Source organism: Sphingomonas chlorellae (genome assembly GCF_056485145.1).
Map to the genome: position 1 here is coordinate 345,121 of NZ_JBQXXM010000002.1, position 92,953 is coordinate 438,073.

Consider the following 92,953-nt stretch of genomic DNA (forward strand, 5'->3'; position numbering starts at 1 on the left):
GCGCGCGGCGCTGTCGGCATGCGGGGGCGTGTCGATCACCACGAGTTGCGCGCCCTGTGCCTGTGCCTGCGCAACCTTTGCGGCCAGTCGCGGCGGCGGGCTGTCGATCACCTCGGGCGGCAGTTCGCCGCGCCACGCCGCCCATTGGCTCGCGGTCGCCTGCGGATCGGTGTCGACGATCAACGAAACCGCGCGCGCCTCCTGCGCGGCCGCGGCAAGGTGGATCGCCAGCGTCGTCTTGCCCGCGCCCCCCTTCTGGCTGATGATCGCGATGACCGGCATGTTGCCCCCTTTGTCGGCGTCTCGACGTGTCGACATTCCGACAGATCGACTTGTCGGATCGTCATCCTGTCGAACTGTCTGCCCTGCTCTCCCCCCATGGTCCGGCGAAGTCAAGCGCGGACGCCGTTCGGGGCCGAAGGTGCGGCGCGCCGCGCGCAATTCCGGCATCGGCACCCTGCGACCGGATGGAGACCGGGACGCCCGCTTCGCTGCCGATTCCGGCTTGAAGCGCCCGCCGCAGTCGGGGAGCGCCGCGCTGTGTGTCATCCCCTGCCCCCGCCGCCTCCACGGACATGAAGCGTATTTCCGGCTGTGTGCTGCGGCGGCAGGGGTTTCACGCCGCCCCGGAATGCCGATGGCGCGAAGGCGAGCCTCGGCTGCGGCCCGTCGCGTCGGCGTCCTGGCCTTGCACCGGCGCGGGATGGGGCGCGGTGGGGGATGGGCGGCAACTAATCCACCGAGACGGCGCCGGCCGCAGGCGGAACACCTGCCCCCGCTGACGGACCGGGCACGGTGACGGATGGGCCGGCACGCGCGTCGCGGAAGGCGCTGCGGCAGTCGACGCTTCGGCGTGTGGGCACGGCGACATGTCGACACGTCGGATTGTCGTGTAGGTCGATTTTCGCTCTCGTTCCGCTTGAGGGCGCGCCATCCGCCTGTTGAGGCTGTTTTGCGTTCATCTTGGGGCGTCGAGGCACAGTCGCCTGAAGCGCTGGCCTGCGCATGCTCCGCTTCGCGCCCGCTTCGGCCGACATGTCGACGCGTCGCCCTGACGACAATCCGAAGTGTCGGGTTTGTCGTGTTCCCCCGCCGTCGTCGCCGGTCGGCTGGGTCTCTTCGCCGCCGTTTCGACGTCGGTTCGTGGAAATCATCTGCCTCGCACGGCCTGCGACGGTAGAAGATGCTGTCCCGACGCCGGGGCGCGCCCGTCTTCGCAGATGGCAACGGTGGGAACGGGCGGCCGCAGCATTGCTTCGGCACACCAGCACACGGCTCAAGCCTCGTAACCGCGCTGGGCGGTATGCAGCGGTCATGCGTTGGTGGGGTAACGGTTGGGGCTTCGCGAGCCCTGACAGCGCGCAGCGAAGCGTACAGGCCTGTCCGGCGCGGCGCGGGTGCTTCCCTCCCCTGCCCCGCCGGAGCGTTGTTGGCGACCGGCTTAGCGTCGCGCCGCCCGAAGCGGACGGCTTGCTGTGCGGCGCGAGGGGGCGGTGACGGATCGTCTTGCTCTCCAAAGCATTCAAAAAATGGAAATCTCTTCGCCCGGTTAGATTGGTTTCGATTCAATTTAAGAGGTTAGCCGCGCTGCCACGGCCGATTCGCACCCGAGAAACCCATGAGTCGACGATGCGCGTGCGTTCCCGAAGGATCGAACGAACGTTCTTGAAGTGTCGACCGTGCCGTTCCCGAAGTGTCGGGGATGCGTTCCCGAAGGACCGAAAGCCGTTCCCGGAGTGTCGATGCCCCCGATCCGGCGGCGTTTTGCACGCTGTGATTGAATCATTTCCAACACCCCGCTTCGCTTCGACGTTCAATCGTGCGGCGGCCGACCATGGCCGGCGCGGATGTCGTTCGGCGACCCGACACTTCGGGAACGGTTCGAGCGGTCCGCGACGGCGGTGACGCGGTTTCCGGCTTGGCGTCGGCGGCCCGGACGCCGGGTCGGCGGCGCTGGACCTCCCCTCCCCTGCCGCCCCGGGCGATGCCGACCGGCGCGCGGTGAAGGCGGAGAGTGTGCGGCGCGGGCGCTGTCCGGTCGCGGCGAAGTTTAGGAAGTTTAGGCTCCCGCCAGGTTTCGAGCAGGCCGGGTTGCGACACCGGCGCGGGCCGGTGTCGAACGGCGGGCGCTGGGGCGCTGGGGCGCTGGGCGCGATCGTCGAAGGCAGGTCGGTGCGATGGTTCGGCGGGGCGTGGGTTAGGTCTGGCGGGGCCCCGGCCGGTTCGGGATGGCGAGCGGCCATCCGGGAGGACGGGGACCGGCGCCCGGCGCGCGTGTATCGAGGGGCGCGCGCCTTCGGCAATCGCGGACTGTTCGGCGCTCGCGAGTGACTGGCGCCCGGCACACATGTGGTGATCGGCGCGCGTGCTCGGCAACCGTGGCCGGTTCGGCCGCCACGGATGCCCGGTGCCCGGCGCGCATGTGGCGGGCGGAGACGTGTTTTCGGCAATCGCGGCGGGTTTGGCCTGCGCCGGCGACTGGAGACCAGCGACCGTGCGCGGCGCGGGGATGCGTTCCGGGATGGCGATGGTCGGCGCGGGGGCTGGCGGTGCGTGGTTCTTGTGGCGCGGGCGATCGCCGCACGGGAGGGCGACGCGTGGGACGGGCCTGTGGGCGGTAGGACGCGGGCGGCGGTGGCGCTTCGCCGGAGAGGTGCGGACGGGCGCGGGCCGGAGGATCGGTATGCGCATGAGGTCCGGGACTGGGCGGTTGCGGGACAATGGCGCGTCTGTGCCGGGCCAGGGCCAGGGCGAGGCCGAGGGCGAAGGCGGGCGCAGAAAGGATGCCGATGTGTGGACCATGACCGCTTGAACGCGGCCATGGTTGTCGGAGGCATGACGCTTTGGGCGGATGGAGCGCGCCCGGCGGGCAGAAGGTCGGGCGGGTTTCATGCAAGTCGCGATCGAGGCGGCTTGTCGGGAAGGGGGCGGCGGCGGGGCGATGCCGACGGGCGTGAGGGGCAAGCGGGGACGGTATGCGATGTTCGTCTCCCCCGCCGGCGTGCGGGGCCGGGGGCGAAGATATGCGAGGTTCGCATCCCCCGGAAAGGGAGGCGGGGTCGGGGGGAATGAGGGGCAGGGGTGAAGGCATGCGATGCCCGTCGTCCCCCGCAGGCGGAGCGAGGCCGGGGGGCGTGAGGGGCAGGGGCGAAGGCATGCGAGGTTCGCATCCTCTCGCAGGCGGGGCGAGGTCGGCGGGCGCGAGCGGCGGGGTGAAGGCATGCGATGCTCGTCATCCCCCGCAGGCGGGGCGAGGTCAGAGGGCATGAGAGGCAGGGTGAAGATATGCGAGGTTCGCATCCCCCCGTAGGCGGGGCGAGGCCGGGGCGTGAGGGACAGGGGGGAAGCTATGCGAGGTTCGTCGCTCCCCGCAGGCCGGGCGAGGTTCGCGGGCGCGTGGGGCAGGGGGAGGGTATGCGATGCTTGTCGCTCCTCGCAGGCGAGGCGAGACCGGCGGAGGTGAGGGGCGGGCGGCGTTGCGGTTTGGTCCGGTGAGGCATCGAGCGGGGAGGTCGGAGTGGGGCGCCGCCGCTGGGGCGTGTCCGCATTCCGGGAGGGAGGCGGCGCTGGCGCTGGCGCGGGGGTGGGGGTGGGGGTGGGGTTGGAGGCGCCTGGTTTCGGGTTTGTGGTTCACCCTCTCCGTTCGCCGGCTCCCTTCGGCGGCTCCGTCTGCGGCCCCCGTTCTTCCGCGCCGATCTCCGGCTCCCGTCCTGGGTCGCCGGTTGTCGGCCCCGCCCCGCTCCGCTCCCGCTCCCGGGCCGCTGCGGCCTTGGACGCTAGCGCAGCTTGTGGCGGTTGCGTGCGTCCCAGCGGCGGACAAAGCCGATAAAGGCGTTCTGATAGCTCACCGGCGTGCGTTCGGGATCGGCGTCGATCCAGTCGCGGAACTGGCGATGCAGCTCCTGATAATCCCAGCCCGGACATTCGCTGCGCAGCAGGTCGAGCGTGGCGTCGGTGACCATCCCGGCGGTGCCGCGCGACGACAGGCCGCGCACCGACCGGCGGATCAGCGCGCGCGCGTCGATCGTCGGATTGGCATCGATGTCGCCCGCGACCATGGCTGCCGCCGGGGCCGGGGCAGGGGCAGGGGAATGTGACGGCGATGCCGCGGCTGCGCCCTCCCCTTGCGCGGTGGTGGCCGCCACGGCCGCCGCTTTCGCCGTGCGCGGGCGTGCCGAGGCGCGCTTGCCGGTCGAGGGCGGGGTCGGGTCGGTTGCATCGGCATCGGCATCGGCATCGACCATTCCCGTCCCCGTCAGCGCGACCGGGCGCGGCGCGGGGCGCCCCGCATCGGGCCGCCGCCGCATCCGCAGATTGGGTTCGCGCTTGCCCGCGGGCATTTCGAGCGCGAGCGTATAGCCGGGCAGCTCGTTGCGTTCGGCGATCTTGGCGATCTCGAACTTGAACCGCCGATACTGGCCCTCGGCGCCCGATTTCTCGAACAGCGTCGGCATCGAGATCGCGAACCCCGCCTCGCCCGCGCCGCCGGCATGCTTGCGCGCGACCTTGTAGAGCCAGCGCTCGCGCCCGCCGGTCAGATCGAAATAGGCGCGGTCGATCGACAGCACGCCGCCGGTCATCACCACGCCTTCGTAGAACCAGTTCGACAGCTCGATCGTCATCCCGCGCGAGCGTTCGGTGCGTTCGTCGACAAGCTGGGTCCAACCGTCGAGCCAGCTGAACGTCGCCTCGCGACGGTTTTCGGCGCGGATATTGGTCTTGATCGTCGTCGCGACGAGGCGGTCGAGCGCCTGGCCGAGCAGTTCATAGGCACGCCCCGTCGTCGGCCGCCCGATCGCGCGCAGCAGGTCATAGGGCATCAGGTGGAGCTTGCGCGGCAGGTCGTTGATCCCGCGCCGCGCCATGTCGGCGAGCACGCTGGCGCAATAGATCAGGATGTCGGCATCCCAGATCGTCGCCATGCCGTAATCGGGACTGGCCGAGACATGCACCCACAGCTTGCCGTCGGGCGAGCGATAGTCGATCGGCTTCACCCGCTTCGACTTGGCGAGGCTGAAGAACGGCCGTTCCATCATCTCGCGCTGGTCGCGCAGCGGCAGGTCCGAGAGATAGGGGAGGAACAGGTCGAACTGGTCGGAAACGGTCTCGCGGCGCGCCTCGGTCATGCCTGCCTCTCCGTCGTGCCCGGCGCTGCTGCGCCGGAAGATTGCCCGTGTTTCCCCGGGGAAACAGCCCCGGTCCGATCGTCGCACACCCGATCCTTCGGGAACGCCGCGCGCTGTTTCCCCGGGGAAACAGCGGCGCGGGGCCGGCGGGGCGGCGTGCCCGTGACGGCCGTGAGGGGGGTGTCACCCGCCGATTTGCGTCGGAACGGGCGGGGGGCGGTGGCTGGAGCCCGCGTTCCGGACGCGACTCGATCCTTCGGGAACGCGTGCGCAGCGCGTTTCCCCGGGGAAACGGCAGGGCCGGGGCGGACGCCGTTTCCCCGGGGAAACAGCCGCGGAAAGGCGTCCGTCGCGGTCAACGCTGCAGGCCCCGGCCCTCGCGCTCGAGATGCGCGAGCGCGGCCTTGAGCGCGTCGGCCAGCGCCTCGTCGGTCGCGCCCGAACCGGCATGGAGCCGGATCGTCACGCCCTGACGGTTGACCGACTGGATGCTCAGCGCCTTGCGACCCTGCGCCGTCGTCCACACGAACGGATCGCCCGCGGGTACCGACTGGGCGCGCGGCGCGTCCATCAGCCGCCGGATCACCTCGGCGGCGGGGTAGGGGGACAGTCCGTCGGCATGGCGCTGCGCCTGCTCGCGCGCGATCTGGCGCGCGGCGGCGTGGATCGCGCGTGCCGCCGTCTTGTCGTCGAGCGCCTGGGCGAGCGGATAGGCGGGCTTGAGCTGGACATCGGCGGGCGAGCCGAACGCGTCGATCACCGCGTCGGGAATCGACGCGACCTTGATCATCTTCGACAGCCAGCCCTTCGACAGCTTGAGCCGTTCGGCCATCCGCGTCAGGTGCGCGTCGTAATGCGTGTGAAGCGCCTGGGCATAGTTGCGCGCGCGTTCGAGGTCGGACACGTCCTTGCGCGCGCGGTTCTCGAGATCGGCGAGGCGGAATGCCGCCTCGTCGTCGAGCTGGGCGACCTGGGCCAGGAAGTGCATGTCGGGATAGGCGTGCGCGCGCAGCCACGAGATCGCGAAATGGCGCCGCGTGCCCGCGATCACTTCGAACTCATGGTCGGGATCGCCCTCGACCCGGCGCACCACCGCGGGCACCTTTTGCCCGTTCTCGGCGATGATCGAATCGATCAGTTCGCGGACATTGGCTTCGTTGAGATGCGCATAGACGCGGGCATTGCCGTGCCAGATGCGCACGCGCGCCGGATCGAGCAGCAATTGCGTGACCTGGCGCACCTCGCCGCTGGCGACGCGGGCGAGCGCCGATTCGCGTCCCAGCAACGTCGTCCCGCGCGCGCGCAGCGCCCGGGCGGGGCCGATCGCGCCGCCATGCGCCGCACCGGCGGCGGGTTCGGGCGCGCGCGCCGGGGCAGCAGGCGCCGCCGACGCCGCGGGTTCGGGGGCCGCATCGGCCGCCTCGTCGGACAGCAGATCGGCGAGATAATCCTTCTGCGTGCGGGCCATCAATGCCTCCCGAACCGGAACATATGCAGAACATCAACGTGTAGGACAGCGTTTTTTTCGCGCGCCGCGCCGTTGGGATCAGGCCGCCTCATTGACGACCTCCTCCTCGCTGGCGGGGGGCACGCGGCCCCAGTTGCGGCGGACGAGCTGCTCGACCTGCGCCAGCGCCTCGTCGAGATTGGCCTTGCAGCGCTTGTGCGTGCGCGCGGTGCCGATCGGGCGTTCGAGCTCGTAGATCGTCATCATCCGCATCGCGGCGTGGCTGATCTCGGCCGATTCGAGGATCGGGATGGGAAGCAGCGCCGGGCCGAAGGTCTGCTCCATGATCTGACGCACCATCGCGTGGCTGGGATCGTTGCCGTCGAACTTCGAACAGATCAGCCGGACAAAGTCGTAATCGACCTCGATCCCCGCCTCGGTGAGCTGGTTGAGCACCTGGTCCATCATCGACAGGAACTGCACCGTCGAGCAGAAGTCGGGCGTCGTCGCCGCGAGCGGGACGAGCAGCGCGTTCGCCGCCTGCATCACCGCCAGGCTGATCGTGCCGAGCGCGGGCGGCGGATCGAGGATCACGACGTCATATTGCCGCGCCAGGTCGTTGAGCCCGGCCTTGAGCTTGCGAAAGCGCGTGGCGAGGATTGACCCGCCGTCGGCGCCCGCCGCCGCCAGCTCATATTCGACGTCGAACAGCTCGAGGTTCGACGGGATCAGGTCGACATTGGGCCACGGCGTCTTCTTGACCGCATAGAGCAGGTCGGCCTGGGTCGGATCGATCGACAGATAGGGGTAGAGCGTCTCTTCGCGCGTGATGTTGAAATGCGGGTTGAAGCCGAACAGCGTCGTCGTCGTCGCCTGGCTGTCGCAATCGACGACGAGCACGCGATAGCCCTGCACCGCGAAATAATGGGCGAGGTGCGTCGTCACGGTCGACTTGCCGACGCCGCCCTTGAAATTCTGGACCGCGATGATCGCCGGATTGTCGAGCGGCGCGCGCGCGGGCGAGGCGCCGAGCACCGCGCGCATGTTGAGCAGCTCCTCGATCGTATAGCCGAGCCGGCGGCCGGTGTCCGACGCGGGCGGCGGCGGCAGGCGGCCGTCCTCTTCGGCCATGCGGATGCGATTGGTCGAACAGCCGAGCAGCTGGGCGGCCTCGGCAATGCCGAAGCGGACATTGAGGCCCTTGCGGCTTTCGGGCAGGAACGCCTTGCGCCGCAGCCGCTCGATCATGCGTTCGCCCGCATCGGCAAGCTCGCTGATCCGCTCGATGTCTGAATACATTGGATGCCCCGCGGCGAATGTTGAACGAATGCTGCGGCAATCGTTGCACAATTGCTTCAAAACGGCAAGGGCGACACCAAAGATATGCGAGCGGCCGGGGTGGGGCGTGGTTGAATCTGTTTTCGCCGGTGGACCGCGACCGGCGGCCCGTCGGCGAGCGCCGATTCGGGCGTGCGCGCGGAAGGCATGGCGGACGAGCGCGGCCTTTCAGGGGCGGGCGCGCAAAGGCGACCGGGCAAGAAAGAGCGGGCCGGATGCTTTCGTTTCGCGCAATCGTCCCGTTTTGGTCCTTTCGCAGCCGCAACGGACGCATGTCGCTGGTGACGAGTTCTTGATTTATTTCAAATAATCATCGTCTTGTCTTCCGTTGACGGAAAGGGGAGGGGTGATGCTGGAAAGTCCATCGCGCGAGCGGGTCGATCGGGTCGAATGGCCCGATGAGCCGGGCGTGCTCGCGGCGCCCTTTCCCGCGGGGCAGGGACGGATCGCGCCCGAGGCGCGGATCCGCGTCGCGCCGACGCAGCGGCTGCTGGTGTTCGAGGAGGGGGCGCTTGTCGACATCCTCGCGCCGGGGACGCACCGGCCGGGGCCGGCGGCGATGCCGGGGCTGGCGCGGCTGCGCGGCTGGGACGACCTGCCCCCCGCACCGTTCGAGGCCGATCTGTGCTTCGTGTCGATCGAGGAGCGGATCGGGATGCGCTGGGTGACGCCGCAGCCGCTGCTCGTCGACGACAAGGATCGCGGGCGGGTGCCCGTGGCGGTGGCGGGCAATTACGCGTTTCGCGTCGCGTCGCTGCCGCGCTTTGCCGAGACGTTCCTGCGCGGCCGTCGCGACCTTTCGATCGAGGCGATCGCGCCGGTGCTCGATGCCGCGCTGATGGCGGGGGTCGAGCGGACGCTGGGCGTGCCGGGGCTGGCGCTGGCGGCGCTGACGGTCGATCCGGGCGCGCTTGGCGGCCGGCTGCAGGCGGCGGCCGACGCGATGTTCGAGGCGATGGGGCTGTGCTGTACCGAGCTGGGGGTCGACACGGTCGCGCTTCCCGCAGCAGAGGCGGCGCCCGCGGACTGAACCTCCGCCCGCGGGGGCGCGCGTCGGCACGACAGGCGACGGGGCAGGGGCGGGGCGACGCACGCGCCCCGCGACCGCCGGTCAGTGCGTGCCGTCGGCGCCGCCCTTGTCGAGCTGTTTCACCATGTCGAGATGGTGCTGGACCTTGGGCGCGGTCGTCGCCGCGAACTTCTTGAGCGCGTCGTTGTCGCCGTCCTCGGCAAAGTCGCTGTGGAGCGTGTGCGCCTCGCTGTGCGCGGCGGTCTGCTGATCGAGATATGCCTTGTCGAAATCCTTGCCCGACAGCGGCTTGAGGTTGTCGATCAGCCCCTGGCGGCGATCGTCGAGCTGCTTGGGCGGGGTGAGCTGAAGATTGGCGGTCTTGAGCGTCGCCTTGAGCTGGTCGGTCGTCCTGGTGTGATCGGCGATCATCTGCTGGGCGAACTTCTTGATCGCGGGCGACTGCGACTTCTGGAGCGCGAGCTTGCTCGCCTCGATCTCGTACATGTCGCTGATCGCGGCATTGGTGACATAGCCGTCGGCCGTGTTGGCAGCGGGGGCGGCACCCATGCCGACGGCGGCGCCGGCGGTATCCTCGACCGTGCCCTGCGCGGCGCTGGCCGTGTTGCCCATGTCCGAGCCCATATTGTCGGCAGCGGTGGTGCCGTTGTCGGCCGTGGTGCCGCCGTTGCGATCGCAGGCAGTGAGCGCGAGCGCCGCGGCGCCCAAGAGAACGAAGGTCTTGGTCATGCGAACCTCTCCTTTTGGTGGCGGCTGAACCGATCGCGGCGCGATTGTGTTCCTTGGGGGGATATGGCGGCCGGAGGGTTTGTGGAGGTGCTAATGCAACGCGAGAGCGAAAAGGCCGGTGAATCGGGCGCCTCCGCCTGCGGTGCGTAACGCCGGGCGCGCGAGACCGAGGCGCGATTGCTAAGCAATTGCATGAGGCCCCGATTGGCGCGGACGGCGATTTGCGAGCGCGTTGCGGATCAGCGCCTCGCGCGGACGCTGGACGGGGACCCATAAGCCCGCGCCGCCGCGCTGGTTCCGGCGCGTTCCGGCGTGATCAAGGCCGGTGGGATCGCCGATCCGCAGCCGGAGCGTCGGAGGCGCCGACCGATCCGGTCGCGCCCGCGGCGCGGGGCCGCACGACGGCGCGCATCGGGCGATCCGCCGAGGCGGCGGCGGACGAAGATCGCGTGTTCGGTAACCGAGGCCATGGGAAGCGCGACCGGCGTGTATCCCGGGTCCGAACAGGCCTCGGCCGTCGCGTCATAGCGTGCCTCGGTTCCGGTCAGGCTTGGCTACGTTCGGCGTTCCGGGCGACGACGGTGGGCCAGGAAGGCGCGTTGAAAACCCGGGCATCGCGTCGGCGTTCGGCTGCGCGGAGCAGCGGAAGCAGAACCGGCGTGTATCGCAGGTCCGAACAGGCTCCGGCCATCGCGTCGGCGCGTGCCCCGGCATCGGCGGGGCCGGCTGCGTTCGGTGTTCCGGACGAAGACGGTGGGCCGGGGTGGCGCAATGAAGACCCGGCGGGCATCGCGTCGGCGTTCGGCCGCGCGGAGCAGCGGAAGCGGGACCGGCGTGTATCCCCGGTCCGCACAGGCCTCGGCCATCGCGTCAGCGCGCGCTCCGGCATCGGCGGGGGCAGGCTGCGTTCGGCGTTCCGGGCGAAGACGGCGGGACAGGAAGGCGCGATGAAAACCCGGGCATCGCGTCGGCGTTCGGCTGCGCGGAAAGGCGGAAGCAGGACCGGCGTGTATCCCCGGTCCGAACAGGCCCGGCCATCGCGTCGGCGCGCACCTCGGCCTCGGCGGGGGGGGGCAGGCTGCGTTCGGTGTCCCGGACGAACATGGTGGGCCGGGGTGGCGCGATGAAGACCCGCCGGGCATCGCATCGGCGTTCTCGCGCCAGCATCCGCGTCGCGCGCGCGGCCCGGTCGCCCGCGGCGCGGGGCCGCCGATGTCGACCGGGTCGCGGACGATCGCCCTGCCGCCTTCGGGCAGGTGCGGGATGCCGTCGGCCGTCAGCGCTTCGATCAGGCCCGTCTTGTTCGAACCGGGCCGCCGGCGACGATGTGGCGATGTGCGGCGATGGCGATTTCCCCCCCCCCTCGCGGGCGTCACTCCGGAAAATGGCCGAGCGCCGGGGTCAGGCGTCGTCGGGCCAGCCCGCCACCAGCCCGGCAAGATCGTCATGGCCGTCGGCGCGCAGGCCCTGTTCGACGCCGTGACGATTGGGCGCGGGCTGGTTCTGGCTGACCTTCCACTTGCCCTCGATCCGCTCGATCGCGACCTCCAGCCCGACGATGCCGTTCATCTGCGCCGCGATGAAGTCGGCGGGGGCGTCCGCCACGCGCCACGGCTCGGCCCGGCCGCGTTCGTGCGTCGCGGTGAGATCGGCGATCTGGTCGCGCAGCCAGTCGGCATCCTCGACAATGCGCGGCGCGCCCCGCACCTGAACGATCACATAGTTCCAGGTCGGCACCACCCTGCCGTGTTCGCGCTTGGCCGGATACCATGATGGCGAGACATAGGCCTGCGGGCCGTGGAACAGCACCAGCGTCGGCGCCCCCGCGCGGAGGTCGGCGACCTGCCCGTTCGCTTTGGCGAGATGGGCACGCAGGACACCGGTTTCACCGCGCGTCCGAAGGCCGAACGGGACGACATTCGCGATCAGGCCCGATGCTCCGCAGGTGATGAGCGTCGCGAGCGGATGCGCGCGGATCGCGTCGTGCAGGATTTCGACACGGTCTTCACGAAAGGCGGGCGGGCGATACATGCCGAAAGCATAGCATCCCGGCCGAAAGGATAGCAGCCCGGCAGAGTCGCCGCGAAGCCGGATCGGCGGCGGGCCTTGGCAACGCGGCACGGCGGGGGGATGATGCGCCGGATCGTTCCTCGCAGCGGACAAGGAGTCGCCATGGTTGTCGGTTCGTCCCGTCGTCGTCTGCGGGAAGCGTCGGGCGAAGCGGCGGGCGAAGCGGCATTGCCGGGCGATGCCGGGCCGCTCGACGGCGCGGCGCTGCGGAATGCGTTGCGGCGGTGGCGGTTGCTCCACCGCGTCAAGCAGGCGCACGCCGCCGAGCGGCTGGGCGTCGCGCAATCGACGATCTCGCGATGGGAGGACGGCACGCTGGCGATCGACCCGGCGGCGGCACGACGGATCGAGGCGCTGGTGGCGGCGCGGCTGAGCGATGCCGCCGATGCGGCGCTGAAACGGCTGATCGAGGAGAGCCCGCGCGCGATCCACCTCGTCTGCGACGCGAGCCACCGGCTGCTCGCCTTTTCGCCGCAGCGGGGCGCGTCGTTCGGCGTGGCGGGCGCGGCGCTGCTCGGCCGGTCGCTGTGGCGCTATTCGACCCCGGAGCTGATGGCGGCGGAGGCGGCGCTCGCGACGCGGGGATGGCACGACGCGCTGGCGCCCGCGCCGGTCGAGTTCGACACCGGCGACAACGGCGCCACGCTGGTTCCCATCCGGCCGAGCCGGTGTCGCTGGACGCGGATGACGCTGTCCGACGGCGCGAAGGCGAGGCTGGTCGAAACGCTGGCGGTGACCGGCTGAGCCTCAGCCGATCGCGTCGATGAGCGCGGGCAGCTCGGCGAGCGTTGCCAGGCGCCGGTAACGCGGCTCGCCGACCGGCTCGGCGGCATGTTCGTGCGCCCAGGCGAGCGGTTGCGGGACAAAGGCGGCCCAGGCGCCGGCGGCGAGCGCCGGCACGACGTCCGACCGCAGCGAATCGCCCGCCATGATCGCCTGTTCGGGCGCGACGCCGTGCCGCGCGAACAGCCCGGTAAAGGTCGCCACGGTCTTGTCGCTGACGATTTCGACCCCCGCAAAATAGCGGCCGAGCCCCGAGGCGGCGAGCTTTGCCTCCTGATGGAGCAGGTCGCCCTTGGTCACGAGGACGAGATCGCCGCGTTCGGCCAGTTGCGCGATCGTGTCCTCGACGCCGTCGAACAGCTCGACCGGATGGCCGAGCAGCGTCCGACCCGCGGCGAGGATGCGGCGGATATTGTCGATCGGCAGCGCGTCGCCCCCCAACGCGATCGCCGCCTCGATCATCGAGAGCGTGAAGCTTTTGGCGCCATAGCCATAATGGCCGAGGTTGCGCGCCTCGACCTCGGCCAGCGTCGCCTGCGCGATCCCCGCTTCGGCAAAGGGGGCGAGCATGTCGGCAAAGGCGGCCTCGGCAGCGTTGAAATGGCGCATATTGTGCCAGAGCGTGTCGTCGGCATCGAGCAGGATGAGCGAGATGGCCATGGGGCGGTTCCTGACGGGGCGCGGGCAGGACGCCCGTCGCCGATCGGCGCGGGTTGTGCCCGAACGCGCGGGCGGCGACCACGCATAACTTATGCGTTGGCGCTGCTGCGGCCGCCGGGCTAGGGGCGCGGCCCCATGTCCATATCCCGTCCCATGCTTGCCTTTGCGCTGATCGCCGGCGCGACCGTGACCGGCATCGCCGGCACCGACCTGATCCTTCCCGCCGTCCCGATGCTGCCCGGCGTGCTGGGCGGCAATGCGGCGCAGGCCCAGCTCGTTCTGGCGGCCTTTACCGCCGGTGCCGCGCTGGGGCTGCTCGCGTTCGGCGAGCTGGGGGCCCGCCACGATCCGCGGCGGCTGCTCGTCGCGTCGCTGCTGGCCTATGCGCTGGCGGGATTTGCATGTGCGGCGAGCCGCGAACTGCCCGTGCTGATCGCGCTGCGGTTCGCGCAGGGCGCGGCAGGCGCGGCGGCGGCGGTGTTCGCGCCGGGGATGATCCGCGCGCTGCACGGCGAGCAGGACGCGGTGCGGGCGCTGGGCGCGCTGGGAAGCATCGAGGCGATGGCGCCTGCGCTCGCGCCGCTGGCGGGCGCCTGGCTGCTCGCCCGGTTCGGCTGGCGCGCGGGGTTCCTGACGCTGGGCATGGTCGCGCTGATGCTGGCCGCAGCGATGCTGCGCTGGCCGCACCTGTTGCCGCGGCCGGCCGCGCGGCCGCGCACCGGAAGCTATGCCCGGCTGCTGCGCAACCGCGCGCTGATCGGCCATGCGCTGGGCTATGCCGGGACGCTGGGCGGCTTGCTGGTGTTCGTGTTCGGCGTGCCGGCGGTGTTCGAACGCACGCTGGGGCTGGGGATCGGCGCGTTCGTGACGCTCCAGATCTGCGGCATCCTGTGCTTTGCGGTGACGGCGAACCTGACCGGCCGCATCGTGCGCGCGATCGGCGCGGCGCGCGCGATCGTGACCGGATCGCTGATGAGTGCGGCGGGGGCGTTCGCGCTGTTCGCCTATGCGCTGGCGGGCGGTGCGCGGCTGGCGGTGATCGTCGCGCTGTTCGCGATCGTCAATGCCGGGCTGGGCGTGCGCGGGGCGCCCGGATTTCATGCCGCGATCGTCGCGGCGGGCGCCGATGACGCGCGTGCGGCGGCGCTGGTCGTGCTGGCGGTGCTGGCGACGGCGTCGGGCGGCACGGCGCTGACGGCACCATGGATCGACGGCGGCCTGCCGGTGATCGCGGGTGCGGCGCTGACGCTGATCCTGGGCGGGCTGGCCGCGCTGGCGCTGGTGCCGCGCGGGGAATGACGGCGGGGGTGATGAAGGCAGGGTGCTGAAGGCGGGGTGATGAAGGGGGGGCATTGCCGCCCCGGCGCGATGGCGGCCGGGGCGGCGAGTGCCTCACCAGATGCGCGCGCGCAGCGCGAGGCGCAGCGTGCGGCCCCAGGAGTCGTACTGGGGATAGGTGTTGAACCACGCGCCGGTGCCCGCATCGGCATAGCCGACGATCGGCGGATCCTTGTCGAACAGGTTCTGGACGTTGAAGCGCACGTCGACGCGCTTCGACAGCGGATAGCTGACCGACAGGTCGAACAGGCTGAGCGCGGGCATCCGCGGGATCAGCGGATAGCTGTCGGTATTGGTCGGCGACGGCCGCGACGCGAGCGGGGCGTTGGGCGCCAGTTTCGAGTTGGTCGTCGGCGAGGCATAGCGCCAGATCAGCGTGACGTTGCCCTTCCACGGCATGTCCCAGCCGAGCGTCGCGTAATGCCGGTATTTGGGCGAGGGCTCGGCGCAGAAGAAGCCGAAATAGCCGAGGCACGAATAGACCGGCGCATTGGGCGCGAACTGGCGGTTATAGGTGGTGTTGAGCGTGCCGTTGAAGCCGAAGTTGAGCCGGCCGATATCGGTGCCGACGAGCCGGCCCGGATTGGCCCAGGCATAGCTGAGCCCGAAATCGACGCCCTTGGTCTCGATGAAGCCCGAGTTCATGTAGCGCGCGTTGATTTCGGTGACGGCGCCGGTGGTCGGATCGCGCTTGATGAGCCCGCAATAGAAGGACACCTGCTGGTTGAAGCACTGGTCGGCGACCAGATCGGTGCGGATCCATTCGAACGCGCCGGTGATCTTGATCGCGAAATAGTCGACCGACGCGGTGAAGCCGGGGAGGAAGCGCGGCTGGGCGACGATGCCCGCGGTGACGCTGCGCGAGCGCTCGGGCTGAAGATCGGGGTTACCGCCGGGGCGGTAGAGCACCTGGCACAGCCCGTTGACGTCGCACCCGGCATAGCTGCCCAGCGCGTCATATTGCGCGCGCGTGATGCCGCTCGCCGCGCATTTTTCGAACGAATAGCGCGTGAGCGACGATCCCGTGGCCGGCGGCGCGCAGAAGTCGCGGAAGGTGCCGGTATAGGGATTGGCCGTCTGAAGCCGTTCGAGCACGCCCTGACGCAGCGCCTTGTTGAGGCTTCCGCGGAAACCCAGTCCGGCGAAGGGCCGATAGGTGAAATCGACCTTCCAGGTGTGGACGAGCTTTTCGAGCGAGCGATAGTCGGAGATGCGATAGGCGCCGCTGACGGTCAGTTCCTCGACGAAGCGCTTGTTCTGGACGAGCGGGAGTTCGAGTTCGCCGCCGAGCTCGTCGACCACGTCGGACGAGGCATAGCGCGACCACCAGTCATAGGCGCCGCTGCCCGATTCCGACACGCGGTTCCAGCGATGTTCGGCGACGACCGCGAAGCCGAGCGCGCTGTCGGCGAGCGGACTTTTGAGGCCGAGCGCGCCGAGCGTGCCCGAGACCGAGCCGTTGAGCACCATCTGGTCGATCTGGACCCGGCTGCCGCCGGTGCGGGTGATATAGTCCCAGACCTTGGCATCGGGCTGTTGCGTGCTGAAGGCGTCGAGCGGCACGCAGGCGGGATCGGTGCCGTCGATCACCGAGGTGCAGGTCGGCTTGCCGTTATAGTTGACGACCTTCATCGCGTTGGCGAAGCGGTCTTTCATCAGCCAGTAGTCGAAGATGTTGGTGCCCAGATATTTCTCGATCCGGCGCGATTTCTGGCCGCTGACGTCGAAGCGGATTTCGCGCGTGATGTCGCCGCTGAGATGCGCCGCGCCGCGCCAGTCGGTGATGTCGTTGCGATATTCGTTGGCATAGTCGGGCCGGAACACCGTCATCGAGAAGGGCGCCGTCGCGCCCGCCACCCCGGCATTGGCACCGCACACGATCGCCGCCTGCTGCGCGCTCATGAACGGGTTGTCGCACGGCATCTGGAACTCGGGCGAATAGAAGCCCACCGCCTGGGCGTTCTGTCCCTCCTGCTTGTAGCGGGTGTAGAGGAAGTTGGTGTCGAATTTCAGCGAGGAGCTGAAGTCGAAGCTGAAGAAGCCGCCGGCATTGTAGGTGCGGCCGCTGCGCTGGAGATAATCGCGCTGCGGCACGCGGACGATGTCGTTATAGTCATAGGGGCGCCAGTCGCGCGAACCGTCCTTGGCATTGGTCCATTCCGAACCGCCTGCATAGAACCAGTTATAGGGGTTGTATTCGGTGAAGCCGCACGACCAGGTGTCGTTCTTTTGCAGCGGCGGAACCGGGTTCTGGGGATTCTGATAGACCGGGCAGGCGGTGTGATCGAACTTGCTGAACGCCATCGGCACGGTGCGGCGGAAGCTGCCGAACAGGCTGATATTGCCGCGATTGTCGGCGAAGTTGGTGCCGGCGGTGAGGCTGACGAAATATTGCTGGCCGCCCCAGACGGTCTTGTCGGGGCGCGGATAGCCCGACTGGTCGAGCAGCTTGAGCATGAACTGGTTGTCGTTGGTGCTCTGTTGCGTGCTCGCCTCGGCATTGAGTTCGATGCCCTGGTAGCGGCGCTTGACGATGAAGTTGACGACGCCGGCGATGGCGTCCGAGCCATAGACGGCCGAGGCGCCGCCGGTGAGCACGTCGACGCGCTCGATCAGCGCCGAGGGGATGATGTTGACGTCGTTGGTCATCCGCTCGCCGTTGAGCAGATTGAGCGTGCGGCCGGTGCCGAGCTTGCGCAGGTTGATCCGCGCCGGCCCGAGCCGGGGATCGTTGCTGCCGCGCTCGCCGAGCATCGGTGCGATCTGGGGAATCGCGCTGAGCGTTTCGTCGAGCCGCCCGAGCCCGCGCTGCGAGATCATTTCCTTGTCGACGACGGTGATCGGCGTGGCGGTGGAGACATCGGTGCGGCGGATGCGGGTGCCGGTGACGAGAATCTCGCCATGGCCGGGCTTTTCCTCGGCGCGCGGCGCAGTATCGTCCTGTGCCTCGGCAGCGGTGGCGTCGGCGGTGGTGGCGGCGCTGTCCTGTGCGTGCGCAGGCTGGCACAAGGCGAGGCCGAGCGCGAGCGCGCTCGCACCCGTGGTGCGAAACTTCATGTTATCCTCCCCTTTGGGCTCCCTCACGTTGGAGGAAGCAGGGAAAGAATATCGTATACTCTGATTCGTTCAAGACACTTTGGTGACGTGGAGCGCTTATTTGTCGTACATATCATGCGCGGAGGAGCGCGGGCCGGCAGGGCGCACAGCGATCCGCGCGAAAGGCGCGCGACGTGAACCGCGCCCGCGCGAGAGGGTGGCCGCATGGCGGGATGGCGTGGCGGCGCAGTCGTGCCCCGTGGATGCCCCATCTTGATCGCCGGCCCCTTAAGAACATAAAGTGAACAAATGCGACTCGCCCTTCCTTCCTTGCGCCCCGGTCTTCCGGCGCGCCGCGCCATCGGCGTCGGTGCGGTCGACGCCGCGCTGGGCGGCGGGCTGGTCATGGGCGCCGTGCACGAATTCCACGCGGCGGCGCCCGAGGATGCCCCGGCGGTCGCAGGCCTTGCCCTGGGGATGGCGGCGGGAACGGCGGCGGGGCGGACGATGCTGTGGCTGCGATCGCGTCGCGCCGTGCGGGCAGGAGGCGTGCTCCAGGCTCCGGGCTGGGCCGAACTGGGCGTCCCGCCCGGCGCATGGCTGCTGGGCCAGGTCGACGACGACAAGGCGCTGCTGCGCGCCGCGGTCGATGCGCTGCGCTGCGCGGCACTGGGGGCGGTGGTCGTCGAAGGTCGGGGGGCGCTGCGCGACCTCGACCTGACGGCCAGTCGCCGTCTGGCGCTGGCAGCGGAGAAGTCGGGCGTCACGCTGTTCCTGCTGCGCCCCGATTCGCAACCGGCGCCGAGCGCGGCGCAGACCCGATGGCGCGTTGCCGCCGCCCCGTCGCGCGCGCTGCCGGGCCGCGCCCCGGGCGCCCCCGCCTATGACATCGAACTGCTGCGCCAGAAGGGCGGCCCCGGCGGCCTGCACTGGCGATTGGAGTGGGATCGTGACCAATGCCTGTTCCGGGAAGCGCCGCCATCTGGCGATGTGGTTCCCGTTCCTGTCCGCCGAGCGGTTGCGGCGACAGGAACCCGCAACGCCGCCTGACGCGCCGCTGGCGCTGATCGAAAGTGTGCGCGGCGCGCTGCGGCTGGCCGCGGTCGATGCCCGCGCGCAGGCGCTGGGGCTCGCCCCCGGCCTGACGCTCGCCGACGCGCGCGCGCGGCTGCCCGCGCTGTTCACGACGGGCATGGACGCGGCGGCGGACCGGCACTGGCTGGAAAAGCTCGCGCGCGATTGCGTCCGCTGGTCGCCGCTTGTCATGCCGGTGCCGCCCGACGCGATCGTGATCGACATTGCCGGATGCGCACACCTGTTCGGCGGCGAGCCCGGCCTGGTTGCCGAGGTGGAGGCGACGATGGCGGCGCGCGGCATGACGGTGCGCTGTGCCGTCGCCGATACGATTGCGGCGGCGCAGGCGCTCGCCCGTCATGCGCGCCTGCCCGTCACCGATACGGCGGCCGCGATCCGCGCGCTGCCCGTCGTCGCGCTGGGACTGGAGGCAGAGGCGACGCAGGCGCTGGTGCGGGCCGGGCTGAAATCGGTGGGCGAGGTGGCAGCTCGCCCGGCCGCGACCATCGCCGCGCGATGCGGCATGGCGGCGGTCACCGCGCTGAACCTGCTGATGGGGGAGGCGCAGGCGCCGCTCGACCCGCTGCCGCCCGCGGCGCCGTTGCGCTTCGAACGGCGCTTCGCCGAGCCGATCGGGCACCAGGATGCGGTCGCCGCCTGTTTTCGCGACCTGTTGCAGGCGGCGGCGGACGAACTCGAGCGGCGCGGGCTGGGCGGGCGACGCTTTCGCCTCACCCTGTGCCGCAGCGACGGTGCGCGTCACCGGCTGGATATCGAGACGGGCGCGCCGACGCGCGATCCGGCGCCGGTATTGCGGCTGTTCGACGAGCGGATCGCCGCGCTTGCCGACCCGCTCGACCCGGGCTTCGGCTATGACAGCATCCGCCTTGCCGTCGCCGCCGCCGAGCCGCTGGCACCCGCCCAGCCCGCGCTCGACGGCACCGAACGCGACGCGCAGACGATCGCCGATCTGGTCGACCGGCTGAGCACCCGGCTGGGGCCGCAATGCCTGGTGCGCCTGGCGCCGCAGGACACCCATCTGCCCGAACAGGCGCAGCATGCGCTGCCGGCGCTTCGCCACCCCGCCGCACCCTCATGGCCCCCGCCGCCGCCGGGCGAGCCGCCGATGCGTCCGCTTTTCCTGTTCGACCCGCCGCAGCCGGTCGAGGTGATCGCACAGGTGCCCGACGGTCCGCCGCATCGTTTTCGCTGGCAGCAGAAGTTGCACGAAGTCCGCCTGTATGAAGGGCCGGAACGCATTGCCGCGCCCTGGTGGCGGCGGCGGGGCGGGGAGCAACCCGGCAATCAGGGGCTGACGCGCGACTATTACCGGATCGAGGATGCGAACGGGCGGCGCTTCTGGATCTTCCGCCACGGCCTTTACGACGAAAAGCCCGACCCCTGCTGGTATCTGCACGGGCTGTTCGCATGAACGCGCCCCCGGACTTCGCCGAACTGGCGGCCGCGACCAATTACAGCTTTCTGCGCGGGGCATCGCACCCGGCAGCGATGGTGTCGCACGCGCAGGCGTTGGGAATGCGGGGCATCGGCATCGCCGACCGCAACACCGTGGCGGGCGTGGTGCGTGCGCATGTCGCCTGGCGCGAACTGGGCGGAGCGGCGAGCGGGATGCGGCTGGCGGTCGGCGCCCGGCTGGTCTTTGCCGACGATACACCGGACATCGTCGCCTATCCCGCCACGCGCCATGGCTGGGGGCGGCTGACGCGGTTGCTGACGCTGGGCAACCGGCGCGCCGACAAGGGCGATTGCATCCTCTATCTGCCCGACCTGCTCGATCATGCCGACGATCTGCTGCTGATCGCGACCGGCGGCGGCCCGACGGTGCTGGAACGGCTGTGCGCGGTGCGCCCGCACGCGGTCTGGCGCGCCGTCACGATGCATCGCACCGGCGCCGATGCGCGGCGACTGGCGCAGGCACAGGCGCTTTCCGCCGCAACGGGCGTGCCGCTGATCGCGACCAACGATGCGTGCTATGCCACGCCCGACTGTCGCCCGCTCCACGACGTGATGACGTGCATCCGCGAGGGCGTGAGCATCCACGCCGCGGGCCGCCGCCTGGCCGCCAATGCCGAACGCCATCTCAAGTCGCCGGGCGAAATGGCACGGCTGTTCGCGGCATGCCCCGAGGCGATCGCGGCGACGGCCGACCTGCTTTCACGCATCGCCTTCACGCTCGACGACCTGAAATACGAATATCCGCACGAGCCGGTGCCCGAGGGATGGGAGCCGCAGGACTGGCTGGAGCACCTGGTCCGCGAGGGCGCGCGTGCGCATTTCCCGCAAGCCCTGCCCGATGCCTATGAAACCGTGCTGGCAGAGGAATTCACGCTGATTCGCCGGTGCGGCTATGCCTGTTATTTCCTGACGGTCCACGACATCGTCCGCCATGCCCGCAGCCTTTCGCCGCCGATCCTGTGCCAGGGGCGGGGGAGCGCGGCCAATTCGCTCGTCTGCTATTTCCTGGGTATCACGCCGATCGATCCGGTTCGCGAAAAGCTGCTGTTCTCGCGGTTCCTCTCCGAAGAGCGCAACGAGCCGCCCGATATCGACGTCGATTTCGAGCATGAGCGCCGCGAGGAGATCATGCAGTATATCTATGCCCGTTACGGCCGCGAACGGGCGGGCATCGCCGCCACCGTCATCCATTACCGCCCGCGCAGCACATTGCGCGAGGTGGGCAAGGCGCTGGGGCTGACCGAGGATGTGACGGCGCGGCTCGCCTCGACCATCTGGGGCCATTGGGGGGACGATGTTCCCCAAAGCCGGATGATCGAAGCCGGGTTCGATCCCGCCAATCCGGTCATCGCGCGGCTGAAGGCGCTGGTCGACCAGCTGCTGACCTTTCCGCGCCACCTGTCGCAGCATGTCGGCGGCTTCGTGCTGACCGAGGGGCGGCTCGACGAGCTGGTGCCGATCCACAATGCCGCGATGCCCGACCGCACCTTCATCGAATGGGACAAGGACGATATCGACGCGCTCGGGCTGATGAAGGTCGATGTGCTCGCGCTCGGCATGCTGACCTGCATCCGCAAGAGTTTCGACCTGCTGCGCCGGCACGAACGGGGCGACTACACGCTCGCCAACGTGCCGCTCGAGGATCCCGGCGTCTACGCAATGCTCCGGCGCGGCGACAGCATCGGCACCTTTCAGGTCGAAAGCCGCGCCCAGATCGCGATGCTGCCGCGCATGAAGCCCGCGAAACTGTACGATCTCGTCATCCAGGTGGCGATCGTTCGCCCCGGGCCGATCCAGGGCGGCATGGTCCATCCCTATCTGCGCCGTCGCAACAGGGAGGAGGCGGTGGTCTATCCCTCGCCCGCGCCGCCGCACGACCCGGATGAGCTGCGCCATGTGCTCGAAAAGACGCTGGGCGTGCCGCTGTTCCAGGAGCAGGCGATGAAGCTGGCGATGACTGCCGCCGGCTTCACCGCAGCGGAGGCCGACGGGCTGCGCCGCGCGATGGCGACCTTTCGCAACCACGGCACCATCCATCGTTATCGGCAGCAGATGATCGAGGGCATGGTCGCGCGCGGCTATGACCGCGATTTCGCCGAACGCTGTTTCGAACAGATCAAGGGCTTCGGCGAATATGGCTTTCCCGAAAGCCATGCCCAGGCCTTTGGCTGGCTGGCCTATGTTTCGGCATGGCTCAAATGCCGTCACCCGGCGGTGTTCACCTGCGCGCTGCTCAACAGCCAGCCGATGGGTTTCTATGCGCCGGCCCAGCTGGTGCAGGACGCGCGCGACCATGGCGTCGAGGTCCGCGCGGCCGATGTGGGCGCGAGCCAATGGGACAGTTCGCTGGAGCCGGGGGAAGCCGGCGCGCTTGCGTTGCGGCTGGGCCTGTCGCGGATCGACGGGTTTCGCCGCGACTGGGCGGATGCGGTGGTGCAGGCGCGCGCGCAACGCCCGTTCGCCAGTATCGAGGAGGTGGCGCATCGCGCCGCGCTGCCCACCCGCGCGCTGAACCTGCTTGCCGATGCCGACGCCTTTGGCTCGCTGGGGCAGGACCGGCGCACCGCCGGGTGGAATGTCCGCCGCATGCCGCCGGGCCAGTTGCCGCTGTTCGCGGCGCTCGACGTCCCCGAAATGGCCCCCGAACCGGCAAGCGACCTGCCCGCCCTGTCGCCGTCGGAAGCGATCGTTGCCGACTATCAGGCCACCCGGCTGTCGCTGAAGGGGCACCCGATGCAGTTTCTGCGCGCGCGGCTGGAGCGGGAAGGCGTGCTGTGCTGCGCGGCGGCCAATGCCGTGCCCGACGGTCGCAAGGCCAGGGTCGCGGGCGTCGTCCTGACGCGCCAGCGCCCGGGCAAGGGCAATGCGGTGTTCATCACGATCGAGGACGAGACCGGCATCGTCAACGCGCTCTTGTGGGCGCGCGACATGGAACGGCAGCGCCGCGCCGTCATGGCCGCGCGCCTGATGCTGATCGAGGGCAGGATCCAGAAGAGCAAGGAAGGCGTGGTCCACCTGATGGCCGATCGCGTCCACGACCGGACCGACCTGCTCGATTGCCTGTCGCGCGACGGCGATGCGCTGCCGCCCGCCACTTCGGGCGACGAAGCCCGCCACCCCCAGCGGCCGCGCGCCCACGGCCATCCGCGCGACGTCCGCATCCTGCCGCCGTCGCGCGACTTTCACTGACGCGCTGCACGGGCGCGCGATCGCCCCGGCGGGTCAGCCGACGAAGCGCGCGACGAGATCGCGCAACGGAAGGCGCGCCTGCATGCGGACGGCGAGCAGCGCAGTGCCGCTGATCTTGCGCTGGAGGAACAGCGTCGCGGCGGGCGGCACATGCCAGCTCGCGCGATCGGCGAGCATGGGGGCGGCGAGGTCGCGCAGCGGGCCGACAAAGCTGCGATCGCCGAAGTCGAAATCTTCCGGGCGATTGGCGTGCGCGAGCACCGTGTCGATGATCGCGTCGATCGCCGCGCCGTGCCGCGCGACGAGCGTGGGCGAGACGAACCCCGCCGCGAGGATCGCCGTGCGCACCGCCGCGCGATCATTGGCAAGTCCCGCCGCGAGCAGCGCGCGATAGGCGTCGCGCGCCGCGGGATCGACCGCGCGTGCGGCGCCGAAATCGAGCAGTACCAGCCGCCCGGTGTCGGGCTGGAAACGATAATTGGCGAAATTGGGGTCGGTCTGCATGAAACCGAACTCGAACAGCTCGCGCAGCACCAGTTCGAGCAGCCGCGCCATCGTCGCATCGCGCACCGCCCGAGGCGCGGCGGCGAGCGTGTCGATCGGCGCGCCGGGGATGAAATCCATCGCGAGCACGCGCGAACGGGTCAGATCGACGACGGGGCGGGGGACGACGAAACCGGGCTCGCCCGCGAGCAGATCGGCATAACGCGTCATCTGCGCCGCCTCGCGCGCATAGTCGGCCTCTTCGTGAAGCTGGCGCTTGGCCTCGGCGAGCAGCGGCGCGATATCGAGCGCGGCGGGCAGCAGCCCCGAGACGCGCAGCAGCGTCGCGACATTGTCGACATCGGCGTCGATGCTCTCGCGCACGCCCGGATATTGCACCTTCACCGCAATCACGCGCCCGTCGGGAAGCGTCGCGCGATGGACCTGGCCGATCGAGGCGGCGGCGATCGGGCTCGCGTCGAACTGGACGAAGCGGCGGCGCCAGTCGGCGCCCCATTCGGCGGCGAGCACGCGCTGAAGCTGTGCGGGCGGCATGCGGTGCGCCTGATCGCGCAGCCGGGCGAGGATCGCGGTCAGCTCGGCCGGAAGCACGTCGCCGCCGTCCATCGACAGCATCTGGCCCAGCTTCATCGCTGCGCCGCGCAGCCGTGCGAGCTGTTCGGTGACGCGGATCGTATTGGCGGGGGTGAGCAGCAGTTGCGAGAGCTGGGGCCGCTCGCCGCGGGCGAGGCGGCGCGCGCCCTCCGCCACGGCGCCGCCGGCGACGCCGGTCGCCAGCCGTCCGAACGCCGCCAGCCGCGACAGCCGTGCCGCAGGGACCGCACGCCCGCCGGGGCGGGACGGGGGCGTATCGTCGGTCATCGCAGTCTCCGTTGCAGCCACGGGCGGACCCGCAGAAAGCGCGTATAGAGTGCATCGAGCAGCGCGAGCACCCCCGGCAGCCGCGCGGCAAGGCCGAACGGGCGCAGCAGCGGGATCGCGCGCCACATCGCGGCGAAGGCGGCGGCGCCCGATAGCAGCCGGCCGTCCTCTTCGGCGTGGAAACGCGCGAGCATCGCGGCGCGGTCGACCGGGCAGGTGCCGCTGGGTCCGGTCAGGTCGACAAAGGCGATCGCGCCGCGCCGATCGAGCCGGCGCATCAGCGCGATCTCGCGACGACATAGCGGGCAGCCGCCGTCGAACCACACGGTCACGCGTGGCCGGACGCCCGCAGACGGGGGAAGGGGACCGGACATCGCGCGCCCCTGCGCCCGATGCGCCGCCAAGGCGACCTGCCCAATGGGGAAGGACGCTGCCCGCTCCCACTGGCGCAGCCTGCGCGGATTAATTAGGTAAATGGCTCTGCACAGGGCATTTCCGTCCGTGCGCGGTCGAAAGGGGGCCGCAGGAATGACGGTGCAGAGGATCGACGACCCGCTATGTGGGGCGACAGGCCCGTTGGCGGACCGGATCCGGGCATTGCGTGCCGCGGATACGCCGTTGGGGGCGCCCGGCGGATGGAGTCCCGCGCTTCGCGGGACACTCGGCTGGATGCTGCGTTCGGGCGCGCAGATCGTGCTGTTCTGGGGCCCCGATTTCGTCGCGCTGTACAACGATGCCTATGCCCCCTCGATCGGCGACAAGCATCCGCGTGCGCTGGGCCGGCCGGCATGCGAGAACTGGGCCGAGTTGTGGGACGACCTGGAACCGCTGCTGCGTGGTGTACGCGACACGGGCGAGACCTTCGTCGCCAAGGACCGGCCCTTTTATATCGAACGCTTCGGCTATCCCGAGACGGTCTATTTCGACGTTTCCTATTCGGCCGTGCCCGATGCCGAGGGCAGCGTTGCGGGCGTGCTGTGCCTGGTGTCGGAGACGACGCGACGCGTGCTTTCCGAACGGCGGCAGGCGTTCCGGTTGCGGCTGGAAGAGGCGCTGCGCGGACTGAGCGAGCCCCGCGCCGTCATGGACCGGGCGGTGGCTGCGCTCGGCCGCCACCTGAGCGCCACGCGGGTCGGCTACAGCGAAGTCCGCGACGACGGTGAGACCATCGACCTGCGCTCCTGTTATGCGGACGGCGTAACCCCGTTGCTCGGGACGTTCCGGCTTCGTGACTTCGGCGAGGAGAGCGTTGAGCGCCAGCGCGGCGGCGCAACCGAGATCGTCAACGATGTAGAGCAGGATCCGGCACAGGTTCAGGCGACGTGGCGCGGCATCGACACGCGCGCATTCGTTTCGGTGCCGCTGGTGCGCGAAGGGCGGCTGCGCGCCTCCCTGTACGTCAATCATCGCACGGCACGTCACTGGACGAACGACGAAGTGGCGCTGATCGAGGAAGTCGCCGGACGCACCTGGGCGGCGGTCGAACAGGCGCGTGCCGAGGCGGCGCTGGCGCGCAGCGTCGGCTGGTTCAAGGGAATTTTCGATTCCAGGCTGATCGGTCTGGCGATCTTTGACCTTCACAGCGAGCAAACGCTGGCGATCAACGACTGCTTCCTCGAGATGACCGGGCACAGCCGTATCGATTTCGAAACCGGCCGCTGGGACTGGCGTGATTTCACCTTACCGGAGCATCTGGTGCTGGATACGGCCGCCATCGAGCAGGCCCGCATTCGCGGCTGGTGGGATCCGTATGAAAAGGAATATCGGCGCCGTGACGGCACGCGCTTTCCGGTGCGGATCGGCTCTGCGCCGATGCCGGGCCAGCCCGGATGCGTCGTCGTGTCGGTGCAGGACATCACCCAGACCCGCGCCGCCGAGGCCGAGCTGCGCGCGAGCGAACAGCGGTTGCAGCTTGCCAAGCGCGCGGCGCGGATCGGCGTCTGGGACTGGGATCTGCGGCGCAACGCGATCACCTGGTCGGCCGAGATGTTCGACGTGCTGGCAATCGATCCGGCCACGCCCGCCGAGCGACTGTTCGACGCCTGGGCCGAACGGCTCCACCCGGAGGACCGCGCGAGCGCGCTGAAAACCACCGAGGACGCCGCCGCCGCGGCGGCGCCGTTCAGCATGGACCTGCGCATCATCCTGCCCGACCAGTCGATCCGCTGGGTGCGGGCGCAGGCGGTCGGGCAGCAAGATGCCGAGGGCCGGCCGGTCCGGCTCACCGGCATCAATCTGGACGTCACTGCCGAACATCGCGCCGCCGATGCCCTGCGCGACGCTGCGGCGAACCTGGCGAGCCAGGTCGAGCAGCGCACGCGCGAGCGCAACCGGATGTTCGAGCTGTCGTCGGATCTTTTCGCGGTGGCGGGGTTCGACGGTTATCTGAAAGGGACCAACCCGGCGTGGTTCGATTTGCTGGGGCACGAAGAGACCGTGCTGCGCGCCCGCCCGTTCATGGAACTCGTCCATCCTGATGATCGGGCTGCCGTCGAGGGGAGCGTCGCCCAGTTGCGTGCGGGGCAAAAGCTCCACAGTTTCGAGTGCCGGTTGCTGCGCAGCGACGGTAGCCCTTTGTCGATCGTGTGGACGGCGGTTCCCGAAGGCGACCTTTTCTATGCGGTCGGCCGCGACGTGACTGCCGAGCGGCTGCACGAGGATGCGTTGCGCCAGGCGCAGAAGATGGAGGCGCTGGGGCAGCTCACCGGCGGGATCGCGCACGATTTCAACAACCTGCTGGGCGCGGTGATCGCCGGGTTCGACATGATCCGGCGGGCGCCCGACGACGCCGATCGCGTTCGACGGATCGCCGAGAGCGGCCTGTCCTCGGCCGAGCGCGGCGCGCGGCTGACGGCGCAGCTGCTCGCCTTTGCCCGCACGCAGAAGATTGCGCCGCGCCCGATCGTCGCGGCCGAGCTGGCCGGGGCGATGCGTGACCTGCTTGCGCGCACGCTGGGACCGGCGATCCGCCTGCGCTTCGTCTTTGACGAGGCGGGGGCTGCGGTGTTGACGGATCCGACCCAGCTGGAAATGGCGATCCTCAACCTCGCCATCAACGCGCGCGATGCAATGCCCGCGGGCGGCGCGCTGACCATCGCGACTGCGCTCCGGCGGATCGAGGCCGATCCCGAGCTGCCCGATGGCGACTATGTCGAACTGGCGGTGCGCGACACCGGCGAGGGGATGCCGCCGCACGTCGCCGCGCGCGCGTTCGACCCGTTTTTCACGACCAAGCCGGTGGGCCGTGGTACCGGACTGGGACTCAGCCAGGTCTATGGCATCGCGCGCCAGGCAGGGGGCACCGCGCGGATCGACAGCGAGCCCGGCCTAGGCACGACGGTGCGGCTGTTGCTGCCGCGCGTCACCGCGCCACCCGATTCCGCCGAGGCCGAACGCGACGATTCCGAAACGCGGATGGGCGCGGGACGGACGATCCTGTTCATCGACGACGACGATGATTTGCGGAGCATGGTGACGCAGGGCCTTGAAACCATGGGACATCGGGTGCCCCAGGCCGACGGCGGCGATGCCGGCATGGCAATGATCGCCGCGCAGACACCCGACCTGGTGATCGTCGACTTCGCGATGCCCGGGCAGAACGGCGCCGAAGTGGTGGCACGCATCCGGACGCAGCATCCCACCCTGCCGATCGTGCTCGCCACCGGCTTTGCCGACACCGACGCGGTCGAACGCGTGCTCGATGCCGGTACGCTGCTGCTGCGCAAGCCGTTTCGGCTGGCCGAGCTTCAGCAAATGCTCGCGCGGCTGCTGTCGGCCTGACGTAAGCGGCAGGCGAGGCTAACCACGCCTGCTGAGGCGGTGACATCCGTTTTGTTGCTGCTCGAAAGCCCAGCGATGCCCGGTAAACTGCTCGATGATGTCGCAGCAGGTCTGCGCATGTCGGCTCGGCTTCACCGTCGTGAAGCTCCCACCCCCGGCGATCGCAAAGGGCAGCAGCAGCTGGTCCGCGAGATACGGGCCGGCAAACGCTTCGGACGCCAGGAACCCCGCCATGCGATGCGCTGCCGTCTTGGCGAGTGATTCCGCCGAGACGCCCAGCCGGCCGAAGCCGCTGACGATTTCCGTGGCGTGTTCGAACGCAGCCTCCAGCAGCAGCACATTGCCCGGTCCCTGCTCGTCGGGAATCTGGCGGACGGCGAATGCCTCCTCCGGCCAATCGGGCAGCAGCCGGCGTGCGGTCGCGATCTCGCGTTCAGCGATGTCGACCGGCAAGCCCGCGAACAGTGCGGTCGCAGAAACGGCATGGAGCGCGCCGCGATCGAGGCAGTCGATCGGCGTCAGCGCACCCGGCACGATATTCACCTCGATCCGCCCGCCCCCGCGCGGGTAGAAGCCATGGCGCACCAGCCGCAGCTCGATCTGCGCACCCATTCGCCGCAGCACCGGCACGAACGCCTTGGCGATGAACTCGAACGGCGGCGCCAGCATGTTGTGCGTGCCGCCCTCCAGCACGAGCTGCGACGGCCCGTCCGCCAGCAGCAGCGGCATCAGCAGGGTCTGGAACACCAGGCCCGTGCTGCCGGCGGTGCCCACCGCAAAGCGATACTCGCCGGGCACGACCTTGCCGGGCGTGAAACTGAAATCGGCCGCGCCCACCGCCACGCCCTCGCAGGTCGCCCCGCCGATCGCGCACGCCGCCTCGATCGCGGTGACGTGCTGGCGCATCAGCCCCGGCTTCTCGCGCTTGCCGCGCGCATTGGTGATGCGGAAGGGCCGGCCGGTGACAAGCGACAGCGCGCACGCATTGCGCACCACCTGTCCGCCGCCCTCGCCTTCCGATCCGTCGATGATGATCATGGAAATTCTTCTTATCCTTGCCAGTGCGCGCGAAGGGTCACCCCTTCACGCACACCACCTGCTTCAACGTGTGGACGATCTCCACCAGATCGGCCTGGGCGGCCATCACGGCTTCGATCGGCTTATAGGCCTTGGGCGTCTCGTCGATCACGCCTTCGTCCTTGCGGCAGGCGACGCCCGCCGTGTCGGCGATATGCTCGTCGAGCGTCACCAGCTTCTTGGCCGCGGTGCGCGACATCACGCGCCCCGCCCCGTGGCTGCAGCTGTCGAACGACTCCGGGTTGCCCAGCCCGCGCACGATGAACGACTTGGCGCCCATCGAGCCCGGGATGATCCCCAGCACGCCCTTGGCAGCGCGCACCGCCCCCTTGCGAGTGACCAGCACATTCTCGCCGAAATGGTTCTCGCGCGTCACATAATTGTGGTGGCAGTTCACCGCTTCCATCTCGGCGTCGAACGGCTTGGCGATCTGCCCGCGCAGGGCGGCGATGACGTTGGTCATCATCATCCGCCGGTTGAGCGCGGCATAGTCCTGCGCCCAGCCGACCGCCTCGACATAATCGTCGAAATGATCGGTCCCTTCCGGGAAATAGGCGAGGTCCTGATCGGGCAGGTTGATGTGCCACTTGCGCATGTCCTGCTTCGCCAGTTCGATGAAGAAGGTGCCGATCGCGTTGCCGACGCCGCGCGAGCCCGAATGGAGCATCACCCACACCCGCTGCTCCTGGTCCAGGCACAGCTCGATGAAGTGGTTGCCCGTGCCGAGCGTCCCCAGATGGCTGACATTGTTGGTGTTCTTCAGCCGCGGATATTTGTCGGTGATCCGCTGGAAGCGGGCGGCGAGCGTTGCCCAGGCCTCGACGATCGCCGGGGGCGGCGCGCCCCACGAACCGTGGTCGCGCTGCCCCCGCCCGACCGATCGGCCGTGCGGCACCGCCTGCTCGATCGCCGAGCGGATAGCCTCCAGATTGTCGGGCAAATCGCTCGCCATCAGCGAGGTGCGCGCGGCCATCATGCCGCAGCCAATGTCGACGCCCACCGCCGCCGGGATTACCGCGCCCTTGGTCGGGATCACCGATCCGACGGTCGCGCCGATGCCGACATGCACGTCGGGCATGGCCGCCACATGTTTGAACACGAACGGCATCTGCGCCGCGCGGGTGAGCTGGGCGCGCGCGCCATCTTCCACCGGCACGCCGCGCGTCCACATCTTGATCGGCACGCCGCCTTCGACATGCTGGTGTTCATAGGTCGTGGTCATGAAGACCTCCTTCATTCTTTCGGTGCCGGCGACGAGGCGTGGCGAGACGTTTTCGCTGAGCTATCCGGTTTCCCGGAGACGGAGTCGGACCGCCGACCTCCCGCACAAGCTGCGGGCGCTCTACCTGTAGTCCCGCCGGCATTCGCCGACTGTGTTGCTTCCATTGCGGTTCCGGCGACGAATTCTGCGAAAGACGGCCCTCCGAAGAGGCATCGTGACAGGATGTAGTCCAACGCGGCATTCGCCGGAAATCGGGTGCTGGCGACCAGGGGTGGTGAGACGTGCCTTGTGCTCTATCCGCTTGAGCTACGGGCCGAGACGGCCCGGCCGGGTTCGAACCGGCATCGCAAGGTCCTGGATGTAGTCCCACCGGCATTCGCCAGCATGTTGTCGGTTTGGCGACGAGGATTGGAAAAGCCCCCCCGAAGGGACGATGCTCTACCGCTGAGCTACCGCGCCTTTCGGCACGGGCGGGATTCGAACCCGCGACATTCGCATTAACATGTAGTCCTTCCCGGCATTCGCCAGATTGTTCGGTTCCGGCCGTGGCGACGAGAGCGGCGAGACGCGGCCCTTAAGCTACGTGTCTGCGGCGGGATTCGAACCCGCATCTCCCGCTTGCGCGGGCGCTTTACGCGTCGGGCCTCTTTGGAGACATGTAGTCCCGCCAGCATTCGCCACGACCCTGTTCGTTACACCTCCACCGCCTCGACGATGCCCACCCAGTCGCGCGTTTCGCCGGCGGCGAAGCGTGCGATCACGTCGAACACCGCGTCGGAGAAGCCCCCGACGTTGAGGATGTCCGCCCGGCTCTGCGCCTGGGTCGTGCCGTACGGCGCGATGTCGACGCAGACGAGCTTGGCCGCCGGGCAGCGCCGCTTGAGCGCCTCCCATTCCGCCAAAGTCGCGGTGGCTCCCCGGCGCGCCGTATCGACCCAGGACTCGTTGTCCGAGACGATCACGACGAGATCGGCCTTGCTGCTCGTCCGGTTCAGCAGCGCAAGCGGTGCCGAAACGCTGGTGCCGCCCCCGCCCACTGCGGCGAGCTTCGCGGCATTCACCGCGACGCGCGCCTTGGGATCGAGCTTGAGGTCGACCACCCGCCCTTCGAACGGCAGCACCCGAGCATCGCGATTGGTGCGCAGCATCGCCGCCGCGATCAGCGCCGCGACATCGATGCAGCGCACCTTGGACGACGCGCCCGAACGATAACCCGTGGCCGGCGAGGACATCGACCCCGACACGTCGGGGCAGACGATCACCCGGCCCGCAATCGCCGGCACGCGGGCCAGCGACTGTTCGAGCGCATCCTCCAATGCGGCCTGGACGGTGAGCGGCACGGTCTCGTCCGCCGCCGCCAGCGCCATCTGGAGCTGATACGGCATCGGCTTGGCACGGGCCACCGCGGCGGGATCGCGCAGCCGTTCTGCCACCCGCCCCGTCAACCCTTCCACGTCGAACGCGCCCTTGCGCGCCAGCGTGTTGAGGTTCATCCGCAGCGCCTGCCAGCCCATCGAACCGGCCAGTTCGCCCCATTGTTCGGCCGACAGATCGAAGGCGGTCAGCCATTCGAACGGCACCGGCGGCAGCGGCCGCGAACGATCCGCCTTCCACGCCTCGAACGCGGCGATCTCAACCGGCAGCGCCGCCACGTCATAGGGCTTGCCGATCAGCCAGCCATAGAAGGCGCGCCGTTCGGCATCGGCCGGCTTGGGGTGGACCATCTTGACGATGTCCGCCAGGCTGGGATCGCGACCCGTCGCCGCGGCCATCAGGTCGCGGATCGAGGCGCGTTCCAGCCAGCCCTGCACCAGCCGCTTGGGCCGCGAGCCGAGCGACGTGCGCCCGACCTGGCCCGAGCGCAGGATCTGGACATAGGTGCGCAGCATCCGGCCGGTGTCGATCACCCGCCCGAAGACGCGCACCGCCAGGTCCGGATCGGCCACGGTGAGATACGCCGCGAGCAGCGCCGGCATGTCCTTCATCGTCCCCGAACGGCGGGCATAGACCGCCGCCTTGGCGACGAACGCCGGTTCGCACGCCTGGGCAGCGGCGATCACGTCCGAAAGCTGCGCCTCGGCGGTTGCGTAGAAGGTTTCGCTGAGCGTGCCGGTAACGGCCAGCTGAGCGAGCTTCGCCTGCGGGCCATAGGCATAGGCCGGGGCGCCCGCATGGTTGCGCGTATCGGCCGCCGGAAGCAGCTTCGCGATCGCCGAGGCGAAAAGTCCCTTGTTTGCCATTGCCTTGTATCCTTCCTGCGGATCCGGGGGCGGCCGGCCCATTCCGGCCGCCCCGTTCTTCCGCGCCACCGGATCCAGGAAGTGCCCGATCCGATGTCAGCTACTATGCAGAAGGCGTGCCAAGTTGTGATGCCGAGGCCGCGAAAATCTCACATCTCGTTCAGATAATTGATCTTTTTACGTGGCCAGTGCCATGTTCGGGATATTTCATGTCGAGGCAACTGCGATAAAATAAGATCGCGTGGGATCGTATTTTATCCTATAGGATAAGCATGAAACCGCTCACCGTTATCGGCTTCCTCGGCTCCACCCTCGATGCGAGCAAATTCGGCCCCTCCCGCTGGAGCAAGTGGCGCCCCACCGTTGCGCTCGCCATGCACGAGGATCTGCGGATCGACCGGCTGATCCTGATCCACGGATCGCAGCATCGCCGGCTCGCGGACTATGTCGCGGAAGACGTGGTGTCCGTCTCGCCCGAGACGCGGGTGGACCTGCGCGTGCTCGATTTCCGCGACGCCTGGGATTTCGAGGAGGTGTACGGCAAGCTGCTCGACTTCGCGCGCGCCGAGCCGTTCGATCCTGAGGCTGAGGACTATCTGGTCCACATCACCACCGGCACGCATGTCGCGCAGATCTGCCTCTTCCTGCTCACCGAGGCGCGGTATCTGCCGGCGCGCCTGCTCCAGACCCAGCCCGCCAAGCGCGCCGAGGATGGCGGCGCGCCTGGGCGCTGGACGACGATCGATCTCGACCTGTCGCGCTACGACAGCATCGCCACGCGCTTCGCAGTCGCCGCGCAGGAAAGCACCTCTTTCCTCAAGTCGGGGATCGAGACGCGCAACCCCGCCTTCAACCGAATGATCGACGAAATCGAGCAGGTAGCGTCGCGCTCGAAGGCGCCGATCCTGCTCACGGGCCCCACCGGCGCGGGCAAGAGCCAGCTGGCGCGGCGCATCTATGAGCTGAAGCGGCTGAAGCACCAGATCGCGGGTCCGTTCGTCGAGGTGAACTGCGCGACATTGAAGGGCGATGGCGCGATGTCGGCGCTGTTCGGGCACCGCAAGGGCGCGTTCACGGGCGCGGTGGCGGACCGACCGGGGCTGCTGCGCACCGCCGACAGGGGCATGCTGTTCCTCGACGAGATCGGGGAGCTTGGGGCCGACGAACAAGCGATGATCCTGCGCGCGATTGAGGACAAGCGCTTCCTTCCCGTCGGCTCCGACAAGGACGTCGCCTCCGACTTCCAGTTGATCGTCGGCACCAACCGCAACCTTGGTGAAGCGGTGGTAGCGGGCAGCTTTCGCGATGACCTCTATGCGCGGCTTAACCTGTGGACGTTCCAGTTGCCGGGGCTCGCCGAGCGGCGCGAGGATATCGAGCCCAATCTCGACTATGAACTCGATCGTCACGCCGAACGCGAAGGCAATCGGGTCAGTTTCAACAGGGAAGCTCGCCAGCGCTATCTTGCGTTCGCGACGGGTTCCGACGCGTTCTGGCAAGGCAACTTCCGCGACCTTGCCGCGAGCGTAACCCGAATGGCGACGCTAAGCCCCAAAGGGCGGATCGACGCTGCATGTGTCGACGCCGAAGTACGGCGACTCCGGCGACTGTGGTCGGGTCAGCGGCAGGGCGATAACGACCTGCTGTCGGCGTTGCTGGCGCCCGATGTGCTGGTGGAGATCGACCCGTTTGACCGGGTACAGCTTGCGGCGGTGATCCAGACCTGTCGTCGCAGTCGTTCTTTATCGGAAGCTGGGCGGACCTTGTTCGCCGCATCCCGCGCACGCAGATCGTCGGCCAATGATGCCGATCGGCTGCGCAAGTATCTGGCGCGGTTCGGACTGGATTGGGCGTCACTTTCCGTTTCTTGACGGTTGAGGGTCGGTGCGCGCGGCCGGTTCAACCGTCGAACGGCGTGGCGAGGCCGTTGAATCGACATGCGTATTTGCCGCTGCCCCTCGAGGTTGACGGGGGAGGGTGGTGGGCGGCCGTGTCACTTGTCGGCCGGTATCCGGCACTCGAAGCTGCTCGCCGCGGCGGTTGATCCGATGCCGCGATACGCCGCCTGTTGGGGATAGGGGCAGAGCGGGCGCTGCATCGTGATCCTGCCGCTGTCTTCGCCGGAGAAGCGGGTTGCAATGACCTGGCCGGGCGCCGTGCCGCGGTCGGTCCAGGCGATCAGCGCCGAGAACAGGTCGTGCTGTGCGTCATCCGATGGCGGGCGGGGCGGGATGCCCAGCGTGGCATTGAATGCGTCGGGGCCGGTGCCGCCGCCACAGTGCATCATGCCGGGTGCCAGAAAAAGGCGGGCACTCTCTGCAAGCGCCGTCGGGCCGCCCATTTGTGCGGCATTGCGGTCGAAGAAGGCGACCGACTGGCCCGGCGGAACGAGCGTGTCGGCAAGCCCGTGAAACACGATCAGCTTGCCGCCGCGCGCGGCAAAGGCGGCAAGGCTGCCGCGTGTCGCATCGTTGACGGCCTCGCCCAGACGCGCATCGACGATCGCCATGTCGCGATCGAAATCGAATCCTTTCCAGTTCCAGTCGGCGCCGAACACCCACTTGAAAAGGCTGCCGAAGGGCGGCTGGCCGTTGACGGGTCGTTGCAGAAAGGACCAACCGAATGCGTCGGGCATTTCGCTGCCCGGCAGCCAGCCGAAATAGCTTGGCTTGCCGTCGCGGCCGATCGGTCCGGAATAGAAGGCGCGTGCAGTCGTGATTTCGCCCTCGGTAAGGCAGTTGTCCGATGCCGTGCCACTGCATTGAAGAATTTGCGGATCGAACCTGCAGCGCATGGGGTCCGAGATAAACGGATCCCCCGCAAGACCATGGCCCTGTCGCCAACAGCTTGCGATGGCGGCGTTGTTGAGCAGCTTGAGCTTTGCGTCCGAAAGCAGGCGCCCGGGCGTGCCGTTCGCGGCCGCATAGTTCCAGAGCACCGCGGCGTGGCCCCAGGTCCGGTTGATGACCGGCGCACCGACCAGGATGCCGTCATAATCGTCGGGATAGTAAAGCGCCTCGATCAGGCCCATCTGGCCGCCCGTCGAGCACCCGGTGTAATAGGCGCGCCGCGCAGCCTTGCCGTAAAAGGCCCTGGTGAGCGCCTTGCCGGCCGTCGTCATGGCATGGGTCGAAAGCCTGCCCCAGTCGTGCCATTTGCGCGGCTGAGCGATCAGCGCGTCGCCGTCGAGCGGCGTTGCGGGTGCGGTTCCCGCATCGGTGGTCGCGGTGGCAAAGCCTCGGCGCAGGCCCTCGACCATTCCCGAATAGCCAAGCGCGAAGGTGCCGGCAAAGCCGCCGCTGCCATTACCATGAAAGACGCCGGTCCAGCCTTGCGCCGGAAGCCATAGTTCCACTCCGACGTCCGAGCCGGGCGCCGAGCGTATGCGTGCAACCACCCGGCAAAAGGCCGGATAGCCTGGAACGTCGCCAGCGGCGGTCGTTCCGACCGGCCGGGCAGGAACGAGCGTTGCGCTGACGACGGTCGTGTCGCGCAGCTTCACCTCGCGGAGCCCCGCGCAGCGAGCGGCGATGTCCGCGCCCGGCCCTGGTGTCTGCGCCAACGCCGTGCCGGGGAGTGCCCATCCGATTGCGGTGGCCGCGACGAGCGCCCAGTGCTTGTGCTTCATGATCATCTCCAGCGATGTCGGATTTGGTGGGGCAGCCATGCTCATGCGGAGGGGCTCGGGGGGACATTCCGGATCAGCCGGGCGAGCCACAGGAACAACAGGGCGGCAATCAGATACATCGGCGCCAGCGCATAATAGGCCGCCTGAAGGGCATGTTCGCCGTAGAGCGGGCGGAAGAAGTCGCTGGCCTTGCCGACATAGGTGGGGCCGAGGCCGAGCCCGATGAAATTCATGACGAGCAGCAGCAATGCTCCGGAGACGACGCGGCGTTCCGGCGCCACTTCGCTCTGAACGAAGGTAACCGTTGCCGAGAGGAAAAAGGAATTGAGGAACATCGGTACCGTCAGGAACAACAGCGCCAATTCCCAAGTCGGCGCCCATGCAAAGCCGAGGAAAAAGGGTAACGCCAGTACCAAGGACGCCGCGGGTACGGTGGCATAGGCGGTCTTGCTGTGGCGTGCGAACCGGTCGACGATGCGCCCCGATGCATAGATGCCTGCGCTCATGCCAATCCCGACGACGAGCGCGTACCAGACCGCAACGTCACCAAGGGCCATTCCCTTTTCACGCATCAGGAACAGGACGGTGAAGTTGAGCAGGCCATAGGTAATGAAATTGCCCGCGCCGCTCGCCAGCGCTGCCATCAGCAGCAACGGATTGCAAAAAAACCGGGCGACCGTCGTGGCGAAGCCCTCAGGCACCACTTTGGCAGAACGCGTTTCGGACAGAATGTCGGTTTCGCCACGATTGGGCTCGCGGACGATGCGATACACGGCCAGCGCCGTGACCACCCCGATCGCGCCGATCGCATAGAAGGGAATGCGCCAGTTGGATGCGGCTGCGAGCGACGCTCCGAACGCGACGCCCAGTGCCGACCCGATCGGCGGCCCGAGGTTGAAGATCGCCATCGCGGTCGTCCGCCGCTCGCGCGCGAACGTATCCGAGATGATCGCGTAGGAGGGCGGCACGCCGCCTGCCTCACCGACCCCGACCATCATGCGCGCGACGACCAGTTGGCCGTAGCTGCCGGCCATGCCACATGCCGCCGTTGCGGCACTCCAGACCGCGCACGCAGCAGAAAGGACCTTTACCCGGCTGGTGCGATCGGCGAGCCAGCCGATCGGGATCGCGATGAAGCAATAGAAGAGGGCGAAGTAAAACCCGGTGAGCAGACCGAGCTCTCCGTCCGAGATCTTCAGTGCGTCCTGCAACGGCTTGGCGAGTATCGAGATCAGCTGGCGGTCGAGGAAATTGAGAACATAGACGAAACACAGCATGGCGAGCGTGATGTGTGCTCCCGGCGTAACCTTGTGGCCGGCATCTGGCGTTGCGGTTCCGCTCATGGGCGATGCCCCGGCGCTTTGGCTTGAACCATGTTATTGTTCCTCTCCACGTCGTGCCCTTTCCGGCGATCGGAGCCCCAGCCGGGGCGGAGCCGCTCGCCATGTGCATGGTCAAAATCTACTGAACCCCGCAGGCGCAGTGATGTTGTCGCGACATGCGACGTCGCGAATGGGCTGATGGGGTGACGCGTGCGATTTCCGTCGCCCGTCTTCACGCGATGTCTCCGTCCCGCCGATCGGCGGATCGCCGCCAGCGTTGCGCTTGCTCGATGTACCAGGGCAGCAGTTCGGGCGTTGCCGTCGCATCGACGCTGACGACCTTGTCGACCGGCCATCCGGCGAACAGCCGCTTGACCGGCAGTTCCTGCTTCTTGCCGGAAAAGGTCCGCGGAATGCCTGGGGCGGCGATCAGTCGATCGGGTACGAAGCGTGGCGACAGGCCGGTGCGAATGGCCACGGCGATCGCCGCTTCCAGCGATCCGTCGACGCGCGTATCCGCCGCCGGGACGATGAACAGGATGAGTTCGCTGTCGCCATCCTTGCCTTCGACATCGATGATCATCGTATCGGCGACTTGGGGTAGCTGCTCGATCGCGGCGTAGATCTCGGCCGTGCCCATCCGCACACCGTGCCGGTTGATCGTCGCATCGCTGCGGCCAGAGATGGTGCAGCTGCCGTCTGCATCGATCGTCAGCCAGTCGCCGTGCCGCCAGACGCCCGGCCATTCGTTGAAGTAGGAGTCATGGTACCGCCTGTCACCCGCATCGCCCCAGAAGTAGAGCGGCATGCTGGGGAAGGGGCGGGTGCACACCAGCTCGCCCACCTGGCCGATGATCGGTCGCCCCTGTTCATCCCACGCCTCGATCGCAGCACCCAGATGACGACATTGCAGTCGGCCGGGTGTGGCGGGGAGTTCTGGGTTGCCCGCCATGAAGGCAGCCGCGATCTCCGTCCCGCCGCTGACGTTGCACCACCAGATGTCGGGGCGACCGACAGCGGCGAACTGTGCGCTCCCCCAGCGCTGGACGTCGGGCGCCAGCGGCGATCCGGTGCTGCCGAGCGCGCGAATCTGCTCGAGGCCGGGGATCCGATCGAGCTCGACGCCCGCTTTGCGGCAATTCGCGAAGAACGCTGCCCCCGCACCGAACCAGGTGACGCCATTGCGCGCGGCGAAATCCCACAGGGCGGTCCAGTCGGGCCTGGCCTTGGTGCCGCTGGGCGAACCGTCGAACAGACAAATGGTCGTACCGCTGAGCAGACCGCCCACCTGGATGTTCCACATGACCCAGCCACTGGCGCTGTACCAATGGAAGCGGTCGCCGAGAGTGTTGGGCGCATAGCTTGGCCCCAGCTCGAAGTGCATCCGCCCGGCGGCGGCCGCGAGTATGACGCCGCCGTGTCCGTGAACGATTGCCTTGGGCAGCCCGGTGGTGCCGCTGGAGTAGAGAATCCAGAGCGGATGATCGAAGGGCAGCCACATCGGTTCGAACGCCGCGACCGCCGCGTCGCGGCGGGCCGTAGCAACCGTGAAGTCAGCGGCACCGGGCACCACGCCCGTGCTGCACCCGCTCGGCACCACGAACAATGTCTGGATGCACGGCAACTGTTTCCGGATTTCGGTGAGCGCGGCGCTTCGGTCGATGGCCTTGCCGGCGTAGAAGACGCCATCGACGGCGATCAGCGCCTTGGGCGTGGTTTGTCGCCAGCGGTCGAGCACGGCGTTGATGCCCATGTCGGGCGAACATAGCGTCCAGATCGCACCCACGCTGGCACAGGCGAGCAGGCCCACGACCGCTGCCGGGATATTCGGCAAGTACGCGGCGACCCGGTCTCCCGGCGCGACGCCGTGGGCACGAAGTTCCAGCGCGAGCGAAGCCGTCTGCCGCCGCAACTCCATCCAGCTGAGCGTGATCCTGCTGCCGCGCTCGTCGCTTGCGATGACCGCCGGCTGACCCGCCGCATCGGCCGCCGCCATGTGCCGGAACAGGTGCCGCACATAATTGACGTGCGCCCCTTCGAACCAGCGGGCGCCGGGCATCTCCTCACCGCTGAGCACGGCGTCGAACGGCGTCGGCGATTCGATGCCGTCATAGGCCCAGATGCTGCGCCAGAATCCGTCCAGATCCTCGACAGACCACCGGCGTAGATCTTCGTAAGTGGCAAAATCGTGGCCGTGCGTCTCCTTCAGCCAATCCATGTAGAGACGGATCTGGGGAACAGGGGGCACAACGCCGGTGTTGGTCCTTGGCGGGGTCATCGGATCGTGAACCTCGTCTCGTGTTCTGGGGATGGACGGCGATCGAAGGGCAGCAGGGGCCCGGACCCGTCCCGAGGCAGTGCCCTTGCCGGTCGTTCAGAAGGACGTTCGCAGGCTCATCGCTGCGTAACGCCCGATCGGATTGAAGGCGCCGCCGATCCCGTCGGTGCCGGGAAAGAAGGGCGGGGTGGCGTCAAGAAGGTCGTTGACTTGCAGTCCGAGTTCCGCTCCCCTCGCAAGGCCAAGAGCCGGCAACTGCACCGACAGACGCAGATCGACCGTGGTGTAGCCCTTGCTCGAATAGAGGCTGGACCCGGTGGGAGTTGCAAAGGGTGCAGTGACGCCGGTGCGGTGATTGACGAAGTTCACGAACGTCACAGGGCCTGCGGTGAAACCGAGCGTCGTCCGCAAGGTGGCTCGCGGGATGCCGGCTTCCAGCGAGTTGCTGTCCGGCGAGGTCGGGGACAGCCGGTTGCTGTAGTTCAGGATGTAGTTGCCCGCGATTCCGCCGAACACGGCGCCGAACCCGGTGGTCCGGCGGTATTGCACGTCGAAGTCGATCCCGTTGGTCTGGCGCACGCCGAAATTGCCTTGGCGCAGGTCCAGTATGTTGCCGATCACGGGCACGGCGGAAAATGTGTAGTAGAACGGCACGGTATCGGTAATCGCTGCGCTGAGCTGGCCTGCCGTTGGATTGCGGATGACGCGCGCGGCAAAGGTCGGGTCGCTGAACAGGATCGCGCCCAGTCCAGACGGCGTGCCGATCACATTGTCGTATCTGATGTCATAGAAGGTGGCGCTTGCAATCAGGTTGGGCGCGAACCGTGGGCGCAGATCGACCCCGAATGACCAGGTCCGTGCGGTTTCCGGTTCGAGCGCCTGATTGCCGCCATAGAGCAGGATGGTGTTCACCTGCGCCGTACCTCGCGATGGATCACGGGCGCCGAAGGCGTCCACCAGCGCGGCGGCAGCGTAATAGGAGCCGACGGTCGAACCGAGGTCACGTAGACCAGGCGCCCGGAAGGACCGCCCGTAGCTGCCGCGGAAGTTCACGCCCTCGACCGGTTCCCATGTAATGCCGATCTTCGGATTACTGGTGGAGCCGAAGTCGCTGTAGTGGTCGTAGCGGCCCGACAGCGACAGCGTGAGGCTGCGCGCCATCGGCGCGGCATTGCCGTTGCCGAAGATCGGCACGAACAGCTCGCCGTAAACGGATTCTATCGTGCGTCCGAGGTCTTCAGGAAAACCGGCGCCGCCGCTCTGGCCCCGTTGGGAGTAGGTTTCGCGTCGATATTCGGCGCCGACCGCGATCTTGAGCGCGCCTCCCGGGAGCTTTGCCAGCGGGCCGTCGACCTTGAATGCGCCGATACGGGTACGCTGGTGATTGGTGAAGGTGGTCGGATTGTCGAGGATTGCCGCGACGACCGCAGGGCTGGTCGCATATCCGAAGGGGTCGAGCGCGGTCTGCGCCGTGGTGCCGGCCGCCGCGGCGGTAAGCGCCGTGGTGTTGATGCCGGGCTGGAAGGTATCGTTGCGCGACCAGTTGTAGCTGCCGAAAACGCTCGCCTGGAAATCGCCTGGAAGGTTGAAGTCCAGCCCCGCGGTCGCATTGCCGCTGCGCACCCGGAAAGTCTGGTCGAAATGATCGGAACCGACGAGCCTGTCCGGCCGGAAGTCGAAATATCCGAACGCCGATCCCGTGCCTGGCGGCGCCCGGAAAAACGGGTTTGCGGCGGTGATGAGGACGAATGTCTGTCCAGGCAATGCCGCCTGTACGACGTCCCGGCGATCCGAATAAAGCACATCGGCCCAAAAGGTGATGCTGTTCGACAATTTCTGCCGCCCCGAAACCAGCGCACTGTGCGTTCGGTTCTGCGGCAGGAGGTCGACCGGCCCGCGCGGGTCGCACGTATTGAGTCCCGGCGCCAGATTGGGCGCGGCATAGATCGTTCCCGCAAAAAGGTTGACGTTGGCGTCGGGACAGACCGTCGCGCGCGTATCGACGCCGCCGACCGCGCGGAAATCGAGCGTGCGATAGCGGCGATCTGCGCCGGTGATGTTGTTGTTTTCCTGATATTGATAGGCAACGACGACCGAACCGCCGCCCCAGTCCTTGCCGACGATGGTGCCGGTGTTGAACGCATGATAATCGTCCGCCATCCCATAGCGGATGTTCGCCTCGATGCCCGACATGCGCTTGCGGGTGATGAAGTTGACCACGCCGGCGACCGCGTCCGAACCGTAGATTGCAGACGCGCCGTCGGCGACGATCTCCACACGTTCGACGGCCAGTTCGGGGATCAGCGGATAATCCGGATTGGTCTGTTGGGTGCTGCCCGAAATCAGGCGATGGCCATTCATCAAGGGCAAGGTGGCGGCACTGGGAAGACCGCGCAAACCGGGCGCGAAGGAGCCCAGCCCCCCGTTGCTTACACGGGGTGCGGTATTGAAGCTGTTGAGTTGTGGCACGGTTGCAAGCAGTTCGGCGGTGCTTGCGGCGCCGATCAGCTTTGCATCCTCACGAGTCACACTGATCAGCCCCGATCCGGTCGGAGGGACGCCGCGGATGCTGGTGCCGGTCACCACGATTTCCGGTTCCGACGCGGTGCCGCTGTCTTCGCGTTGTCGGTTGGTATCCACGATTTGCGCGTGTGCGATCATGGGTACGCTCAGCATCGCTGTGGTGAGCGCGGACCTGCACATTAGGCGCACACGCGGCCGCATATGGATGGCCTTGATCGCCATGATTTTTCCTCTCCCCTATTTTTTGGCTGCGGACGTTGCCGCTGCCGGGCTTTGCCGGCTTGATACCTTGCTTATGGTCTGACAGACCTTCGCGTAAGCGCATGAACGGACATCACCGTGTCTTTGGCGGACAGACGGTGCGATGAGTCCGCGACGGGGACAGCGATGCCGATCGACGACGCGGGAGGACGCGCAACACCGAGCGGGAGGGCGGGCTTTCCATCGCTGAACCAGCGCATCTTCGCGCCGTTCAAGATCGCGACCGTAATCGATACGGTCGCCGACCGGGGCATGACTCCCGAAACGGTGCTGGATCGCACCGGACTGACGTTGGACGAGGTACGCGATCCCCATACGCTGACCTCGATCGGCCAGTATCTGATTGCCTGTGAGAACATCGTGGCGGCGGGGGCGGAGGTTGCCGATGCGTTCGCGATCGGCGCGCGCCTTCACCTCTCGGCTTACGGCATGTACGGCTATGCGCTCATGTGTTCGCCGACGATGCGCGATTTTTTTGACTTTGCTGTTCGGTATCAGCCGCTTGCGACCCCGACCGTCCGTCTGGAGTGGCGGGCAGACGGCGATGTCGCGATCTGGCGGTTCCACGAGATCTATCGCGACGTGATGAGCAGCGACGTTCGCAACTTTCTCGTCCGACAGCAGATGAAGATGACCTTCACGCATATCCGTGACACCGCGGGTGCCGACAACCTGCCCGTGCGCGTGCTGTTCGCACTGTCCGAAGACGGGCAGGCCGCCGAGGATGCGCGCGCGCTTTCCTGCCTCTGCGCCTACGAACAGGCCGCGAACGAACTCCATTACCCGATCGGCATCCTCGAACAGACGCCCGAATTGGGGAATCGGCTGACCCGGATGATGCTTGAAGAGACGTGCGAACGCTTGATCGGACAGTCGCGCATCTCTTCCGGGCTGTCGGGCGAAGTGTACCAAATCCTGCTGAACGCCCCGAGCCAGTTTCCGTCGATGACGGCGGTGGCGGGGCAGCTCGGCCTGCAGGAACGCACGCTGCGCCGCCGCCTTGCCGCCGAGGACTCCAGCTATGGGGCAATCGTCGATGATGTCCGGCGCAAGCTGGCCATCGAATATCTGCAGACGACGCGCATGAGCGTCGACGATGTAGCCTGGAAGGTTGGATTCAGCGACGGCGCCAACCTGCGCCGTGCGATCCGGCGGTGGACCGGCAAGACCATCACCGAGATTCGTACGAACCAATAACTGAGCGGAGCTGTTCGGGCGGCATTATGCGCGCTGGCGGTCCGGCCGCTTCGCGGGCGGTTGGGCGAGCCGCCTAAAGAATGCGGTTCGGCGGTCTGCCGAAAGGACGGGACCGCGTCGGGAAAGGCCGCGCGGTCCCGCAAAGGCAAGGAGAGGCTCCGCCTGCTGCGCGCTCGTCAGCGGGGCGGAAAGGCGCGGAAAGGGAACGAACCGGGTCGATCCAAATCCTATCGATGCAGTCGGGGATGAGCGAGCAAGTTGCACTTGCCTGCCGCAAAGCGCACTTTGCGGGGAAGGCTCGACATTCGGATGTCGGGATCAGTCGGTCGCGTGCGTCGCGGCGTCGTTCGCAAGCTGCGCCAGCGCCGCGGCAACGGCATGCCACCGGGCCTCGGCCTCGGTGTCGGCCAGCGCCTGGGCGCTGCGCAGTCGCTCGCCGACATAGCATTCGGATGCCGCGCCCCATGTGGCGCGGACCTGCACGGCGAGCCGCCATGCCTCCAGATCATCCATCACGACCCCCATTCCCCATTGGGCGCCCGCATTTATGTTCTGTGCGCGACCCGCCAGCATCGATTCATCGCGCGATCGCGGGTGCGATGCAATTGGACTTTGGTTCAGGTCCGTGCGGGCCGCGACGCGGGACGGGTCGAGGGGTCAGCGGGTGCGTGGCTCGGCGCTCAGCCGGCTGATGAGGATCGCCGCACGTTTGGCCTGGCGGCGGATGCTGGTGAGCTCGACCGTCTCGCCGGGCGCATGGTCGCCGGTGCTGAGCGTACCGAGCCCCGCCAGACTGTCGACGTCGGCCGCGACGAACGAAATGTCGCCGGCGCCGCGCTTGAGCGGATCGAGCGGCGCCATTTCGGCGAGCCCGAGCGCGCGATTGACGCCGTTGAGTGCGGCGAGCAGCGCCTGATTGCCGGGCGTCGGGGCCATTGCCGGATAGCCTTCGCCGAACACGATCCGTGCATCGGTGCCCGGGGCATGCGCGGCGACGATGCGTTCCATCGCGGCGCGGACGCGCGCGGTCTGCTCGTTGCTGAGCGTGCGGAAATCGCCCTTGGCGATCGCGACGGCGGCGATGATGTTGGTCTTGCCCGTCGCACGCGCCGAACCGCTGTCGTCGATCGTCGCGGTGCTGCCGCCCGCGATCACGCCTGCGTTGAACGTCAGATTGGGTTCGGGGAGTTCGGTGCGGAAGGCCGCGAGGATGCGCGCCAGCTCGTTCACCGCACCGTCGCCCTGTTCGGGCGTGAAGATCAGCGACGAGTGGCCGGTATGTCCGGTCGCCGTGAGCGTCCAGTCGGTGACCGACCGGCGCGCGATCGACCCCATGTCCTTGCCGTCTTCGGTCACAAGCCCTTCGAAATCGAGCGCGACGTCGGCGCGGCGGCCGGCCGCAATCAGATCGGCACGTGCGGTGGCGATCGGCGTGCCGGCATCCTCTTCGTCGCCGGTGAGCACGATTTCGATATTGGCCGCGCCGAGCGTCCCCGCCGCGCGCATCGCCTGGAGCGCCGACAGGATGACCACCAGTCCGCCCTTGTCGTCGCCGACCCCGGGCCCCTCGGCCTTGTCGCCGCGACGGACGAACTTCTGGAACGGCGAGCCGGGCTCGAACACGGTGTCGAGATGGCCGATCAGCAGGATCCGCTTGCTACCCGGACGACCGCGGTGGACGGCGATGAGGTGGCCCGCCCGCCCCGTCTGCGTCATCGGCTTCCATTCGACGGCAAAGCCCAGCGGTTCGAGCTCGGCGCGCATCATCCGGCCGACCGCTTCGACGCCCGCCAGGTTGAGCGTGCCGCTGTTCTGGTTGACCAGCCGTTCGAGCAGCGCCACCGAGCCTTCGAAGCCGTCGTCGACGCTGCGCACCATCCGCGCTTCGGCCGGCGACAGCCTTTCGCCGCGCGGTGCGGCATGGGCCGTCGCGGCGAAGGCGGCGAGCGCGCCCATCAGCAGCGGCGCCGCGACGCGCGCGACCCGGTTCCAACGCGTTGCCCGCATCACAACGGGTTCCCGCCCATCTTGTAGCTGAGCTGAAGATAGAAGCTGCGCCCGACGCCGTCGAACCACGAGATGTCGTAATAGGGATAGCTCGAATAGGTGCGATCGCGGATCGGCGCCTGGTCGAACAGGTTGTTGATCGTCCCCGAAAGCTGGAGCCGGTCGTTGATGCGATACTGGGCCGACAGATTGAACAGGTAGCTCGCCTTGATATAGGCGTCCTGATCATAGTTGGGCAGCTTGCCGAGCCGCTGGCCCGAAATCGTCGTGGTGAGGCGATCGAGCTTCCAGCTCAGCGAAAGCATGCCCTTGTCGCGCGGGATGTCGTATTTGCTGTCATAGGCGAGCTTGTTGATCTGGGGATCGCCCGGATACTGGCGCGTCGTGTGGTTGAACACATAGGTCCAGGCGCCGGTGAGCGTGAAATCGCCGATCGCGACGGTGCGGATGCGCAGATGCGCGGCGAGGTCGATGCCGTCGGTCGTTTCCTCGGCGACGTTGATCGGTTCGATCGCGACACCCTGGACCATTCCGTCGAGCGCCCCGCCGACATAGCGTTTCACGCGCGCGATCGCATCGACGCAAGTCGGCGAGTTCTTGTCGACCGCCGTGCCCGCGCTGGTGGTGCCCAGCCGGCAATTGGCCTCGTCGCGCAGCACGGTGTCGAGATCCATGTCGAGCACCTGATTCTTCATCGCCACCCGGAAATAGTCGGCGGAAATGTCGAACCACGCGCGCGGCTGCCACACGGCGCCCGCATTGAACGAGGTCGAGGTCTCGGGCCGCAGGCGCCGGTTGCCGTTGCGATAGGCGATGATCCCCTCATCGGCATATTCGCAGTCGCTGAGCGGATCGGTCTGGCCCGTCTGACGGCAGAGATAATAGTCCGTGGCGGACGGGTGGGTGTTGCCAGGGCCGCGGAACACATAGTTGAGGTCGGGCGCACGGAAGCCGGTGCCATAGGCGGCGCGGAGAAGCAGCGTGTCGTTCGGCCGCAGTTCGCCGCCCAGGTTCCAGGTCAGCTTGCCGAAGCGGCTGTCTGCAAAGGCGTAATGGTCGTAGCGCGCCGCGCCGCTCAGTTGCAGGAACTTGAACACCGGCACGCGCAATTCGCCGCCCGCCGCCCAGTGGTCGCGCGTACCGCGGCCGTCGGAATCGACAAGACCGACATAATAATGGGTGAGCGCCAGCGGATCGGGACGCAGGTTGAAGCCCTGGTTGCCGCCCTCGACGACCGCCGCGAAGCCGACCGGCCCGGCCGGCAGGCGGAACAGCTCGGTCGTGCTGATCGTCGCCGAGGCATTGTTGACCCAGGATTTGGGTCGATAGATCGAATCCGCCGTGATCGACGCAAATTCCGACGGCGTCAGCGGCTTGTACAGCCGCGCGGGATCGGCGTCGAAGATCGGATAGCCGCTGTCCTCGTCGACACCCTGCTGAGCGCCGAGGAAAAAGGCGTTGGCCTTGCTGATCACGACCTTCGGAAAGAAGATCTTCGAGCGATATTCGGAATGGTTGAACGAGACCTCGTAGGACCAGCGGCCATCGCCGAACTTGCCCTTGATGCCGGGCGTGATGCTGAAGCTGACGGCGTTGTTGCGCGTCATTCCCTTCTGGAGCCCGCCCATCTCCTCGGGCGTGAACTGGCGCGTCCAGTTGTCGAGCTGGCGGCCGCTGTCCGTCGCGTCGGGCGACAGGCGCGGGTTGAAGAAAGTGCCCTCTTCATTGCCGTCAGGCGCGACATAATACCAGCTCAGCACATCGCGGAACAGCTTGAGCTCGGAATAGCTGAACTGAAGATCGGTGAACAACTCGACATTGTCGCCGAGCGAATAGCCGAGCGCGCTATAGGCGCTCATCGACTTGCGGTCCGAAATCATCGTGCCATAGGCGACCGATTCGTTGCTGCCGCAGAAATAGCCCGGCCCGGATATGGTGTCGTAGCGCGGGCGGCTGGCATAGTAGACGGTGCCGCCGTTGAGGCCCGAAAGCGTCGCGCAGGTGTTTGCGCCCGGGTTGATATAGCCGGTGTATTCGTCGGTGCGCAGGAAGGTGCGGCGCGCGAGAGGCGTGGCCGTGGTGGGGTTGTCCGCAGTCGAATCCTGGCGGCTGCGCTGATACTGCCAGAGCGGACGCTGGCTGAGCAGCTCGATCCCGAGAACGCCGTGGAAGCCGCCGGTTTCCCAGCCGGTGGTCCCCGTCAGCCGATACGAGGCGCCGCCGCCATGCTCGGTGTTGCCATAACGCAGGTCGATCCGCGTCCCGTCGGGCTTGTTCTTGAGCTGGAAGTTGATGACGCCCGCGATCGCGTCCGAACCGTAGATGGCCGATGCGCTGCCGCTGAGCACCTGAAGGTTGTCGATCAGCCCGACGGGGATGTTCGAAATGTCGGTGAAGTTGCTGTTGCCCTGGAACGGAAGCGGGAAGTCCGCGATCCGCCGACCGTTGACCAGCACCAGCGTATGGTTGGGACCGAGCCCGCGCAGGTCGACCTGCTGCGCGCCAGGGGTGAAGGATGCGCCCGACGCGCTCTGCTGGCTCTGTGTCTCGCCGCCGTTCTGCGAGATGCCGCGCAGGACGTCGGGGATGCTCTGATAGCCGTTGCGCAGAATGTCGTTGGCCGTGATCGTCGTCACCGGCGCCGGTCCTTCGGCCTGGACGCGCGGGATGCGCGAGCCGAGCACCACGATTTCCGCCTGGGCCGGCGCCTCCGCGGCGGGAACGCCTGCGTTCTGATCCTGCGCCTGCGCCTGGCTCGCCCCCGCGAGCACCCACAGGCTGACGCCCGCCAGTGCCATCATCCCACGATTCGTCACGACCCGATTTCCCCTATTTGCCACCGCCGACATAATGATATTGATCCTTGGCGAAATGGAATAACAAAAATGCAATATTCGGGGTCGAATCGCACGTTTTGAAAGGAACTATGGCCATGAAGTCACGCTTGCGGGGAATGGGCGCGCGGTTTGGGCTGCTGGCAGCCGGCGGAACCGCGATGATGGCGGTGGCGGCGGTTCCGATCGCGGGCGGCGCGGCGCTCGCCGGGCCGCGCGACGCCGCATCGCCGGCGCCCGTCGCCGGGGCGGTGCCCGACAAGGAACCCGCCGCGACTTCCGGTTATGCCTATTACAGCATCGGCGACCTGTCGGCCCGGCGCCCCGCGCGCACCCGGCCGGGCCTGATGCTCGTCGGCGGCGGCGAGTGGGACTATTCGGCGTTCCGCTGGTTCGCGGCCCAGGCCGGTCATGGGCATATCGTCGTGCTGCGCGCGTCGGGCGCGAACGAGGCGGGCGAGGAAATCTATCACCAAGTGGGCGGCGTCGCCTCGGTCCAGACCTTCGTCTTTCACGATCGCGCCGCGGCGAGCGACCCGCGCGTGCTCGCCGCGCTCGCGCGCGCCGACGGCATTTTCATCGCGGGCGGCGACCAGGCCAATTATGTGCGTTACTGGCAGGGAACGCCGCTCGCCCGCGCGCTCGACGATCATGTGCGCCGCGGGCGTCCGCTGGGCGGAACGAGTGCCGGGCTCGCGATCCTGGGCGGCACCGCCTATGGTGCGCTGGACGGCGGCAGCATCGATGCGTCGCATGCGCTGGCCGATCCGGCCGGGTCGGCGGTGACGCTGGTATCGGGCTTTCTCGACCTGCCGCGCATGAAGCACATCGTCACCGACACGCATTTCAGCGCGCGCAACCGGCTGGGCCGACTGATCGCCTTCGTCGCCAAGGCGCGGGCGACCGATCCGCGTGCGGTCGGCCTGGGCGTCGACGAAGGCAGCGCGCTGTGCGTCGAGGCCGACGGAACCGCGCGGCTGCACACGCCTGACGGCGGCTTTGCCTGGCTGGTGCAGCCGGCTGCGTCGCCGCGGCTGGCGGCGGCGACGCCGCTCGACTGGCACGGCCTGCGCATCACCGGCATCGGGCCGGACAGCGTGCTCGACCTCAACACGCTGCGCGTCACGCGCCCGGCCTTTGCCGGCACCGCGCGTGTCGAGCGCGGCGTACTCAAGGACGCGCCGGGACCGACCGGCACCGCGCTTGCCCTAGCCGGATCGGGCGGGTGACGGGCGCCGCGCGCGCGCCCGAAGCGCTCGACCGGCAGTTGCTGGCGTTGCTGCGCGACGATGCGCGACGCCATGTTTCGGACCTTGCCGCCGCACTCGGCGTGTCGCGCGCGACGGTCTACAGCGCGATCGAGCGGCTGGAGCGGCAGGGGATCATCGCCGGCTATACCGTGCGGCTGGGCGACGATCATGACCGGCGCGTGATCCGCGCGCATGTGATGATCAAGCTGTTCCCCCGCGCGACGCAGGCGACGCAGGAGGCGCTGGCCGCCATGCCCGAAGTGACGGCGCTGCACGCGATTGCGGGCGCGCATGACCTGATCGCGATGGTCGAGGCGGCTGATCTGGGGCGGCTCAACGACCTGCTCGATCAGATCGGAGCAATCGACGGCGTCGAGCGCACGACTTCCTCGGTGATCCTGGCGACCAAGTTGCAGCGCTGAGAGCAGAGCCGGGGGCGGTCATTATTCATAAGATATTCACGATAATTGGGCGGCTATTCGCCTTGTTGGAATAAAACGATCATTAAAGAAATGAAGATATCAATTCCCTGCGAATCATTAGGGGGATTAATCTTCATGTTCTGGAAAATTTCGACTCTGATGCTGATCTGCGCGGGCTCGATCGGTAGTGCGCAGGCGCAAAATTATGTCTATTGGCCCGCGCCGCAGTCAGCGAATACCGCGGCGTCGCGCTATTATCTGCCGATGGGCACCCCGTTGCTGCTGACGACGCGCACGCAGATTTCGACGCTGGAGAATCGGCCGGGCGACCGCATTTACCTCAACGTCGCCGAGAGCGTCGCGTTTCGCGGGCAGGTCGTCATTCCGATCGGGGCGCCGGTGGTGGCGGAGGTGACGCGGGTTCAGCGTAACGGTCATTTCGGGCGCAAGGGAAAACTGGAAATACAGTTGCTCTATGCCGAAACGCCCGCCGGCCCGGTTCGCCTGACCGGCCGCTCCTATGACGAGGGCAAGAGCGGAACCTTGGCGTCGATCGCGACGATGGCATTTGTCTCGGGTTTGGGCTTCCTCATCCATGGAACCAGCGGACGGATCGAGCCGGGGACGCCCGTTCAGGCCTATCTGGCCGAACCGATGGCGTTCACCATGGCCGCTCAGCCGCAACAGACCGCGGCGGCGCCGGTGCAGGCGGAGCCCGACCCGGCACGCCCGCTGCCGGCACGTTTCGATCCGAGCGTTTTCGGTCGTCCGCCGATCGGCCGGTGAGGGGGAAAGCGGCGCGTGACGTCAGCGCACGCGCCGCCTCTATGGAAGCGGCGTGCCGCGCGATGCGGCAAGGACGGCATACCATTGGGCGCGGGTCCAGTGCACCTTCCATACCTCTGCGAGCGCGGTGATGCGCGCGAGGTTCTGCGTGCCGGCGATCGGGATCGGGCGCGCGGGGTGGACCATGATCCAGCTATAGGCCGCGGCGCTCCGGCTGACGCCATGCGCCTCGGCATGGCGATCGAGCAGCGCGGCGACCGCGCGTTCGCGCGTGTCCTTCGGTTCGGCCAGTCGTCCGCCCGCGAGCGGCGACCAGGCGAGCACCGCCATTTCCTCGGCCATGGCCTGATCGAGTACCCCATCGACGAGCGGGGCGAGGTGGAGCGGCGAGAATTCGGGTTGGTGGCTGGCGATCGGCACGGGCAGGAACCGTGCGAGCGCGCGTGCCTGATCGGGCGTGAAGTTCGAGACGCCGATCGCCCGGATCTTGCCGGCGCGATAGGCTGCTTCGAGCGCCGCGGCCGTCTCGTGCGGGTGGGTGAGCAGGTCGGGGCGGTGGATCTGGTAGAGATCGACCTGCTCCACCCCGAGCCGCGCGAGCGACGCGTCGATCGCACGGGCGAGATAATCGGCGCTTGCGTCATAGGGCACGGGCAGCCGCACCCCGCCCTTGGTCGCGAGCACCAGCCGTGCCCGGAGCGCCGGCGCCTCGGCCAGGACACGGCCCAGCAGCGCCTCGGCCTCGCCAAAGCCGCGCGTGCCGTCAAAGCCGTAGACATCGGCGGTGTCGAACAGCGTCACCCCGGCGGCCAGCGCGGCCTCGATCCGCCGCCGGCCCTCGGTGACGTCGTGCCTGGCAAAGCGCCACATTCCCCAGGCGATCGGGCTGACGACGAGCGTGCTGCGGCCGAGCGGACGCGGTTCGGGCGAGGGGGCGAGGATCGACATCGCACCGACGCTAACCGCGGCCGCCGGTCAGCGGCAAGGGGCGGGGCGCAGCCCGCGGGGGCAGGCGTGGCGACTTGCGCGGTTCGCTGGCCGATTCCCGAACTCTCGCCGATCAGGCAAAGCCGGGCCGGCCGGCCTCGACCTCGCGCGTCTGGAGCACCGCCACGTCCGCGCGCGGGTTCGCCCGGTCGCTGATCGCCATGCAGTGCGCCGCCATCCGGTCGCGCGTCAGATCGATCGCGACATAGCCGCGATGCGCCGCGTCAAAATAGCGGATGTGCGGATTACCCGACAGTGCGGCCTGGATGCCCTCCGCGGGCGGCCCGTTCGACGTGATCGAGGTCACGACGACCTCGGCGGCGACAGCCGGCGTGTTCGGCCGGTCGAAATCGGGTCGCAGATCGTTGAGCCAGAAGGAGTGATAGTCGCCCGCCAGCGTCACCGGATTGGCCAGCCGCGTTGCCACCATCGCGTCGAGCATCCGCCGTCGCGCCGCGCCGAAGCCGTTCCACGTATCGGTCCACAGCATCGCGCCATCGGGGGCGTCGACGCGCAGCGGCGCCACGAGCAGGTTCTGGACGACGAGGTTCCACCGCGCCCTGCTGGCCGCCCAGCCGTCGTACAGCCAGCGTTCCTGTGCAAAGCCCAGAAAGGTGCGCGAGGGATCGTCGAGATCGGGGCAACCGACCGGCGCCATATGGCCGCGATGGCTGGCGAGCCCGTCGACACAGGCTGGCGGCGAGCGGAACTGGCGGCCGTCGAGCACGTCGAACCGTGCCAGCCGACCCCAGTCGAAACGGCGGTTGAGGCGGAAGCTGCCATCGGCGCGCATCACCTGGGGCAGGCGCAAGGGCATGTTCTCGCAAAAGGCGCGATAGGCCGCCGCGCGCCGTTTCAGAAAGGCGGCAGGCTTCACCTCGGCATCCTGCGGCCAGATCCCCGAATAGTCGTTCTGAACCTCATGGTCGTCCCACGTGGCGACGCACGCATTGGCCGCATGCAGCGCGCGCAGATCGGGATCGGTGCGATGGAGCGCGTAGCGCCGCCGATAGTCGGCGAGCGTCATCGCCTCGCCCATGCCATAGGCGCGCACCGCCTGCTTGCGGCGTTCGGGTGAGGCGCTGTCTTCGTAGATATAGTCGCCGAGGAACAGCGTCAGCCGGCTCTCTTCGTCGGCTGCCATGTGGCGATAGGCCGAGAACCAGCCCATTTCCCAGTGCGAGCAGCTTGCCGCGGTCATGCGCAGCCGCGCAATGTCGGCGCCCGGCGCGGGTGCCGTCCAGGCCCGCCCGACCGGGCTTTGCACGCCCAGCGCGGTGAAGCGATACCAATAGGGCCGGTCGGGCGCGAGGCCGCCGACCTCCACATGCACCGCCGAGGCGCGCTCGGGGCTGGCCGCGGCGGTCCCGCGCGCGGCGATCCGGCGGAATGCGGGATCGAAGGCGACTTCCCAGGCCACGGGCACGATGTCGTGGTTGCCGCCGAGCCCGTCCTCGGCGAGCGGATCGGGCGCGATCCGCGTCCAGATGACGAAGCCGTCGGCGAGCGGTTCGCCCGCCGCGACGCCAAGCGCGAAGGGATCGGTCGCAGCCAGCGCGCGACCGGCGGTGAGGAGCGCGGGCGCGGCGAGCGCGGCGCCCGCCAGGAAACGGCGTCGGGGGAGCGGTGCAGTGCGAAGAGACTGGGTGGGATCGGACATCGGTGCCTCGGCGACGAATGCGGGGGAGGGGGAGGGGAGGGGTGCGTCCGGTTACCCGCAGCGCACCCCAGGTGGTGACGATCGCTTGCGTCAGTAGTGATAGGCGATCGACGCGCCGATCGTGCGCGGCGGATGCACCGATACGGTGCGTGCCGAAATGAACTGGTTGCGCGTTTCCTCGACGCGGGCGTCGAACAGGTTGTGCGCCCAGATCGTCAGCCGGATCGGCGCGGCCGCCGGCGTGATCGCGAGGTTGGCATTGGCGAGCCAGTAGGACGGGATCACCGAGGCTGCCGAGGTGCTGTAGCGATCGGCGCGATAGGCCCAGTTCATCTCGGGTTCGATCATCCAGCCGCCGACCGGCAGGTGGAACGCCACCGAACCCTTATAGTCCAGGTCGGGCAGCGGCAGGCGCATGCCCGAATTGTCCTTGTACTGGATGTTCACATATTTGCCGGTCGCCGGATCGAGCGTTGCCCCCGACTGGGCCATATACTCGTCATACTCGCCATATTTGTACGCGACCGACTGGCTGATCGTGAGCAGCTTCGACGGAGCCCAGGTGATTTCCGCCTCGGCGCCGTAGAGATGCGACTTGGGCACGTTGAGGATGCGGCCGACGCGCGCGGTCTCGGTATAGAGCACGCCCTGAAGCTGCTGGTCGCGATAATCGTAATAGAAGGCCGCGACATTGACCCGCAGTCGGTGGTCGAACAGCTCCGACTTGATACCGACCTCGTACGCGACGAGGCGTTCGGGATTATAGGGGTCGAGCTGTTGCGGCAGGCCGCTGTTATAGGTGGTGAAGCCGCCCGACTTCACGCCGCGCGCGACGCTGGCATAGGCGTGCGCGGTGCGGGCGAAATCCCAGTCGAGCGCCGCCTTGCCCGACCATTCGCGCATCTCGAGTTCGGGATTGGCGAGGGCGCGAAGCTGATAGGCCGGCGCGATCACCTCGCTGCGGAAGCTGCCGAGGCGGCGGCGCTCATATTCATAGCGGCCGCCGACCGTGAGCTTGAGGCTGTCGCTCAGCGCCTGTTCGACATTGCCGAAGATGCTGATCGAGGTGACGTGCTGGTCATAGCTCGTCTTCCAGAAATTCCTGAGCGACGGGTAGTCCGAGAAGTCGGAATAGAAGCCACCGCGCACATCCTCCTGCGACAGATAGAGCCCGCCGAGCCAGCGGAAGCGGCCCTCGCCCGTCGAGGAGAGGCGCAACTCGCCCGAATTGGTCTCGATGTCGTTGAAGAAATAGGTGCCGGCCTCGTTCGATGCGGTGCCGTCCCAGTCGTTGAACTCGCGGCGGGTGAACGCCTCATGGCCGTAGATGCCGGTGAGCTGGATGCCGCCCAGGTCGCTCGTGACGCGCAGGCTTCCGCCCTTGCCCTCGTTGTTGCGGAACGGCTTGGCGTCGGCACTCGCGCCGATCGTCTGGGCGAAATAGGGGCTGATTCCCCATCCGGTGGTGCGCGTGTCGGTATCGGCCTTGTAGGAAACGCCGCCCGCTGTCTTGAAGTCGTTGAGCAGCTGGAGACCGAGACCGTCCGACTTGTCGCGCGTATAGTGCGCGGTCAGGTCGACCGTGGTCGCGGCATCGGGCTCCCAGCGCAGGCGCAGCCGGGCCGAGGTCTGGTCGCGGTCACCCAGCGCCGCCCCTGTGTCGCGATGGCGCTGCCACGCCCCGCCGCGATCGGCAGAAACGGCAAGGCGCGCGCTCAGCGTGCTGCTGATCGGGCCGCTGACATAGGCCTCGCCGCTGAATGCATTGAAGCTGCCATAGGAAAGCTCGGCGCCGAAACCGAAATCGCGCGTAGGCGCATTGGTGATGACGTTGATCGCACCGCCGGTCGTGTTGCGGCCGTAAAGCGTTCCCTGCGGCCCGCGCAGCACCTCGATCCGCGCCACGTCGAACAGTGCGTTCTGTGTCGTCACGCCATAGGGAAAGGCGACCTCGTCGAGATACATGCCGACGGTGTTGGTGTTGTTGGCCGCATAATCGGTGCCCCCGACGCCGCGCAGCCGAAACTGGGGCTGGCCGCCGCCGAACTGGCTGTCGACCTCCAGGCTCGGCACGTTGTTTTCGAGGTCGTTGACGTTGTAGATGTTGCGCTTGGCGAGCTCGTCGCCGCCGATCACGGTGAGGGCGAGCGGCACTTCCTGGGCGGTTTCGCGGCGGCGCTGCGCGGTGACGACGATCTCCGCAAGACCGCCATCCTGTGGTGCCGCCGTGGTCCGCTGATCTGCGGCGAGCGCATCGGCTGCCTGTTGTGCCGCGGCGGGCACTGCGGCGAGCGTCAGTGCGCCGAGCGCGGTGCCGATGGACAGTCGCAGATGGCGGCTGCGGCGGATCGAGATGGTCATGTTTTCCCCCTTCGGGCGCGATGGGCAATGCGGACCCGTTCCCGGCGACGGCCCATCGCGTCGTCGGGGCACGGCTGCAGGTCTGGTCGAACCGCCTGCTGGATCTGTTTTTGGAGGACGCGGCCGGACGACGGCGCGTCGTGCATGGCGATGCTAGTCGCGCCGGCGATGCTTGCCCCATGACATGACGCTGCGACCCCTTTTCGTTGATTGTCGGCGCGCGCTATGCGGGTCGGGTGTCTCGTTTTCGTGACGAGACGACGAAGAAACGGCGACAGGCGGCGAGGTGCGCGCTTGTCAGTTTGTCACATTGGCGATATCGTATACGCCAAGAACGGAGTCGATCAGCGGGAAGGCCCGCGGCGGTTCCGGCATCGTGATCGGGACAGGTCGAACCCCTCGGGCGCAACGATCGGCTGATCCCCCAATCGGCGCCGAACGTGCGCAAAGTGCGGCGCATTGCGCTGTTTCTGAAGCCAATCTTCATTGTCGCGTCGGCGGATCGCCGCAGTGCGCCGTGATGCGTCACGCGATCGTGTGCCGTGCGCGTTCGCGTCGGAGCGCTTGCAAAGGCTTTCTTATCCTTGCGTTAACCTTCGTATGCGAGGGAAGCTGCGATGCAGCGTCTGCCAATTACAATAACTAAGAAATTCGCCGCACCGCTCTTTACCGCGATCGGCTATGCCGTTCTGGCGGCGACAGGCATTATGCTGACCAGCAGCGGTCGCGATCATGCCGCCGTCTGGCCGGCCGATGCGATCGTGCTGTCGATGATGCTCGTGCGCGATCGGCGCGAATGGCCCGCGATCCTCGCCGCCGGCTGGGCCGGCAATTTCGTCGCCAACATCGTCGCCCGCGGCTGGGCGCCCGGCCTTATCCTGTACGGCGCGATCAACATGGCGCAGGTGCTGCTTGCCGCGCACATGCTGCGCCGGGGATTGCGGGGAGCGAACCTGCTGGCCGATGCGCCGACCTTTGCCCGTTTCGTATTCTGGGCGGGGGTCGCGGCGCCTTTGCTGGGCGCGCTGGCCGGCGCGGTGACGGCCTGGTTCAACTATGGCGAGCCGGTCGATGTGTCGCTGCTGCGCTGGTATGCGAGCAACGCGCTGGGGCTGCTGATCCTGACGCCGTTTCTGTGCGCGCTGCTGGCGGGCGATTATTGCCGGTCGCTGCGGCGGCGCTCCGGCGCCGAGCGGCTGGAGATCGCCGCCATACTGGGTGCGATCGCGATGGTTGCCGCCTTCGTGTTCTGGCGTGCGAGCGGGCCGCTGTTGTTCCTCAATTTCGTGCCGTTGATCGTCGCGGCGTTCCGGCTTGGGCGCCTGGCCGCGCAGGCGGGCGTCATCATCGTCACCGCGATGGCAGCGTGGGCGACGTTGAGCGATCACGGCCCGTTGATGCTGCTGGTCGCCGATCGCGACACGCATGCCTTTGCGCTGCAATTCTATCTGGCGGTTCTGTCGCTGACCACCTTGCCGGTCGCGGCGGTGGTGGGCGCGCGCCACGACGCGCTCGTCGCGCTGCGCAAGCGCGAGGAGGGGCTGCGGTTGTTGATGGCCAACGCGACCGACGCGCTGCTCCATTTCGACGCGAGCGGCGTTTGCCGCGAGGCGCAGGGGGCGGTCCATCCGCTGCTCGGGCTGCCGCCCGCGGCGCTGATCGGCCGTTCGGTCGCGGCGCTCGATCCCGGCGGTGATCGCCGGGTGATTGCCGCCTATGCCGCCGCCACCGCCTCGATCGGCACGCATACGGCGGAATTCACCCCGCGCTACCGGCCGGAAAAAACGGTCGAGGTCGTGTTCAAGGGCGTGACCGATGCCGATGAATTCATGGGCACCGTCGCCACGGTGCGCGACGTCAGCCAACGCAAGGCGCAGGAACTCGCACTGCTGCGCGAGGCGGATACCGATGCGCTGACGGGCCTGCTCAACCGGGCGGGTTTCGAACGGCGACTGCGCCAGCGGATTGCCGCCGCCGATCACGGACCGATGGCGCTCGCACTGATCGACGTCGACCATTTCAAGCGGATCAACGACCGCGACGGTCATCAGGTCGGCGACGCCGTGCTGGTCGAGATTGCGCGGCGGCTGACTGCCGGTACGCGTGCGGACGACCTGGTCGGCCGGCTGGGGGGCGACGAACTGGTCATCCTGTTCGCCTCGGACCGCATGGCGGCGGCGCGCGCATGCGAGCGGATCTGCCGGAGCGTGGCGCGGGCGCCGATCCATCGCGAAGGGTCGGTCGCCGTGCTGACCTCGCTCAGCTGCGGTGTGGCGGCATGGCAGCCGGGCATGACGCCCGAAGAGCTGATCCACGCCGCCGACATGGCGCTTTACGAAGCCAAGCGCGAAGGTCGCAACTGCGTGCGCGCTGCGGCCTGATCCCGTCGAGCCGCGGCGATCTGCGAACTGCTGCGGCTCAGGGGGTCTTGAAGGTCATCCACTCCTGATGGGCGCTGCAGGCGACGCCCTTGCTCGGCCGGAAGCTGCCCATGTAGCGCATGGCCTTGAAATATTCTGCGCTGGCGCCGTCGAAAATGAAGGGCGGATATGAACTGATGACGCGCGGCGCGATCGGCTGGCCGGCTGCCCCGATATCGAACTCCATGCTCACCCAGCCATCGAAGCCTATCCAGCTATAATCGTTGTTCACGTCACCGAAGCTCCGCACGGCCGGGCGCACGCCCACCATCGAGCATTGCTGTTCGGTAAGACCCGTTCGGTCGAACAGCGCGCGCGCACCGGCCAGATCGCCCTTGCGAGCCGCAATATTTGCCCGTTCGATCAGCGCTGCGATCCGGAGAGGATGTCGTTCCGGCAGCCCTTGATCCTCACTCACTGCGTTCAGCAGCGCATCGGCGTCTCGCGGGCGATGAAGAAGCCTCGGCGACGTAGCGACGATCATGCGAATGCTTGCACGGCTGAGCGGGTCCGCTTGGACGTCAGGCCGGTCGAGGAGCGCACGCCGCAGCTTGTTCTCCTGCTCATAGTCCGAACCGTTGCTCCCGATCGCGAGCAGCCTCGCCCGAACCTGCACCCAAGTTGGTGCGGCAAGCGCTTCTGCAAGTGCGGCCGCGCGCTCCGCCCGCTGTTTGCGCTCGGCTTCGGGCGCGGCGGGGTTGGCCGCGACCGCAAGCGCAGCAGCCAATGCCGCGCGCCTGTCCGCAGTTGCCTCAGCGGCGCGGAATGCCGCGTCCTGCAGCAGCCACGCCCGAGCGTAAGGCTGAGCGGCCCATTGCGTCCGTATGCCCGCCTGATCGCTAAGCCATTCGTTTACAGCCGTTTCGAGGGGTGCATCGACCTCTGGCCGCTCGCCCGCCCGGCTGCACCGCAGTTCGATGCGAATCGACTGGCGGAAAAAGGGCGGGAGCGTCTTGGCCGCCTCGGGCGTCCAGGACCATTGTCGTACGGCGCGTGCAAAGCCCAGCGCGACTTCGCGCCCGGCGGGAACATAGATAGGCATCACCCCGAGTACCTCGCCCGTATCCGACAGCGAGAATTCGACGATCGCAAAGTCGTTCGGCGTGACCCCGGGCAGGCTGCTGCATTGCGGCGATTCGCGCGACGCTGCTTTCTTGAAGCCGTCGGCGGTCGCCGTTCCCGCGCCGGCAAAGGCGAGATATTTGCGCGCATTGTCCCGGTCGCCGTTGAGCATCGCCGCGATCGCCAGATCCGACCGCGTCGTGATGTCCGACGTCGTCACGCGCTTTGTCAGCCCCCCCTGTTTGGCGAGACTGTCGCGCAGCACCGAATAGGCTTCCTTGTGGCGTCCCTCGTTGAGCAGCACGCGTGCATATTGGGTCTGGACGAGTGCGACGAGCTTCTTGTCGGCTTTGGGATCGGCCGTCACCAGTGCCCGCGCCTCTTCGACATAACGTAGCGCCTGACCGTCATGGTCGAAGGCAAGCACCTGCGAAAGCGACAGCAACGGCGCCAGGCGGTCCGCGCCGGTGGCATCCTTGAGTGCCGCCTTGAACTCTGCGGCTGCCCCGGCATAGTCGAGATTGGTCAAGGCAATGCGGCCGAGCAGTCCATGCGCGCGGCGCACATCGGGGCCGAAGGCCTCGCCTTTGCTTTCCAGCAGCGGCAGCCCCGCGCGGATTGTTGCGACCACCGTTTCGGGCTGCTCGATTCCGGCCATGCAGATGCCCTTGCGCACCGCGATCGCCGCCTGGACGATCGGGCTGCGTTGTGCGGCGGGTTCTGCTTCAAGGGTCTTGAATTTGGGCAGCGCCTCGCGGCATTTGCCGTCCGCTGCCAGATCGGAGGCCTCGTCAAAGCGCGCCTGAAGCGTTTGTCCGCCGCCCGGCGGAGCGTTGCCCGACGCGGCGGTCTGCGCGGCCAGCAACAACGGAAGTAGCGTTGTAATCATCCCTTGCCCCCTTGTGGTTGCTATACTGACCACAAGAGGCTGGTGATGTCGATGCGCTTTGCCACTTCCAGGGAAACGCAGGTCTCTTCTTGGTACGCAAGTAACGGTCTGAAGCGCTGGCTCAACTCTGCAGCGGCAGAAGCGGAAACGCCGTGCCGACTTTGCGCGAGACTTGCGCGCCGCCGGCTTCAGGGCGTCACGAAGCTCACAAATTGTTGCTTTGCCGTGCAGGCAACGCCGTTGTTCGGGCGGAAGCTGCCAGTGAAGCGCGTGGTCTTGACCCGGTCGGCGCCCGGCTTGTCGAAAACGAACGGCGGATAGGCATTGACCACGCGTGGCGCCAGCGGCTTGCCATCGGCGGCGATGTCGAATTCGACATTGGCCCACCCGTCGAAGCCCAGCCAGTTCCTGTCGGTATTGTCGAAGCCCCGGCTCTGCATTGCGGGCGCCGTTTCGATCAACGAGCATTGTTCCTCGGTCAGCCCGGTCCGGTCGAACATCGCGCGGGCCGCCGCCAGATCGCCCCGGCGCGCAAGCAGATTGGCGCGCTCGACCAGTGCGGCGATGCGGAGCGGGTGTCGATCGGGCAGCCCCGGTCCGTCGCTCACCGCTTCCAGCAGTGCATCGGCGTCGGCCGCACGTCGCGCGCGTGATCGCGGTGCGGCGAGCAGCATCCGGACGGTCGCGCTGCTGAGCGGGTCGGCGGCGATGGCGGGCGTCGCGAGCAGTTCGCGTAGCCGTCGATCCCTGGCCTCGTCGCTTGGAACCTCTTGGAAGGATGCGGCAAGCGCCGCCTCGAGCTGAACAGACGCCGGCGCCTGAAGCCCCTGCACCAGTTCCGCCGCCTTTTGTCCGTGCGCTTTGCGAATCTCGAACGGAGCAGCCGGATTTTCCGCGATCGCGACGGCCGCGGCCAGTGCTCCGGCGCGATCGCCGGAAGTCTCGGCCGCGCCGAGCGCCGCCGTCTGCAACGCAAGTGCGCGCGCATGAGGTAACCCGGCCCATTGCTTGTGAACTTGCGTGTGCGAATCGACCCAGTCGCCGAACGCCGCATCGACCGCTGCGGTAAGGGAGGGGCGTTCGCCCGACCGGCTGCACCGCAGCTCGACGCGCACCGACTGACGGAAAAAGGGTGGCAGCGTCATCGCGCCCTCGGGCGTCCACGACCATTGCGAGACCGCGCGAGCGAAGGTGAGCGCCGCCTCGCGTCCGGCGGGTACATAGATCGGCGTAGCACCCAGCACCTCGCCCTTTTCGGACAGGGCAAATTCGACCACCGCGAAATCATCGGGCTTGAGGCCCGGAAGGCTGCTGCACGGCGGCGTTTCCAGTGACGCGGCGCGCATGAACCCCTGGCTCCGGGCGGTGCCGGCCCCCGCATAGGCGAGATAGCGGCGGGCGTTGACCGCATCGTCGTTGAGCATCGCGGCGATCGCCAGATCGGAGCGCGTCGTGACGTCGTCCAGCGTCACCCGCAGCGACAGCCCGCCTTGCTTGGCGACGCTGTCGCGCAGCGCGGCATAGGCTTCCTTGAGCCGCCCCTCGTTCATCAGCACCCGAGCATATTGGGCCTGGACGATCGCGATAAGCTTCTTGTTCGCGCCAGGATCGCCTTTCACCAGCGCCCTGGCCTCTTCGACATAGCGCAACGCCTGGCCGTCATGATCGAAGGCGAGCACCTGCGACAGCGACAGCAGCGGCTGCAGCCGGTCCAGCCCCTTCGCGCCCTGCAACGCGGCCCTGAACTCGACTTCCGCCCCGCCATAGTCGAATGCCGTGGCGGCGAGACGACCGAGCATCGTATGCGCCTGCTGGACGTCGACCGCGAACGCCTCGCCCTTGCTTTCCAGGAGGGGCAGGCCGGCCCGGATCGACTGGACGGCGGTATCAGCCGTATCGACGCTGGCCAGGCACATCCCCTTTCGTACCGCGATCGCCGCCCGGACGATCGGGTTACGCTGTACGGCAGGCTCGTTTTCCAGCGCCTTGAATTTGGGTACTGCCTCGCCGCATTTCCCGTCGACCGCAAGCGCGGAAGCCTCGTCGAAGCGCGCCTGGAGCGTGGGCTGGCCTTCACCCGGCGAGGGCTGCTTCGCGAGGGAGGTGGATTGCGCAGCCAGAAAAATCGGAAATAATATGGCAATCATTTGTGATTTCCCCCCGGATTTGCCGTCATCATGCGCATAACTGAAAGCGAATGTCGATGCGCCGCTCTTTATTGCTGAACGTCCGATTTATTCTTGGTGGCCTGGCCTTGTCCGCGGCAAGTCAGGTCGGCCCGACAGCGGCAGCCGCGGATACACCGCGCTATCCCGCCGATGCGATTCTGCTGTTTGTCGCGTCGTGGTGTGCGCCCTGTCATGCCGAATTGGCGCGACTTCCCGAAATCCGTGCTGCGGCGCGGCCGCGGCGCGTGCTGGTCGTGCCGTTTGATTCGGGCGCGGCGACGCAGGCGATGCTGCGTGCCGTTGCGCCGGCCGAGCGTTGGCAGCCCGAGGGGGCTGAACGGCGGGCGATGGAGACGGCGCTTTACACCGAGACTGCGGGGTTGCCCTTCGCGCTTGTCACCGATGCACGGGGCCGCCGTTGCGCGACGCTGCGTGAAGGGCTGGATGCCGCGCGGACCCGGACGCTGATCGCGCGCTGCCCCGCGACCGAATAGGGGAAATTACGGATCGGTTTCGATATCTCCCCCGGATTTTGCCCAAATGGCACGGCGGGACGGGTGGGGTAAGGCACCGCCATGCCTTCCTCCCCTGGGGGGCGGAGCCGGGGTGCCTGCACCCCGGCTCTATAACGTCGGCCTATTTGGGGCAGACGGCGCCCGCGGGGTCGGTCGCCAGCCGCAGGTCGGCGATCGCGACGCTGAAGCCGCCGCCCGCGCTGAGGGCGAAGGGCATCGTCACGGCCGACATGTCGGCGCCATGCTCGCGGAAGCATTTGAGCGGAATCCGTGCGGTTTTCCACCCGGACTGGCTCCCGCCAAAGACCCCCGAGGCATCCACCGTTCCCTTGCCAAGCGCGATCGTCACCGGCCCCTGACCGGCATTTTCGACGCGGTAGCTGATCTGGAGCATCAGATCGGCATTCGCTTCGCGCGTCAGGTCGAGCTTCGGCCCTTCGATCCGCGCGGAGAGGGGGCCGGCGCCGGCAAAGCGGAGCGACACGGCGCCTTCCTGTGTCTGCGGACCGTCGACCGCCTGGCGCGTTACGCCGGCGTCGAGCGCGAGCGTGAACGGCTTGGGCACCTGTCCACGGGTGAAGAACAGGCTGGTGTTCGCCAGGCTGGCGTCGATCCCCGCCACCTCGCTGAGCGCGGGCACGCGGCCCGGCTTCGAATAGCTGAGCCCATAGCCCAATGCGAACAACGGGTCGTAGCCCGGCGTCCCCTTGTTGAGCGTGAACTGCGCCGCGGTCTTGGGCCAACTGAACGAAAGGCGTCCGGTGAAGTCCTTGCGGGGCTTTCCTGCCGCGTCGCCGATCAGCACGTCGGCAATGCCGCCGCCTTCGGACCCCGGGAACCACGCCGCGACGAAGGCGTCCGACGCATTGAGTTCGGGGTTCACCCAGAGCGGTCGGCCCGACAGGAACACGGCGACGGTCGGAATGCCCGCCGACTTGAGCTTGTGCAGCAGCGCCAGCGCCTGCTTGTCGCCCGGCTGAAACTCGAGCGTGCGCAGATCGCCGCGCATTTCGGCATAGGGAAGCTCCCCGAACACCACGATCGCCGCGTCGGGCCGGGTGGTGAAGCTGCCGTCGGTGCTGAGCGTCGCGGACCCGCCGCCCGCCTTCATCGCTTCGGCGATGCCGGCATAGATCGACTGGGCGTTGGGGAAGTCGGCATTGGTGTTGCCGTCGCCCTGCCAGCTCAGCGTCCACCCGCCGGCCTGCCGACCGATATCATCGGCGGCGTCGCCCGCGACAAGGATGTTGGCGCTGGCCTTGAGCGGCAGCACGCCGTCATTCTTCAGAAGCACCAGCGTCTTGGCGACCGCCTCCCGCGCAAGCGCACGATGCTCGGGAGAGCCGATCACTCCGGTGCGACTCTCGTAGGGCCGAGCCGTGTCGAACAGGCCGAGCTTTGCCTTGACGCGCAGGATGCGGCGGACCGCATCGTCGATGCGGGCCATCGGGATCTTGCCCGCGCGTGCCGCCGCAAGCGTGGTTTCGTACAGGCCCTTCCAGCTGTCGGGCGCCATCGCCATGTCGAGCCCGGCGTTGAAGGTGGCGGGACAGTCGGTGTTGGTGCAGCCGGGTACCTGACCATGGCCGTTCCAGTCGCCGACGATAAAACCGTCGAAGCCCATCCGGCCCTTCAGCACGTCGGTCAGCAGCGTCGGATTACCGTGCATCTTCTGGCCGTTCCAGCTGCTGAACGACGACATGATCGTCATCGTGCCCGCGTCGATCGCCGGAACATAGCCGGCCGAATGGATGCGGATCAGCGTGTCCTCCGGAATCCGGGCATCGCCCTGGTCGATGCCGCCGGTGGTGCCGCCGTCAGCGAGGAAATGCTTGGCGCTGGCCGCGACGTGCCCCTTCTGGATACCGCCCGCGCCGGGCTTGCCCTGCAGCCCCTCGATCATCGCGCCGGCATAGCTGCGCACCAGTGCCGGATCTTCCGAATAGCCCTCATAGGTGCGGCCCCAGCGATCGTCCTGCGGCACCGCGAGCGTGGGACCGAACGCCCAGTCGATTCCTGCCGCCGCCGTCTCGGCCGCAGTGGCGGCACCGATCCGGCGGATCAGGTCGGGATCATGGGCGGCGCCGAGCGCGCTGTTGTGCGGGAAGAGTGTCGCGCCGACGATATTGTTGTTGCCGTGGACCGCGTCGACGCCGAACATCAACGGGATCGGCGTGTGGCCGGGACGCTTTTCGAGTGCGACGGCGTTGAAGGCGCGCGAGGTCGCGATCCACGGGGCTGCGGGAGAGCGGTCCGGCGCGCCGAGCGGCGGCGAACTGCCGCCGGCAAGAATGCTGCCCAGCGGATATTTGCGCAGGTCGTCCGGGGTGATCGAGCCGATGTCGCCCTGGATCATCTGGCCAATCTTTTCCTCGAGCGTCATTCCCGCAATCAATTGTGTGACGAACGCCTCGGTCTTGGGGTCGACCAGGCCCTGGCTTCTGGCGGCCGGCCAGCGATCAGGGTGCGCCTGCGCCGCGGCGGGTACCGCCGGGCGGCTGGCGGCGGGGGCAGGCGCCGCCTGCTGCGCGCTCGCGGGCATCGATAGAATGGCCGCCTGGCCGAGCAGCAGCGTGGCATAGCGATGGAGCCGCATCGGGTTACTCTCCTCTCCTGTTCATGGGCATGATCATAACGGGAATCGCAACGAATTGATTTCGGGGGGCGAAAGCGCTCAAAGATGGTGTCGGGGTGCAAACAGGGGGCAACGAGTGGAACGCAAGGGCGAAACCTCGCGAAAGCCGCGGCGCGGGTCGCGCCGACTGAGCGGCGCACCGACCATCGCGGATGTCGCGCGAATGGCGGGCGTATCGCCGATGACGGTATCGCGGGTGATCAATGCCGATGCCAATGTTCGAGAGACGACGCGCGCGGCAGTCCATGCCGCGATCAGCGCGCTCAACTATGCGCCCAGCCGCGCAGCCCGCAGCCTGGCCGGGGCGGTCCAACTGCGCATCGGGATGCTCTACAGCAATCCGAGCGCAGCCTATCTGAGCGAATTCCTCGTCGGCGGACTCGATCAGGCCGGCCGCAGCGACCTGCAACTGGTGGTTGAGAAGTGCGCGAGCGAGGATCCCGAACTCGGTGCGGTGATGCGGCTGGTGCAGAGCGGCGTGGACGGCATCATCCTGCCTCCGCCCTTGTGCGATTCGGCACCCGTCTATGACGCGCTGCTGGCCGCCGGCATTCCCGTGGTGGTGGTCGCCACCGGCCGCGCGCCTGACCAGATGGGTTCGGTGCGCATCGACGATTTCGGTGCCGCGCGCGCGATGACCGCGCATCTGATCGGCCTGGGCCATACCCGCATCGGCTTTATCGCCGGGCATCCCAATCTGAGCGCGAGTGCCGAGCGGGCTGAGGGTTATCGCGCCGCGCTCGCCGCGGCAGGAATCGCGTTCGACCCCCAACTGGTCGCGCCGGGACTGTTCACCTATCGCTCCGGCCTCGACGCGGCGGAGCAGTTGCTCGACCGCACCGAAGCGCCCAGCGCGATCTTCGCCAGCAATGACGACATGGCGGCAGCGGCAGTCGCGGTGGCGCATCGCCGGGGCCTCGACGTTCCGGGCGACCTTACCGTGTGCGGATTCGACGACAGTGCGATCGCGACGACGATCTGGCCCGAACTGACGACGATCCACCAGCCGATCGCCGACATGGCGCGCGCGGCGGTCGAATTGCTCGTCGAGGCGATGCGCGCGCGGCGCGGGGGACGCGAAGGCGAGGCGCGCCATCTGCTGCTGCCCTATACGCTCGTGCGGCGCCAGTCCGACGCCGCACCGCGCCGGCGGCCGCCGGTGACGGCAAATGGCTGAACCCGCACGCAAGCCCTAGCCCATCGACGGGGCGAGCGTGTCGGTGCCGAGCTCGCCCGAGCCGCCGTTCGCAAAAGCCACGGTCACGCATGCATGATGTGCGTGTAAGCGCACATTGCCCGTCATTCTCTCTCTCCTCATGCGCGCTTGTGGCGCCTTTTTCGCTGCCTTTTCCGGCATTACCGGGCCATTCTGCCCCGATAGCGTTGTCAGCGCCAGCCCCTTGCGAAAATAAACCGGCGGCCGGCCGGGCAGGGGAATAGGCGCAGCGCCCGCGCGCCGGCCGCCGCCCGTCAGGGCAGCGGGGGCAGCGGGGGCTGCGGCTGGCCGTAGAGGATCGTGCCCGAAATGCTGATTTTCGTGGGGTCGTTGAAGCCGTTCGCGTCGTCGAGTTCGGCGGCGTTGCTGCTTCCCGAGGCCAGGAGCTGGGTGACGAGCATCGACCCGTTGAGGCTGCGCAGGCGCAGATACTGGCCGTTGCCGACCTGTCCGGCGATGTTGGCGAAGCTGTTGCCCGACAGGTTGACGCGGATCGTGGGGAAGGTGGGGCCGTCGACCTGATTGTCCTGGATGGTGATCGCGCGGCTGCCGACGTCGCTTATCACATTGTTCTGTATGGTCAAATTGGTCGTGCCGCCGCCGGTGGCGCCGCCGCCCAGTCCGACATTGACGGCGATTGCCGGCGCCGCCGCGATCTGGCGGATGGTATTGCCGATCACCGAATAGGTCGCGTTCACAGCGCCTTCATTGGCGATGCTGATCCCGTTGCCGAGCAGCGACCCCGAGTTGGAAACGCTCCCGTTGCCGATCGAATTGTTGCTGATCCGCCCCCAAACCGTGCGGTTGAAAGGTGCATTTCCGTTGTTGAGCGTGTTGATTGCCGTCGATCGCTGGCCAGAAATGTTGTTCGAATCCACGACGAACGCGAGCGATGACGATGCCGCATCGGAGGTGATCGACACGCCGACATTGTTGGCGGTGAAGGTGCTGCCGCCGACATTCGCGGTCATCGCGGTCCCCGCCGCATTGACGTTGAGTCCGGTGCCCGTGATCACCGCGGGCGGGGTCGCGGCGTTCCAGTTGCCGATGAAGCTCGAACCGGTGACGTTGATCGTCATCGTCGCGGTGCCGTTGCCGAGGAAGTTGAACAGGTTGCCGTGCTGGCCGGCCGCATTGCCGTTGACCGCGGCACCGTCCGACTGGAACGTCGCATTGACGACCTGGAAATCGGCAAGGGTGCCGAGCGTGTTGCTGATCTGCACCTCGTACAGGTTATTGTTGGCGATCGTGCTGTTGTAGATGCCGGTCGGCCGGGCGCCGTTGGCGGCGGTGCCGGTGACGTTGGTGAGGTTGATCCCCGATTCCTGCGTCGCCGCCTCGTTGCCGTTGCCGGTGATCGACAGGCCGTCGAGCACGAGCCCGTTCACCCCGCTGCCGCCGATACCGTTGCCGAGATTGCCGGTGATCGTCATGCCGGTCAGCCGGACGTTTTCGGTGTTGGTGAGACTGATCCCGTCGCCGGTCGCGTTGCGGATCGTCCCGCCCGACCCGGCGGTGCCGGTGCCGGTGACCTTGAGCCCGCCGAGCGCGCCGGTGTTGGCGAGCACGATGCCGTTGGCGGCGCCGTTGGCGGCGATGCTGCGGAATTCGAGCCCCGCCGCACCGATCGTCGTCGCGCTGACGGTGAGCGCCGTGCCGGTGCCGCTGGCGATGACGTTGCCCGCCCCCGCCACCGAGACCGTGCCGCCGCCGGTGGCGCTGAACCCGGCGCCGCTGGTCGTCGCGATCGTGAGACCGCCATTCTGGAACAGCACCGTCGCCCCGGCATTGCCCGCGAGCGTCACCGCCGCTTGCGCACCCGTGTTGAACAGCTTGGTCGCGCCCGAGAAACTGAAGGTGCCGCCGCTGTTGCCGGTGATCGTCAGCGGCGCGGTCGCGCCCGAAACCCCGGCATTGATCGTGCCGGCAAAGCCGATCGTGCCGCCCAGATTGTTGGCGATGCGGATGCCGAGGCCGGTGTCGACGATCGCCCCCGCAAAGGTTGCGGTGCCCGCCGTGCGCGCCGCCGCATCGACCGCGCGCGCCGTCCCGCCGCTGGTGGCGATCGTGCCGCCATAGGTGAAGTCGAGCGCGTCGCCCGAGAGCCGCACGCCCGCGTTCGAGGCGGTGATGCTGCCCGCGTCGATCGCGATCGTGCCGCGGATCGCGCCGGTGCCCGTGCGCATCGCCTGAATGCCCGCGGCGCCGGCAGCCATGCTCGCATCGGCGAGGTGCAGGTCGAACACCGCATCGGTCGCGGCGGCGTTGGTAAGGTTCAGCAACATGCCGCTGCCGGTGGCGAGCCGGTTGTTATTGCCGAGAATGCCGAGCGACCCCGGCCCCGTGACCGTCACCGCGTTGCCCGTGGTGGTGTTGATCGACAACCCGCCCGCGCCGGTATCGAAGGTGACGTTCGTGTCGGCGCTGTTGTTTTGCAGCGTGAGCGCGTCTGCTGCCCCGGTGTTGAGCAATACCGGCCCGGAGAAGCGGACCGTGCCACCCTGGCCGTCCGCGACCAGGATCGCGGTCGCCGTCGTTCCGGTGCCGCGGAGCGGACCGCCAAAGGCGATGGTGCCGCCCTTGAGCTGGCGGATGCTTATCAACTGGCCCTGATCCGCGGTGATGTCGCCGCCATAGGTGATCGTGGCGGCGCCGTCGGTGAACGAAAAGGCCGTGCCGAGATTTGCGTGCACGCTGGTCGCCGAGCCGAAATTGTAGCTGGAATCGGTCGAGGCGATCGACAGCCCGGCATCGTCCCCCTGGAGCGTGACCGCGCCGGTGAAGCTGTAGGTACCGCGGACGCTGCGATCGGCAACGCCGCCGAAGAACTTCATGCCCCGGGTCGCGAGCGCGGTGATCGCGCCCGCATAGGTGAAGACGCTCGCCTGGCTGCCTTCGACGATCACCGCATAGCCGTTGGCGCCGTTGATGCTGCTCGTCGTGTCGAAGCTGATCGCGGCGTCGCTGTCGACGATGTACAGCGCGTTGTTGGTGATGTTCGCAAGCGTCACCGCCGTCGCATTCACCGTGCCGTGCGCGTTGCGAAGCGTCAGGCCGCCCGCCCCGCCGGTGACGGACACGTTGGCAAGCGTGGTCGTCCCGTCCATCGACGCCAGGTCGATGCCCTGCGACGCGCCGTTGAGCGCGATGTTGCGCAGCACGGTGTCGGTGCCCTGGTTGATCGTCAGCGCCGAATTGCCGGTGAAGGTCAGCCGTTCGAACGTCGCGTTGCTGATGTTGTCGAAACGGGCCGTACCCGCATTGCGGAAGGTCAGGTCGCGCAAGGCAATCCCGCTTGCGATGCCGCCGCCGGTATAGCCGATCGCGTACAGGTTGCTGCCGCCGCCGTCGATCGTGAAGCCGGCCAGTTCGCTGGCGCCCCCCTGAAGCGTGACGATCGTCGACCCTGCCGGGCCGGTGAGCGTCGCGGCGCCGGTCCCCGGATCGGCGATGGTCAGCGTGTTGCTGGACAGCAGCACCGTCGACGGAACCGTCAGCGCGATCGTCACCTTGCCGTCGGCCGTGCCGAAACCATAGGCGCGCGACCCCGGACGCAGGATGAAGCTGTTGTCGCCGTTGCTGCCGGCGACGCTGATCGCATTGCCGTTGTTGACCAGCAGGAATATGTCGTTCGGCATCTGCTGTGCCTCCGCGTCGGCCAGCGTCATCGGGTTGGCGCCGTCGATGCCCGAGCCGGTGCCACCCCCGGTCGCGCCGTCCGAATCGATGAAGCGGACGCGACCGATGCCGAAGCCCAGCCCCGGGCCGCCCGCAAAGCTGACGTCGCGGAAGTCGTAGCGCCCGGTGAGCGGCGTGCCGACCAGGTTGATCGGCGTGAGCGCCGACAGCGTCGAGCCGGTCACGCTCGCGTCGCCGTCGCCATAGGTGAAGTCGAGGCTGGTCCCCGCATCGAGGACGACGCCGGTGCCCACCCCGGTGATCGACGCGCCGCCGACGTCGCCGAGCCGCAGCTTGCCGCTGCCGGTGGCGGTGGAGAGATTGATGCCCGTCGAGTTACCCGCCGCTGCGGCGTTGGTGATCGCGAAGCGGGCGGCATGAACATCGGCTGCGAGCGTCGCGCCGAGGAAGCTCAGCCCCGTCATGCCGGCGTCGGCCAGGCCGATTTCCAGCCTGTCGATCTCGGTCGTGGCGCCCAGCCGGCCGGCGACCTGCATCGCGGCGCCCGTCCCGGCCACGTTGCGCAGTCGCACCTGGCCGAGCGACAGCGTCGCGCCCGGCGCGCCGTCGACCGCGTTGAGGAGGATCGCGTTCGACGTGCCGTTGGTGTCGATCGAGTCGAAACGCACGCCGCCCGAAGCGATCGTGACGCCGTCGAGCAACAGCGCCCGGCCGCCGGTGGTGCCGAGTGCGCCGCCGGCGATCAGCAACTGGCCCCCATTGGCGTCGAGCGCCGTGCCGAGGGCGGTGTTGACCGTCAGCCCGCCGGCAAATTCGAAGCGGGTGCCGTCGCTTCCCCGCAACGCGACGCCCGCGGCGCTGCTGAGTGCGGTGTCGACCGTCACCGCGCCGATGAAGCGCACGACGAACGGGTGGGCGGGGCCGCCGGTGCCGAACAGGCTCAGCGCCGGGCTGTTGCCGCCGGTGAGCGAGACGGCGTCGCGCACCGTCAGGCTTCCGGTCGCGTCGGCGATCGACAGGCCGACGGCGCCGCGCGTGTTGGTGGCGGTGATGCGGTCGAGCGTCAGCGCCAGCGTGAGCGGCGACGACAGCGCCATCGGCGCGGCGAGGTCGGTGACGATCGTGCCGCCGTCGCCGATCAGCGTGAAGCCGTCGCGCAGCGTCCCCGACACCCCGAGCGCGGTGCCGCCCGTGCTGTTGATCGCGATTCCGCCGATGTCGAGCGTGCCCGTGACCGTGTCGAGCGCGAGCGCGTTGCCCGCGACGGCGCCGCCCGCGCTTCCCAGCACGAGGTTGCGCGCATCGACCGCATGGCCGTCCGGACCGCCGGGATTGGCGTCGAACACCGCCCGGCGGATCGAAATCCCGCCGCTCTCGCCGTCATGGCCGACGGTCAGGTTGGCGAGCGTCGAGAGCGTGATCGCCGCGGTCGCACCGCCGTCGACGGCAAGCACGGTGCCGCCGCGCGTCGACAGGTCGAGGTTGCTGAGCGCGTAGCGCGCGGTGCCGGCACCGGCGGCGAGGCTGATCGCGCCGCCCAGACCGCCGGCGATCGTGCTGTTGCGGACCACGCTGAACCCGTTGATGCCGGTGCCGAGCAGTGCTGTACCGTTGCCGGTATTGGTGATCCGCAACCCGTCGAGCAGGTTGGAGCCGCCCAGCGTCACCGTCGCGGTGCCGTTGCCGGTGAGGATCGGCGCGCCCGATCCGGCGAAGGGATTGGTGATGACGCCCGTCTGGACGTTGAAGAGCGTCACATTGGCCGGTGCCCCGCCGCCGATCGACAAGCTGTCGCGATCGCGGAAGCTGTAGAGCGACTGGCCGCCGGCGAGCTGGAGCGTGCCGGTGCCCATGTCGAAAATGTCGGTGCCGCCGGCGGGATCGTTGACGAGCACGATGTTGACGGCATTGGCGGCAAGCGCGGCGGCGAGGCTGCCCGGATCGGTGCGCGTGCCGGTGCCCGTGCCGCCGACGGCGACATAATAGGCCGGCACCGCGAGCGTCGAAGTGTCGCCCACCAGATTGACGTCGGCGAAATTGTAGAGGCCCGTCGCGCCGTTGAGACCGGTGATGACGAGCGGCGTGGCGGCGGCGATCGTCGAGCTGGCGCCGTTGGCGTCGGTGTTCGAGCCGTCGCCGAAGCGGAAGCTGCCGGTCATCGCCGCGCCGGTGAGATCGACACCGATGGCGGTGCCGTCGATCCGGCTGCCGCCGCCGATGGTGATCGTGGCGGCGCTGTGGCTGTTGGTGAGATCGATGCCGCGCGTGCCGACAGACGAGGCGGCGCTGAGGTCGAGCGTGGCGATCGCGACATTGCCGGTCGCGCCGGTCAGGTCGATCCCCGTCTTGCCCGTTGCGAGATCGCGCAGCGTGAGCGCGCCGAACGCGAAATCGCCCGCCGAGCCGTTGGTCACCGCGATGCGGGCGCCGCCGCCGAGCGTGAGCGCGCCGAACCGATAGCTGCCGTCGGCATTGTCGAAGACGAGCCCGTCGCCGCCGGTGATCGCGAGCGTCGCGCCCGTGAAGTCGACCGTGCCGCCGCCATGACCGGTGACGCGCAGCGCTGTGCCCGATGCCTGGGCGAGCGTGCCCGCGAAGGCGAGACTGGCGCTGTTGGTGTCGATCTGGATCGCCGGGGCGAGGCCGTCACCGGTGATCCGCGTGCCGGCGCCGAAGGTGAAGTTGCCCGACGAACCGTAGCCGATCATCAATCGGGCGCCGCCGTCGAGCTGGGTGATGCCGTTGAATTCATAGTCGCCATTGGCGTTCCAGAAGCTCAGGCCGACGCCGTTGGGCGAGATCAGGCTGCTGGTGCTGCCGAAACGGATCGTGCCCTGATGGCCGTCGATCGAGACCATCGGTGCGACGCCGGTCTGATGGATGCTGCCGTCATAATCGAGGTCGATCCGGCCGGTCCCGCTGATGATCCGGATCGCCGAGCCGGTGACGTCGGTGATCGACGACGCGGCGCCGAAATGGAAGCTGCCGTCGGTCGAATCGGAGAGGACCACCCCGGCACTGCCGCCGCTGGAGACCAGGCGGGTGACGTCGAGCATGCGGCGGCCGGCGCCGGTGCCGTGTGCGCTGGTGACCACTACCGCGGCGCCGGCACCGGAATGGGTGATCGCATCGAACGACAGGTCGACGCCGCCGAGCGTGATCATCAGCGCGTTGCTGTCGATCGTGTCGATGCTGCCGCCGCGCGCGGTCAGGTCGAGATCGGTCGACTGGGCGAGCATGCCCGGCCCGTCGCGGTTGAAGATGCTGATGCCGTTGAGCGCGAGCGCTCCCGCCGTGTTGTCGAGGATCAGCGCCGCGCCGTTGAGCCGTGCGGCGGCGCTGCCGATGGTGAGGGTGGCGGCGACGGCCTGATCGCCTGCCGCCAGCGGATCGGCGTCGAAGCGGACGCGCGTGAATACCGCGCCCGCGCTTTCGCCCTGGCCGCCGAGGATCGTGATGTTCGAGAGCCCCGACAGCGTGAGGCTGCCGCTTCCGCTGCCGTCGGCGACGAGTGTGGTGCCGTGGCTGGACAGCGTGAGGTTCGACAGGCTGGCCGATGCGGTGCGGGCGCCGCTGACGAGCGCCAGGGCTGCGTTGCCGCCGCCGATGCGGCTGTTGCGCAGCACGACGTTGGTGACGTTGACCGAGCCGGGAAGCGCGATGCCCGCACCGCTCCCGGCATTGGCGACCGTCAGCCCGTCGAGCACGACGTTCGAGGCGAGCAGGACCGTGGCGCTGTTGCCGGCCGTCGTGGTGAGCACGGGGGCGCCCGACCCGGCAAAGGGATTGGCGATGCTGCCGCGGGTAATGCCGAACAGCGTCAGATTGGCGGGGGCGCCGCCCGGCACGGCGAGCGAATCCGCCGCGCCGAAGCCGACGAGCTGTTGCCCCTGACGCAACACGAGCGTGCCGCCGGTGCCGGTGGCCGCATCGTTCGCGTCGAGAATGTCGGTGCCGCCCGACGGGTCGTTGATGAGGACGATGATGTCGGCACCCGATGTCGCCGCGCCCGCGAGGCTGCCCGGGTCGCTGCGGCTGCCCGTGCCATGGGCGCCCGCCTGGACCCAGTAGAGGCTGGCCGACGAGACCAGCCCGCCGGTGTCGCCGGAGAGGCGCACATCGGCGAAATCATAGCGGCCGGTCGCGCCGCTGAGCCCGGTGATCGCGATCGGCGTGACCGCGTCGATCGACGCGGCGGCGCCGTCGGCATCGGTGTTCGATCCGTCGCCGAAGCGGAAGCTGCCCGTCATCGCGGTGTTCGACAGGTCGACGCCGGTGCCGACACCGCGGATGCTGCCCCGGTCGATCCACAGCGTCGCGGCGCTGCTGTTCCCCGACAGGTCGATGCCGCGCGTGCCGACGGTGCTTGCGGCGTCGAGGTCGAGGCTGGCGAGGGTAACCGCGCCCGCAGCCGCGCGCGCGTCGATGCCGCGGCCATTGGCGGCGAGCCCTGCGATGGCGACATCGCCGAACGCAATGGCGCCGCTGTTGCCGCCGCCGATCGTGATGCCGCTTGTCTGCTGGCCCGTCAGGCTGGTGGTGCCGGTGAAGCGGACGCTGCCCGCGACATCGGTGAACGCGATCGCGGTGTCGCCGCCCGTCACCGCGACGGGGCCGATCGCGACGTCGGCACCGGCCGCGACGCTGCCGATCGTGATGCCGGTCCCGCCGGAACTGCGGATCACGCCGCCGCCGATGGTGATGCTGCCGCCGCGAAGCGTGTCGATCACCAGACCGCGCGTGCCGGGATTGGTGAGGTCGAGGCTGCCGAGCGTCAGGTCGCCGCGCTGATCGGCGATGAGGATGCCGTTGCTGTTTGCTCCGGCGAGCGTCACGTCGCCGAGCGTCACCGCCGCGCGGTTGCTGTTGATCGTCACCCCGGTGCCGGTGACGGCGCCCAGCGTGACCTTGCCGAGCGTCACCGCGCCGCTGTTGCCGTCGATCGTGACGCCGTCGCCGCCGTCGTTGCGCAGCGTGATTGCCCCCAGCGTCACCGTGCCGCGATTGCCGGCGATGGTGATGCCGCTCCCGCTGGTCCGTTCGAGGCTGACGTCGCCGGTGCGGATATTGGCCGTATTGGCGCCGATCATCACGCTGCTGCCGGCGCCGGCACCGGTGATGTTGCCCAGCGTGACATCGGCGCCGCCGACCCCGCGGATGGACACGGCGTCACCGAGCCCGCCGCCGGCAGTGATGTTGCCCAGCGCGATCCCGGCGCTGGTGACGTTGGTGAGCGCGAGCGCCGCTGCGTCGCCGGTCGCACTGATGCCGATGCCCGCCGCATCGACGGTGAGCGTGCCGCCGCCGTTGCCGCCGAGGGCAAGCGTCGTCCCGCCGCTGGCCGAAAGGTCGAGATTGCGCAGCGTGACCGAAGCGTCCTTGCCGCCGTCGGCGACGACAACCGCGCCGGTGCCGCCCGAGATGTTCGAATTGGCGATGGTGGCGCCGCGAACACCGGTGCCCGCGACGCCGATGCCGGCGCCGCCGTCGATCAGCACGCCGTCGACGCCGCTGCCGTCGGCCAGCGTGACCACGGCGCCGCCGCCCTGTGTGCTGGTCAGCAGCGCCGACCCCGAGCCGGCAAAGGGATTGGTGATTCCGGTCGGACCGATGTCGGTCACGATGAGATTGGCCGGGGCGCTCGCCCCGGTGACGGCGAAGAAATCGGAATAGAGGAAGCTGACGAGCCGCTGGTTGAGGCCGAGCGTCAGCGTGCCGCCGATCCCGGCGACGTCGAGAATGTCGCGGCCGCCGGTCGGATCGTTGAGGAGAACGATATATTGTGCGCCCGAAGCGACGGCGCCGGCGAGGCTGCCCGCATCGGTGCCGTTGCGGCCGCTGCCCTGCGCGCCGGCGAGCACATAATAGGCCGTGAAGCTGCCGCCGGTGAGGTTGGTCGTGTCGCCCACCAGCCGCACGTCGCCGAGGTCGTAACGGCCGAGCGTCGAATTGAGTCCGGCGGCAAGGATCGGGACATCGGCGGTGATCGTCGCCTGAAGCCCGTTGCCGCCGCTGCCGTCGCCGAAGCGGAAACTGCCCGAAGCGGCGGCGTTGCTGAGGTCGATGCCCGTGACCACGCCGGCGATCGTGCTCGCGCCGCCGATGACGATCGACCCCGCATTGGTGCTGCCGGCCAGGCTGATGCCGCGCGAACCGGCCGCCCCCGTTCCCGAAAGATCGAGACTCGCGAGCACGACATTGCCCTGGGTGCGGGAGAGGTCGAGCCCGGTGCCCCCGCCGAGCCCGGTGATCCGCACCGCGCCGAACCCGACCCCGCCGGGGACGTTGCCGATGCGGATGGCGTCGCCCTGCGGCGTGTTGATCGTGAGCGGCCCGTCGAAGGCGAGCGCGCCGGCAAGATTGTCGATCGCCAGCGCCGCACCCGCGCCGCCGCCGGTGATCGTCACCGGACCGATGAAGCGCGCGACCCCGCCGGCGCGTGTGCCCGTGATCGCGATGCCGCCATTGCCGCTGATCGCACCGGCAAAACGGATCGTGCCGCCCGCCTCGGCGATGGCGACGAGCGGCGTGCCGCGATTGCCCGTGATCGTCGCGCCCAGATCGAGGCCGATCGTGCCGCCGCTGTCGGCGAGACCGGCCTGGCCGATCTGGACCGCCGCGTTCCCCGCATCGGCGATGGTGCCGCGCGCGACCGTCACCTGTCCCTGCGAGCCGCCCGTGAGCAGCAGCCCCTGCGCGCCGCTGTTGGCAATCTCGACGGTGCCGATCGTCAGCGCGTTGCCGCCCGTCCCTGTGCCGCGGACCTGATCGAGCACGATACCCGCGCCCGCAGCGGCATTCGAGCGGACGGCGGTGAAGTTGAGATCGATCGCCAGTGGGTCGAGATCGAGCGCGGTACCGCCTTCGGCATCGATGCGGCCGTCGCGCGTGGTGAGCGTGAAATCGCCGGTCTTGGCGTTGGCCACCGCGAGCGCGGTGCCGCCGCGCGTCGCAATGTCGAGGGACTGGAAGCCCAGCGTCCCGGTGACGTCGGTGAGGCTGAGGCCGGTGCCGCCGACCCGGGCTGCGGTCGACCCGATCGCCATCGCACCGGCGTTCACCGGCTGGAGTCCGCCCGCGCCGCCCGAATTGAAGACGGCGCGACGGATGGCGATGCCGCCCGTTTCGCCGTTGCCGCCCAGGATCGAAAGGCCGCTGAGCTGCGCAATGCCGAGCGGCCCGGTGCCGGTGGTACCGTCGATGTCGACGACATTGCCGTTCGCGGCAGAAAGGGTGAGATTTGCCAGCGAGACGTTGAGTGCGCCGCTGCCCGCCAGCACGTCGACCGCGCCGGTGCGGCCGCTGATCGTCGCGTTGCGCAGCGCGACCGCGCTGCCGCCGCTGACCACGACCCCCGTCCCGCCGGCGCCGCGAACGGTGAGCCCATCGATCGCGATCGGACCGAGCGTATTGGTGAGCGCAAGGCCGGTGCTGCCCGTATTCTCGATCACGACCCGGTCGAGCGCGAAGCCGCCGACGCCCGTGGCGGCGACCCCGATTCCCGCGCCGCGCACGGTGATGTCGCGCAACACCGAACCCTGGCCCAGCGTCACGGCGGCACCGGCGGCGCTGGTCCCGGCGACGATGCCCTGGGTTCCGTCGAACGTGAAACCGGTGATGCTGCCGTTGACGCGGCGAACGGCGATGCTGCTGCCGCCGCCGAGGAGATATTGATCCGCGGCGAGGCTGACCCCGCCGGTGCTGATCGGTCCGCCGCTGCCCAACGCGACGACGACGCCGTTCTGGCCTGCGCGCGCGACCGCATCCTCGAGCGTCGTCGGATCGGTGCTGGTCCCCGCACGCCCCCCCGCGCCGCCGGCACCGGCCGCCGCATAATAGACGCCGCCGAACGCCTTGCCGGTGCGCGGGTCGATCGCGGCAGCACTGCTGCTCAGATCGGTATGGCGCGTGCCCACCAGGGCCACCGTGTCGCGGCGGACGCGGTCGCCCATCTGGCGTTCGAGGCCGGTGAGCGGGGTGCTGCGCGCGCGCGCGCCGCGTCCGAAGGCGATCGAGAGCCGCGCCGTGGCGCGTGCGGTGGTGCCGAAGCGGTTGTCGTCTTCGACCCGCGCGCCGATCGAGAAACGGCTGCCCGCGCCGAGCGGATCGTCGAGATCGAGGTCGAGCCCGCCCCGAACACCGCGATAACCCTTGGCCGCGGCGTCGTCGCGATAATCGAACCCGCCGGCGGAGAGCCGGACGCTGAACCGGTCGGCGAGCGGAAGGCGCGCGCCGACTTCGCCGTTCACTCCGGCGAGCGGAATTTCCTCGAGCCGGAAGCCGCTGCGGCGTTCGATCAGCCGGTTCTGCTCGACCGTCAGCACCCCCGTCGGCGCGGCGTCGGGATCCTGGAATGCGAGCGTGCGGCGGCCGGAGGTCGGAAGCCGATAGTTGAGCCGCAGGTCGAACACCGACGTGAAGCCTTCGAGCCCGAAGGTAACGGCGGCCTGGCCATGGTTGCTGCGATCCGACCGATAGAAGTCGGCACCGGCATGGACGCCGATCGCGACATCGTCGCCGATGCGGCCGCGGCCGCCGATCGTCACCGAGCCGTTGCGGTCGTTGCGTTCGTCATAGCCGATCCGGCCGGCCACGAAGAGCAGGTTCGAATCATTCTGTGCAACCGGCGCGAACAGCTCCATCCCGACGCTGCTGCGGTTCTTGCCCGTTTCCGCGTCGACTTCGGCGCGCGGAGCCCAGACCGGTTCGTTGGATTGCGCAAACGCACGCGGCGCAAGTGCCGGCATGGCAGTCGACAGGCAGGTCGAAAACAGCAGCAGGCCGCGGTGCAGTTTCTTCACAGATGATCCCCCCAAAAATCGACACACCGGCGGCGTTTGAACGGGCGGCCGCGACCGGGCACAATCCGGCCGATTTCAAGCACAAACGAACCATCGTGCACGAAATGATGCGATCCGGGCTTTCGATATCAGTGCAATTGCGCAAGAACAAGCGGGCCGAACGGTTGCGAATCCAGGATTCCGTAGCGGAAGGTGGGGAACGCCTGCGAATTATTTGCGACAGAATGCATCCCGCCGCTGGCAAAATGCACTGTCGTGCGATAGGGGCGGGGGCGTCCGCGTGACGGGACGCAAAGCGCGACGGGACGCAAAAGAAGAGGGGGCAGGCCTTGGCCGAGGCGTTTCTGGGCGAAATCCGGATGATGGCATTCAGTTTTCCGCCAAAAAACTGGGTGTTGTGCAATGGCCAGACAATGCCCATCAACCAGAATCAGGCGCTGTTTTCGTTGCTCGGCATCACCTATGGCGGCAACGGCCAGACGACGTTTGCACTACCCGACCTGCGCGGCAGGGTGCCGCTCCACTTCGGCGGCGCTGACTATGCGCTCGGTATCCGCGGCGGGACGGAGATCGTCACGGTGACGTCCGCCCAGTTGCCCGCACACAACCATGCCCTGAACGTGGCGGTGCCGACGGGAAACAGCAACAATATCGGCGGCGGCAACAAGATGCTGGCCGCCGACCCCGCCGCCATTTACGGCCCCGGCGTCGGCAACACGCCCGTGCAGTTGAACGGCGGAACGATCGATTTTGCGGGGAGCGGGCAGCCGCACGAGAACCGGCAGCCCTTTACGGTGGTCAATTTCTGCATTTGCACCGCCGGCATCTTTCCGAGCCGGAGCAACTGATCCCATGGGTACGCCTTTCGTCGGAGAAATCCGTATGTTTGCCGGTGATTATGCGCCGAATGGCTGGCATTTCTGCGACGGTAGCCAGTTGGCGATCAGCGATTACGACACGCTGTTCAGCCTGATCGGCACGACCTATGGCGGCGACGGCCAGACCAATTTTGCGGTGCCGGACCTGCGCGGGCGCGTTCCGGTGCATATGGGGCAGTTGGCCGGCGGGTCCAATTATGTGCTGGGAATGTTGGGCGGCGTTGAACAGGTGACGCTGAACTCCGGCCAGATTTCGCCGCACAACCATGCAGTGCAGGGCACGCCGGCGAACGGAACCCAGCGCAGCCCGCAGGGCAATGTGCTGGCAAGTTCGACCGTATCGCGGCCTTATGCGGTCGAGACGCCCGACACGCCGTTCGCGCCCGGGACGATCGGCATCAGCGGCCGCGCAGAGCCGCACGATAACCTTCAGCCCTATCTGTGCATCAACTTCATCATCTCGCTGTTCGGCATTTATCCGGCACAGGTCTAGGAACCGATCATGACAGATCCTTTCGTGGCGGAAATCCGGATATTCGGCTTTCCGTTCGCGCCGACCGGATGGGCGGCATGCAACGGCCAGATCCTGCCGCTCGCCCAGAACACCGCACTTTTCTCGTTGCTCGGCACCCGGTTCGGCGGCGACGGCCAGCGCAATTTCGGTCTGCCCGACCTGGTCGGTCGCGTTCCGATGCAGGCCGGAACCGGGCCCGGGCTGTCGCCGCGGGAACTCGGCGAGGCGGGCGGTGCGGCGACCGTCGCATTGACCACCGATCAGATGCCCCCGCACACGCATACGATGCGCGGTTCGGTCGAGGACGGAACCCAGGGGACGCTGACCAACAATGTCGTTCTGGGCACGTCGGTGGGTGCCAGTCTCTATCGCGACAGCGGCGGTGCGCAGATGGCGTCGGCGGCCGTGACGAGCAGCGGGGGCGGACAGCCGCACAACAACCTGCAGCCCTATCTTGCGGTGAATTTCTGCATTGCGTTGCAGGGCGTATTCCCACCAAGGTCTTCCTAGACCCGGCGCGCCCGAATGAGGAGCGAACCGATGTCACCGCCTGTCCGTGCCGCGGCCGCGCATGCCGTTTCCTATCGGCCGATGACCGCCGACGACTATGGCTTTACCGAGGCGCTTTACCGGTCGACGCGCTGGGAGGAGCTTGCGCAGACGGGGTGGAGCGACGCGGTCAAGCACGCGTTCCTGGCCCAGCAGCATGCCGCGCAGCACCAGCATTACCAGCGGCACTATTCCGGCGCGGCATGGCTGATCGTCGAACAGCGCGGCGCGGCGATCGGGCGGCTCTACCTCGACCAATGGGACGACGAGGTGCGTGTGATCGACATCTCGCTGTTGCCGGCTGCGCGGGGGCAGGGGATCGGCGGCGCGATCCTGCAGGATGTGATCGACGCGGCGGCGCGCGACGGGCGGTTCGTTTCGATTCACGTCGAAAAGAACAACCCCGCGCGCCGGCTCTATGCGCGGCTGGGATTCGTGCTGACGGAGGACAAGGGGGTTTACGACCTGATGACGTGTCGCGCCGCGTTGCGGGACTGAACCGGGCGGGGCACCGGGCGCTTAGAAAAAGATTGCCTCGTACTGCATATGCTCGTCCCTGGGACCAAGCGGCACGATGAAGATCGCGAGCTCGGCATCACCGAACCGAAAGGCATAGGTGCCCTGGGGGAGATAGGGGGTGGTCGGCCCGCGAAAGGTAAGCCGAAAGCCGCCGCCGGGGCGGGGCGAATGGGGAATCGGCTCAATGCCGGCCAGGACGAGCGGGTGTGCGGCATCGGACCCGGTTGCGACCTCGATCGTGTCGCCGACGAACGGTGCGAAGGTCGCGGGCGTTGGGAAAGGGCCGGTATCGGCAGTGCTGGTGGCATCGGTCATGTATCGCTCCCCTCGCTTCGCGGCGTGCGTTAGCAGGGTGGGCAGGACGTGCGCCAGTCGCGATCCGTGCGATACAAGGCGGAAGGCAAAGACGTGCGGCGGATGGCGCAGCAAAAAGGGGTGAAGGCGATGAGCGAGATCGACAAGCGACGCCGCGGGCTGATGGCCGCGGGGATGGTCACGGCGGCCGGGGCGGGGCTGAGCGGCTGCGGCGGGGGATCGGACGCCGGCAGCGTGGTGGTCGGCCCCGGCACGCCTGCTGCGTCGGCGCCCCCGTTGACCAAGGGCGAGGCGAGCGAATGGGAAACGCTGATCGGCAGCAGTTTCACCATCGCGGGTGAAAAGGGCCGTGTGAACGCCACGCTCGTCTCGGTCAAACGGGCGCCGGCCGACACGCATCGACCGGCCTCGCTGGCGCGCCAGCAGCCCTTTATCGCCTATTTCGAAATGGACCCCAACCTGACGCCCGTCGGAGGGCTGACCTATGCGCTGTCGCATCCGGTGCGCGGCGCGTTTGAGCTGTTTCTCGGCCAGGCGGATGTTTCGGCCGGACACGGCGTGATGACGGCAGTGCTCAACTGAACGGGGGCGGCACGATCAGCCGCCCACCAGCACCGCCAGGTCGAGAAGCGCCCGCGGGGCCGACAGGCCAGGGGTCAGGCCGATGTAGCGCGGCTCCCAGCGCGGTCCGAACTTGTTCTTGAATGCGCGAAGCCCGGAGAAACCGTAGATTCGCTCGCCATGGCCGTAGATGGCGGCCCCCAGCCGCGACCAGATGGGCGCGAGATGCCCCGACGCAAGCCCCGATAGCGGGGCGAGCCCCAGGTTGAAGCGGTCGAACCCGCGTTCGGCGGCCGTCTGGAGCAGGCGAACGAAGAGCAGGTCCATCGCGCCATAGGGCGTGTCGGGGAGGTGTCGCATCAGATCGACCGACATCTCCTCGCCATTGGGCGTCGCCCAGAGGTTGGCGAAGGCGACGATGCGCCCCTCGTGCCGCAGCACGGCGCATTCGAAATGCGAGAGATAGTCGAGGTCGAACCGGCCGAGGCTGAACCCCTTCTCCGCACCGGTCCGGCGGGCAAGCCAGGCGTCGGAGACGGTGGAAAGCTCGGCGGCATGCGCGCGCACCGCCGCGGCGGGCAGAATGTCGAACTCCAGCCCGGCCGAAGTGGCGCGCTTGACCGAATAGCGCAGCGATTTGAACTGCGGGCCGGCAAGCGTGAAGCCGTTGGCGAGATCGACGACCGCCTCGTCGCCATATTTGATCGGCTGAAGGCCCAGTTCGACCACCAGCGGCAGCATGTCGGCGCTGACCTGGAACAGGCAGACGCGACCATGCGCGGCATCGCTCAGGCGGCGCAGCTCCCATACGAGCTCGGGCCACGCTTCGGCCGGGCCGATCGGGTCGCCCATGGTGATCCAGCTCCGCCCCTGCACCCGATACATCAGGAAGGCGTCGCCCGCCTTGGAGACGAGGAAGCTCTTGTCGCCGGTATAGGCGAGCATCGCGTCGGCCCGCGGCGTGACCGCCATCGCGCGCGCGGCGACGTCGGCGGGCAGCTCGCGGCGCTCGGCGATACGGGGCGGTGCCGACATCAGTCGCCAGAAGGCCCAGCCGCCGACCAGCACCGTGGCGCCCAGCGTCGCGCGCAGGAAACGGGGGGCGTTGCCGCGCCAGGCGAAGTCCCACCACAGGTCATCCGAATAGGGAATGTGCTGATAGGCCAGCAGTCCGGCCCAGACGCTGAACGCGATCGCGATCAGCGCGGCCGCCCACCACCAGCGCACGAAGGGCGCGGCGCCGATCCCTGCCCCGCGATAGAAGGCCGGCCGACTATATTGGAGCAGCCCCGCGACGACGAGGAGCACGACCGCTTCCTCATAATCGAAACCCTTCACCAGCGACGACAGCGCTCCGGCCAGCAGCAGCGCCCGCGCCGCGATGAAGCCTGATCGCAGCCGCGCCTGAAGCGCCGGGGCGGTCAACAGCAATGCGGTACCGACCAGGCTGGCGACGAAGTGCGACGTCTCGATGAAGGGGAGCGGGACCAGCCCCCGCAGTGCGTGGAGGCGGTGCGGCACGCCGGGAATGGCACCGGAAACGAGCAGCACGATCCCGCCCAGAAAGACGAGCAGCGCGGACAGGGTCGGCGCGAGCGCGCGGCCGACGCGTTCGACGGCGGTGAGCCCGACATGGAGGCCGGCCCCGATCGGCGCACGCAGGCGATGCCCCTCCACGCCGACCAGCAGCGCCCCGGCAAGCAGCATCGGCAGGACATAATAGACAAGGCGGTAAACGATGAGCGCAGCGAACAGCGCGCCATGATCGACGGGCACGAGCGCGAGGATCGTTGCTTCGAACACGCCGATGCCGCCGGGAACATGGGTGACGTTCACGAGCAGGATGCCGAGCGCATAGGCGAGCAGGAAGCTGCCGAACAGGCCGGCCGGCGCGTCGGGGATGAGGACATAGAGAGCGGCAGCGGCCAGCCCCAGGTCGACCGTTGCGACCGCCAGTTGTGCGGTCATCACGCGTATCGACGGCAGGGGCAGGCTGACTTCGCCGAACGACAATTCACTGCGCAGCCGCAATCGAATCAGAAACAGGCTGCCGATCGCAGCCAGCAGGAACAGCCCGGCACCCCGTTGAAGGACGGGGTCGAACACCCAGCCGCCGATGGTGACCGGTGCCGCCGCTCGCAGCAGGGCGAGCGCCGTGATGAACAGAAGCCCGCCCCAGAAGGTCGCAGCGGTCAAAAGCGTGATCCGCGCGACATCGGCAAGATCGACGCCGGCGGCCGAATAGGCGCGCAGACGGGCCGATCCCCCGGTGAACAGCGTCAGTCCCAGATTATTGCTGATCGAATAGCTGGTGAACGACGCGAGCCCGATCGTCCGCCAGGGAAGCCGACGCCCGAGCGTTCGTACCGCGAGATAGTCGTACAGGACCAGCGCCGCATAGCTGGCCGCCGTGAAGGCGAGCGCGAGTCCGAGCCGCGGCCGGCCGATGTCGCGGAAGGCATGACGCAGATCGCGGACATGGACTTCCGCAAGCGTGGCGAGCACGGCTTCAAACGCCAGCGCGGCGATGACGAGGATCGCCGCCAGCATCAGCACGCGGCGGTGCCGGCCGACCCAGCCGCGCAGCGCGCGCGCCATGCCGGCCAGCCGGTTCAGCGGCGCGTCGGGTTTGTGCCCCTGCACTGGATTTCCCCCATCCGACATCGGGTCAGTTTCCGGCTTGCGGGCGCGGCGTGCCGGCCGGGCCGCGCTCCTGCTTCAGCGCCGGCAAAAGTGCAAGTTCGGCCAGCAATGTCCGCTGCATGGGCGCGGGATCGTGACCCAGATAATGGTCGCCGGCCAGCATTCGGATGCGGACATTGGGCATGGTGAGCGACGGGCAGAGCGAATCGCGTTCGGCGGTTCCCCCGATACAGACCAGCGGCAACCAGTCGAGCCGGCGCGCGTCGGCGGCATCGGCCTCGGGCTTGCCCCAATAGGCGATGCCGATCGGGTCTGCCCGGAAATAGGCGTCGCTGCCGGGCACGACCAGCACGGCGCCGGCGATGTGCTGGCGAAGGTCGGCCGGGAGATCAACCAGGCCGACGCGGACGATATCGGCACCGAAGGACTGGCCGATCACCACCAGTTGCCGCGCCCCCGTGCGCGCCAACGCCGCCCGGACCGCATCGGCGACTGCCGCGTCGATTCCGGCGCGATCGTGGTGCCGTGCGAAGCGGGTCGAGGACGCGATGGCGACGATCGGGATCCCCCGGGGAACCAGCGCGTCGATGATCGCCGGGCTCATGCCGAAGCCCAGCCCCATGTCGCCCGAAAAGAGCAGGACCGCAAAGGAAGGTCGGGCAGGCGCGGCGCCTGACGTCGGCGCCGGAGGAACATTGAACAGACGGACCGGATCGCGGCTGAAAAAGCCGGCAGCCGCGTAAAGACCCAGCGCAACGACGCCCAGCAGCATGGCCAGACCCGCGAGCCAGCGGGAAAGGCGGCGATGTCGGCGGTGCGGCTGGCGCCGCCCCCGCAGCGTAGCGGTGACAATAGGGTTCACGAGATGCCTGACTGATCGATCCTGCGCGCCGTCTCTGCGGCTTTACGACTCGTCGCACCTTTTAGGTTGGCCGCAGCGCCAGGGGAACGGGTGAGTTGTTTCCGCCGGGCGACGCCGACCAACATCCGAAATGGTTCAGGTGGCGCCTTTGCGCGCGTCGGGCGCGACGTCAAGATGGCCCACAAGATCGAGACCGCGGGCGATGAAAGGAAACCGACCCGCGATACGGCTGGCGACGCCTGCAGACTTCGAGCCCCGGGTCGGGCGCAAGGTCCGCCCGAATACAGCTCCCAGGCCGGCGGAGCTGGTGTTGGCGCAGGTGCGGCGCATGGCACCCATCATCATTGCCGAGGCGATCGCACCGGCGATCGGTGCCGATTTTCCGGCAGCCTTTCGAGTTGCTGTTCGAGGCGCCGTGGCATGTGCTGTTGCAGGACGACAGCTATTGAGTGCGATTGCGGGCGGGGCGGGCCCCATGTGATCCACCTGTCGCAGCTTCGTCCGGCCGACAAGGTGCGGCGCTATCAGGCAATCTTGGCCTGAAGTCGTGGATGCGGCGGCGGCTCGTCGCTTGCCGAAAGCGTTCGCTGGACGAAAGGACGCCGCCATATCCACGCGAGGCACGGCGGCGTCCGTAAACGGATCAGGGCTGTTCCGGCCACACGCCGACTGCGGCGATGATCGTGGTCACGGCGACGAACGGCTGCAACACCGACACCGGCTGGCTTGAGCCCGCATTGGCGATCGTCACGGCACCCGAGCCCCCGGTTACCGTGCCTGTCAGGCCCGCCAGCGGCACTGTTTGTGCGGCCGGCAGGGTGGCGTTGCCCGCCGGCACATACACTGTCGGTGTGGTTTCGGTATCAGAAAGTGTCCCGAGGTAGCTGCCCGGCGCCGGCATTGCGCTCTGGTTTTGGAAATCCAGGCCGCCGATTGCGATCAGCGTACCACTAAAGGTGGGGTTCCCGGCCGGCGTGAACGTTGCCGAGTGATTGTGAACGGGTAGTTGCGCAAGGGTGAGGGATTGCTGTTCGACGCCGCCCGTCTGGCCATCTTTGCGGGGTGTAAGACCAGGACCCGTGCCGGACCCCATCAACACGCGACCGCGTGCGTCGGGCAATGCATATTGCGTCGTTCCGTTGCCGCCGAAAGCGTTGCCCAGCAGTGCGAACAACGCCTGATTCTGACTGACCTGCATGATCGTGCCGTTGCAGCTCAGCCAGTTTACTGGCGCATAGTGGAAGCCGACCTGCATGATCTGGCCGATAAACGGGTCCATGGATGCCATCCCTTCATTTTGACTTCGCTTGTTGGTGATTCGAAAATAGCGGCCAAGATCGGCGATAGAAATCGTAAGCGAGGCCGAAGCGGTTTAGCCGGGAAAGGTGGGACGGGTAATTTTTGCTGAAAATAGATATTATAATTCAACGTCGTATCGTGTTTGCGATGGAAGGAGTGGTTTGAAGCATCCGAAATGGTGAAATCTATCAAAGGATGCGGTATAGACGAACGGGGCTTTGAAGAACCATGTCCCGAGACATTGTTACGCATGCGTTCAATGAACGTGAACCGTCGTGGGCAGACGCGTTCGTAAAGGGGGGTGCATGAAAGTAGGCGCCTGTTCGGGTATGCGTGCCGCGTTCGTACGTCGTGCTCGCCGTTTTGGTGGTGCTCTTGTTGCTGCTGCGGTGGCAACGACGCTTTTTCTTCCTGCTTCGGTACGGGCGCAAAGCCCAGGCTGCATGGCGGTCAATAGCGGGGCGATCGACTTCACCGCGCAGATTGTATCAGGCAACCCGCAGCAACCCGGCACGACGGCGAGGAACATTAACACACAATATGCGACGTCGATGATTGCGGCGGTTAGCGATTATACGGACAACATCGGGAACAATTTTGTTCCCGGCATTTTGCCCTTCACCGTCGGCGACAGGCTCGACTTTACGGCGAACGTCACGCAATATTCCGGCACATCGGGCGGCGTGCGAATTCGATTCCGAATCAACAACAGCATCATCGGCCTGCCGGCTGGAGCGAGGGTGACGCCGGACGCAGCTGCTATCGGCACCTACACCGGATATTATACGGTTGCCGCCGGCTTGCGGGGCGTCGGCATGTCGATCGATCATCCGATCTACAGCTCGACGACCAGTGTCACCGTCACTTGCACGCCCTATGTCGACTCCAGCCTGTCGCTCGGCGTTTCGATGTCGCACGTCGGGACGCCGCAGCAGGGCGGCACCGTGGATTACACGATAACGCCCAGCGCCAGCGGCGCGAATACCGGTACGGACCTGTCGCTTACGTTCAGCCTGCCGCCGGGCATGACGTATAATTCCGGCTCCGGTTCGGGGTGGAGTTGCACCTCCACCCGCTGCACCTATTCGAACACGATCAACAATGGCGGCAGCGGCAATCCCCTCACCTTGCGGCTAAACATCGCGTCCAATGCCGCCACCAGCCTGACGCCCAGCGTCACGTTGTCGGGTGGCAATGCGGCCGGTTCAGCGACCGCGAGCGACGCCACGACGATCGCTGTGGTGCAGACGCCCGCCTCGGTCACGGTTACGAGCGGGAACAGCCAGAGCACCAACACCGGCGCCGCCTTCGCGACGCCGCTCAGCGTGACGGTGAAGGACGGCTCGAACGCTGTGATCGCCAATACCCCCGTCACGTTCACCGCGCCGGGGTCGGGCGCCAGCGGCACCTTCTCGAACAGCAGCAACACGATTACGGTCAACACCGATTCGAACGGTGTGGCCGATGCCGGGACGTTCACCGCGAATGGAAGCGGCGGCAGCTACTCGGTTACCGCAACCGCCGGCAGCGCGTCGACGAACTTCAGCCTGACCAACAATCTGATCGTCGCGCCCACCGTCACGGGACTGTCGCCGACCGGCGGCCCCACCACCGGCGGGACCACGGTCGTCCTTACCGGTACCGGTTTCACCGGGGCCACCGCGGTCAATTTCGGCGGCACGGCGGCGGCCAGCTTCAACGTCGACAGCGGAACCCAGATCACCGCGACGTCACCCGCCGCCGGCGCCGGAACCGTGAACGTCACGGTCACCACACCGACCGGCACGAGCGCTACGGGGGCTGCCAACCAGTTTAGCTATGCCGTCGTACCGGCGACGCCGACGCTGTCCTCGACCCCGCCCGCGCTCACCAACAGCGCGAGCGCGGCCTTCCAGTTCAGCCTGGGCAGCGGCACGGCCGAGTGTTCGCTCGACGGCGGCCCGTTCACGAGCTGCACGAGCCCCAAGACCTATTCCGGCCTGTCCGACGGCAGCCACAGCTTCGCCGTCCGTGCAACGAACGTCGCCGGCACCAGCTCGGCCGCAACCTATAGCTGGACGGTCGACACAACAGCGCCCAACGCACCGGTGGTCGTCAGTCCGGCGGCATCTTCCGAGCGGGCGGTGACCAACCTGACCGTGAGCGGCACGGGTGAACCCAACGCGACGATCACCGTCTATCTGGACGGCACCGCCAATGGTACGGCGACCGCCGACGGCAGCGGCAACTGGACCTATACGCTGACCGGACTTTCGGCCGGGTCGCACACGGTCAAGGCGCGGGCCGCCGATGCGGCGGGGAACAGCTCGGGCGATTCGACGAGCCGGACGTTCACCGTCTACAGCCAGCTTGTCGCGACACAGGTGGAGAGCTCCTACACCGGGTCGGTCAACCTTTCGACCTTCAACAACAAGACTCCCATCGTCGGGAGCGGCGGCAAGACGCCCTATACCTATGCGCTCAGCGGCGGAACCTTGCCCTCCGGGCTCAGCTTTGCCAGTGCCACCGGCGCGATTTCCGGCACGCCGACCTCAACCCTCAACGCGACCGATTTCACCGTTACGGTCACGGATTCGATCGGCCAGACCGCGAGCAACACGTTCCGCCTGACGATCGTTTCGGACCGAACGCAGAATATCATCTTCACGTCGACGGCGCCCGGATCGGCCCGGGTCGGGGGCGGGACCTATGCGCCCAGCGCAGTCTCCAGTTCGGGCCTTACGGTCACGCTGACGATCGACGCATCAAGCAGCGCGGTTTGCGAAATGTCGGGCGCCGTAGTCCGGTTCATCGGCGTGGGCACCTGCACGGTGAACGCGAACCAGGCCGGCAACGCCAACTATGACCCGGCTGCGCAGCTGCAGCAGAGTTTCACCGTCGGCAAGGGCATCCAGGTCATCAGCTTCAGTTCGACGGCGCCGACCGCGGCGACGGTGGGGGGGGCGACCTACACGCCGGTGGCGACGGTGCTTTCGGGGCTGACGGTCGCCTTTACGGTGGATTCGTCGAGCAACGGCGTGTGCGCGATTTCGGGCGGGGTCGTCAGCTTTACCGGCGTCGGTACCTGCCGGATCAATGCCGACCAGCCGGGTGACGCCAACTATAATGCGGCTGCGCAATCGTCGCAGAGCTTCACCGTCGCACGCGGCGCGCAGACGATCAGCTTCACCTCGACGGCGCCGACTTCGGCGACGGTGGGCGGTACGACCTATACGCCCACCGCGACGGCGACTTCGGGTCTGGCGGTCGCCTTCACCGTGGATTCGGCAAGCGCCAGCGTCTGCGCGATCAGCGGCGGGGCGGTGAGCTTCACCGGCGCCGGCACCTGCACGCTCAACGCCAGCCAGGCCGGCGATACCAACTATACGGCTGCACCGCAGGTTCAGCAGAGTTTCAATGTAACGAGCGGCAGCCAGACGATCAGCTTTACGTCGGCCGCACCCGGCGCGGCGAAGGTGGGCGGCGCCCCCTATACGCCCGCCGCAACCGCAACTTCGGGCCTGACCGTGACGTTCACGATCGACCCGACAAGTTCGAGCGTCTGTACGGTTTCTGGCGGGACCGTCAGCTTTACCGGCGTCGGCACCTGCCGCGTCAATGCCGATCAGGCCGGAAACGGCAGTTACACCGCGGCGCCGCAGGTCCAGCAGAGCTTTGTCGTCGGCAAGGGCGATCAGACGATCAGCTTTGCCGCGCTCAACAACGCCTCTATCTCGTCGTCGCCGCTGACGTTGTCGGCGAGCGCCGCTTCGGGGCTGGCGGTCGCGTTCTCCAGCAACAGCACCAGCGTCTGCACCGTGGCGGGAACGACCCTGACGCTTGTGGCACAGGGGACATGCACCGTCGCGGCGGATCAGGCCGGCGACGCCGACTGGAACGCGGCGCCGACCGTGACGCGCAGCTTCACCGTGCTGCCCGCAACGCTCGCCGTCAGCAGCACGGCGGCGGGAACCACCAAGGTCGGTGTCGCCTTTGCGCAGAGTAACCCCGCGACCGGCGGCGTGCCGCCCTATCAATACAGCATTGCGGCAGGAACGTTGCCCGCGGGTACGAGTCTGAACCAGACCACGGGCGCGGTCAGCGGAACGCCGACCGCAGCGGGGGCCTTCAGCTACCGGATCGGGGTGAGCGATAGCGACAGCCCGGCGGTTACCGCGACCGGAAGCGTGATCAGCGGCACGATCGCCAAGGGCGACCAGACGCTGACGTTCACCACCACGCCCCCCGGCACGGCGGCAATCGGCGGCAGTTACAGCGTTTCCGCGACCTCGTCGGCAGGGCTGACGCCCGGTTATGCGATCAATGGCGCCAGTGCCGCTGTTTGCACGATTTCGGGGAACAGCGTCAGTTTCATCGGTGCGGGGAACTGCGTCGTCACGGCGACCCAGGCGGGAGACGCCAATTACGATCCAGCGACGACGATCAGCCAGTCGATCACCGTCGTCGCGGCGCCGATTGCCGCCAACCGTTCGGGCGTAGCCGTACCGTATAACAGCGCCGGCACGACGATCGACCTGGCTGCGAGCATCAGCGGCGGACCGCACACGAGCGTGGCAGTCGCGACGGCACCGGCGCATGGCACGACCAGCGTCGCGGGCGACGTCGTCACCTATACGCCTGCGACCGGCTATTTCGGCGCGGACAGCTTTACCTATACCGCGACGGGTCCGGGCGGCACGTCCGCACCCGCGACCGTGAGCGTGACGATCGCGACGCCGGCCGCGCCGACCGTGGCGAATGTCAGCGCCGACGTGCCCTATAACAGTGCGGGGCAGGCGATCACGCTGTTGCCGAGCGGCGTCTACACGACGCTCGCCGTCGGGACCGCACCGAGCAAGGGGACGGTGACGATCAGCGGGACGAGCGCGACCTATGTGCCGACCGCGGGCGCCTATGGCACAGACAGCTTCACCTATACCGCGACGGGCCCGGGAGGCACGTCTGCGCCCGCGACCGTCAGCGTGACGATCGC

The 92,953-nt window shown here is 68.0% G+C and carries 51 protein-coding genes (1 of these 51 cut by a window edge); 21 read left to right on the forward strand and 30 right to left on the reverse strand.

Annotation, left to right across the window (positions count from 1 at the left end):
* The 4 genes from parA to ACT3CF_RS07945 all read right to left on the reverse strand — a co-directional run.
* Positions 1–282, reverse strand: the beginning of a protein-coding gene (gene parA, locus ACT3CF_RS07930) for a ParA family partition ATPase (protein WP_478421708.1). 372 nt of this gene lie to the left of the window's left edge; 282 of the gene's 654 nt are visible here — the first part of the coding sequence; its start codon is at positions 280–282; its stop codon lies beyond the left edge, outside the window.
* A 3,494-nt stretch (positions 283–3,776) separates the two neighbouring features.
* Positions 3,777–5,126 carry a replication initiator protein A gene (locus tag ACT3CF_RS07935; protein ID WP_478421709.1) on the reverse strand — a complete coding sequence of 450 codons (1,350 nt, stop codon included), beginning with the start codon at positions 5,124–5,126 and terminating at the stop codon, positions 3,777–3,779.
* Positions 5,127–5,481: 355 nt separating this feature from the next.
* The gene (locus tag ACT3CF_RS07940) at positions 5,482–6,594 is read right to left on the reverse strand and encodes a ParB/RepB/Spo0J family partition protein (RefSeq protein ID WP_478421710.1); all 1,113 of its coding nucleotides are present in this window, start codon (positions 6,592–6,594) and stop codon (positions 5,482–5,484) included.
* A gap of 78 nt (positions 6,595–6,672) precedes the next feature.
* Positions 6,673–7,872, reverse strand: a complete 1,200-nt coding sequence (locus ACT3CF_RS07945; RefSeq protein ID WP_478421711.1) for an AAA family ATPase — start codon at positions 7,870–7,872, stop codon at positions 6,673–6,675.
* 388 nt (positions 7,873–8,260) lie between these two features.
* On the opposite strand from ACT3CF_RS07945, the gene ACT3CF_RS07950 reads away from it, so the two are divergent.
* Complete coding sequence (locus tag ACT3CF_RS07950) at positions 8,261–8,941, forward strand: SPFH domain-containing protein (protein WP_478421712.1); 681 nt, start codon at positions 8,261–8,263, stop codon at positions 8,939–8,941.
* An 81-nt stretch (positions 8,942–9,022) separates the two neighbouring features.
* On the opposite strand, the gene ACT3CF_RS07955 is transcribed toward ACT3CF_RS07950, so the two are convergent.
* Positions 9,023–9,670, reverse strand: coding sequence for a DUF4142 domain-containing protein (locus tag ACT3CF_RS07955; protein WP_478421713.1), 648 nt, complete (start codon positions 9,668–9,670; stop codon positions 9,023–9,025).
* Positions 9,671–11,071: 1,401 nt separating this feature from the next.
* Positions 11,072–11,701 (reverse strand): FMN-binding negative transcriptional regulator, encoded by a 630-nt coding sequence (locus tag ACT3CF_RS07960; RefSeq protein WP_478421714.1) that lies wholly within the window; start codon positions 11,699–11,701, stop codon positions 11,072–11,074.
* Between the two features lie 141 nt (positions 11,702–11,842).
* Between ACT3CF_RS07960 and ACT3CF_RS07965 the strand changes: the two genes are divergently transcribed.
* On the forward strand, positions 11,843–12,484 hold the full coding sequence (locus ACT3CF_RS07965) for a helix-turn-helix domain-containing protein (RefSeq protein WP_478421715.1): 642 nt from the start codon (positions 11,843–11,845) through the stop codon (positions 12,482–12,484).
* A gap of 3 nt (positions 12,485–12,487) precedes the next feature.
* Here the strand turns inward: ACT3CF_RS07965 and ACT3CF_RS07970 are convergent, their stop codons facing one another.
* Complete coding sequence (locus ACT3CF_RS07970) at positions 12,488–13,183, reverse strand: HAD family hydrolase (protein WP_478421716.1); 696 nt, start codon at positions 13,181–13,183, stop codon at positions 12,488–12,490.
* A 135-nt stretch (positions 13,184–13,318) separates the two neighbouring features.
* Here ACT3CF_RS07970 and ACT3CF_RS07975 point away from each other — a divergent pair, with 135 nt between their 5' ends.
* The gene (locus ACT3CF_RS07975) at positions 13,319–14,482 is read left to right on the forward strand and encodes an MFS transporter (RefSeq protein WP_478421717.1); all 1,164 of its coding nucleotides are present in this window, start codon (positions 13,319–13,321) and stop codon (positions 14,480–14,482) included.
* 93 nt (positions 14,483–14,575) lie between these two features.
* Here the strand turns inward: ACT3CF_RS07975 and ACT3CF_RS07980 are convergent, their stop codons facing one another.
* Positions 14,576–17,578 (reverse strand): TonB-dependent receptor domain-containing protein, encoded by a 3,003-nt coding sequence (locus tag ACT3CF_RS07980; protein ID WP_478421718.1) that lies wholly within the window; start codon positions 17,576–17,578, stop codon positions 14,576–14,578.
* 288 nt (positions 17,579–17,866) lie between these two features.
* On the opposite strand from ACT3CF_RS07980, the gene ACT3CF_RS07985 reads away from it, so the two are divergent.
* The 3 genes from ACT3CF_RS07985 to ACT3CF_RS07995 are packed head-to-tail and all read left to right on the forward strand — an operon-like array spanning position 17,867 to position 23,296.
* On the forward strand, positions 17,867–18,607 hold the full coding sequence (locus tag ACT3CF_RS07985) for an ImuA family protein (protein ID WP_478421719.1): 741 nt from the start codon (positions 17,867–17,869) through the stop codon (positions 18,605–18,607).
* Positions 18,546–20,063, forward strand: a complete 1,518-nt coding sequence (locus tag ACT3CF_RS07990) for a Y-family DNA polymerase (RefSeq protein WP_478421925.1) — start codon at positions 18,546–18,548, stop codon at positions 20,061–20,063. The genes ACT3CF_RS07985 and ACT3CF_RS07990 overlap by 62 nt, the downstream gene beginning before the upstream one ends.
* Positions 20,060–23,296: an error-prone DNA polymerase gene (locus ACT3CF_RS07995; protein WP_478421720.1), complete on the forward strand. Its 3,237-nt coding sequence runs from the start codon at positions 20,060–20,062 to the stop codon at positions 23,294–23,296. The genes ACT3CF_RS07990 and ACT3CF_RS07995 overlap by 4 nt, the downstream gene beginning before the upstream one ends.
* Before the next feature lie 33 nt (positions 23,297–23,329).
* Here ACT3CF_RS07995 and ACT3CF_RS08000 read toward each other — a convergent pair whose 3' ends face one another.
* Both ACT3CF_RS08000 and ACT3CF_RS08005 read right to left on the reverse strand, forming a co-directional pair.
* Entirely contained in the window at positions 23,330–24,661 is a 1,332-nt protein-coding gene (locus tag ACT3CF_RS08000) for an ABC1 kinase family protein (protein ID WP_478421721.1), read from the reverse strand.
* Positions 24,658–25,035, reverse strand: coding sequence for a thiol-disulfide oxidoreductase DCC family protein (locus ACT3CF_RS08005; RefSeq protein ID WP_478421722.1), 378 nt, complete (start codon positions 25,033–25,035; stop codon positions 24,658–24,660). The genes ACT3CF_RS08000 and ACT3CF_RS08005 overlap by 4 nt, the downstream gene beginning before the upstream one ends.
* A gap of 154 nt (positions 25,036–25,189) precedes the next feature.
* Between ACT3CF_RS08005 and ACT3CF_RS08010 the strand changes: the two genes are divergently transcribed.
* Complete coding sequence (locus ACT3CF_RS08010) at positions 25,190–28,441, forward strand: GAF domain-containing hybrid sensor histidine kinase/response regulator (protein WP_478421723.1); 3,252 nt, start codon at positions 25,190–25,192, stop codon at positions 28,439–28,441.
* An 18-nt stretch (positions 28,442–28,459) separates the two neighbouring features.
* Here ACT3CF_RS08010 and rtcA read toward each other — a convergent pair whose 3' ends face one another.
* The 3 genes from rtcA to ACT3CF_RS08025 all read right to left on the reverse strand — a co-directional run bounded on the left by rtcA (position 28,460) and on the right by ACT3CF_RS08025 (position 32,980).
* Complete coding sequence (gene rtcA, locus ACT3CF_RS08015; RefSeq protein ID WP_478421724.1) at positions 28,460–29,479, reverse strand: RNA 3'-terminal phosphate cyclase; 1,020 nt, start codon at positions 29,477–29,479, stop codon at positions 28,460–28,462.
* A gap of 37 nt (positions 29,480–29,516) precedes the next feature.
* Positions 29,517–30,740, reverse strand: a complete 1,224-nt coding sequence (locus tag ACT3CF_RS08020) for an RtcB family protein (RefSeq protein ID WP_478421725.1) — start codon at positions 30,738–30,740, stop codon at positions 29,517–29,519.
* A 692-nt stretch (positions 30,741–31,432) separates the two neighbouring features.
* Entirely contained in the window at positions 31,433–32,980 is a 1,548-nt protein-coding gene (locus ACT3CF_RS08025) for a vWA domain-containing protein (RefSeq protein WP_478421726.1), read from the reverse strand.
* A 272-nt stretch (positions 32,981–33,252) separates the two neighbouring features.
* On the opposite strand from ACT3CF_RS08025, the gene rtcR reads away from it, so the two are divergent.
* The gene (gene rtcR / locus ACT3CF_RS08030; protein ID WP_478421727.1) at positions 33,253–34,851 is read left to right on the forward strand and encodes an RNA repair transcriptional activator RtcR; all 1,599 of its coding nucleotides are present in this window, start codon (positions 33,253–33,255) and stop codon (positions 34,849–34,851) included.
* Positions 34,852–34,973: 122 nt separating this feature from the next.
* Here rtcR and ACT3CF_RS08035 read toward each other — a convergent pair whose 3' ends face one another.
* From ACT3CF_RS08035 to ACT3CF_RS08050, 4 genes are all read right to left on the reverse strand, one after another.
* Positions 34,974–36,608, reverse strand: coding sequence for a tannase/feruloyl esterase family alpha/beta hydrolase (locus ACT3CF_RS08035; protein WP_478421728.1), 1,635 nt, complete (start codon positions 36,606–36,608; stop codon positions 34,974–34,976).
* A 41-nt stretch (positions 36,609–36,649) separates the two neighbouring features.
* The gene (locus ACT3CF_RS08040) at positions 36,650–37,951 is read right to left on the reverse strand and encodes a spinster family MFS transporter (RefSeq protein ID WP_478421729.1); all 1,302 of its coding nucleotides are present in this window, start codon (positions 37,949–37,951) and stop codon (positions 36,650–36,652) included.
* A 211-nt stretch (positions 37,952–38,162) separates the two neighbouring features.
* Entirely contained in the window at positions 38,163–40,208 is a 2,046-nt protein-coding gene (locus ACT3CF_RS08045; RefSeq protein ID WP_478421730.1) for an acetoacetate--CoA ligase, read from the reverse strand.
* A 96-nt stretch (positions 40,209–40,304) separates the two neighbouring features.
* The gene (locus ACT3CF_RS08050) at positions 40,305–42,953 is read right to left on the reverse strand and encodes a TonB-dependent receptor plug domain-containing protein (RefSeq protein WP_478421731.1); all 2,649 of its coding nucleotides are present in this window, start codon (positions 42,951–42,953) and stop codon (positions 40,305–40,307) included.
* A 165-nt stretch (positions 42,954–43,118) separates the two neighbouring features.
* On the opposite strand from ACT3CF_RS08050, the gene ACT3CF_RS08055 reads away from it, so the two are divergent.
* Positions 43,119–44,189, forward strand: a complete 1,071-nt coding sequence (locus ACT3CF_RS08055; RefSeq protein ID WP_478421732.1) for an AraC family transcriptional regulator — start codon at positions 43,119–43,121, stop codon at positions 44,187–44,189.
* 318 nt (positions 44,190–44,507) lie between these two features.
* Here ACT3CF_RS08055 and ACT3CF_RS08060 read toward each other — a convergent pair whose 3' ends face one another.
* The 3 genes from ACT3CF_RS08060 to ACT3CF_RS08070 all read right to left on the reverse strand — a co-directional run bounded on the left by ACT3CF_RS08060 (position 44,508) and on the right by ACT3CF_RS08070 (position 48,997).
* Positions 44,508–44,702 (reverse strand): hypothetical protein, encoded by a 195-nt coding sequence (locus tag ACT3CF_RS08060; protein ID WP_478421733.1) that lies wholly within the window; start codon positions 44,700–44,702, stop codon positions 44,508–44,510.
* A gap of 144 nt (positions 44,703–44,846) precedes the next feature.
* The gene (locus ACT3CF_RS08065) at positions 44,847–46,196 is read right to left on the reverse strand and encodes a M20/M25/M40 family metallo-hydrolase (protein ID WP_478421734.1); all 1,350 of its coding nucleotides are present in this window, start codon (positions 46,194–46,196) and stop codon (positions 44,847–44,849) included.
* The gene (locus tag ACT3CF_RS08070) at positions 46,196–48,997 is read right to left on the reverse strand and encodes a TonB-dependent receptor domain-containing protein (protein WP_478421735.1); all 2,802 of its coding nucleotides are present in this window, start codon (positions 48,995–48,997) and stop codon (positions 46,196–46,198) included. The genes ACT3CF_RS08065 and ACT3CF_RS08070 overlap by 1 nt, the downstream gene beginning before the upstream one ends.
* A 131-nt stretch (positions 48,998–49,128) precedes the next feature.
* Here ACT3CF_RS08070 and ACT3CF_RS08075 point away from each other — a divergent pair, with 131 nt between their 5' ends.
* Genes ACT3CF_RS08075 through ACT3CF_RS08085 form a run of 3 tightly spaced genes read left to right on the forward strand, consistent with a single transcriptional unit; the run spans position 49,129 to position 51,488 of the window.
* Positions 49,129–50,259, forward strand: coding sequence for a cyanophycinase (locus ACT3CF_RS08075; protein WP_478421736.1), 1,131 nt, complete (start codon positions 49,129–49,131; stop codon positions 50,257–50,259).
* A complete protein-coding gene (locus ACT3CF_RS08080) occupies positions 50,256–50,702 on the forward strand; it encodes an Lrp/AsnC family transcriptional regulator (protein ID WP_478421737.1) in 447 nt (148 codons plus the stop codon). The genes ACT3CF_RS08075 and ACT3CF_RS08080 overlap by 4 nt, the downstream gene beginning before the upstream one ends.
* 45 nt (positions 50,703–50,747) lie before the next feature.
* Positions 50,748–51,488, forward strand: coding sequence for a hypothetical protein (locus ACT3CF_RS08085; protein ID WP_478421738.1), 741 nt, complete (start codon positions 50,748–50,750; stop codon positions 51,486–51,488).
* Positions 51,489–51,527: 39 nt separating this feature from the next.
* On the opposite strand, the gene ACT3CF_RS08090 is transcribed toward ACT3CF_RS08085, so the two are convergent.
* From ACT3CF_RS08090 to ACT3CF_RS08100, 3 genes are all read right to left on the reverse strand, one after another.
* Complete coding sequence (locus ACT3CF_RS08090; RefSeq protein ID WP_478421739.1) at positions 51,528–52,436, reverse strand: aldo/keto reductase; 909 nt, start codon at positions 52,434–52,436, stop codon at positions 51,528–51,530.
* A 112-nt stretch (positions 52,437–52,548) separates the two neighbouring features.
* Positions 52,549–54,135 carry an alkaline phosphatase D family protein gene (locus ACT3CF_RS08095; RefSeq protein WP_478421740.1) on the reverse strand — a complete coding sequence of 529 codons (1,587 nt, stop codon included), beginning with the start codon at positions 54,133–54,135 and terminating at the stop codon, positions 52,549–52,551.
* A 90-nt stretch (positions 54,136–54,225) separates the two neighbouring features.
* A complete protein-coding gene (locus ACT3CF_RS08100; RefSeq protein ID WP_478421741.1) occupies positions 54,226–56,496 on the reverse strand; it encodes a TonB-dependent receptor in 2,271 nt (756 codons plus the stop codon).
* Between the two features lie 617 nt (positions 56,497–57,113).
* On the opposite strand from ACT3CF_RS08100, the gene ACT3CF_RS08105 reads away from it, so the two are divergent.
* Complete coding sequence (locus tag ACT3CF_RS08105) at positions 57,114–58,877, forward strand: sensor domain-containing diguanylate cyclase (protein WP_478421742.1); 1,764 nt, start codon at positions 57,114–57,116, stop codon at positions 58,875–58,877.
* Positions 58,878–58,914: 37 nt separating this feature from the next.
* Here ACT3CF_RS08105 and ACT3CF_RS08110 read toward each other — a convergent pair whose 3' ends face one another.
* Complete coding sequence (locus ACT3CF_RS08110) at positions 58,915–61,254, reverse strand: hypothetical protein (protein WP_478421743.1); 2,340 nt, start codon at positions 61,252–61,254, stop codon at positions 58,915–58,917.
* A 1,810-nt stretch (positions 61,255–63,064) separates the two neighbouring features.
* Between ACT3CF_RS08110 and ACT3CF_RS08115 the strand changes: the two genes are divergently transcribed.
* On the forward strand, positions 63,065–63,529 hold the full coding sequence (locus ACT3CF_RS08115; RefSeq protein ID WP_478421744.1) for a hypothetical protein: 465 nt from the start codon (positions 63,065–63,067) through the stop codon (positions 63,527–63,529).
* A gap of 142 nt (positions 63,530–63,671) precedes the next feature.
* On the opposite strand, the gene ACT3CF_RS08120 is transcribed toward ACT3CF_RS08115, so the two are convergent.
* Positions 63,672–66,092 carry a glycoside hydrolase family 3 protein gene (locus ACT3CF_RS08120; protein WP_478421927.1) on the reverse strand — a complete coding sequence of 807 codons (2,421 nt, stop codon included), beginning with the start codon at positions 66,090–66,092 and terminating at the stop codon, positions 63,672–63,674.
* Positions 66,093–66,312: 220 nt separating this feature from the next.
* Here ACT3CF_RS08120 and ACT3CF_RS08125 point away from each other — a divergent pair, with 220 nt between their 5' ends.
* Positions 66,313–67,362, forward strand: a complete 1,050-nt coding sequence (locus tag ACT3CF_RS08125; protein WP_478421929.1) for a LacI family DNA-binding transcriptional regulator — start codon at positions 66,313–66,315, stop codon at positions 67,360–67,362.
* 293 nt (positions 67,363–67,655) lie between these two features.
* Here ACT3CF_RS08125 and ACT3CF_RS08130 read toward each other — a convergent pair whose 3' ends face one another.
* Complete coding sequence (locus ACT3CF_RS08130; RefSeq protein WP_478421745.1) at positions 67,656–79,841, reverse strand: beta strand repeat-containing protein; 12,186 nt, start codon at positions 79,839–79,841, stop codon at positions 67,656–67,658.
* A 329-nt stretch (positions 79,842–80,170) separates the two neighbouring features.
* Here ACT3CF_RS08130 and ACT3CF_RS08135 point away from each other — a divergent pair, with 329 nt between their 5' ends.
* From ACT3CF_RS08135 to ACT3CF_RS08150, 4 genes are read left to right on the forward strand one after another with little or no spacing between them, the layout of a single operon-like run.
* Positions 80,171–80,689: a phage tail protein gene (locus tag ACT3CF_RS08135; protein WP_478421746.1), complete on the forward strand. Its 519-nt coding sequence runs from the start codon at positions 80,171–80,173 to the stop codon at positions 80,687–80,689.
* A gap of 34 nt (positions 80,690–80,723) precedes the next feature.
* Positions 80,724–81,212 carry a phage tail protein gene (locus ACT3CF_RS08140; RefSeq protein WP_478421747.1) on the forward strand — a complete coding sequence of 163 codons (489 nt, stop codon included), beginning with the start codon at positions 80,724–80,726 and terminating at the stop codon, positions 81,210–81,212.
* A 9-nt stretch (positions 81,213–81,221) separates the two neighbouring features.
* Positions 81,222–81,743, forward strand: coding sequence for a phage tail protein (locus tag ACT3CF_RS08145; protein ID WP_478421748.1), 522 nt, complete (start codon positions 81,222–81,224; stop codon positions 81,741–81,743).
* Between the two features lie 30 nt (positions 81,744–81,773).
* The gene (locus tag ACT3CF_RS08150; protein ID WP_478421749.1) at positions 81,774–82,280 is read left to right on the forward strand and encodes a GNAT family N-acetyltransferase; all 507 of its coding nucleotides are present in this window, start codon (positions 81,774–81,776) and stop codon (positions 82,278–82,280) included.
* Between the two features lie 21 nt (positions 82,281–82,301).
* On the opposite strand, the gene ACT3CF_RS08155 is transcribed toward ACT3CF_RS08150, so the two are convergent.
* The gene (locus tag ACT3CF_RS08155; RefSeq protein WP_478421750.1) at positions 82,302–82,616 is read right to left on the reverse strand and encodes a DUF6916 family protein; all 315 of its coding nucleotides are present in this window, start codon (positions 82,614–82,616) and stop codon (positions 82,302–82,304) included.
* A 129-nt stretch (positions 82,617–82,745) separates the two neighbouring features.
* Between ACT3CF_RS08155 and ACT3CF_RS08160 the strand changes: the two genes are divergently transcribed.
* On the forward strand, positions 82,746–83,198 hold the full coding sequence (locus ACT3CF_RS08160) for a DUF6916 family protein (RefSeq protein WP_478421751.1): 453 nt from the start codon (positions 82,746–82,748) through the stop codon (positions 83,196–83,198).
* 15 nt (positions 83,199–83,213) lie between these two features.
* Here the strand turns inward: ACT3CF_RS08160 and mprF are convergent, their stop codons facing one another.
* From mprF to ACT3CF_RS08175, 3 genes are all read right to left on the reverse strand, one after another.
* The gene (gene mprF / locus ACT3CF_RS08165) at positions 83,214–85,820 is read right to left on the reverse strand and encodes a bifunctional lysylphosphatidylglycerol flippase/synthetase MprF (protein WP_478421752.1); all 2,607 of its coding nucleotides are present in this window, start codon (positions 85,818–85,820) and stop codon (positions 83,214–83,216) included.
* 25 nt (positions 85,821–85,845) lie between these two features.
* Positions 85,846–86,592 (reverse strand): AcvB/VirJ family lysyl-phosphatidylglycerol hydrolase, encoded by a 747-nt coding sequence (locus tag ACT3CF_RS08170; protein ID WP_478421753.1) that lies wholly within the window; start codon positions 86,590–86,592, stop codon positions 85,846–85,848.
* A gap of 733 nt (positions 86,593–87,325) precedes the next feature.
* Entirely contained in the window at positions 87,326–87,961 is a 636-nt protein-coding gene (locus ACT3CF_RS08175; protein ID WP_478421754.1) for a phage tail protein, read from the reverse strand.
* Between the two features lie 835 nt (positions 87,962–88,796).
* On the opposite strand from ACT3CF_RS08175, the gene ACT3CF_RS08180 reads away from it, so the two are divergent.
* Positions 88,797–92,953 (forward strand): beta strand repeat-containing protein (locus tag ACT3CF_RS08180; RefSeq protein WP_478421755.1); only part of this gene is annotated, 4,157 nt, incomplete at its 3' end.

Coding starts and splice junctions, on each gene's coding strand:
- ACT3CF_RS08065 (WP_478421734.1), bottom strand. CDS start 46,196: ATGCGGGCAACGCGTTGGAACCGGGTCGCGCGCGTCGCGGCGCCGCTG.
- ACT3CF_RS07995 (WP_478421720.1), top strand. CDS start 20,060: ATGAACGCGCCCCCGGACTTCGCCGAACTGGCGGCCGCGACCAATTAC.
- ACT3CF_RS08010 (WP_478421723.1), top strand. CDS start 25,190: ATGACGGTGCAGAGGATCGACGACCCGCTATGTGGGGCGACAGGCCCG.
- ACT3CF_RS08005 (WP_478421722.1), bottom strand. CDS start 25,035: ATGTCCGGTCCCCTTCCCCCGTCTGCGGGCGTCCGGCCACGCGTGACC.
- ACT3CF_RS08045 (WP_478421730.1), bottom strand. CDS start 40,208: ATGACCCCGCCAAGGACCAACACCGGCGTTGTGCCCCCTGTTCCCCAG.
- ACT3CF_RS08055 (WP_478421732.1), top strand. CDS start 43,119: ATGCCGATCGACGACGCGGGAGGACGCGCAACACCGAGCGGGAGGGCG.
- ACT3CF_RS08090 (WP_478421739.1), bottom strand. CDS start 52,436: ATGTCGATCCTCGCCCCCTCGCCCGAACCGCGTCCGCTCGGCCGCAGC.
- ACT3CF_RS08155 (WP_478421750.1), bottom strand. CDS start 82,616: ATGACCGATGCCACCAGCACTGCCGATACCGGCCCTTTCCCAACGCCC.
- ACT3CF_RS07960 (WP_478421714.1), bottom strand. CDS start 11,701: ATGTATCGCCCGCCCGCCTTTCGTGAAGACCGTGTCGAAATCCTGCAC.
- ACT3CF_RS07955 (WP_478421713.1), bottom strand. CDS start 9,670: ATGACCAAGACCTTCGTTCTCTTGGGCGCCGCGGCGCTCGCGCTCACT.
- ACT3CF_RS07985 (WP_478421719.1), top strand. CDS start 17,867: ATGCGACTCGCCCTTCCTTCCTTGCGCCCCGGTCTTCCGGCGCGCCGC.
- rtcR (WP_478421727.1), top strand. CDS start 33,253: ATGAAACCGCTCACCGTTATCGGCTTCCTCGGCTCCACCCTCGATGCG.
- ACT3CF_RS08020 (WP_478421725.1), bottom strand. CDS start 30,740: ATGACCACGACCTATGAACACCAGCATGTCGAAGGCGGCGTGCCGATC.
- ACT3CF_RS08170 (WP_478421753.1), bottom strand. CDS start 86,592: ATGCTGCTGGGCGTCGTTGCGCTGGGTCTTTACGCGGCTGCCGGCTTT.
- ACT3CF_RS07975 (WP_478421717.1), top strand. CDS start 13,319: ATGTCCATATCCCGTCCCATGCTTGCCTTTGCGCTGATCGCCGGCGCG.
- ACT3CF_RS08120 (WP_478421927.1), bottom strand. CDS start 66,092: ATGCCCGCGAGCGCGCAGCAGGCGGCGCCTGCCCCCGCCGCCAGCCGC.
- ACT3CF_RS08070 (WP_478421735.1), bottom strand. CDS start 48,997: ATGATGGCACTGGCGGGCGTCAGCCTGTGGGTGCTCGCGGGGGCGAGC.
- ACT3CF_RS08140 (WP_478421747.1), top strand. CDS start 80,724: ATGTTTGCCGGTGATTATGCGCCGAATGGCTGGCATTTCTGCGACGGT.
- ACT3CF_RS08115 (WP_478421744.1), top strand. CDS start 63,065: ATGTCGATGCGCCGCTCTTTATTGCTGAACGTCCGATTTATTCTTGGT.
- ACT3CF_RS08060 (WP_478421733.1), bottom strand. CDS start 44,702: ATGGATGATCTGGAGGCATGGCGGCTCGCCGTGCAGGTCCGCGCCACA.
- ACT3CF_RS07970 (WP_478421716.1), bottom strand. CDS start 13,183: ATGGCCATCTCGCTCATCCTGCTCGATGCCGACGACACGCTCTGGCAC.
- ACT3CF_RS08095 (WP_478421740.1), bottom strand. CDS start 54,135: ATGTCCGATCCCACCCAGTCTCTTCGCACTGCACCGCTCCCCCGACGC.
- ACT3CF_RS08160 (WP_478421751.1), top strand. CDS start 82,746: ATGAGCGAGATCGACAAGCGACGCCGCGGGCTGATGGCCGCGGGGATG.
- ACT3CF_RS07940 (WP_478421710.1), bottom strand. CDS start 6,594: ATGGCCCGCACGCAGAAGGATTATCTCGCCGATCTGCTGTCCGACGAG.
- ACT3CF_RS07980 (WP_478421718.1), bottom strand. CDS start 17,578: ATGAAGTTTCGCACCACGGGTGCGAGCGCGCTCGCGCTCGGCCTCGCC.
- ACT3CF_RS07945 (WP_478421711.1), bottom strand. CDS start 7,872: ATGTATTCAGACATCGAGCGGATCAGCGAGCTTGCCGATGCGGGCGAA.
- ACT3CF_RS07990 (WP_478421925.1), top strand. CDS start 18,546: ATGTGGTTCCCGTTCCTGTCCGCCGAGCGGTTGCGGCGACAGGAACCC.
- ACT3CF_RS08175 (WP_478421754.1), bottom strand. CDS start 87,961: ATGGACCCGTTTATCGGCCAGATCATGCAGGTCGGCTTCCACTATGCG.
- ACT3CF_RS07965 (WP_478421715.1), top strand. CDS start 11,843: ATGGTTGTCGGTTCGTCCCGTCGTCGTCTGCGGGAAGCGTCGGGCGAA.
- ACT3CF_RS08100 (WP_478421741.1), bottom strand. CDS start 56,496: ATGACCATCTCGATCCGCCGCAGCCGCCATCTGCGACTGTCCATCGGC.
- ACT3CF_RS08105 (WP_478421742.1), top strand. CDS start 57,114: ATGCAGCGTCTGCCAATTACAATAACTAAGAAATTCGCCGCACCGCTC.
- ACT3CF_RS08035 (WP_478421728.1), bottom strand. CDS start 36,608: ATGAAGCACAAGCACTGGGCGCTCGTCGCGGCCACCGCAATCGGATGG.
- ACT3CF_RS08075 (WP_478421736.1), top strand. CDS start 49,129: ATGAAGTCACGCTTGCGGGGAATGGGCGCGCGGTTTGGGCTGCTGGCA.
- ACT3CF_RS07935 (WP_478421709.1), bottom strand. CDS start 5,126: ATGACCGAGGCGCGCCGCGAGACCGTTTCCGACCAGTTCGACCTGTTC.
- ACT3CF_RS08145 (WP_478421748.1), top strand. CDS start 81,222: ATGACAGATCCTTTCGTGGCGGAAATCCGGATATTCGGCTTTCCGTTC.
- ACT3CF_RS07950 (WP_478421712.1), top strand. CDS start 8,261: ATGCTGGAAAGTCCATCGCGCGAGCGGGTCGATCGGGTCGAATGGCCC.
- rtcA (WP_478421724.1), bottom strand. CDS start 29,479: ATGATCATCATCGACGGATCGGAAGGCGAGGGCGGCGGACAGGTGGTG.
- ACT3CF_RS08150 (WP_478421749.1), top strand. CDS start 81,774: ATGTCACCGCCTGTCCGTGCCGCGGCCGCGCATGCCGTTTCCTATCGG.
- ACT3CF_RS08040 (WP_478421729.1), bottom strand. CDS start 37,951: ATGAGCGGAACCGCAACGCCAGATGCCGGCCACAAGGTTACGCCGGGA.
- ACT3CF_RS08025 (WP_478421726.1), bottom strand. CDS start 32,980: ATGGCAAACAAGGGACTTTTCGCCTCGGCGATCGCGAAGCTGCTTCCG.
- ACT3CF_RS08050 (WP_478421731.1), bottom strand. CDS start 42,953: ATGGCGATCAAGGCCATCCATATGCGGCCGCGTGTGCGCCTAATGTGC.
- ACT3CF_RS08000 (WP_478421721.1), bottom strand. CDS start 24,661: ATGACCGACGATACGCCCCCGTCCCGCCCCGGCGGGCGTGCGGTCCCT.